The sequence below is a fragment of the Streptomyces spirodelae genome (assembly GCF_017676385.1).
GTDB lineage: Bacteria > Actinomycetota > Actinomycetes > Streptomycetales > Streptomycetaceae > Streptomyces > Streptomyces spirodelae.
Window position 1 is genome coordinate 1 of record NZ_JAFFZN010000031.1, and the last position, 98,250, is coordinate 98,250.

Annotated in this window: 89 protein-coding genes, 7 tRNA genes and 2 pseudogenes; 78 read left to right on the forward strand and 20 right to left on the reverse strand. The window is 71.5% G+C overall.

Annotated elements, in window-relative coordinates; genetic code table 11:
* Both JW592_RS27045 and JW592_RS27050 read right to left on the reverse strand, forming a co-directional pair.
* On the reverse strand, nucleotides 1-992 hold a 992-nt coding region (locus tag JW592_RS27045), incomplete at its 3' end, for a bile acid:sodium symporter family protein (RefSeq protein WP_209267867.1).
* A gap of 76 nt (nucleotides 993-1,068) precedes the next feature.
* A complete protein-coding gene (locus JW592_RS27050) occupies nucleotides 1,069-1,953 on the reverse strand; it encodes an SCO6745 family protein (RefSeq protein ID WP_209267868.1) in 885 nt (294 codons plus the stop codon).
* 72 nt (nucleotides 1,954-2,025) lie between these two features.
* Between JW592_RS27050 and JW592_RS27055 the strand changes: the two genes are divergently transcribed.
* From JW592_RS27055 to JW592_RS27075, 5 genes are all read left to right on the forward strand, one after another.
* On the forward strand, nucleotides 2,026-2,472 hold the full coding sequence (locus JW592_RS27055) for a DUF488 domain-containing protein (protein ID WP_209267869.1): 447 nt from the start codon (nucleotides 2,026-2,028) through the stop codon (nucleotides 2,470-2,472).
* Between the two features lie 128 nt (nucleotides 2,473-2,600).
* Nucleotides 2,601-4,034, forward strand: coding sequence for an argininosuccinate lyase (gene argH / locus JW592_RS27060; RefSeq protein WP_209267870.1), 1,434 nt, complete (start codon nucleotides 2,601-2,603; stop codon nucleotides 4,032-4,034).
* A gap of 212 nt (nucleotides 4,035-4,246) precedes the next feature.
* The gene (locus JW592_RS27065; protein ID WP_209267871.1) at nucleotides 4,247-5,218 is read left to right on the forward strand and encodes an aldo/keto reductase; all 972 of its coding nucleotides are present in this window, start codon (nucleotides 4,247-4,249) and stop codon (nucleotides 5,216-5,218) included.
* Between the two features lie 177 nt (nucleotides 5,219-5,395).
* Nucleotides 5,396-5,947 carry a TetR/AcrR family transcriptional regulator gene (locus JW592_RS27070; RefSeq protein ID WP_209267872.1) on the forward strand — a complete coding sequence of 184 codons (552 nt, stop codon included), beginning with the start codon at nucleotides 5,396-5,398 and terminating at the stop codon, nucleotides 5,945-5,947.
* Nucleotides 5,944-7,452 (forward strand): MFS transporter, encoded by a 1,509-nt coding sequence (locus tag JW592_RS27075; RefSeq protein WP_209267873.1) that lies wholly within the window; start codon nucleotides 5,944-5,946, stop codon nucleotides 7,450-7,452. The genes JW592_RS27070 and JW592_RS27075 overlap by 4 nt, the downstream gene beginning before the upstream one ends.
* A gap of 88 nt (nucleotides 7,453-7,540) precedes the next feature.
* Here JW592_RS27075 and JW592_RS27080 read toward each other — a convergent pair whose 3' ends face one another.
* Complete coding sequence (locus tag JW592_RS27080; protein ID WP_209267874.1) at nucleotides 7,541-8,221, reverse strand: lysophospholipid acyltransferase family protein; 681 nt, start codon at nucleotides 8,219-8,221, stop codon at nucleotides 7,541-7,543.
* A 288-nt stretch (nucleotides 8,222-8,509) separates the two neighbouring features.
* Here JW592_RS27080 and JW592_RS27085 point away from each other — a divergent pair, with 288 nt between their 5' ends.
* From JW592_RS27085 to JW592_RS27095, 3 genes are all read left to right on the forward strand, one after another.
* Entirely contained in the window at nucleotides 8,510-9,682 is a 1,173-nt protein-coding gene (locus JW592_RS27085; RefSeq protein ID WP_209267875.1) for a glycerophosphodiester phosphodiesterase, read from the forward strand.
* Between the two features lie 82 nt (nucleotides 9,683-9,764).
* Nucleotides 9,765-10,436, forward strand: a complete 672-nt coding sequence (locus tag JW592_RS27090) for an RNA polymerase sigma factor (RefSeq protein ID WP_307805567.1) — start codon at nucleotides 9,765-9,767, stop codon at nucleotides 10,434-10,436.
* Nucleotides 10,427-10,921, forward strand: coding sequence for a GNAT family N-acetyltransferase (locus JW592_RS27095; RefSeq protein WP_209267876.1), 495 nt, complete (start codon nucleotides 10,427-10,429; stop codon nucleotides 10,919-10,921). Before JW592_RS27090 ends, JW592_RS27095 begins: the two co-directional genes overlap by 10 nt.
* A 6-nt stretch (nucleotides 10,922-10,927) precedes the next feature.
* Here JW592_RS27095 and JW592_RS27100 read toward each other — a convergent pair whose 3' ends face one another.
* Together JW592_RS27100 and JW592_RS27105 are read right to left on the reverse strand one after the other, a co-directional pair.
* A complete protein-coding gene (locus JW592_RS27100; RefSeq protein ID WP_209267877.1) occupies nucleotides 10,928-11,356 on the reverse strand; it encodes a hypothetical protein in 429 nt (142 codons plus the stop codon).
* Nucleotides 11,349-11,720: a hypothetical protein gene (locus tag JW592_RS27105; RefSeq protein ID WP_209267878.1), complete on the reverse strand. Its 372-nt coding sequence runs from the start codon at nucleotides 11,718-11,720 to the stop codon at nucleotides 11,349-11,351. Before JW592_RS27105 ends, JW592_RS27100 begins: the two co-directional genes overlap by 8 nt.
* A 70-nt stretch (nucleotides 11,721-11,790) precedes the next feature.
* Here JW592_RS27105 and JW592_RS27110 point away from each other — a divergent pair, with 70 nt between their 5' ends.
* The 9 genes and pseudogenes from JW592_RS27110 (at nucleotide 11,791) to JW592_RS27145 (ending at nucleotide 24,795) form a co-directional block, all read left to right on the forward strand.
* On the forward strand, nucleotides 11,791-12,444 hold the full coding sequence (locus tag JW592_RS27110) for an HAD-IA family hydrolase (RefSeq protein ID WP_209267879.1): 654 nt from the start codon (nucleotides 11,791-11,793) through the stop codon (nucleotides 12,442-12,444).
* A 468-nt stretch (nucleotides 12,445-12,912) separates the two neighbouring features.
* Nucleotides 12,913-14,028 carry a methionine ABC transporter ATP-binding protein gene (locus tag JW592_RS27115; protein WP_307805568.1) on the forward strand — a complete coding sequence of 372 codons (1,116 nt, stop codon included), beginning with the start codon at nucleotides 12,913-12,915 and terminating at the stop codon, nucleotides 14,026-14,028.
* A pseudogene (locus JW592_RS32985) lies at nucleotides 14,025-14,678 on the forward strand (methionine ABC transporter permease); the annotation flags it as partial. The gene JW592_RS27115 and the pseudogene JW592_RS32985, both read left to right, overlap by 4 nt.
* A gap of 159 nt (nucleotides 14,679-14,837) precedes the next feature.
* Nucleotides 14,838-15,554 (forward strand): annotated as a pseudogene (locus JW592_RS32990) (MetQ/NlpA family ABC transporter substrate-binding protein); the annotation flags it as partial.
* A gap of 153 nt (nucleotides 15,555-15,707) precedes the next feature.
* Nucleotides 15,708-16,394: a GNAT family N-acetyltransferase gene (locus JW592_RS27125; protein ID WP_209267881.1), complete on the forward strand. Its 687-nt coding sequence runs from the start codon at nucleotides 15,708-15,710 to the stop codon at nucleotides 16,392-16,394.
* Nucleotides 16,395-16,494: 100 nt separating this feature from the next.
* A complete protein-coding gene (cbiE, locus tag JW592_RS27130) occupies nucleotides 16,495-17,736 on the forward strand; it encodes a precorrin-6y C5,15-methyltransferase (decarboxylating) subunit CbiE (RefSeq protein WP_209267940.1) in 1,242 nt (413 codons plus the stop codon).
* Between the two features lie 278 nt (nucleotides 17,737-18,014).
* Nucleotides 18,015-22,250 carry a nicotinate-nucleotide--dimethylbenzimidazole phosphoribosyltransferase gene (cobT, locus tag JW592_RS27135; RefSeq protein WP_209267882.1) on the forward strand — a complete coding sequence of 1,412 codons (4,236 nt, stop codon included), beginning with the start codon at nucleotides 18,015-18,017 and terminating at the stop codon, nucleotides 22,248-22,250.
* A gap of 300 nt (nucleotides 22,251-22,550) precedes the next feature.
* Entirely contained in the window at nucleotides 22,551-23,795 is a 1,245-nt protein-coding gene (cobA, locus tag JW592_RS27140) for a uroporphyrinogen-III C-methyltransferase (protein ID WP_209267883.1), read from the forward strand.
* Nucleotides 23,796-23,964: 169 nt separating this feature from the next.
* Entirely contained in the window at nucleotides 23,965-24,795 is an 831-nt protein-coding gene (locus JW592_RS27145) for a TrmH family RNA methyltransferase (RefSeq protein WP_209267884.1), read from the forward strand.
* A 46-nt stretch (nucleotides 24,796-24,841) separates the two neighbouring features.
* Here JW592_RS27145 and JW592_RS27150 read toward each other — a convergent pair whose 3' ends face one another.
* Nucleotides 24,842-26,284 (reverse strand): serine/threonine protein kinase, encoded by a 1,443-nt coding sequence (locus JW592_RS27150; protein WP_209267885.1) that lies wholly within the window; start codon nucleotides 26,282-26,284, stop codon nucleotides 24,842-24,844.
* 636 nt (nucleotides 26,285-26,920) lie between these two features.
* Between JW592_RS27150 and JW592_RS27155 the strand changes: the two genes are divergently transcribed.
* From JW592_RS27155 to JW592_RS27165, 3 genes are all read left to right on the forward strand, one after another.
* A complete protein-coding gene (locus JW592_RS27155; RefSeq protein ID WP_209267886.1) occupies nucleotides 26,921-27,130 on the forward strand; it encodes a hypothetical protein in 210 nt (69 codons plus the stop codon).
* Between the two features lie 209 nt (nucleotides 27,131-27,339).
* The gene (locus JW592_RS27160) at nucleotides 27,340-28,362 is read left to right on the forward strand and encodes a phosphotransferase family protein (protein ID WP_372446583.1); all 1,023 of its coding nucleotides are present in this window, start codon (nucleotides 27,340-27,342) and stop codon (nucleotides 28,360-28,362) included.
* 39 nt (nucleotides 28,363-28,401) lie between these two features.
* Nucleotides 28,402-28,698, forward strand: a complete 297-nt coding sequence (locus JW592_RS27165) for a TFIIB-type zinc ribbon-containing protein (RefSeq protein WP_209267942.1) — start codon at nucleotides 28,402-28,404, stop codon at nucleotides 28,696-28,698.
* A 42-nt stretch (nucleotides 28,699-28,740) separates the two neighbouring features.
* Here the strand turns inward: JW592_RS27165 and JW592_RS27170 are convergent.
* The 5 genes from JW592_RS27170 to JW592_RS27190 form a co-directional block, all read right to left on the reverse strand.
* A tRNA-Val gene (locus JW592_RS27170) sits at nucleotides 28,741-28,815 on the reverse strand.
* 1 nt (nucleotide 28,816) lies between these two features.
* Nucleotides 28,817-28,888 (reverse strand) — tRNA-Val (locus JW592_RS27175).
* A gap of 24 nt (nucleotides 28,889-28,912) precedes the next feature.
* Nucleotides 28,913-28,987: transfer RNA gene (locus JW592_RS27180), tRNA-Val, on the reverse strand.
* 1 nt (nucleotide 28,988) lies between these two features.
* Nucleotides 28,989-29,062 (reverse strand) — tRNA-Cys (locus tag JW592_RS27185).
* A 32-nt stretch (nucleotides 29,063-29,094) separates the two neighbouring features.
* Nucleotides 29,095-29,167 (reverse strand) — tRNA-Gly (locus JW592_RS27190).
* Between the two features lie 167 nt (nucleotides 29,168-29,334).
* Here JW592_RS27190 and JW592_RS27195 point away from each other — a divergent pair.
* The 3 genes from JW592_RS27195 to JW592_RS27205 all read left to right on the forward strand — a co-directional run bounded on the left by JW592_RS27195 (nucleotide 29,335) and on the right by JW592_RS27205 (nucleotide 32,240).
* Nucleotides 29,335-30,480 carry a chorismate-binding protein gene (locus JW592_RS27195; RefSeq protein ID WP_209267887.1) on the forward strand — a complete coding sequence of 382 codons (1,146 nt, stop codon included), beginning with the start codon at nucleotides 29,335-29,337 and terminating at the stop codon, nucleotides 30,478-30,480.
* Nucleotides 30,481-30,483: 3 nt separating this feature from the next.
* Complete coding sequence (locus tag JW592_RS27200; RefSeq protein WP_209267888.1) at nucleotides 30,484-31,305, forward strand: aminotransferase class IV; 822 nt, start codon at nucleotides 30,484-30,486, stop codon at nucleotides 31,303-31,305.
* Between the two features lie 62 nt (nucleotides 31,306-31,367).
* On the forward strand, nucleotides 31,368-32,240 hold the full coding sequence (locus JW592_RS27205; RefSeq protein ID WP_209267889.1) for a GNAT family N-acetyltransferase: 873 nt from the start codon (nucleotides 31,368-31,370) through the stop codon (nucleotides 32,238-32,240).
* A gap of 52 nt (nucleotides 32,241-32,292) precedes the next feature.
* Here the strand turns inward: JW592_RS27205 and JW592_RS27210 are convergent, their stop codons facing one another.
* Nucleotides 32,293-32,844 (reverse strand): DsbA family protein, encoded by a 552-nt coding sequence (locus tag JW592_RS27210; RefSeq protein ID WP_209267890.1) that lies wholly within the window; start codon nucleotides 32,842-32,844, stop codon nucleotides 32,293-32,295.
* Between the two features lie 103 nt (nucleotides 32,845-32,947).
* Between JW592_RS27210 and JW592_RS27215 the strand changes: the two genes are divergently transcribed.
* Nucleotides 32,948-33,472: a hypothetical protein gene (locus JW592_RS27215; RefSeq protein WP_209267891.1), complete on the forward strand. Its 525-nt coding sequence runs from the start codon at nucleotides 32,948-32,950 to the stop codon at nucleotides 33,470-33,472.
* A 141-nt stretch (nucleotides 33,473-33,613) separates the two neighbouring features.
* Nucleotides 33,614-33,775, forward strand: a complete 162-nt coding sequence (locus tag JW592_RS27220; protein ID WP_209267892.1) for a hypothetical protein — start codon at nucleotides 33,614-33,616, stop codon at nucleotides 33,773-33,775.
* Between the two features lie 10 nt (nucleotides 33,776-33,785).
* Here the strand turns inward: JW592_RS27220 and JW592_RS27225 are convergent, their stop codons facing one another.
* Together JW592_RS27225 and JW592_RS27230 are read right to left on the reverse strand one after the other, a co-directional pair.
* Complete coding sequence (locus tag JW592_RS27225; RefSeq protein WP_209267893.1) at nucleotides 33,786-34,358, reverse strand: CGNR zinc finger domain-containing protein; 573 nt, start codon at nucleotides 34,356-34,358, stop codon at nucleotides 33,786-33,788.
* 248 nt (nucleotides 34,359-34,606) lie between these two features.
* Complete coding sequence (locus JW592_RS27230) at nucleotides 34,607-35,020, reverse strand: SsgA family sporulation/cell division regulator (RefSeq protein WP_026005227.1); 414 nt, start codon at nucleotides 35,018-35,020, stop codon at nucleotides 34,607-34,609.
* Between the two features lie 200 nt (nucleotides 35,021-35,220).
* Between JW592_RS27230 and JW592_RS27235 the strand changes: the two genes are divergently transcribed.
* From JW592_RS27235 to JW592_RS27265, 7 genes are all read left to right on the forward strand, one after another.
* On the forward strand, nucleotides 35,221-35,577 hold the full coding sequence (locus JW592_RS27235) for a TIGR02611 family protein (protein WP_229376948.1): 357 nt from the start codon (nucleotides 35,221-35,223) through the stop codon (nucleotides 35,575-35,577).
* A 46-nt stretch (nucleotides 35,578-35,623) separates the two neighbouring features.
* A tRNA-Val gene (locus JW592_RS27240) sits at nucleotides 35,624-35,695 on the forward strand.
* 67 nt (nucleotides 35,696-35,762) lie between these two features.
* A complete protein-coding gene (locus JW592_RS27245; protein WP_209267894.1) occupies nucleotides 35,763-36,233 on the forward strand; it encodes an SRPBCC family protein in 471 nt (156 codons plus the stop codon).
* A 51-nt stretch (nucleotides 36,234-36,284) separates the two neighbouring features.
* A tRNA-Val gene (locus tag JW592_RS27250) sits at nucleotides 36,285-36,356 on the forward strand.
* A gap of 174 nt (nucleotides 36,357-36,530) precedes the next feature.
* Nucleotides 36,531-37,448 carry a hypothetical protein gene (locus tag JW592_RS27255; protein WP_209267895.1) on the forward strand — a complete coding sequence of 306 codons (918 nt, stop codon included), beginning with the start codon at nucleotides 36,531-36,533 and terminating at the stop codon, nucleotides 37,446-37,448.
* A 183-nt stretch (nucleotides 37,449-37,631) separates the two neighbouring features.
* Entirely contained in the window at nucleotides 37,632-39,614 is a 1,983-nt protein-coding gene (gene thrS, locus JW592_RS27260) for a threonine--tRNA ligase (protein WP_209267896.1), read from the forward strand.
* A gap of 89 nt (nucleotides 39,615-39,703) precedes the next feature.
* Nucleotides 39,704-40,243: an HIT family protein gene (locus JW592_RS27265; protein ID WP_209267897.1), complete on the forward strand. Its 540-nt coding sequence runs from the start codon at nucleotides 39,704-39,706 to the stop codon at nucleotides 40,241-40,243.
* Between the two features lie 18 nt (nucleotides 40,244-40,261).
* On the opposite strand, the gene JW592_RS27270 is transcribed toward JW592_RS27265, so the two are convergent.
* Both JW592_RS27270 and JW592_RS27275 read right to left on the reverse strand, forming a co-directional pair.
* Complete coding sequence (locus JW592_RS27270; RefSeq protein WP_209267898.1) at nucleotides 40,262-41,935, reverse strand: AbeC-like domain-containing protein; 1,674 nt, start codon at nucleotides 41,933-41,935, stop codon at nucleotides 40,262-40,264.
* Nucleotides 41,936-42,159: 224 nt separating this feature from the next.
* Entirely contained in the window at nucleotides 42,160-44,349 is a 2,190-nt protein-coding gene (locus tag JW592_RS27275) for an elongation factor G-like protein EF-G2 (protein WP_209267899.1), read from the reverse strand.
* Nucleotides 44,350-44,606: 257 nt separating this feature from the next.
* Here JW592_RS27275 and pgsA point away from each other — a divergent pair, with 257 nt between their 5' ends.
* From pgsA to JW592_RS27350, 15 genes are all read left to right on the forward strand, one after another.
* The gene (gene pgsA / locus JW592_RS27280) at nucleotides 44,607-45,332 is read left to right on the forward strand and encodes a phosphatidylinositol phosphate synthase (protein WP_209267900.1); all 726 of its coding nucleotides are present in this window, start codon (nucleotides 44,607-44,609) and stop codon (nucleotides 45,330-45,332) included.
* Nucleotides 45,329-46,288, forward strand: coding sequence for a phosphatidylinositol mannoside acyltransferase (locus JW592_RS27285; RefSeq protein WP_209267901.1), 960 nt, complete (start codon nucleotides 45,329-45,331; stop codon nucleotides 46,286-46,288). The genes pgsA and JW592_RS27285 overlap by 4 nt, the downstream gene beginning before the upstream one ends.
* Entirely contained in the window at nucleotides 46,285-47,457 is a 1,173-nt protein-coding gene (locus JW592_RS27290; RefSeq protein ID WP_209267902.1) for a glycosyltransferase family 4 protein, read from the forward strand. The genes JW592_RS27285 and JW592_RS27290 overlap by 4 nt, the downstream gene beginning before the upstream one ends.
* A gap of 22 nt (nucleotides 47,458-47,479) precedes the next feature.
* Nucleotides 47,480-48,040 carry a LemA family protein gene (locus JW592_RS27295; protein WP_209267903.1) on the forward strand — a complete coding sequence of 187 codons (561 nt, stop codon included), beginning with the start codon at nucleotides 47,480-47,482 and terminating at the stop codon, nucleotides 48,038-48,040.
* A gap of 208 nt (nucleotides 48,041-48,248) precedes the next feature.
* On the forward strand, nucleotides 48,249-49,187 hold the full coding sequence (pdxS, locus tag JW592_RS27300) for a pyridoxal 5'-phosphate synthase lyase subunit PdxS (protein ID WP_209267904.1): 939 nt from the start codon (nucleotides 48,249-48,251) through the stop codon (nucleotides 49,185-49,187).
* A gap of 96 nt (nucleotides 49,188-49,283) precedes the next feature.
* On the forward strand, nucleotides 49,284-49,874 hold the full coding sequence (pdxT, locus tag JW592_RS27305) for a pyridoxal 5'-phosphate synthase glutaminase subunit PdxT (protein ID WP_307805569.1): 591 nt from the start codon (nucleotides 49,284-49,286) through the stop codon (nucleotides 49,872-49,874).
* Between the two features lie 59 nt (nucleotides 49,875-49,933).
* Nucleotides 49,934-50,686 carry a YebC/PmpR family DNA-binding transcriptional regulator gene (locus JW592_RS27310; protein WP_209267905.1) on the forward strand — a complete coding sequence of 251 codons (753 nt, stop codon included), beginning with the start codon at nucleotides 49,934-49,936 and terminating at the stop codon, nucleotides 50,684-50,686.
* A 104-nt stretch (nucleotides 50,687-50,790) separates the two neighbouring features.
* Nucleotides 50,791-51,360: a crossover junction endodeoxyribonuclease RuvC gene (ruvC, locus tag JW592_RS27315; RefSeq protein WP_209267945.1), complete on the forward strand. Its 570-nt coding sequence runs from the start codon at nucleotides 50,791-50,793 to the stop codon at nucleotides 51,358-51,360.
* Entirely contained in the window at nucleotides 51,357-51,983 is a 627-nt protein-coding gene (ruvA, locus tag JW592_RS27320) for a Holliday junction branch migration protein RuvA (protein ID WP_209267906.1), read from the forward strand. Before ruvC ends, ruvA begins: the two co-directional genes overlap by 4 nt.
* Nucleotides 51,984-51,987: 4 nt before the next feature.
* Nucleotides 51,988-53,046, forward strand: a complete 1,059-nt coding sequence (gene ruvB / locus JW592_RS27325; RefSeq protein ID WP_209267907.1) for a Holliday junction branch migration DNA helicase RuvB — start codon at nucleotides 51,988-51,990, stop codon at nucleotides 53,044-53,046.
* A gap of 164 nt (nucleotides 53,047-53,210) precedes the next feature.
* Entirely contained in the window at nucleotides 53,211-53,741 is a 531-nt protein-coding gene (gene yajC / locus JW592_RS27330; RefSeq protein WP_209267908.1) for a preprotein translocase subunit YajC, read from the forward strand.
* A gap of 138 nt (nucleotides 53,742-53,879) precedes the next feature.
* Nucleotides 53,880-55,700 (forward strand): protein translocase subunit SecD, encoded by a 1,821-nt coding sequence (secD, locus tag JW592_RS27335; RefSeq protein ID WP_209267909.1) that lies wholly within the window; start codon nucleotides 53,880-53,882, stop codon nucleotides 55,698-55,700.
* Between the two features lies 1 nt (nucleotide 55,701).
* Entirely contained in the window at nucleotides 55,702-56,877 is a 1,176-nt protein-coding gene (secF, locus tag JW592_RS27340) for a protein translocase subunit SecF (protein WP_209267910.1), read from the forward strand.
* Nucleotides 56,878-56,890: 13 nt separating this feature from the next.
* Nucleotides 56,891-57,457 carry an adenine phosphoribosyltransferase gene (locus JW592_RS27345; protein ID WP_209267946.1) on the forward strand — a complete coding sequence of 189 codons (567 nt, stop codon included), beginning with the start codon at nucleotides 56,891-56,893 and terminating at the stop codon, nucleotides 57,455-57,457.
* Nucleotides 57,458-57,645: 188 nt separating this feature from the next.
* Complete coding sequence (locus tag JW592_RS27350) at nucleotides 57,646-60,273, forward strand: RelA/SpoT family protein (RefSeq protein WP_209267911.1); 2,628 nt, start codon at nucleotides 57,646-57,648, stop codon at nucleotides 60,271-60,273.
* 90 nt (nucleotides 60,274-60,363) lie between these two features.
* Here JW592_RS27350 and JW592_RS27355 read toward each other — a convergent pair whose 3' ends face one another.
* Together JW592_RS27355 and JW592_RS27360 are read right to left on the reverse strand one after the other, a co-directional pair.
* Nucleotides 60,364-61,593 carry a DUF349 domain-containing protein gene (locus JW592_RS27355; RefSeq protein ID WP_209267912.1) on the reverse strand — a complete coding sequence of 410 codons (1,230 nt, stop codon included), beginning with the start codon at nucleotides 61,591-61,593 and terminating at the stop codon, nucleotides 60,364-60,366.
* 175 nt (nucleotides 61,594-61,768) lie between these two features.
* Nucleotides 61,769-62,584, reverse strand: a complete 816-nt coding sequence (locus tag JW592_RS27360) for a peptidylprolyl isomerase (RefSeq protein ID WP_209267913.1) — start codon at nucleotides 62,582-62,584, stop codon at nucleotides 61,769-61,771.
* A 213-nt stretch (nucleotides 62,585-62,797) separates the two neighbouring features.
* On the opposite strand from JW592_RS27360, the gene JW592_RS27365 reads away from it, so the two are divergent.
* From JW592_RS27365 to JW592_RS27380, 4 genes are all read left to right on the forward strand, one after another.
* Nucleotides 62,798-63,523 carry an MBL fold metallo-hydrolase gene (locus JW592_RS27365; RefSeq protein ID WP_209267914.1) on the forward strand — a complete coding sequence of 242 codons (726 nt, stop codon included), beginning with the start codon at nucleotides 62,798-62,800 and terminating at the stop codon, nucleotides 63,521-63,523.
* A gap of 11 nt (nucleotides 63,524-63,534) precedes the next feature.
* The gene (gene hisS / locus JW592_RS27370) at nucleotides 63,535-64,797 is read left to right on the forward strand and encodes a histidine--tRNA ligase (RefSeq protein WP_209267915.1); all 1,263 of its coding nucleotides are present in this window, start codon (nucleotides 63,535-63,537) and stop codon (nucleotides 64,795-64,797) included.
* 79 nt (nucleotides 64,798-64,876) lie between these two features.
* Nucleotides 64,877-65,503 carry a vitamin K epoxide reductase family protein gene (locus JW592_RS27375; protein WP_372446585.1) on the forward strand — a complete coding sequence of 209 codons (627 nt, stop codon included), beginning with the start codon at nucleotides 64,877-64,879 and terminating at the stop codon, nucleotides 65,501-65,503.
* Between the two features lie 53 nt (nucleotides 65,504-65,556).
* A complete protein-coding gene (locus JW592_RS27380) occupies nucleotides 65,557-66,912 on the forward strand; it encodes a replication-associated recombination protein A (protein ID WP_209267917.1) in 1,356 nt (451 codons plus the stop codon).
* Nucleotides 66,913-67,015: 103 nt separating this feature from the next.
* On the opposite strand, the gene JW592_RS27385 is transcribed toward JW592_RS27380, so the two are convergent.
* Nucleotides 67,016-67,819, reverse strand: coding sequence for a DUF2470 domain-containing protein (locus tag JW592_RS27385; protein WP_209267918.1), 804 nt, complete (start codon nucleotides 67,817-67,819; stop codon nucleotides 67,016-67,018).
* Nucleotides 67,820-67,874: 55 nt separating this feature from the next.
* Between JW592_RS27385 and rpsD the strand changes: the two genes are divergently transcribed.
* The 14 genes from rpsD (at nucleotide 67,875) to nusB (ending at nucleotide 82,293) form a co-directional block, all read left to right on the forward strand.
* On the forward strand, nucleotides 67,875-68,486 hold the full coding sequence (gene rpsD / locus JW592_RS27390; RefSeq protein WP_209267919.1) for a 30S ribosomal protein S4: 612 nt from the start codon (nucleotides 67,875-67,877) through the stop codon (nucleotides 68,484-68,486).
* Between the two features lie 294 nt (nucleotides 68,487-68,780).
* Entirely contained in the window at nucleotides 68,781-69,206 is a 426-nt protein-coding gene (locus tag JW592_RS27395; RefSeq protein ID WP_209267947.1) for a DUF948 domain-containing protein, read from the forward strand.
* A gap of 6 nt (nucleotides 69,207-69,212) precedes the next feature.
* Complete coding sequence (locus JW592_RS27400; RefSeq protein WP_209267920.1) at nucleotides 69,213-69,668, forward strand: DUF6167 family protein; 456 nt, start codon at nucleotides 69,213-69,215, stop codon at nucleotides 69,666-69,668.
* Nucleotides 69,668-72,343 (forward strand): alanine--tRNA ligase, encoded by a 2,676-nt coding sequence (gene alaS, locus JW592_RS27405; protein WP_209267921.1) that lies wholly within the window; start codon nucleotides 69,668-69,670, stop codon nucleotides 72,341-72,343. The genes JW592_RS27400 and alaS overlap by 1 nt, the downstream gene beginning before the upstream one ends.
* Nucleotides 72,343-72,858 (forward strand): Holliday junction resolvase RuvX, encoded by a 516-nt coding sequence (gene ruvX / locus JW592_RS27410; protein ID WP_209267922.1) that lies wholly within the window; start codon nucleotides 72,343-72,345, stop codon nucleotides 72,856-72,858. The genes alaS and ruvX overlap by 1 nt, the downstream gene beginning before the upstream one ends.
* A 142-nt stretch (nucleotides 72,859-73,000) precedes the next feature.
* Complete coding sequence (gene mltG, locus JW592_RS27415) at nucleotides 73,001-74,887, forward strand: endolytic transglycosylase MltG (protein ID WP_209267923.1); 1,887 nt, start codon at nucleotides 73,001-73,003, stop codon at nucleotides 74,885-74,887.
* A 15-nt stretch (nucleotides 74,888-74,902) separates the two neighbouring features.
* Nucleotides 74,903-75,760, forward strand: a complete 858-nt coding sequence (locus JW592_RS27420; RefSeq protein WP_209267924.1) for a shikimate dehydrogenase — start codon at nucleotides 74,903-74,905, stop codon at nucleotides 75,758-75,760.
* 146 nt (nucleotides 75,761-75,906) lie between these two features.
* On the forward strand, nucleotides 75,907-77,091 hold the full coding sequence (gene aroC, locus JW592_RS27425; protein WP_209267925.1) for a chorismate synthase: 1,185 nt from the start codon (nucleotides 75,907-75,909) through the stop codon (nucleotides 77,089-77,091).
* On the forward strand, nucleotides 77,088-77,621 hold the full coding sequence (locus tag JW592_RS27430; RefSeq protein WP_209267926.1) for a shikimate kinase: 534 nt from the start codon (nucleotides 77,088-77,090) through the stop codon (nucleotides 77,619-77,621). The genes aroC and JW592_RS27430 overlap by 4 nt, the downstream gene beginning before the upstream one ends.
* Nucleotides 77,618-78,718 (forward strand): 3-dehydroquinate synthase, encoded by a 1,101-nt coding sequence (gene aroB, locus JW592_RS27435; protein ID WP_209267927.1) that lies wholly within the window; start codon nucleotides 77,618-77,620, stop codon nucleotides 78,716-78,718. The genes JW592_RS27430 and aroB overlap by 4 nt, the downstream gene beginning before the upstream one ends.
* 190 nt (nucleotides 78,719-78,908) lie before the next feature.
* Nucleotides 78,909-79,922 (forward strand): AAA family ATPase, encoded by a 1,014-nt coding sequence (locus JW592_RS27440; RefSeq protein ID WP_209267928.1) that lies wholly within the window; start codon nucleotides 78,909-78,911, stop codon nucleotides 79,920-79,922.
* Between the two features lie 135 nt (nucleotides 79,923-80,057).
* A complete protein-coding gene (locus JW592_RS27445) occupies nucleotides 80,058-81,215 on the forward strand; it encodes an aminopeptidase P family protein (RefSeq protein ID WP_209267929.1) in 1,158 nt (385 codons plus the stop codon).
* Between the two features lie 83 nt (nucleotides 81,216-81,298).
* Nucleotides 81,299-81,865, forward strand: a complete 567-nt coding sequence (efp, locus tag JW592_RS27450; protein ID WP_209267930.1) for an elongation factor P — start codon at nucleotides 81,299-81,301, stop codon at nucleotides 81,863-81,865.
* Between the two features lie 2 nt (nucleotides 81,866-81,867).
* On the forward strand, nucleotides 81,868-82,293 hold the full coding sequence (gene nusB, locus JW592_RS27455; protein WP_209267931.1) for a transcription antitermination factor NusB: 426 nt from the start codon (nucleotides 81,868-81,870) through the stop codon (nucleotides 82,291-82,293).
* A 115-nt stretch (nucleotides 82,294-82,408) separates the two neighbouring features.
* Here nusB and bldD read toward each other — a convergent pair whose 3' ends face one another.
* Nucleotides 82,409-82,909, reverse strand: coding sequence for a transcriptional regulator BldD (gene bldD, locus JW592_RS27460; protein ID WP_030407913.1), 501 nt, complete (start codon nucleotides 82,907-82,909; stop codon nucleotides 82,409-82,411).
* Between the two features lie 245 nt (nucleotides 82,910-83,154).
* Here bldD and pyrR point away from each other — a divergent pair, with 245 nt between their 5' ends.
* The 13 genes from pyrR to metK all read left to right on the forward strand — a co-directional run bounded on the left by pyrR (nucleotide 83,155) and on the right by metK (nucleotide 98,031).
* Nucleotides 83,155-83,775, forward strand: coding sequence for a bifunctional pyr operon transcriptional regulator/uracil phosphoribosyltransferase PyrR (gene pyrR, locus JW592_RS27465; protein ID WP_209267932.1), 621 nt, complete (start codon nucleotides 83,155-83,157; stop codon nucleotides 83,773-83,775).
* 210 nt (nucleotides 83,776-83,985) lie between these two features.
* Entirely contained in the window at nucleotides 83,986-85,014 is a 1,029-nt protein-coding gene (locus JW592_RS27470; RefSeq protein WP_229376951.1) for an aspartate carbamoyltransferase catalytic subunit, read from the forward strand.
* Nucleotide 85,015: 1 nt separating this feature from the next.
* Nucleotides 85,016-86,320, forward strand: coding sequence for a dihydroorotase (locus tag JW592_RS27475; protein WP_209267933.1), 1,305 nt, complete (start codon nucleotides 85,016-85,018; stop codon nucleotides 86,318-86,320).
* 14 nt (nucleotides 86,321-86,334) lie between these two features.
* Nucleotides 86,335-86,934, forward strand: a complete 600-nt coding sequence (locus JW592_RS27480) for a PH-like domain-containing protein (RefSeq protein ID WP_209267948.1) — start codon at nucleotides 86,335-86,337, stop codon at nucleotides 86,932-86,934.
* A complete protein-coding gene (carA, locus tag JW592_RS27485) occupies nucleotides 86,934-88,088 on the forward strand; it encodes a glutamine-hydrolyzing carbamoyl-phosphate synthase small subunit (RefSeq protein WP_209267949.1) in 1,155 nt (384 codons plus the stop codon). The genes JW592_RS27480 and carA overlap by 1 nt, the downstream gene beginning before the upstream one ends.
* Nucleotides 88,081-91,401, forward strand: coding sequence for a carbamoyl-phosphate synthase large subunit (gene carB, locus JW592_RS27490; protein WP_209267934.1), 3,321 nt, complete (start codon nucleotides 88,081-88,083; stop codon nucleotides 91,399-91,401). Before carA ends, carB begins: the two co-directional genes overlap by 8 nt.
* A 73-nt stretch (nucleotides 91,402-91,474) precedes the next feature.
* Nucleotides 91,475-92,605, forward strand: a complete 1,131-nt coding sequence (locus JW592_RS27495; protein ID WP_209267935.1) for a quinone-dependent dihydroorotate dehydrogenase — start codon at nucleotides 91,475-91,477, stop codon at nucleotides 92,603-92,605.
* Complete coding sequence (pyrF, locus tag JW592_RS27500; protein WP_209267936.1) at nucleotides 92,602-93,471, forward strand: orotidine-5'-phosphate decarboxylase; 870 nt, start codon at nucleotides 92,602-92,604, stop codon at nucleotides 93,469-93,471. The genes JW592_RS27495 and pyrF overlap by 4 nt, the downstream gene beginning before the upstream one ends.
* Before the next feature lie 293 nt (nucleotides 93,472-93,764).
* Nucleotides 93,765-94,088 carry an integration host factor gene (locus JW592_RS27505; RefSeq protein WP_019356158.1) on the forward strand — a complete coding sequence of 108 codons (324 nt, stop codon included), beginning with the start codon at nucleotides 93,765-93,767 and terminating at the stop codon, nucleotides 94,086-94,088.
* Nucleotides 94,089-94,125: 37 nt separating this feature from the next.
* Nucleotides 94,126-94,722, forward strand: a complete 597-nt coding sequence (gmk, locus tag JW592_RS27510) for a guanylate kinase (RefSeq protein ID WP_209267937.1) — start codon at nucleotides 94,126-94,128, stop codon at nucleotides 94,720-94,722.
* Between the two features lie 65 nt (nucleotides 94,723-94,787).
* The gene (rpoZ, locus tag JW592_RS27515) at nucleotides 94,788-95,066 is read left to right on the forward strand and encodes a DNA-directed RNA polymerase subunit omega (protein ID WP_209211601.1); all 279 of its coding nucleotides are present in this window, start codon (nucleotides 94,788-94,790) and stop codon (nucleotides 95,064-95,066) included.
* 101 nt (nucleotides 95,067-95,167) lie between these two features.
* Nucleotides 95,168-96,427, forward strand: a complete 1,260-nt coding sequence (coaBC, locus tag JW592_RS27520) for a bifunctional phosphopantothenoylcysteine decarboxylase/phosphopantothenate--cysteine ligase CoaBC (protein ID WP_209267938.1) — start codon at nucleotides 95,168-95,170, stop codon at nucleotides 96,425-96,427.
* A gap of 395 nt (nucleotides 96,428-96,822) precedes the next feature.
* Complete coding sequence (metK, locus tag JW592_RS27525) at nucleotides 96,823-98,031, forward strand: methionine adenosyltransferase (RefSeq protein ID WP_209267939.1); 1,209 nt, start codon at nucleotides 96,823-96,825, stop codon at nucleotides 98,029-98,031.
* Nucleotides 98,032-98,250 lie beyond the last annotated feature (219 nt).

Below are 98,250 nucleotides of genomic sequence, written 5' to 3' on the forward strand. Positions count from 1 at the left end.
TTCGCCTTGCCGTCGCGGCGGGCGAACCACGCTGCGGCCAGCGACCCCGAGACGTTGTGCCACACCGAGAAGACGGCGGCCGGCAGCGCCGCGAGCGGGCTGAAGTGCGCCGCGGCCAGGGAGGCGGCCAGCCCCGAGTTCTGCATACCGACCTCGAAGGCCATGGCGCGGCCCGCCGGTTCACCGAGCCGGGACAGCCGCCCCACGGCGTAACCGATCGTCAGGCCCAGGCCGTTGTGCAGGACGACGGCCAGGAAGACCAGCGCCGCTGCCGACTTGATCGTGTCCGCGCTGGCGGCCACCACGATGGTGACGATCGCCGCGATGGTGACCGCCGAGAGCCAGGGGAGGACGGGCAGCGCCCGCTGCACGTGGCGCCCGGCCAGCAGCCGTACCACCAACCCGCCCAGGACCGGCAGCAGTACGGTCTTGAGGATGTCGCCGAACATCGAGCCGGTGTCCACCGGCAGGAACTCGCCCGCGAGGAACAGGGTGAGCGGCGGGGTCAGCAGCGGCGCGACGAGCGTGGAGACCGAGGTGACGGAGACGGAGAGGGCCACATCGCCCCGGGCCAGGTAGGTGACGACGTTCGACGCCGTGCCGCCCGGTGAGCAGCCGACGAGGATCACCCCGGCCGCGAGCTGCGGGGAGAGACCCAGCGTCTGGGCGACCAGCCAGCCGAGCCCCGGCATCACGATGTACTGCGCTGCGAGTCCGAGCGCGACCGCCCAGGGCCTGCGCACGATGCCCCGGAAGTCCGGCAGCGTCATGGTCAGGCCCATGCAGAACATCACGACGCCGAGCAGATACGGCACCGCTTCGCCCCCGCCGGTGAAGCTCCCCGGGCTCACGAGGCCGAGGGCGCCCGCGAGGACGACCAGGAGCGGGAAGAGGGTGACCGCGCGGCGCGCCCCGCGCTGCTCGGCTGCGGCCTCCGGGGAGTCGGAGGGGTCCGGGGAGCCCGGCGAGGTGTTCTGGTGTTCGGTTCGCACCCGGAGAGAAAACGCCCCGGCGCGGCCGGTTGGCAAGGCTGTCTCGCGATGTGACCCGCCGGGGCGGCCCCGGCCCCTACCGTGGCCCGGGTGCCTGGACGGTGAGGATGCCCAGCGTGGACTGGGCGGGCAGCAGCCCGGAGTTGATGACGGCCGTGAACGCCGGGCGGTTCAGCTCCGCCAGCCGGGCGCAGCCGTCCTCGCCGAGAGCCCGGTACGGTGCGGCGGCCAGCTCGTCCGTCATCCGCTCCACCTCGTCGCGCACCTCGCGTCCGCGTTCGGTCGCCGTGCCGTCGGCGTCGAGCAGACCGCGCTCCCGCAGCCGGGTGCGGGCCGCCGCCCACTCCTGTTCGCTCCAGCCCCTTGAGGCGAAGTTCGCCACCGGCGCGGCACCGATGCCCGCGAAGGAGACCAGTGCCTCGCAGCCGTCGAGTCCGGCGGCCTGCAGCGCGGCCAGATGGCCGTCGCCGCGGTGCTCGCGCAGGACGTTGGCCGCGTGCCAGAGCACCATGTGCGGCTCACCCGGCCGGCCCAGCGCGGCGTTGGCGGCGGCCAGCGGGCGCCCTGCCAGATCCGCGCTCTCGGCGGCGGTACGGGCCAGCTCGGCGGCCTCGGCGAGGCCGGGGTCGTCGATCCGGTCACCGAGCATCGCGCGCAGGGTCGCGTCCACGCCCCGGGTGCGCGCCTCCAGTACCGCCTCGGGCGAGGCGGTCCGCCAGATGCCGGGCACATGGGCCGCGACGGTGCGTGGGCTGAAGCTGTAGAAGGTCGCGGTCACCAACTGGGCCGTCGCCGCTCCGAGCGGGGCCGCGCGCAGCGCGAAGTAGGCGGGCCAGCGCTCGGTTGTGTCGTAGCCGAGGTCGGCGGTCTGTGCGCGGACCTCGGGGGCGAAATAGACGGATGCGTAGACGGGTTCGAGCTGGTGCCACGTCTGTCGCGCGAGACTCGGGAAGTCGGCCATGGCGGTAAGCTATCCACCAATGTGAACGCCGTCAACATGCGAGTGGGCGGCAGTTGGCCGCACGCTGGCGTCATGGCTGCCAAGAAGGATGTCGAGAAGGACGGCAAGGGCCACAAGAGGGCCGGCGGGAAGGACGGCAGGGGGCGGGGGAAACTGCGGATCCAGGTGCGCCGTGTCTACGAGGAGCCCGATCCCGGCTCGGACGGGGCGCGCGTCCTCGTCGACCGGGTCTGGCCGCGCGGTCTGTCCAAGGAGGGGGCCGCGCTGGACGCCTGGCACAAGGAGGTCGCCCCCAGTACGGAGCTGCGCAAGTGGTACGGGCACGATCCGGACCGCTTCGAGGAGTTCGCCGAGCGCTACCGCGCCGAGCTGGCCACCGACGAGGGGGAGCGGGCGACGGATGAGCTGCTGGAGGCCGCCTCCGGGGCCGGGGTGCTCACCCTGCTGACCGCTGTCAAGGACCCGTCGATCGGCCACACCCGGGTGCTGGCCGACGAACTGGAGGATCGCACCCGGTAGGGCGACGAGGGTGCGAGGCGCGCGTTGACACAATCATGCAGAAGTCCGCATACTTATGCCAGTCGGTGTGCGCACCAGCAGAGCAAGCCGTGGCACCTCCACCACCTCACACGAACAGGCGCGAACAAGTGAGCAGCAGCGAAGACAAGGGTGATGTCCGCCTCTGGGGTGGACGTTTCGCGGACGGACCGGCGGAAGCCCTGGAGAAACTGTCCGCATCGGTCCACTTCGACTGGCGCCTGGCGCCGTACGACATCGCGGGCTCGCGGGCACACGCCCGGGTCCTGCACAAGGCGGGACTGCTCACCGAGGACGAGCTGCGGCAGATGATCGCCGGGCTCGACGCGCTGGAGCGGGACGTGGCCTCCGGGGACTTCCAGGGCACGATCGCCGACGAGGATGTGCACACCGCGCTGGAGCGGGGCCTGCTGGAGCGGCTCGGCAAGGACCTCGGCGGCAAGCTGCGCGCGGGCAGGTCCAGGAACGACCAGGTGGCCACGCTCTTCCGGATGTATCTGCGGGACCACGCCCGCGTCATCGGCGGTCTGCTCGCCGACCTCCAGGGGGCGCTCGTCGGGCTCGCCGAGGCCCACCCCCACGTGGCCATGCCGGGCCGCACCCACCTCCAGCACGCACAGCCGGTGCTGTTCGCGCACCATGTGCTGGCGCACGCCCAGGCGCTCGCCCGGGACGCGGAGCGGCTGCGCCAGTGGGACGCGCGCACCGCGGTCTCCCCGTACGGCTCGGGCGCGCTGGCCGGCTCCTCGCTCGGCCTCGACCCGGAGGCTGTCGCCGCCGACCTCGGCTTCGAGGGCGGCAGCGCAGCGAACTCCATCGACGGAACGGCATCGCGCGACTTCGTGGCGGAGTTCGCCTTCGTCACCGCGATGATCGGCGTGGATGTCTCCAAGATCGCCGAGGAGATCATCATCTGGAACACGAAGGAGTTCTCCTTCGTGACCCTGCACGACGCCTTCTCGACCGGCTCCTCGATCATGCCGCAGAAGAAGAACCCGGACATCGCGGAGCTGGCGCGCGGCAAGTCCGGCCGGCTGATCGGCAATCTGACCGGGCTGATGTCGACGCTCAAGGCGCTGCCGCTCGCTTACAACCGGGACCTCCAGGAGGACAAGGAGCCGGTCTTCGACTCCATCGACCAACTGGAGCTGCTGCTGCCCGCCTTCACGGGCATGATGGCGACGCTGACCGTGCACGGCGACCGGATGGCCGAGCTGGCACCCGCCGGGTTCTCGCTGGCCACCGATGTGGCCGAGTGGCTGGTCAAGCGCGGCGTCCCGTTCCGGGTGGCGCACGAGGTGGCCGGGGCGTGCGTGAAGGAGTGCGAGCGTACGGGCATCGAGCTGGACCAGCTCACCGACGAGCAGTTCGCCGCGATCTCCCCGCATCTCACCCCCGAGGTGCGCGAGGTGCTGAACGTCCCGGGCGCGTTGGCCGCCCGGGACGGCAAGGGCGGAACAGCGCCCTCCGCGGTGGCGGCCCAGCTCGCCGACTTCCGCACCGACCTGGACCTCCAGCGCGAGTGGGCCGACGCCAAACGTTGAGCCGCGCCCCGCCAGGGGCGCGGGGCTGTGCTGATATGCGGCTCCGCCGCGCGCGACCAGCCACAAACAACCCGCAGACTGCAGCGGTGAGCAAGGGCACCCCCTCGCCGGACATGGGGAGGGAGCCCGGGCCGGGGTGCGGGGCCAATAGCCATCCGCCCAGTACGGTGGGGCGGCAAGCAGCCGCCCCACCGCCGCGCCGGGAGATGCCGATGCCCTTCACCCGTCTCGCTTCCGCCACGACACCGACGGCCCACCTCGGCCTCGGCCTGGCCGCCGTCGGCCGCCCGGCGTACATCACGCTCGGCCGGGAGGCGGAGCTTCCCGGCAACCGCACACCGGAGGCGATGCGCGCCCGTACGCACGAACTGCTCGACGCCGCCTACGCGCAGGGCGTGCGCTACTTCGACGTGGCGCGGTCCTACGGGCGGGCCGAGGAGTTCCTGGCGGCCTGGCTGAGCGAGCACCCGGAGGCCGACGACGTGGTCGTCGGCAGCAAGTGGGGCTACACCTACGTGGGGGAGTGGCGTACGGAAGCCGAGGTGCACGAGGTCAAGGACCACTCCCTCGAGGCGTTCGAACGGCAGTCGGCCGAGAGCCGCGAACTGCTCGGCGACCGGCTGGACCTGTACCAGATCCACTCCCTCACCCCGGACAGCCCCGCGCTGACCGACACGGCGCTGCACGAGCGGCTGGCCCGGCTGGCGGCCGCGGGTGTCACCGTCGGCTTCAGCACCAGCGGCCCCGCACAGGCCGACGCCATCCGCGCCGCGCTGGCGGTCACCGTGGACGGCGAGCCGCTCTTCCGTACCGTGCAGAGCACCTACAACCTGTTGGAGACCTCGGCGGGGGAGGCGCTGGCCGAGGCGCACGAGGCGGGACTGACGGTGATCGTCAAGGAGGCGATGGCCAACGGTCGGCTGGCGGGCGGTCAGGAGCCCCGCGATCTGCATCTGGTGGCGGAGGCGGCGGGCACCACGCCGGATGCCGTCGCGCTGGCCGCTGTGCTGCGGCAGCCGTGGGCGGGCGTCGTCCTCTCGGGCGCGGCCACTGTCGCCGCGCTGCACGCCAATCTGCTGGCCACAGCGGTCGAACTGGACGAGGCCCAACTGGCCCTGTTGGCCGAGCTGGTGGAGGAGCCGGAGGTGTACTGGCGACGCCGCTCGGAGCTGCCGTGGCAGTGAAGGCCCTCAGCCGTCGAAGCTGCGGACGCCCACCTGGGTCTGCCCGAGCGCAGTAGCCCCGATCCTGTCCGTGCCCCGTAAGTCTGTGTGGTGGGGCGCTGCTGTGCAGTCCGCCGCCTCGGAGTCTCCCGTGTCTCCCATAAGACACCCATGTCTCACTTGAAGTATGATTGTTTTATGAGTCTGGATCGGGAGAAGCTGCTGAGCACCGCCGCCGACGTCCTGACGCGGCGGCCGACGTCCTCGATGGACGACATCGCCAAGGCGGCGGGCATCAGCCGGGCGACACTGCACAGGTACTTCGCCGGCCGGGACGCGCTCGTCCGGGCGCTCGAACAGCTCGGCCTGCGCCGCCTGGACGCGGCCCTGGACGCCGCGCGGATGGAGGAGGGCGAGGCAGCCGACGCCGTACGGCGCGTCATCGCCGCGACCGAACCGCTCGCCGGCTTCCTCGGCTTCCTGGTCACCGAGAACCAGCTGTTCGAACCCGGAGAGCAACATGAGGGCTGGACCCGGATCGACGGGCGCATCAGCGCCCTCTTCCAGCGGGGACAGCAGGAGGGCACCTTCCGGATCGACCTGTCCCCGGCCTGGCTCACCGAAGCGCTCTACGCGCTGATCACCGCGTCGGCCTGGGCCGTCCAGGACGGCAGGGTCGCGGCCCGCGACTCGGTGCGGATGACGGCCGAGCTGCTGCTCGGCGGCGCACGGCGAAGCGGGGAGAAATGAGCACCGAGACCGTCGCCCCCGCCCCCTCGCGGCTGCGCTGGGTCGCCCTCTCGGTGCTGGTGCTGGCCGTGCTGCTGGTCGGCATCGACGTCACCGTGCTCGGTCTGGCGGCGCCCTTCCTCAGCGAGGATCTGCGGCCCTCCAGCACTCAGCTGCTGTGGATCGGTGACGTCTACTCGTTCGTCATCGCCGGACTCCTGGTCTCCATGGGCAGCCTCGGCGACCGGATCGGCCGCAAGAAGCTGCTGCTGGCCGGTTCGGTGGCGTTCGGAGGGCTGTCGGTGCTGACCGCCTACGCGCACAGCCCCGAGGCGATGATCCTGTGGCGCGCCCTGATGGGCGTGGCGGGCGCCACCTTGATGCCCGCCACCCTCGCGCTGATCCGCAACATCTTCCCCGACCCGCGCGAGCGCAGCCTGGCCGTCGGCATCTGGGGCGCCATGACGGCAGCCGGCACGGCTGTCGGTCCCGTCGTCGGCGGGTTCCTGCTGGAGCACTACTGGTGGGGCTCCGTCTTCCTGATCAACCTGCCGGTGATGGCCGTACTGGTGCTGGTCGGCAGCAAGCTGCTGCCGGAGTCCAGGAACCCGGCGCCCGGACCGTGGGACCTGCCGAGCGTCGGACTGTCGATGGTGGGTCTGGTCGCACTCGTCTACGCGGTCAAGGAGAGCGCGGCCTACGGCTTGCGCTGGGACGCCGCCTCGGCTGCTGTCCTCGGGCTGGCGGCGCTGTACGCGTTCGTACGGCGCCAACTGCGGTTGCCCGCCCCGCTGCTGGACATGCGGCTGTTCGCCCACCGCGGCTTCAGCGGTGCCGTCCTCGCCGACCTGCTCACCATCTTCGGCCTGTCGGGACTGGTCTTCTTCCTCTCCCAGTTCCTCCAGATGGTGCAGGACCGCACCCCCCTGGAGGCCGGTCTGGCCGAACTGCCCGCCGCGGTCGGCTCGGTGGTCGCCGGACTGTTCGCGGGGTGGGCCGCGCGCCGCACCTCGGTCAGGGGCGCCGTCTCCGGCGGGCTGACGGCCGTGGGGCTGGCCCTGGGCGCCTGCCTGTGGCTCCAGGCGACCACGAGCTACCTGCTGCTGGGCAGCGTGCTGCTGGTCGTCGGCGTCGGCGCGGGGCTGGCGTTCACGGTGACCGCCGACGTGATCCTCTCCACGGTGCCCAAGGAGCAGGCCGGCGCCGCCTCCGCGGTCTCGGAGACCGCCTACGAACTGGGCGCGGCGCTGGGCATCGCCCTGCTGGGTTCAGTGGTGACGGGCGTCTACCGCTCCTTCGCGACCCCCTCGGGCGTCCCGGAGGGCGCCGCCGAACACGCCCGGCAGTCGCTGGGTGAGGCCGTACGGACGGCCGACGCGCTGCCGCCCGCGCAGAGTGAGGCGCTGCTGACGGCCGCCCGTGACAGCTTCACGGAGGGCCTGCGGTACGGCGCCACCGCGGGTGCCGTCGTCCTGCTGGCCGCCGCGGTACTGGCCTGGCGCCTGCTGCGCGACCAGCGGCTGTAGGGGCCTGGCTCCTTCCCGCCGCAACGGCGGGAAGGACAACGGCGAGTGTCCGGCGGAATGCGCGGCGGCGGCAACCGAAACTTGGGCGTCAGGCCGCCTTCGCCTTCGTCGCGTAGACGTCGACGTACTCCTGGCCGGACAGCCGCATCACGTCGCTCATGACCTCGTCGGTCACCGCGCGGAGCACATAGCGGTCGCGGTCCATGCCCTCGTACCGCGAGAAGTCCAGCGGCTCGCCGAAGCGGACCGTGATCCGGCGGCCCCGGCCGATCCTCGGCAGGCCCTTGCCGCCCGGCTGCACCTCGTCCGTGCCGATCATGGCGAACGGCACCACGGGTGCGCCCGTCATCAGCGCCAGGCGGGCGATGCCCGTACGGCCGCGGTAGAGCCGGCCGTCGGGGGAGCGGGTGCCCTCGGGGTAGATGGCGAAGACGTTGCCGTCTTCCAGCACGCGGCGGCCGGTCATCAGCGCGGCGACGCCCCCGCGTCCGCCGTCCCGGTCGACGGGGATCATGCCGACCCCGGTGAAGAACCACGCCATCAGCCGGCCCTTGAGGCTCTTGCCCGTGACGTACTCGTCCTTGCCGATGAAGAAGACCTGCCGGGTGGTGACCAGCGGCAGCACCATCGAGTCGATGAAGGTGAGGTGGTTGCCGGCCAGGATCACCGGACCCGAGCCAGGGATACGGTCGGCCCCTTCGACCTTCGGCCGGAACAGCACGCGAAGAAGCGGGCCGAGCACTGCCTTGATCAGCCGGAAACGGGACAACGGACCCTCCGCCCAAGTCGATATGGCCGTGCGCTTGGTCGATGCGCACGGACGCGCAGATGAGGACGATACTCGCCGCTTCGGGTACCCGGTACACCGGGTCGCTTGCACCGTTACGGGGAATTGACGCGGTTTACCTCCGTATTGCCGCGGTCCTCGGTTCCCGAATCGCTTGTGTTTCCACCGTGTTCGCACGCACGTCTCCCCGGCGCCGCCGGGGCGGTCCTACGATCACCCCGACGCGTGGCAGGGCCGGACATCGGTGCCACCGGGAGAAGGGGAGAGCGCATGGGACAGGAGCAGCAGCCGGGCCGCAGAACCGTGCTCGGGGCGGCGGCGGTGCTGGGCGCGGCGGGCACGGGCGCGGTCGCGCTCGGCGGCGGTACCGCGCAGGCCGCGGACCGCTCGCGGACCCGTACCGACGGGCGCGGGAGAGGCCACCGCGGTCTGCCCACCCCGGCCGTCATCGCGCACCGCGGCACCAGTGGCTACCGCCCCGAGCACACCTTCGGCTCCTATCAGCTCGCTCTCGACATGGGCGCCGACGTCATCGAGCAGGACCTGGTGCCCACCAAGGACGGTCACCTGGTGTGCCGGCACGAGAACGACATCACCGCCACCACCGATGTCGCCGACCACCCTCAGTTCGCCTCCCGCAAGACCACCAAGACGGTGGACGGCAGGAAGATCACCGGCTGGTTCACCGAGGACTTCACCCTCAAGGAGCTCAAGACGCTGCGCGCCAAGGAGCGCATCCCGCAGCAGCGTCAGCACAACACCCTCTACAACGGCCGCTGGGAGGTGCCCAGCTTCGAAGAGGTCCTCCGGTGGGCCGAGAAGGAGGGCAGGCGGCGCGGGCGCCCGGTGTGGCTCCACGTCGAGACGAAGCACCCCACCTACTTCCGCAAGCTGGGCCTCGGTCTGGAGAAGCCGCTGGCCAAGCTGTTGCGCCGGTACGGCCGGCACAAGGCGCACTCGCCCAACTTCCTGCAGTCCTTCGAGCCCAGCAGTATCCAGAAGCTGAGCGAGCTGGTGGACTGCCCCCGGGTCGTCCTGCTGTCGGGCCCCACCTCGCGCCCCTGGGACTTCGTGGAGGCGGGCGACCCGCGCACCGTCGCCGACCTGGTCCAGCCCGAGGGCCTGAAGTGGATAGCGGGCTTCGCGCAGGGCATCGGCCCCACCCTCGACCTGATCATCCCCCGTAAGGAGGACGGCTCCCTCGGCGAGGAGACCACCCTCGTGCGGGACGCGCACGCGCGGAAGCTGGTGCTGCACCCGTACACCATGCGCAACGAGAACACCTTCCTGCCCGCCGACTTCCGCGTGGGCGACGACCCGAACGCTTACGGCGATGCGTTCGGCGCCTTCAAGCGCTGGTTTGAGACGGGCATCGACGGCATCTTCTCGGACAACTGCGACACCGCGCTGCTGGCCGCTGCGGACTTCCGCGGCGACCACTGAGCTGACGGGGTCCGTTCCACCCGCACGAGTGAGACGCCGCCCGTCCCGCAACCGGGGGCGGGCGGCGCGCGTGCAGCGTCGTATGACCCCACCCTCCTCACTGATGGAGCCGGGCCTGGCGGCGCTGCTGGACGCCGAGTGCGCCGCGGAAGCCGCGGCGCGGCCCGGCGCTGACGCCGACGATCTGCGGCAGGGCGTCTGGCTGCGCTGGCTGGAGCGACTGCGGGAGGCCGGACCACCCGCGGAGCCGGCCGGCTGGCTGGCCGCCGCTGTACGGGCCGAGGCGCGGGCGGCGGCGGGTGCCTGGGTGCGCGAGGTGCCGCGGGGGGACGAGCCCGCGCCCCGCCCGCCCCGGCAGCGGCGGATCACCGCAACTGACGGCACCGGCGATCCGGCCAGCGACACCGAGGCGCCGCTGCTGGCCGCCGAGCGGCACCGCGAACTGGCGGCCGCCCTCGGCGGACTGCCCGGGCGCTGCCCCGCCGTGCTGCGGGCACTGCTCTCCCGAAAAGATCCCACATACCCCCAAATCGCCCATGAGTTGGGAATCTCACAGGGCGCGCTGGGCCCGCTGCGTTCCCGCTGTCTGGAATGCCTGCGCAGAATGCTCGCGGCAAAGGTTCCACCACCCGGAACTCAGGGAAGGGTGCGAGAGGCAACCGGCGTCACCAGGGCAGACTGCACGGACACGGCACCCTCACTCTCCCGTGCCCGTGCGCACACAACTTGGGGAGGCATGCGCACATGGGCATGAGCGTGACCATCTCTGCGGCGGACGAGCGCGACGCCGAACAGATACTGAAGCTGCAGTACCTCTGCTTCCAGAGCGAGGCGGAGCTGTACGGCGACTACCGCATCGAGCCGCTCGTCCAGACGCTGGACGAACTCCGGGACGAACTGGCCGGTGGCTGCGTGATGGTGGCCCGGCTGGGCGAGGAGGTCGTCGGCACCGTGCGCGGCAAGGTCGACGCCGAGGGAACGGCGCGGATCGGCCGGCTGTGTGTGCACCCCCGCCTCCAGGGCCACGGCCTCGGCGGGCGGCTGCTCGCCGCCGTCGAGTCGGGACTCGCCGAGGAGTTCGCGCCCAAGCGCTACCACCTGGTGACCGGCAGCCGCAGTGAGGGCAATCTGCGGCTGTACCGCCGCCTGGGCTACACCCCGGTGGGAACCGAGCGCGACCGCCGGGTGACGCTGGTGGCTCTCGCCAAGGACGCGACCGAGTACGCCACCAGCGCGTAGGCGGAGCTAATCGTGGCGGGCCCGTAGCCACCACAGGCCCGTCAGCGGCAGGGCGACCGGGATGAAGAGGTAGCCCATTCCGTAGTCGGACCAGACGGTGGCGTCCGGGAAGGCGGAGGGCTCCGCCAGGGTCCAGGTGCCCACCGCCAGCACGCCGAACAGCTCCAGCGCGCAGCAGGTGAGGGCGGCTTTCCGGGCGCCCTCACCGCCGCGCACGAGGGAGAGCGTGATGAACGCGTACACCACGGCGGCGATCGCCGAGAGGATGTAGGCCAGCGGCGCCTCGTGGAAGCGGGTCGACAGCTGGACGGCCGAGCGCGAGGCTGCGCCCACCGTGAAGATGCCGTACAGCGTGACCAGGAGCTTGCCCGGGCCGGTGTTGATGCCCGCGCGCCGGGGCGCGGGCCCGGTTTTCGGGGTCGTCGGTTCAGCCACCGGCGCCGCCTCCCCAGATATCGTAGAGCCGCACTTGGAGCACCGCCAGGACGACGGCGCCCGCGACCACCGTCAGCGAGCCCCACTTGGTGCGCTCCGTGAGGGAGACCAGTCCCACCACGGGTACGCAGGCGACGACGCCGACCAGGTACGAGAAGAAGACCACCGAACCGTCGGCCGCTGTCTGCCCGCGGGCTGTCTGCACGATGCCGACGACCAGCTGTGCCAGGGCGAGCAGGGTCACCACGGCCATGCCGATGAAGTGCCAGTCCTTGGTGGGCTGGTCGCGATAGGCCGCCCAGCCGCACCACGCGGCCAGCAAGAGCGCGGCCACGGCGAGCGTGACGGTGAGCGGGGTGAGCATGTGAAGGAGTCTAAAAGGGCGCTCCGACCCGCCGACGCGCGCCCCCGAGCGCCCGCGTACGCTGCCCGGCATGAAGTTCGAAGCCCCTCTGACCTTGCTGTTCGACAACGACGGCACGCTGCTCTCGTCCATGGACTCGGTGCTCAGGTGCTGGACGAAGTGGGCGCGGGAGTACGGGATCAGCGCGGAGGACTTCGCCGCCGTCGAGCTGCATGGCCGGCCGGCCGCGGAGATCGTCGGTGATCTGCTGCCCGCCGAGCTGATCCCCGAGGCGCTGGCCCGGATCGAGCGGCTGGAGGTCGAGGATGTGCCGCGGGGCGGCGTCGTACCGCTGCCCGGTACCGCCGAACTGCTGGCCTCGCTGCCGGAGGGGAGCTGGGCCGTGGTGACCTCGGCCACCCGCGAACTGGCCGAGGCCCGGCTGCGCGCCGTGGGCATCGAGGCGCCACTGGTCGTGGCCGCCGACGACATCACCCGGGGCAAGCCCGACCCGGAGCCCTATCTGCTGGCGGCCGAGAAGCTGGGCGCCGATCCGGCCAGGTGCGTGGTCTTCGAGGACGCGCCCGCAGGGCTGGAGGCGGGCAGCAGGGCGGGGATGCGCACCGTGGGCTTGGCCACAACGCACCCCCGCGACCAGCTGGCGGCCGAGGTGGTCGTCGACCATCTGGGCTCGGTAACAGCGCAGGTCACAGCCTCGGGTGTGGCGCTCGTCGCAGAGGACTGAGCGAGCCCCGGCGCACCGGGCGCCTGTCCATTTCAGCGTCCGGAATGCGGACAGCGGTCTCCGTGCCGTCCTCACCGTCTGGTTTACTTTGCCCCATGAACACGACGAGCTGCCGCACACTTGCGACCGAGGCGACCTTGACGCCCGGTGCTCGTTGTATGCCTCTGAGCGCCTGGCCGTCGCGCACCGCGCGGCGAATGTGTGCCTGCTGAGGGCCCCCGCCTGAGCTGACCGAGGCGACTCGCGCCCCGAAGCGAGTCACGAGCCCGCGCACCGAGCACCGCGGGCAGAGCCCCCGCCATCCCGCCGGGCCCTTCCGGGCTGCCGGCCGAAGCCGTGGCGGGCTCCCACGCGCACCGCGAACACCGCAGCCGTGGGCGCACTCTGCCCGCACCGCGGCGGACCGCGCCGCGCGCCTGCCTCGACGGCACCGTAAGCGCTCATCCCACCGACACCACGGATGTTTCTGTGATCACGACAACGGACCTCACCAAGGTCTACCGCACGCGGGACCGCGAGGTCACCGCACTGGACGGCGTCGACCTCCACGTCAGGGAAGGCGAGGTCTTCGGCGTCGTCGGCCAGAGCGGCGCCGGGAAATCCTCGCTGATCCGCTGCGTCAACCTCCTCGAACGCCCCACCTCGGGGACCGTCACCGTCGACGGCCAGGAGCTCACGGCCCTCGCCGGCAACGGCAAGCGCGCGGGCAGGGAACTGCGCGCGGCACGCGGCCGGATCGGCATGGTCTTCCAGCACTTCAACCTGCTGTCCTCGCGCACCGTGCTCGGCAACGTCGAGCTGCCGCTGGAGATCCTGGGCCACTCCGGGCAGGAGCGCACCCGCAAGGCGCACGAGCTGCTCGACCTGGTCGGCCTCGCCGACCAGGCCAAGGCCCACCCGGCGCAGCTGTCCGGCGGCCAGAAGCAGCGCGTCGGCATCACCCGGGCGCTGGCGGGCGACCCCAAGGTGCTGCTCTCCGACGAGGCGACCTCGGCGCTCGACCCGGAGACCACCCGCTCCGTCCTCCAACTCCTCCGCGACCTCAAGGAACAGCTCGGCCTCACCGTGCTGCTGATCACGCACGAGATGGATGTCGTCAAGGCCGTCTGCGACTCGGCGGCGCTGATGAAGAACGGACGGATCACCGAGTCCGGCACCGTTCCCGAGCTGCTGGCCACGCCCGGCTCCGAGCTGGCCCGCGAGCTCTTCCCGGTCGGCGGGGTGCCTTCGGCACCGGACCGTACGGTCGTGGACGTCACCTTCCACGGGGAGACGACGACCGAGCCGGTGATCTCCAAGCTGGCCCGGACCTACGAGGTGGACATCTCCATCCTGGGCGCCGCCATGGACACCGTCGCGGGCAGGCAGGTCGGCCGGATGCGGATCGAGCTGCCCGGCGGCTTCGAGGACAACGTGGTGCCCATCGGCTTCCTGCGCGAGCAGGGCCTCACCGTCGATGTCGCGGCTGTCACGGACGTCACGCAGAACGCCAAGGACGCAAGGGACGCCAAGGGCGGCCAGAACGGCGGGAACACAGACGCCGTCGGCAGCACCGCCGGCCTCGTCGGGGAGGGTGCCAAGTGACCTGGTCGGAGATACAGCCGCTGCTCTTTCAGGGCTTCTGGGACACCCTCTACATGGTCGGCTGGTCGGCACTGATCGCGCTCATCGGGGGCCTGCCGCTCGGCGTGCTGCTCGTGCTGACCGACAAGGGCGGAATGCTGCAGAACGCACCCGTCAACAAGGTCGTCGGCGCCGTGGTGAACGTCGGCAGGTCGCTGCCGTTCATCATCCTGCTGATCGCGCTGATTCCCTTCACCCGCCTGGTCGTCGGCCAGTCCGTCGGCTCAACGGCCGCCATCGTGCCGCTGGCCATCGGTGCGATCCCGTTCTTCGCGCGGCTGGTGGAGACCGCCGTTCGCGAGGTCGACCGGGGGCTGGTCGAGGCCGTGCAGGCGATGGGCGGCGGCACCCCCACCGTCGTCTTCAAGGCGCTGCTCCCGCAGGCGCTTCCGTCCCTGGTTGCAGGGCTGACCACGACCGTGATCGTGCTGATCGGCTACTCGGCGATGGCCGGCACGGTCGGCGGTGGCGGCCTCGGCTCGGTGGCCGTGCAGTACGGCTATCAGCGCTTCGAGACCAGCGTCATGATCGCCACGGTCGTCGCGCTCATCGTCATCGTCACCGCCGTGCAACTCGTCGGTGACGCCGTCGTACGGCTGCTGGCCGCGCGCCGGGGCGGTGCGGGCGGCGACGGGGGAGCGGGCAGGCGGCTCGCCCGGCTGGGCCGCGGCCGCACCGTCGCGGTGGCCGCAGCTGTCGTCGTCCCGCTGGCGCTGATCGGCTACGGGATCAACCAGGGCGGCGAGGACAAGCAGACCCTCAAGGTCGCCGCCTCGCCGACCCCGCACGCCGAGATCCTGGAGTACGTCGAGAAGCACCTGGCCGCCAAGGAGGGGCTCGACCTCGACATCCGCAAGTTCAACGACTACGTGGTGCCCAACACGGCCACCGAGAGCGGCGAGGTCGACGCCAACTTCTTCCAGCACAAGCCCTACCTCGACGACTTCAACAAGAAGCAGCACACCCACATCAGGCCGGTGGTCAACGTCGAGCTGGAGCCGCTGGGCCTCTACTCCAGGAAGGAGAAGAGCGTCAAAGGCATCGGGCCCGGAGACACCCTCGCCGTCCCCAACGACAGCACCAACGAGGGCCGCTCCCTCCACCTGCTCGCCGAGCACGGCCTCATCGAGCTGAAGCCCGGCGCAGGCCAGGAGGCCACCCTGGGCGACATCGCCGACGACAAGGGTCTGAAGTTCAAGGAGCTGGAGGCCGCCGCGGTGCCCCGCGCGCTGGACGACGTGGACGCCGCCGTGATCAATGGCAACTACGCCGTCGACGCCGGCCTCAACCCGGCCAAGGACGCGCTGGTCGCCGAGCAGGCCGAGGGCAACCCGTACGCCAATTTCCTCGCGGTCAAGGACGGCAACCAGGACGACCCGCGGATCAAGAAGCTGGCCAAGCTGCTCAACTCCAAGCAGGTCAAGAAGTTCATCGAGGACAAATACCAGGGGGCCATCGAACCGGTCTTCGGGAATGTGGGATCGTGAACACCACGGCGAACCCCATGGACTGAGCCGGGGAAAGTCCCCGTGTCGACAAGTCTCTGATCAGCGCCGGGCCCCATCCGCCGAAGGGGCCCGGCGCTGCACATCCCGGTGCCGATGCTGCATGCTGTGCACCCCGACGTGTAGGAGCGGCGCATGACCTCGACCTTCCCGGACATCTCGATCAGCACGGACCGGCTCGTGCTGCGCCCGTTCGAGGAAGCGGACGTCCCAGCGCTCACCGCGATGATGGCCGACGACCAGATCACCGCCTGGATGGCGGCGCCGGTGCCCTACACCGAGGCGGAGGCCCGCACCTTCATCACCCGCGGCGCCCCCGCCCGGCGCACCTCGGGCGACGGCATCGTCTTCGCCGTCACCGAACTGCTCACCGAGCGCCTCGTGGGCCTGGTCGAACTGCGCGACACCGACTGGCGGGTGCTCTCCGCGCACGCCTCCTACGCCACCGCCTCCTGGGCCCGTGGCGAGGGCTACGCCTCCGAGTCGCTGGCGGCCGTCGCGCAATGGCTCTTCCAGGACCAGAAGTTCGAACGCCTGGAGATCCGCACGGCCGCCGACAACACCGCCGCCCAGCAGGTCGCACAGAAGCTCGGCTGCATCAGTGAGGGAGTGCTGCGCAACGCCTGGATAGCGCGCAGCCGCACCGAGAACTGGGACTCGTCCAGGCCGGATTCCGGCGGCGGCTGGGCGGACATCCGCACCGACCTCATCGTCTGGAGTCTGCTCCCCGAGGATCTCGACGGAGCCTTCGAGGGCACCTTCGACCAGTCCGCTGAGGCGGGCGGCTACGTGCCCTACCCCGGCTGGCCCCAGCGGCACTGACCGCCCCGCGCGCCGGGCGCCGGAGCTGTCCGCCGCCGCAGGGGGTACCCTCAGTGGGCCCCGACCTGCGATGAGCACAGACAGCCAGGAGACACCCGCCATGGCCGACCGCGTCACCGTGATCGGGTGGGACGGTTCGCCGCTGACCGACGCCGCCCGCTCGGCACTCGCAGCGGCCACCCTCGTCGCCGGAGCCGCGCACCACCTCGCCCTGCCCGAGGTCCCGCCGCGCGCCGAGCGCATCCGGCTCGGCAGCACCTCCCTCGCGGCGCGCCGGATCGCGCGCCACCGCGGCACGGCCGTCGTCCTCGCCGACGGAGACCCCGGCTTCTTCGGCGTCGTACGCACCCTCCGCGCCCCCGAGCACGGCCTGGAGGTCGAGGTCGTGCCCGCGGTCTCCTCGGTCGCCGCGGCCTTCGCACGCGCCGGAATGCCCTGGGACGACGCCCAGCTCGTGGTCGCCAGCAGCCGCACCCTGCGCCGTGCTGTCAACGTCTGCCGCGCGCACAACAAGGTCGCCGTGCTCACCTCGCCCGGCGCCGGGCCCGCCGAACTCGCCCTGCTGCTGACCGGAGTGCACCGTACCTTCGTCATCTGCGAGGCACTGGGCACCGAGCGCGAGCAGGTCACCGTCCTCACCTCCGACAAGGTCGCCGACCACACCTGGCGGGACCCCAACGTGGTCATCGTCGTCGGCGGCGCCGGAGCCGGTGCCGACACCGGCGCCACCCAGGGCAGCGGCTGGCTCGCCGGCCACGAGGTCGGCTACCCGCCCGCCGTGCGCGGCTGGGCGCTGCCGACGGTCGAGTACACGGGAGCACAGGAAGGGGGCGGCGGCGCGCCGCGCGACAGCGAGTCGGCGCAGCTGCGCGCGGCTCAACTCGCCTGGCTGGGACCGCGCGTCGGCGACCTGGTCTGGGACATCGGTGCGGGCAGCGGGGCCCTCGCGGTGGAAGCCGCGCGCTTCGGCGCCGCCGTCATCGCCGTCGACAGCGACGCGGACGCCTGCGCCCGTATCTACGCGGCAGCGCGGCGGTTCGGCGTCCAGCTGGAGACCGTGCACGGCCTGGCGCCGCACATCCTGGAGGATCTGCCCGAGCCCGACGTGGTGCGGGTGGGAGGCGGGGGAGCGGTCACCGTCACCGCGGTCGCCGACCGCCGCCCCGCGCGCATCGTCACCCACGCCACCACCAGAGATGAGGCGGAGGCGGTCGGAAGGGCGCTAGGGGAGCGGGGATACACCGTCGAGTGCGCCCTGCTCCAGTCGGTGGAGCTGGAGACCGCGGAGTGGACGGAGACCGAACGCTCCGTCGTCTTCCTGCTGTCCGCCGTCCGGGCCTGAGCCTCTTCGGCGCCGGTGTGACGCCGGTGTGACGTCGTGCGTGACGAACCCCGGCGAAGTGCGCATTCTCTCCCACCCGTGGCCGGTGGGCCCTGGTTGGACCGGTAGGCTGGTGGACTGTTGTGCCACTGTTCGGGGTTGACGCTTCGTCCGTCATTGTCCGAATGGTGTAGGCGGAGGCACGTGCCGCACAGAGCGCGTGCTCGTTCTTCATCTGCGGGGCGCGGCGGTCCGTCCGCCGGGTTGGAAGGAGCACTAGCGATGGGCGAGGGGATCGCATGACTGACACCGGCCAGATCCCGGGAGAGGGGCTGCCGGAGAACGCAGGCGGGCAGGTTCACCACGAACCGCACGAGGAAGAGGACCTGCTGATGCCCTCGGCACAGGGAGCCTGGAACGAGCAGCCGGCGCCGGCGCCCGGCCGGCCGATGCCTCAGCCTCAGGCCCAGCCTCAGCCGGAGACCCCGTACGCGTACGACGCGCAGGGCCGGCCGCAGCCGGTCGCCGGCCAGCAGCTCCCGCAGGAGGGCCAGTTGACCCCCGAGGCGCCGTACGCGCAAGAGGGCGGCCCCGTGCAGGGCGGGGAGCACGCCGTCAACGGGTACGCGCAGCACGGATATCAACCGCAGGACGCGGCGTACGTGCACGACGCCGCGTACGTCCAGGAGGCGCAGGCCGTCCAGACCGCGCAGGGCACATCAGGCGCTGCGCAGGCCACCGCGCAGGCCGCCCAGCCGGAACAGCCGCAGCCCGACGCGGCGCCCGCGTCCGCCCCGCAGCCGGAGGGCGCCCCCGCACCCGCCTCCGCGCCTCAGCCGGAGGCGGGCCCCGCGCCCGCTGACGCGCCGGGACCGCGCGAGGCCGACAGTGGCGAGGCCGGCTCCCACGACATGAGTGCGGCTCCCACGCCCCAACAGCCGTCCGGGGTACCCGCCTCGGCGCCCGGCGCGCCCGGTCAGGGGCCACGGCGTCCACTGCACCTGGGCCCGCCGGTGCCCGAACAGTCGGGCACCGTACGTCCCCTTTCCGAACGGGCCGCCGCACCCGCGGCGCCCGTCGCGCCGCAGGCCGCACCCGTACAGGCCGCACCCGTACAGGGCGCTCCCGTACAGGCCGCGCCGAACGGGCCCGTGGGTGCCGCCGCGCCGCAGCCCGCCGCGCCCGCCGACGGACGGATTCCCGAGGAACAGTCCCAGCAGGCGACGGCGGCGCAGGAGGCCGCTGAAGCGCCCGGCCAGCAGCCGACAGCTCCCGCTGTCATGGACCCGCAGAACGTGCCGGCGCCGGAAGCCGTACAGCCCGCCGGTCCCCAGCCTGCACCGGCCGAACCGCTGCCGCCGCAGCCGGAGGCGCAGCCCCAGCCCCAGCCGGAAGCCACGCAGTCGGCTCCCCAACCGGTCGTCGAGGAGCCGCTGCCGGGCCCCCAGCTCGGCCAGCTTCCGCCCCAACAGGACGGCTGGGCCACCCAGCAGGCCCAGGCGTCCGAGCACACCGCACCCGAGCACACCGCACCCGAGCACACCGCACCCGAGGAGACCGCACCCGAGGAGACCGCTCCCGTGGAGACCGCTGGAACGCCCGGCGCGGCCCCCGAGGCAGCTCCGGCCGAGGGCGGTCAAGCCGAAGCTGCGGCCGCCGCTCAGGAGGGCTCCGCCGCCAACGAGACGGTGCCCGGCCCCCGTCAGGAGGCGCAGCCCGGCGGAGTGCCGACGGTTCCCGCCCAGGGCGGCGAGTCCCAGCCCCAGCAGGACGCCACCGCGTCCACGGCCTCGGTGGCATCGCCGATGGACCAGGGCGACGAGGAGCAGGACGGCGCACGCCCGGACAGCGCCGCGATCCCCGAACAGGCAACAGCCCCAGCCTCCCCGGGCACCGCGTCCGAGCCCCAGTCCCAGCCCCAGCCCCAGTCGGCCGAGGCCACGGCCCCGGCACCCGACGGCGCAGAACCCGTCGCCGTCACGGAGGCGGAAGCGGACCGGAGCGGGGAGACCGGCGGTGAAACCCCCGCCGAGGCCGCCCCCGAGGCGGGGAACGCCGAGGCCGAGAGGACGGACGCCGGGGACGCCGAAGCCGTGAACGCCGAGTCCGGTGATGCGGAGGGCGACAGCGGCGAGGCGCCGGCAGGTGACGTCCCCGAGGCGGAGGTGTCCACCGGCGAGCCCGCTCCGGGCGAGCCCGCTCCCGCTGAGCCCGCCCACGCCGAAGCGCCCAGCGCCGAAGCGCCCAGCGCCGAGGCGGCACCCGCCGCGGAGCCCGTCGGGACCGAAGCAGCCGGTGCCGAAGCCCCTGCGGCGGAGCCGGGTGACGTGCAGGTGGCACCCGGCGGGGACGCAGCCGGTGCCGAAGCCGTTGGCGGCGAGGCGCCCGTTGGCGAGGTACCCGCTGCCGAGCCCGCAGAGCCCGCCGAGGCCGAGGCGCCCGAGGCGGCGGCTGCCGCCGACGCCCCCGACGAGCAAGCCTCCACGGCCGAAGCACCCGTCGCCGACGCCTCCACCGGGGAAGCGCCCGGCGCCGAGCAGAGTGGGACCGAGGCCGTCGACGCCGGAGCCGCACCGAACGCCGAAGCGGCAGCGGCCTCCGTTGCCGCCGCCTCCGAGGAGCAGGCTCCCACCGCAGAAGCCTCCACGACTGCGGCCCCCGCAACCGAGCCCCCGGTCACCGAAGCCCCCGTCACCGAAGCGCCCGCCACCGAAGCCCCCGCCACCGAACCCCCCGTCACCGGGCCCGGCGAGGCCGTGGCCGAGGGCGGGGCCGTCGCTGCCGAGGCTGCTCCCGAAGGGGAGCCCGCGCCGGGGTACGCGGAGGCGGAGCGGGAGGCCGTGCACCGGTTGATGCGGGAGCGGCGGGACATCCGTAACGGCTTCCGGCCGGACCCGATCCCGCACGAGGTGCTGCTCCGCGTGCTGGAGGCGGCGCACACGGCGCCCAGCGTCGGCCACTCGCAACCGTGGGATTTCGTGGTCATCCGCTCCGAGGAGACCCGGCGGACCATGCACGAGCTGGCCGAGCGGCAGCGGCAGGCGTACGCCAAGTCGCTGCCCAAGGGCCGGGCCAAGCAGTTCAAGGAAATGAAGATCGAGGCCATCCTCGACACCCCGGTCAACATCGTCGTCACGGCCGACCCGACGCGCGGCGGCCGGCACACCCTCGGCCGCCAGACACAGCCGCAGATGGCGCCGTACTCCTCGGCGCTGGCGGTGGAGAACCTGTGGCTCGCGGCGCGGGCCGAGGGCCTCGGCGTGGGCTGGGTCAGCTTCTTCGACGAGCGGGAGCTGGTGCGCACCCTGGAACTGCCCGAGCACCTGGAGGTCGTGGCCTATCTGTGCGTCGGCTACGTCGACGAGTTCCCGGACGAGCCCGAGCTGATGCAGGCGGGCTGGTCGAAGCGGCGACCGCTGTCGTGGGTCGTCCACGAGGAGTCGTACGGGCGCCGTGCCCTGCCCGGCGCAGAGCCGACCGGTATGCTCGCCGAGACGCTGGGCACCATCCGCCCGCTGGACGCGAAGGCGCTCGGCGAGGCGTGGGAGCGGCAGAAGCGGATGACCAAGCCGGCCGGGGCGCTGGGCATGCTGGAGATCATCTCGGCGCAGCTGTGCGGCCTCTCGCGCAAGTGCCCGCCTCCGGTGCCCGAGCCGGCCGCCGTCGCCATCTTCGCTGGGGACCACGGGGTGCACGCGCAGGGCGTCACGCCCTGGCCCCAGGAGGTCACCTCCCAGATGGTGGCCAACTTCCTGGACGGCGGGGCCGTCTGCAACGCGTTCGCCAACCAGGTGGGCGCCGAGGTGTGTGTCGTGGACGTGGGAGTGGCAGCGGAACTGCCCGCCACGCCCGGCCTGCTGCCCCGTAAGGTCCGTCCGGGGACTGCGGACATGACCGCGGGTCCCGCGCTGACCCAGCAGGAGGTCGAGCGGGCCCTGGAGGTGGGCATCGAGACCGCCCGCGATCTCGTCGCGGCGGGCAACAAGGCTCTCCTCACCGGCGAGATGGGTATCGCGAACACCACGGCGTCCGCCGCACTGATCGCCGCCTGCACGGGCGCCGATCCGGCCGAGGTCACCGGCCGCGGGACCGGAATCAACGACGAGACGCACGCCCGCAAGGTCGAGGTCGTCCGCCGGGCGCTGGAGCTGCACCAGCCCGATCCGGCCGACCCACTGGGCATGCTCTCCGCCTTCGGCGGTCTCGAGCACGCCGCGATGGTCGGACTGATCCTCGGCGGCGCCTCGCTGCGTACGCCCGTCATCCTGGACGGCGTCAGCGCCGGAGCCGCCGCGCTGGTGGCGCGTGCCGTGGCGCCCGAGGCGCTGGCCGCGTGCATCGCGGGGCACCGCAGCGCGGAGCCGGGTCATGTCGCGGCACTCACCAAGCTGGGGCTGCGGCCGCTGGTCGACCTCGACCTGCGGCTGGGCGAGGGCACGGGCGCGCTGCTGGCCCTTCCCATGGTGCAGAGCGCGGCCCGCGCGATGCACGAGGTCGCCACGTTCGACGCGGCAGGCGTCACCGAGAAGGGCTGACGCGAAGCGCCGACCCGGCGGAGTCCCCGGCACCGCACCCGTACCGGGTGCCGGGGGCGCCCCCGGCTGCCCACGCCGGCCCATGCCCGTCGCCTGTGCCCGTGCCCGTGCCCGTGCCCGTCGCCTGTGCCCGTCGCCTGTGCCCGTGCCCGTTCCGCCCGTGACCTGCGAGACAGCACCGTCCGGCCGGTCCGGCATAGGCTGTCCCCACCGTCCCCCGGCCGCTCCATCGCCGCAGCGGCATCGTCGTCGGCTCGGTATGCGAACCGGCCCGCCCTCCCGAGAAGGATGCCGTCCCAGATGTCGGAAACCTCCGCCACTCCCGCCTACCCCGTAGGACTCCGCCTGGCCGGGCGTCGCGTCGTGATGGTCGGCGGCGGCACCGTGGCACAGCGCCGCCTCCCGGCGCTGCTGGCGGCGGGCGCGGACGTCACGGTCATCGCGCCCCAGGTCACGCCCTCGGTCGAGGCGATGGTGACCGGCGGCGAGGTCACCTGGGAGCGCCGCACCTGGCGGGACGGCGACCTGGCCGAGGCGTGGTACGCGCTGGCGGCCACCGACGACCCGGACGTCAACGCCGCCATCGTCGCCGAGGCGGAGGCCCGCCGCGTGTGGTGCGTACGCACCGACGACGCGGACGAGGGCACCGCCTGGACCCCGGCGACCGGGCGCAGCGACGGAGTCACCGTGGCCGTCCTCACCAGCGGTGTACATGGCGCGGGCGGCCGCGATCCACGCCGTGCGGCCGCGATCAGGGACGCCATCGTCTCCGGCCTCGGGGACGGCACGCTCGTCGGGGAGCAGCGCGGCCCCCGCACTGCGGGCGTGGCCCTCGTCGGTGGCGGGCCCGGTGACCCGGACCTGATCACGGTGCGGGGCCGTCGGCTGCTGGCACAGGCCGACGTGGTGGTCGCCGACCGGCTCGGGCCCCGCGACCTGCTGGACGAGCTTCCGCCGCACGTCGAGATCATCGACGCGGCCAAGATCCCCTACGGGCGCGCGATGGCACAGGAGGCCATCAACGCCGTTCTCGTCGAGCACGCCAAGGCCGGGCGGTCCGTCGTACGCCTCAAGGGCGGCGACCCCTTCGTCTTCGGCCGGGGCATGGAGGAGGCCGAACAACTCGCGGCCGAGGGCGTCCAGGTGACCGTCGTCCCGGGCATCTCCAGTTCGATCAGCGTGCCCGGCGCGGTCGGTATCCCGGTCACCCACCGGGGCGTCGCGCACGAGTTCACTGTCGTCAGCGGCCATGTCGCCCCCGACGACCCGCGGTCGCTGGTGGACTGGCCGGCGCTCGCGCGGCTGCGCGGCACCCTGGTGCTGCTGATGGCCGTGGAGAACCTCGCAGCGATCGCGGCCGCGCTGTGTGAGCACGGCCGCGCGGGCGACACGCCTGTGGCCATCATTCAGGAGGGCACGATGGCGACGGAGCGCCGTGTCGACGCCACGCTGGCGACGGCTGCGGAGCGTGCCGCCGCCGAGGGGGTGCGGCCTCCGGCTGTCATCGTGATCGGCGACGTGGTGTCGCTGCGCCAGTCCCGGTAGGGGGCTGCCCCCTTGGGCCGTCGCGGTCTGCGGGTTGGTTGTGGCTGGTGGGGGTAGCCCCTGCTCGAAGAGCTCGGGGGAGCAGTCCCCGCGCCCCTGGTGAGGCGCCCCTCTACGCGACAGTAACGAACGCATTGGAACTTTGAGCGGGAGAGGGCAGTATCGGCCTGTGGTTACACCATTCTCTGGCGGCGCATCCGCAGGGCTCGTCACCGTCGATGATCCCGACGACCCCCGGCTGAGCGACTACACCGGCCTGACCGACGTCGAGCTGCGCCGTAAGCGCGAGCCGGCCGAGGGGCTGTTCATCGCCGAGGGCGAGAAGGTGATCCGCCGTGCCCGGCACGCCGGGTACCGGATGCGGTCGATGCTGCTGTCCGCCAAGTGGATCGACGTCATGCGCGACGTCATCGACGAGGTGCCCGCGCCCGTCTACGCCGTCAGCCCGGAGCTCGCCGAGCGCGTGACCGGCTACCACGTGCACCGCGGAGCCCTCGCGTCCATGCAGCGCAAGCCCCTCCCCGCGCCGGAGGAGCTGCTGGCCGCGGCCCGCCGAGTGGTGATCATGGAGTCGGTGAACGACCACACCAACATCGGTGCCATCTTCCGCAGCGCCGCCGCGCTGGGCATGGACGCGGTACTGCTCTCGCCCGACTGCGCCGACCCGCTCTACCGCCGCTCGGTCAAGGTCTCGATGGGCGCCGTCTTCGCCGTTCCGTACGCCCGGCTGGAGAACTGGCCGCAGGGGCTGGAGACGGTACGCGACGCCGGGTTCCCGCTGCTCGCCCTCACCCCGGACGAGAAGGCCGTTCCCCTCGACACCGTCGCCACCGGCGGTCAGGGCCGCACGGCGCTGATGCTCGGCGCCGAGGGCGACGGTCTGAGCACCCGCGCACTGCGCGCCGCCGACGAGTGGGTCCGTATCCCGATGGCCCACGGCGTCGACTCCCTCAACGTGGGCGCCGCTGCGGCCGTCGCCTTCTACGCGGTGACCCGCTGACCGCACCCGGACCGGACACAGCTGCCACGGCACCTGTCCGCGCCCGCTACCGCACCTGCCTGTGCGGTCCCTGCTCCGAGGAGACGCTGCCCAGGCCCCGGGTGGGGCCCTCGCAGCCCTGGGCCGCCGCGATACCGAGGGCGACCAGCAGCGTCACCGTCACAAAGACGATGAGGCGCTGCCGCAGGAGCCGTCGCTTGCGCGCCGCGGGGCTGAGCCCGCCCGGACGGCCGCTGCGGGTGGCGGGGCGCCGGGCGCCGGTGGCCGGCCTGCCGCTGCCCGTCCGCTCGCCACCGCGTGGGTGCGGCGGGTTCGTGGGACGGCGGGCGGGGCGCTCCCCGGTCCTGCGGCTGCCGTTGCCGGTCGTATGCCCGGCGTCCCGTGCGGGGCGCCCGGCGCGCGAGGTGCCGGGAGCGGTCGGCCGCGGGGCGCGCGGAGTGGAGGCGCGGGGCGCGCTGGCTGCCCGTTCGCGTTCCCGGCCGAGGCCGTCCCGCTGGGTGTGCTGCTGCGCGTGGTCGTGCGGGTGCCGCTCCCCGGGGGCCGACTCGTGCCGTCTGCCGGGCACCGGCCTGCCGGGCGCCGACCTGCCGGACACCGGCCCCCCGGCTGTCGGCCGAGCACCGGCGCGGGGCCAGTCCCCCAGCGTGGCCTCCCCTTCGGTCAGTCCCCGGGCCTCGCGCGCGGCGATCTCCTTGAGCCGCAGCGAGAGCTGCAGGGTGCTGGGTCGGTCCTCCGGCGACTTGACGAGGCAGGCGTGGATCAGCGGGGCCAGCGCGGCGTGCACGGCGTCCAGGTGCGGCTCCTCGTGCACCACCCGGTAGAGCATCACCTCGGAACTGCCCTGCCCGAACGGCGAGTCGGCCGTGGCCGCGTACGCCAGCGTGGCGCCCAGCGCGAAGACGTCGGTGGCCGGGGTGACGGCCGCGCCCCGTACCTGCTCGGGCGCCAGGAAGCCGGGGGAGCCGACGGCGGTACCCACGTGCGTCAGGGTGCTGGCGCCCGTCGCCCAGGCGATGCCGAAGTCGATGATGCGCGGTCCCTTGGGGGACAGCAGGATGTTCGACGGCTTCAGATCGCGGTGCACGACGCCCGCCTCGTGCACCGCCACCAGGCCCTCGGCGAGCGCGGCGCCGATCGAGGCGACCTGCGCGGCCGGCAGCGGGCCCGACTCGTTCACCTTGTCGTGCAGCGAGGGCCCCGGCACGTACTGGGTGGCGAACCAGGGGCGCTCGGCCTCCAGGTCGGCTGCCACCAGGCGGGCCGTGCAGCCGCCCCGGATGCGCCGTGCGGCCGACACCTCGCGGGCGAAGCGGGAGCGGAACTCCTGGTCCTCGGCGAGGTCGGGCCGGATCACCTTGAGCGCGACCCGCTGTCCGCGCCGGTCGGAACCGAGGTAGACCACGCCCATGCCGCCGGCTCCCAGGCGCCGGTGGAGCCTGAACGAGCCGACGACTCGCGGGTCCTCGCGCCGGAGCCGCATCATCGCCATGTCCGTTCCTACCTCCGGTGTCCGGTGGGCGAGTGCCCCACCTCCGGCGCCCGGTGGGGGAGCAGCCCACCGCTGACCGGTCCGTCTGACCACCACAGCTTACGGACTGCCGTGGCAAGGCGACGATAGGCCGCGCACGCGGCGCCAGACGGAATGTCAGAGCCCGGCGCAGGACGGGAATTCCCCGGGGCGCGCCGACCCCGTGCGCCCGTGCGCCCCCGGCCGGACCGCGTCAAACGGACGGCGTCGTGCGGCGTTTGACGGTGTGACGGATACGGAGTCGAAGCCGCGTCGGCTACGGCGGAGTACCCCCGTGCCCGCACGTCCGGGAGCGCACGCGGACGCCGGACCCGGGCTGGGACCCGGCGGGGGGAGTGAGCGAACTCACCCCCTCTGGCGGCCGGGCGGCCCGGCTGTCCCGTCCCCTGGGGGAAGACCCCGGCAAAGCTGACGATGCCTCCACCCTGGGGAGTAGGAGCCCCCGCGCCACGTCATCCTTCCGGAGGCCCCTGACTCGGTACGCGCGCATGACGCCACTGAGTACGCGCTTGCCTAATGTTGTGGTCAAGCGGCGGACGCAGCACTCGTCCCCCGAGGTCAGACGTCCGCCGCCCCAGACAACGATCAGGAGCGGACATGGCACACACGGCTGGGCGTCCCACGCCCACGGGGAAGGGAAGGCTCGCGGCACTCGCCGACTTCGGCACCCGTCCCGGCGGCCGTCGCCATCCGCTGGTGGCAGCCGCCATGGTGCTGCCGCTCGCCCTCCTCCTCGGCCTTGTCACGGGCTGGGGCCGGATGGTGCTGACACAGGCGTCGTCCGTGGCCGGAATGCTGGGGTCCTGAGCGATCCCAGGCCCGGTGGAGCGGACCGGGTCGGGGACTTCCGGCTTCAACAGCCCCGTGGGGACGGGGGTGCGGCGGACGGCACGAGGCCCGGGTAGCTGGGGAGCTGCCCGGGCCCTCGCGTATTCACGGCCTGCCACCCGCCCAGGGAGCTGTACGGCCGGACAGACGCTCGCCGTACGTTGTGGTCGTCGACACTTGGAGATCTCGTGGCCCTCCCCGGTACCCCCGCCCGCCATACGGCGCTGCACCGGGCACTCGGCGGGCTCGCCGGGGCCCCCGGGGGCCACGGGGGCCCGGGTGAGGTGATCGCCGAGCGCGCCGACGCCACCGTCGTGCGGGCCGGCGACCGGGTGGCCAAGGCGCACGCACCCGACGCGGAAGCGGGCCCGCTGCGCGTCCGGGTCCGGGTCGCGGCAGCAGCCGGATACCGGGGGATTCTGCTGCCACCTGTCTCGGGCGGCCGGACGGTTCCGCTGCCGGGCGGCCGCGTCGGCAGCGTCTGGCCCTACGGAGCCCCCGTGGACCCCGCCGACGCGGCAGCCGCCCCCTGGGAGGCGGCGGGCGAGCTGCTGGCCCGGCTGCACATCGCGCCGCTGCCCGCCGCCGGCCAACTCCCCGGCCCGCTGCCGCCGATGCGCGGCCCCGCCAAGGCGGCCCGCGCACTGGCGCGGATGCGGAGCGCTCCGCGGGGCGCGCACGCCGGTGCGGCCGAGGTCGTCGAGCGCGCCTGGGCCGTGCTGCCACCGTGGTGCCGGAACGAGGAGCCGGCCCCGGAGGCCCGCACCCTGTGCCACGGCGACTTCCACCTCGGCCAGCTCGTCCGGTATCCGCCGCCCGACGGCCCCTGGCACCTCATCGACGTCGACGACCTGGGCCTCGGCGACCCGGCGTGGGACCTGGCGCGCCCGGCCGCCTGGTACGCGGCCGGACTCCTGGCGCCCGCCGACTGGGAACGCTTCCTCGGCGCCTACGCCCATACGGTCCGGGCGGCCGCAGCCGGCCCGACCCGCCCACGCGGCAACCCGGCAGGGCTCGCCGGTCCGCACCCGTGGCCGTATCTCGACGCGCCCGCCCGTGCGTTGACGGTGCAGGGGGCGGCGCTCGGCGTCGCCAAGGCCCGCACCGAGGAACGGCAGCTGGACGAGGCGGAGGAGGCGTGCGTGGCCGCGTGCGCCCGGATCGCGGCTCTCTTCGCACGGGCCGAACTCCCCGCGCGGCAGGGGCCGTAGGCTGGGTCCAACCCGGTAGCGAGAGGAAGCCGACGAATGATGCAGTGTCCCAAGTGCGGTGCGCCGATGCGCACGTACAACCGCAACGGCGTGCAGATCGAGCAGTGCGACAGCTGCCGGGGAATCTTCCTCGACTACGGCGAGCTGGAGGCCCTCACCAGGCTGGAGGCCCAGTGGGCGCAGGCCGCACCGCCGCCCCCGCCGGGTCCGCAGACCTACCCGTCCGGTCCCGCCTGGGGCGCCGCGCACCACGGCTCACACGGCCACGGCAAACACGGCCACGGTCACGGTCACCATGGTCACCGCGGCTTCGGGCGGATGCTCTTCTCCTCCTGAGCGAAGAGGGCCCCGGCGAATCCGCCGGGGCCCTCTTCACGCTGGTGGACGATACTGGGATTGAACCAGTGACCTCTTCCGTGTCAGGGAAGCGCTCTCCCGCTGAGCTAATCGTCCGTGCGCGGTACTGGGATTGAACCAGTGACCTCTTCCGTGTCAGGGAAGCGCTCTCCCGCTGAGCTAACCGCGCGGGAGGTCCGGTGGTGACCGGACCTGGTGGACGATACTGGGATTGAACCAGTGACCTCTTCCGTGTCAGGGAAGCGCTCTCCCGCTGAGCTAATCGTCCTTGGAGGTGGAGACGGGATTTGAACCCGTGTAGACGGCTTTGCAGGCCGTTGCCTCGCCTCTCGGCCACTCCACCAGGTGCGGGGGTCCGGGAGGTCCCCCACGTCGAGCGGACGACGAGATTCGAACTCGCGACCCTCACCTTGGCAAGGTGATGCTCTACCAGCTGAGCCACGTCCGCAGCGCCTGTCCGGGCCGCGCCCGGGAGGCCGTCCCCGGAGCGCTTCCGCGCCTCGGCGACGTGTTGAACTTTAGCGGATTCCCGGGCCAGCTCAAATTCCGTTTCCGCAGCGTGGCCGCCCAGCGGTCCGAGGGGCGCCCGTTCACCGGCCCCATAGACTCGAAACCGTGTCCGATCTGACCCCGCTCGCCCGGCTGGGCGGCCGCCTTGCCACCGACCTCCGCGACGTGACCAGCGACCCCGAGGCCCTCGACTCCTCGGGCTGGTGGGCCGTCGTCGCCGACTACGAGGGCGGGCTGTGCTGCGCCCGCTTCGGCGACGTGCGCCCCGCCCCCCTGCCCACCCCGGTGCCCGGCCGCTGGCGCGGCCCCGCCGCCGACGACTGGGTCAGCTCCCTGGACCGGGCCGCCTACACCGAGGGCGTACGGCGCATCCGTGCGGCCATCGGCACGGGCGACGTCTACCAGGTCAACCTCTGCCGGGTCCTGTCGGCTCCGCTGCCCGACCCCTCTCCCGAGGCCGCCGACATCGACCAGCTCACGGCCCGGCTCGCCCTCGGCACCCCGGCGGCCTACGCGGGCACCGTACGCCTGCCCGCGCACGGGGTGGAGATAGCCACCGCCTCCCCCGAGCTGTATCTGCGCCGCGCGGGAAGCGCCGTCGAGTCCGGCCCCATCAAGGGCACCGGCCGCCGCGAGGCGGACCTGGGCGAGAAGGAACGCGCCGAGAACGTGATGATCACCGACCTGGTCCGCAACGACCTGGGCCGGGTCTGTGTGCCCGGCTCCATCACCGTCCCCCAGCTGTGCGCGGCGGAGCCCTACCGGGGGCTGGTCCACCTGGTCTCCACGGTCCGCGGTGAGTTGCCGGACACCGCCGGGCCCGCCGTCGCAGGGGCCGAGGACCCCGGGAGTGCGGGTCCCGGTTCTGTGGACCCCGGCTCCGGGGTGTGGGCCAGGCTGCTGGAGGGCACCTTCCCGCCGGGCTCGATCACCGGGGCACCCAAATCCAGCGCCCTGCGGCTGATCGACGAGCTGGAGACGGTGCCGCGCGGCCCGTACACCGGGGGCATCGGCTGGGTCGACGCCGACCGGGGCGTGGGCGAGCTCGCCGTCGGCATCCGCACCTTCTGGATCGAGCGCGACCACCCGCGCCCGCTGCTGCGCTTCGGCGCCGGCGCGGGCATCATCTGGGACTCCGACCCGGAGCAGGAGTGGCGGGAGACCGAGCTGAAGGCTTCCCGGCTGCTCGCGGTAGCGTCGGGGGAGTACGACGACCGTGACACAGCGGCTCCTCGAGGCTCCCTGAGGTGAACAGTGAAGATCTGGCTTGACGGCGGACTGCGGGACGCGCACAGCGCGAACGTCTCCGTGCTCGACCACGGGCTGACGGTCGGCGACGGCGTCTTCGAGACCGTCAAGACCACGAACGGCACCCCGTTCGCGCTCACCCGCCACCTGCACCGGCTCACCTCCTCGGCGCGCGGCCTCGGCCTTCCCGAGCCCGACCTGGACGAGGTACGGCGGGCCTGCGAGGCCGTCGTCGCCGCGAACCCCATGCCGTACGGCAGGCTGCGGATCACCTATACCGGCGGTCTCTCGCCGCTCGGCTCCGACCGCGGTGAGGCGACGCCCACCCTGGTCGTCGCCGTGGGCGAGGCGACCCGCAGGCCGGACACCACCTCCGTCGTCACCGTCCCCTGGACCCGCAACGAGCGCGGCGCCATCGCCGGGCTGAAGACCACCTCGTACGCGGAGAACGTCGTCGCCCTCGCCCGCGCCCGCCAACAGGCCGCCACCGAGGCCCTCTTCCCCAACACCCACGGTCTGCTGTGCGAGGGCACCGGCACCAATGTCTTCGTCGTCCTCGACGGCGAGCTGCACACACCGCCGCTGTCCTCCGGCTGCCTGGCTGGCATCACCCGGGCCCTGGTCCTCGAATGGACGGGGGCCCGTGAGACCGAGCTGCCGATGGAGGCGCTGGAGCGCGCCGAGGAGATCTTCGTGACCTCCAGCCTGCGCGACGTCCAGGCCGTGGCGCGGCTGGATGGACGCACCCTGCCCGGCGCACCGGGACCGGTGACCGCCAAGGCGATGCGTGTCTTCGACGAGCGTTCGGCGGCCGACGTCGACCCGTGAAGCGGCGGATGTCGATCCGTGAACCGGTGGTGGCGGCCACACCCGCCGGGTAGAACCGGACTGTGACGACCACTCTTCGCCCCGCCGGTCCCGAGAGCCGCACCGCCGAGGGCAGACGCTCGCGCGCGTACGAGGTATGCGTCAATTCCCGCCCGGTGGGTTCCGTCACCCTCCTGGGCCCGCCCGGCGACGGTCCGGCGCTGGGACGGCTCGAGCGGCTGTTCATCGAGGAGGGCGAACGGCGCCGGGGGCGCGGAACCGTCGCCGCGCTGGCCGCCGAGGAGGCGCTGCGGGGCTGGGGCTGCACCCAGGTGGAGGCGAACGTCCGGCTCGACGGCCTCGGGGAAGACACCGACGGTGCCGCAGAGGCGATATCCGCGGGCGTGCGCCTGCTGGGCGTGCTGGGCTACACCGAGCACAGCCGCCACATGGTCAAGCAGCTCGACGAGCGGCCCCGACTGCCGCCCGGCAGCACCGTCCGGCCGTTGCCGGAGGGCGAGTTCGACGCCTGGTGGGAGGCGGGAGCCGCCACCTTCAGCGAGGGCCTGGTCGCCCGCGGCTTCACCCCCCGACAGGCTGCGGCCAGGTCGACGGCAGTCCGGCGTACCCAACTGCCGGACGGCGCCGCCTCACCGGGCGCCGCGCTCCGGGTCCTCACCTGCGACGGCACCGACGTCGGGTCCGTCTGGCTGGGCTTCACCGGGCTGCCCCGCACCGACGTGGACGCCTGGGTGTACGACATCAACGTGGCGCCCGAGCGGCGCGGGGAGGGCCATGGGCGCTCGCTGATGCTGGCTGCCGAGCAGGTCTGTCTGGACGTGGAGGCCCGGCGGCTCGGGCTCAACGTCTTCGCCGGGAACACGGCAGCGCGGCGGCTCTACACCTCGCTGGGCTTCCGCCCGGTGGAGGGCTGCTACGTCAAGACGCTGCTGTAGCCGCGCTGTAGCCGCCAACTCAACGGGCCGCTGTGGTCGTCCGGCCGCCGGGTCAGCGGCCGAGCAGCCGGTCGGCGATCTCCTCGATGCGCTCCCGCAGCCCTTCCTGGCTCTTGCCGCCGTCCAGCCGCTGCCCGTCGATGACGTACGTCGGCGTGCCCGTCACCCCGAGCGCCTTGCCCTCGGCCTGATCGGCGTCCACCACCAGCAGATGCCGGCCGTCGATCAGCGCCGAGGAGACCTCCTCGGCATCCAGGCCCAGCTCGCCCGCCACCTGGGCCAGCAGTTCCTCGCCCTGCTCGGACAGCTCCTTGGTGCGCTCCAGCACCGCCCCGGCGTACTCCTCGCCCTTGCCCTGCTCGTACGCCTCCTCGAATGCCTGTGCCGCGGCGTAGGCGTGCTTGTTCTTCTCCAGCGGGAAGTGCCGCAGCCGGATCTCCAGCGCGTCGCCGTACCGCTCGCGCAGGGCCCGCAGATCGGCCTGGGCCCGGTGGCAGTCCGGGCACTGGAGGTCGCACCACACGTCGAGGGAGGCGCGGGCGTGGGGGTACCCCCCGGTCGAAGGCTGGGGGAGGGTGGTGCCGGAGTCGGTGGAGTTGTCCATGGTCACAGTCTCTCAGCCCCCCGGAGGGTACCTACCCCGAGATGTCCCTGATCCCCGTGCCCGACCGTGGCGGTCACCGCCCGGCCGGTGCGACGATGGAGACATGCTCACCACCACCGTCTGCGCCGCGCTCTCCGCCGCGGGCCTGGCCGTCGCCTTTCTGACGGCGTGGCGCCGCCGCTTCGCCGCCGCGACGCGTATCGCCGCCGTCGCGCTGGTGCCGGTCGGGCTGGCGATGTCGGGGCTGGTCGGCCTCGGCGGCAAGATCGGCAGGGCGTTCGGGAGCTGGGCGGCCGACCTGGTGCTCAAGCCCACCGTGTGGGGCGGTTTCGCCGTGCTGGCCTGCGCCGTCGTGCTGTGGATCATCGGCCGCGCCGCAGCCGCGCGTACCGCGGCGCGGCCCGCCCGTGGGAGCCGAGCCGCGGAACCCGCCGCTGCTGCCCCCGCGCTCGGAGCCGCCTCACCGCCAGCGACCCAGCCGAAGCCCAGGACCGAGAAGGCCAGGACCGAGAAGTCCAAGACGCAGAAGGCCACGACGGAGAAGGCCAAGCCCGGCAAGGGCAAGTCCGCCGACCCCGGTGAGGACTTCTCCGACATCGAAGCGATCCTCAAGAAGCACGGGATCTGACGCTCTCCCCGTGCCCTGAGGGGCACGTCGGCCCCCCTAGCAGACGGGTCGGGACAATAGGGGACTTTTACCGGGAAACCACCGGTAATGGGGGTGCGCGGTCGGGCGGGGTTGCGGGGGCTGCGACATGATCGCGGCGAGATGGACACGACGCCGAACTCCACGATCGAGCTCGACGAGCTGCCGCCCTCCGAGCCCAAGGGATGCCTCTACGCACTCTCCCAGCCGCCGCTGATGCTGTTCCTCGCCGTGATCGCGGTACTGCTCGGCGCGGCCGGGGCACACGACCTGCTGCTGCTGTGAACGCTCCGCCTCAGCTGCTGGAGCCGGCCTCGGCCGACTCCCGGCGGCGTGCGCGGTAGGCGGCCACATGGAGGCGGTTGCCGCAGGTGCGGCTGTCGCAGTAGCGCCGGGAGCGGTTGCGGGACAGGTCGATGAAAGCGCGCCGGCAGTCCGGTGCCGAACAGCGACGCAGCCGGTCTCGCTCCCCGGAGACGAGGACGAACGCCAGCGCCATGCCGCAGTCGGCCGCCAGATGCTGGGCGAGGGAGGCGTCCGGGGCGAAGTAGTGGACGTGCCAGTCGTAGCCGTCGTGGTCGGTGAGCTGCGGTGTCGTTCCGGCCTCCGCGACCAGCGCGTTGATCAGCCCGGCGGCCGTGCGCGAGTCCTCCGCCGCGAACACCTGAGCGAAGCGGTCCCGTACCTCGCGTACGGCCCGCAGGTCGTCCTCGGTGAGGTCGCCGACGCCGCTGACGTCGTTCTGCTGGACGTAGGCACGCAGATCCGCCACGGACACCAGCGTGTCGGGGGTGTCGCCGTCCGCCATGGTGTTGAGCAGCTCGACCGCCTGGTCGAGCGCACACCGGGTGTCGTGGTTGATCTGCACGGGCCGCTCCTGCCGTGTCCGGGAACATCTCCGGCCTGATGCGGAAGCCTAGTCGCTGCCCGCCGATCGGGGGCCGGTCGTTTCCGGACGGTGACGGATCGGTGGCCGAACGCAGCGACGCCGCCGCCACGTGGAGTCACGCGGCGGCGGCGTCGCAGTGTGCCGTTACACGAAGTGGTGCCGTGGCACACGGCTGCCGGGACCGTCGGCCGTCGCCCCGAGTCGGACGGCCGCGGTGACCGGCGGTCTCAGCTCTCGGCGAGGATGTGCGAGAGCTCGGTGTCGAGGTCGAAGTGGCGGTGCTCGGTACCGGGCGGCACGGCCGCGTCGGTCCGCTTGAGGAAGGATTCCAGTGCCCGCGCCGGGGCCTCGAGCAGGGCCTCGCCCTCCGGGGAGCTGAGGGCGATGCATGCCACGGACTGGCCGTGGCTGCGGGACGGCCAGACTCGGACGTCCCCGGTGCCTGTGGGCCTGTGCAGGCCCTCGGCCAGGAGATCGCGGGCGAAGACCCACTCCACGGTCTCCTCGGCACCGGTGTGGAAAGTGGCGTGCACGGCGTAGGGGTCCGCCGTGTCGTACCGCAGGCCCGCTGGTACAGGCAGTGAGGACTCGCTCGAAACAACGAGGCGCAGGTGCAGCTCACAGCTCACCGTTGTGTTCATAAGCGCCAGGGCCTTTCGCTCAGTGTGCGCTCGGGGATTCGCACGTCGGCGAAATCGACATGCCACCTACGCGCCGGTTGTAAACCCCTCTGACCGATTTGTACGGAATCGAATCCTTCGTACGGCTCTTGTAGGTTTGAGGAGTGCGGCCATTCCAGTGAAACCGGTCCGACCGGAAGGCGTCGGGTACCTTGTCCCTCATGACTGCGGAGAGTGACGCGATGCCGTGTGATATCCGGGAGGAGAAGCCTCTCGGCTCCCGTGCGCCGAAGTTCGTGCGGGCCTCCCGGCCACTGCACATGAGCTGGCGGGTCGGGATCTTCATCGTCGGCCTGGCGATCGTGACCGGTGGCGTGATCATGCTGCCCCTGCCGGGCCCGGGCTGGCTGGTGATCTTCGGTGGGATGGCCGTGTGGGCGACCGAGTTCGTCTGGGCACAGCACGTCCTGCGGTGGACCAAGCGCAAGTACCGGGAAGGCACCCAGTGGATGAAGGAGCGCCGGGCGGCACGCAAGGAGCGCAAGATCGCCCAGCGCGCCGGACAGCGGTCCCGCTGATGGTCATGAGCACCCGCTGACATGCGGTAATGTTGTGCGCGCCAGCGGGCGATTAGCTCAGTGGGAGAGCGCTTCGTTCACACCGAAGAGGTCACTGGTTCGAACCCAGTATCGCCCACACTGCGCACCGGGGCCCGGAAGCGACCAGCTTCCGGGCCCCGGTGCGTTGCCGGGAGGGGGAGCTCATGGGCGCAGGCGGCGGCCGGAACCACTACACCTTCCGTACGGCATGGCAGGTCCTGGCTCCACCGACGCGCGTCTTCGCCGTACTGGAGCGTGCCGAGAGCTATCCCGAGTGGTGGCCCCAGGTGCGCCGCCTCGGCAGGACCGGCACCGAAACCGGAACCCTGCGCATCCGGTCCGTGCTGCCGTACGAACTCTCCGTGGCGCTACGCCTGTCACGCCGCGACCCGGCGGCCGGGGTTCTCCAGATCGGTATGAGCGGCGACATGGACGGCTGGGCCCGCTGGACCATACGCCCCACAGGCGCCGGAGCGGTCGCCCTCTTCGAGCAGGACGTGGAGGTCAACAAGCCACTGCTGCGGCTGCTCGCCATACCGGGCCGCCCCCTGTTCATCGCCAACCACAAGCTGATGATGCGCAGCGGACATCGCGGTCTGCGGGCCCTGCTGGAAAGGGGTTTGGATGAAGAGTGAGACGCACTGTATTGTTCTGCCCGTGCCGCCGCACCGACGGCGGAACACCCGGGGCGATTAGCTCAGTGGGAGAGCGCTTCGTTCACACCGAAGAGGTCACTGGTTCGAACCCAGTATCGCCCACCCCGTGTTCAGCTGAGAGCAACAGAGGCCGGACCGCCAGCAGGCGGGACGGCCTCTTTTCCGTTTCCCTGATTTCCGTGTGATCTCCGGTATTTCCGTGTCCCCGGGCGGCCGTTTGCGGCACCGATCCGTGGTCAGGAGTAGGAGGGGAGTGGCCGGGACACGGAGAGCGTGATGCGAGTCGCCGCCGACGACGATGAGATCCACTGGAGACGCGAACTGCCCGCGAGCAACACGGCAGCCACCTGGCGTGCCCGGCAGAAGCTGAGCACGGCCGCCCGCGCGATGCTGCGCGCCGCTGCCCTGGCGGCCCAGCGCAGCACCGGATTCCACGGGGCACGTGGCGAACACCGGGCCGACGCCTTCGCCGAACGCGTGCGCTACGCCGAAAGCGCGGAGGAGGGCGGCGCCGGCCGTCTGCTGAGCGCCCGCGTCCCACCGGAGGCTCAGCGCGGCAACCGGGAACTCGCCGTGCTGAGCCGCGCCCTGCGGGCGGCCGCCGACGCCGTCTGCCGCTACCGCGCCACCGGCGCCACCGAGCACTTCGACGCCGCTGTCGCCGACGGCTGCTGCGCAGAACTCACCGAATCCCTCTGCCAGTTGGTGCGCGGAACCGAAGGCGTGCGGATCACCCTCGGCTGGTCGCGGACGGCCGGAACGCCGCAGGGCTGCCCCCAGCGGCCGCTGCCCGTGGTCTTCACCCCCGGTGACCTGGCGGCGCTGGAGCTGGCCGGGCGGCACTACGAAAGCGCCGAGCCGTCCGTCCCGGTCCGGGTGACGGGCACCGTCGTACGGCTGCGCCGCGCGCGGACCGACGGCCCGGGATCGGTACGGCTGGACGTGCTCGCGGGCGCCGAGGTGACCCAGGTGCGGGCCCGGCTGGACGAGGAGGGCTACCGCCGCGCCGTCCACGCCCACCTGGCTGGACTGCCGCTGCGGATCGCGGGGCTGCTGGAGAGCAGAGGCGGCTTCCGGCGGCTCAGCGGCTGTCACGACATCGCGCCCGTCCCGGTGCCGGACCAGGCCAGGGAGCGGCTGCTGAAGCGGCTGCACAACGGCCTCGACGACTTCGAGCGGGGCATGCACGGATGAACGGGGTCGGCCGGAGCCACGCGCCCACCCGCGCCCTCGCCCCGGGCGGCCGGTCGCGTCCTGGGCGCCGTTACCGTTTCGCGGTCGGGCTGCTCGGCTCGGTACGATTCGACGGCGCGGCGTATGCCCGCGCTCACGGCGTGGCGACGGCCACGCGTCCCAGGTGAGAGTCAGGAGAGACCGGTGTCAGATGTCCGTGTGACCATCCAACGCGATTCCGAGCGGGAAGAGCGCGTGGTGACGACGGGCACTACGGCCGCTGCGCTCTTCGAGGGCGAGCGCTCCGTCGTGGCCGCACGCGTCGGCGGCGAGCTGAAGGACCTCACCCACCCGCTGGCCGACGGCGACGAGGTCGAGCCCGTCGAGGTCACCAGCGACGACGGTCTGAACATCCTGCGCCACTCCACCGCGCACGTCCTGGCCCAGGCGGTCCAGGAGCTCTTCCCCGAGGCCAAGCTCGGCATCGGCCCGCCCGTCAAGGACGGCTTCTACTACGACTTCGACGTCGCGGAGCCCTTCACACCGGACGATCTCAAGCGCATCGAGAAGAAGATGCAGCAGATCCAGAAGCAGGGGCAGCGCTTCTCCCGCCGCGTCACCACCGACGAGGCGGCCCGCGAGGAGCTGGCGGACGAGCCGTACAAGCTGGAGCTGATCGGCCTCAAGGGCAACGCGGCAGGCGCCGCCGAGGGCGCCTCCGCCGAGGTCGGCTCCGGTGAGCTGACGATCTACGACAACCTCGACGCCAAGAGCGGCGAGCTGTGCTGGAAGGACCTGTGCCGGGGCCCGCACCTGCCCTCCACCCGGCTGATCCCCGCCTTCAAGCTGATGCGGTCGGCCGCCGCGTACTGGCGCGGCAGCGAGAAGAACCCGCAGCTCCAGCGGATCTACGGCACCGCGTGGCCCAGCAAGGACGAGCTCAAGCAGTACCTGGAGTTCCTGGCCGAGGCCGAGAAGCGCGACCACCGCAAGCTGGGCACCGAGCTGGACCTCTTCTCCATCCCCGAGGAGCTGGGCAGCGGACTTGCCGTCTTCCACCCCAAGGGCGGGGTCGTCCGCAAGGTGATGGAGGACTACTCGCGCCGGCGGCACGAGGAGTCCGGGTACGAGTTCGTCAATACGCCGCACATCACCAAGGAGCGGCTCTTCGAGATCTCCGGACACCTGCCGCACTACGCGGACGGCATGTTCCCGCCGCTGGAGTTCGACGAGCAGAACTACCGCCTCAAGGCGATGAACTGCCCGATGCACAACCTGATCTTCCGGGCGCGAGGACGCTCCTACCGGGAACTGCCGATGCGGCTGTTCGAGTTCGGCACCGTCTACCGGTACGAGAAGTCCGGCGTCGTCCATGGGCTCACCCGCGCCCGCGGCTTCACCCAGGACGACTCGCACATCTACTGCACCAAGGAGCAGATGCCGGACGAGCTGGACAACCTGCTCACCTTCGTCCTCAACCTGCTCCGCGACTACGGCCTGTCCGACTTCTATCTGGAGCTGTCGACCCGCGACCCCGAGTCGGACAAGTTCCTGGGCACCGACGAGGAGTGGGAAGAGGCCACCGAGGCGCTGCGGCAGGCAGCGGGCAAGCAGGGCCTGGAGCTGGTCATGGACCCCGGCGGTGCCGCCTTCTACGGGCCGAAGATCTCCGTGCAGGCCCGCGACGCCATCGGCCGTACCTGGCAGATGTCCACCATCCAGGTCGACTTCCAGCAGCCCGCCCGCTTCGAGCTGGAGTACACCGCGGCCGACGGCTCCCGCCAGCAGCCGGTGATGATCCACCGCGCGCTGTTCGGCTCCATCGAGCGGTTCTTCGCCGTCCTGCTGGAGCACTACGCGGGCGCCTTCCCCGCGTGGCTGGCGCCGGTGCAGGCGGTCGGCATCCCGATCGGCGACGACCATGTGCCGTATCTGACGGAGTTCGCCGCCGCGGCGAAGGCCAAGGGGCTGCGGATGGAGGTGGACTCGTCGTCGGACCGGATGCAGAAGAAGATCAGGAACGCCCAGAAAGCCAAGGTGCCGTTCATGGTCATCGCGGGTGACGAGGACATCGCCAGCGGCGCCGTCTCCTTCCGGTACCGGGACGGCTCGCAGAAGAACGGCATTCCGCGCGACCAGGCCCTGGCCGAGATCGCCGACGCGGTGGAGCGCCGTATCCAGGTGTGAGCACACGGTCACAGGCGAGCGAGGGGCGGTCCCGGTGCGGGGCCGCCCCTCCTCGTCCCCGAAGCCGTCCGGCGCATAAGCTGGCGGACATGACGAGTGAGCCGGAGCAGCAGATCGGAGTGGGGACGCCGGACGCGTTCCAGCGTCTGTGGACGCCCCACCGGATGGCGTACATCCAGGGCGAGAACAAGCCGACCGGTCCCGGTGCCGACGAGGGCTGCCCGTTCTGCGCCATCCCGGAGAAGTCCGACGAGGACGGGCTGATCGTCTCCCGGGGTGAGCACGTCTACGCCGTGCTCAACCTGTACCCCTACGCCGGGGGGCACCTGCTGATCGTCCCCTTCCGGCACATCGCGGACTACACCGAGACCGACGAGGGCGAGACCGCCGAGATGGCGGCGTACACCAAGCGGGCGATGACGGTGCTGCGCCGCGTCTCAGGAGCGCACGGCTTCAATCTCGGCATGAACCAAGGCGCGGTCGCGGGCGCCGGTATCGCCGCGCATCTGCACCAGCACGTGGTGCCGCGCTGGGGCGGGGACAGCAACTTCATGCCCGTCGTCGGCCACACCCGGGTGCTGCCCCAGCTGCTGGCGGACACCCGGGCGATGCTGGCCGAGGCGTGGTGACCCCTCCAGCGTGACCCCTCACGCGTCGTAGACGTCCGCCTTGAACGGCTTGGCGTCCTGGACCGCGGCGCTGAGGTTGAGCGAGCGGCTGCCGAACTTCTCGACGTTGCAGCCGTTCTCCTCCAGCACCTTGATGGCCGCCGCGTGCACCACCCGCAGCACCGGGGTCGCCGCGCGCATCGCGTCGTCGGCCATGAACCGGTGGCGCCAGGGCTTCTTGGCCCAGGCGTGCCGCAGGCCGAAGGGCTCGGGCAGGCTGAGCTTGCCGCCGAGAAAGTCCAGCACCGGAGGGAACCAGGTCAGCGGGGCGCGCGCGGCGAGGCGTACGACCTCCTTGGTCTCCACCAGCGGCAGCTTGACCGTGCGCGTCTCCCAGAACTTGACACTCTTGGCGACCTCCTTGGTCTTGGCCTTCGGACCGCTGGTGAACAGGCCGTCGACCGGGCCGAGGGCGTGGCCGGTGACCTCGATGCGCAGCGTGTGGTGCAGCACGGTGACGCTGATCAGCAGGCTGATCACCAACTGGCCGTCCCAGAGCACGAACTGGACGCCCAGATAGTGCCGGTTGCCGGCGCCGAACTGCTGCTCGTTGCAGATGCGCTGTATCTCGAAGTCCTTGATGCGGTAGCCCTCGACCTCCTGGCCGTCCGGGCGCTTGACCTCCTTGGCGCCCTCCGCGATGGGAGAGACGATCCAGTGCCGTATCGAGGGGGTGGGGAAGCCGCCGGTGTGCAGGGGGCCGCGCTCCAGCATGCGGAGCTGGTCGTGGATGGCACGGATGACGTCCCAGCTGCGGAACGGGTGGATGTCCTCGCCCTCGCGTGCGGGGGACAGCTCCTCGGCGAGCTGCCAGCTTCCCCAGCGGGTGCCCATGCCGAGTATCCCCTTGGGCCCTGCGTAGTAGATGAGGTTGCTGGCCTGTTCGGCGGCGACCTTGGCCAGGCCGAGCCGGATGCGTTCGGCGCCCGCGTCGCCCGGGTCCTGGGGCACCGCCTCGGGGATCTTGGCGCCGACCCCCGCGCCGCCCAGCAGGCTCTCCCAACGTCCGCGCAGGTCCTTGGCGTACCGCTCGCAGATCTGTTTGGCCCACACTCCGCCGATGATCGGCGCGACCAGCATGGCCCTCAGGTACATCCCCCAGAAGCCGCTGACCGGGAGTTTGATCGCGAAGAGGACGACCAGCGCGCCGACGGCGACCAGCACCACCATGCCGATGGCCCCGGCGCGTTTGTCCTTCGACCCGGCGATCATACGGCGCAGTTGGAAGGCGAGCAGCCACAGCAGCACGCCGGGCAGGAACAGCAGGCCGAACAGCGTCATCACCAAGGTCAGCCGCGCGTCGCGCTGTTTGCGTACCCGGGTGGCGGCCAGGCAGTGCTCGACCACGGTCTGCGGCTCGATACCGAAGGACTGGATGAGCGGCTTGCGTGCACCACCGAGCAGCCGGGTCTGTACGGCCCGGGAGAACGCCTCACCGAGGTTGGGTTCGAACAGCGAGAGCCGCGGCTTCTTGAAGCTCGCCTCGGGGTTGGCCGCGATGAGCTTCTCGACCTCGTCGTCACGGTAGGCGGCGGAGGCCAGCGCCTGCGTCGCCGCCGTCTGGCCGCCCGACCCGGAGATGGGTACCTGGGCACCTGGTGTGAACTCCGCCGCCACGTCCGGATGGCTGCTGAGATCGTCGAATCCGGCCACTGGGCCCCCACTCCGCCGTGTTGCTCTGGCCGACCACGACAGACGGCTTCCCAACTGCCGTGGTCCGCACACATCTTGCCTCAGGGGAGGGGATGCGTCTGCCCCTGTCCGTCGCCCCCCCGTCTGCGGAGGCGTTGTGGTTGTGGGGGCACCTCCCGGACGGAGTCCGGGGGGAGCAGTTCCCCGCGCCCCTTACGGGGGCGCAGCTCCCATGCGGGGCACGCTCAGTCCGCGGACTCCAGGATGCGGGCCGCCTGCTGTTGCGGCATCGGCTCGTGTTGGGCGTACGCACGCGCGAAGCGCCCGGTGCCGTGCGACATCGACCGCAGATCGATCGCGTACCGGCTGATCTCGATCTCCGGCACCGAGGCGCGGACCAAGGTGCTGCCGCCTCCGGCCTGTTCGGTGCCCAGCACCCGGCCGCGCCGGGAGGACAGGTCGCTCATCACGGCGCCCACGTAGTCGTCCGGGACCATGACCTCGACCTCGGCGACCGGTTCCAGCAGGTGGATCTTCGCCTGTGCCGCGCACTCGCGCAGCGCAAGCGCACCGGCCGTCTGGAAGGCCGCGTCGGAGGAGTCGACGGAGTGCGCCTTGCCGTCGACGAGGGTGACCCGTACGTCCACGAGCGGGTAGCCGGCGGCCACGCCCTTGGCGGCCTGGGCCCGGACGCCCTTCTCCACCGAAGGGATGAACTGGCGGGGTACCGCGCCGCCCACCACCTTGTCGACGAATTCGATGCCGGAGCCGCCCGGCAGGGGCTCGACGGTGATGTCGCAGATGGCGTACTGCCCGTGCCCACCGGACTGTTTGACGTGCCGTCCGCGCCCGTTGGCGGGTGAGGCGAAGGTCTCGCGCAGCGAGACCTTGTGCTCGACGGTGTCGACCTGCACCCCGTAGCGGGACCGCAGCCGCTCCAGGGCGACGTCCCGGTGTGCTTCGCCCATGCACCACAGGACGAGCTGGTGGGTGTCGGGGTTCTGCTCCAGCCGCATCGTCGGGTCCTCGGCCACCAGCCGGGCGAGCCCCTGCGAGAGCTTGTCCTCGTCGGCCTTGCTGTGCGCCTCGATGGCGACGGGCAGCAGCGGGTCGGGCATCACCCAGGGGGCCATCAGCAGCGGGTCGTCCTTGGCCGAGAGGGTGTCGCCGGTCTCGGCGCGGCCGAGCTTGGCCACGCAGGCCAGGTCGCCCGCGATGGCGGCGTCCAGGGAGCGCTGCTGTTTGCCGAAGGGCGCGGACAGTGCGCCGATCCGCTCGTCCACGTCGTGATCCTCGTGGCCCCGGTCCGCCAGGCCGTGTCCGGAGACGTGCACGGTCTCGTCGGGGCGCAGGGTGCCGGAGAAGACGCGTACCAGGGAGATCCGGCCGACGTAGGGGTCGGAGGAGGTCTTGACGACCTCGGCGGCGAGCGGGCCCGCCGGGTCGCAGCTGAGCGCCGGGCGGGGTTTGCCGTCCGGGGTGGTGACAGCGGGGATGCCGTGTTCCTCGGGGGTGGGGAAGCCGCCGGTGATCAGCTCCAGCAGCTCGACGGTGCCCAGGCCGGCTTTGGCGCCCTCGGCGGCGGGCGCCGCGGCCAGAACGGGGTGGAAGGTGCCGCGGGCCACGGCCTTCTCCAGATCCTCGATGAGCGTCTTGACGTCGCAGTCCTCGCCGCCGAGGTAGCGGTCCATCAGCGACTCGTCCTCGCTCTGCGCGATGATGCCCTCGATCAGCCGGTTCCTGGCCTCAGCGACCAGCGGCAGGTGTCCCTCGTCCGGGTCGCGTTCGGTGCGCTGTCCGCTGCCGTAGTCGAACAGCTTCCGGGTGAGCAGCCCGATCAGCCCGGTGACCGGGGCCGTGCCGTCCGAGCGGCGTTCGCCCAGGGCCGGCAGGTAGAGCGGGATGACGGCGTCGGGGTCGTCGCCGCCCAGCACCTCCTGGCAGACGGCCGTCATCTCGTCGAAGTCGGCGCGGGCGGCGTCGAGGTGGGTGAGGACGATCGCGCGGGGCATGCCGACGGCTGCGCACTCCTGCCAGACCAGGCGGGTCGCTCCGTCCACGCCGTCGGCGCCGGAGACGACGAACAGGGCGGCGTCCGCCGCGCGCAGTCCGGCCCGCAGCTCGCCGACGAAGTCCGCGTAACCGGGGGTGTCCAGAAGGTTGATCCGGATGCCGTTCCAGGTGACGGGTACCAGGGAGAGCTGGACCGAGCGCTGCTGCCGGTGCTCGATCTCGTCGTAGTCGGACAGCGATGTGCCGTCCTCCACCTTGCCGGGCCGGTTGATCGCGCCCGAGGCGAGTGCGAGGGATTCGATCAGAGACGTCTTGCCTGACTGGCTGTGGCCGACCAGCACCACGTTCCGTATGGCGGCGGGGTGGTCGGCCGCCGCTGCCCTGCCGGCGGCTCCGGGGTGTGCGTTCGCTTTGTCGGCCATGTGTCCCGCCTTCCGGTCGTCACCTGCTGGAGCACGCTGAAGGGGCCGAGCGGTCGCGAAGACCACCGTTCCTTCGAGCTTTGCACCGCTGCCGACAGCCGTCCATACGTGGGACCGCGACCGACGGCGCACTGCCCGGCCGTGCGCGCCGCCGCATACCCGACCGTGTGCACCGTGTGCTTCCACGGCGTGACTACGATGGGCCACCCGGTGGCCACACCGTCATCCGGCTCGCCCTCGACGTACCAGGGACGGTCATGCTGAACAAGTACGCGCGTGCTTTCTTCACGCGTGTCCTCACCCCGTTTGCCGCGCTGCTGCTGCGCCGGGGCGTGAGCCCCGATGCCGTCACCCTGGTCGGCACCGTCGGAGTGGCGGCGGGAGCGTTGATCTTCTACCCCGTCGGGGAGTTCTTCTGGGGCACCGTCGTCATCACGCTGTTCGTCTTCTCGGACATGGTGGACGGCAATATGGCGCGGCAGCTGGGCCGCTCCAGCCGGTGGGGTGCCTTCCTGGACTCCACGCTCGACCGGGTGGCCGACGCGGCCGTCTTCGGCGGGATCGCCATGTGGTACGCGGGCCGGGGCGATGATTTGGTGCTGTGCGCGGTGACGCTGTTCTGCCTCTCCAGCGGGCAGGTCGTCTCGTACACCAAGGCGCGCGGCGAGAGCATCGGGCTGCCGGTGAATGTGAACGGGCTGGTGGAGCGGTCCGAGCGGCTGGTGATCACCCTGGTGCTCGCGGGCTTCTCAGGCTTCGAGGCCACCTTCGGCGTCCCCCACATCGGGGTACTGCTGCCGATCGCCCTGTGGGTGGTCGCTGTCGGCAGCGCCGTCACCCTCGGTCAGCGGGTGGTGACGGTACGCCGTGAGGCCGCCGAGGTGGCCGAGGCGGAGGAGCGGCAGGCCGCCGGCGAAGGGCAGCGGGCCGCGGGGGAGACGGAGGCCGCCGGCGAGGCGGAGGAGAAGGGGAGGACCGCTTGAGCGCGCTGCGGGACCGGCTCACCGACTCGCTCTACGGGCTGGGCTGGGCCGGGGTCAAGCGGCTGCCCGAGCCGGCTGCCGCGGTGCTGGGCCGTCGGCTCGCCGATACGGTGTGGCGGCGCCGCGGCAAGGGCGTCACGCGCCTGGAGACCAACCTCGCCCGGGTGGTGCCGGACGCCTCCCCGGCCCGTCTGCGGCAGCTCTCGCGCGCGGGGATGCGCTCCTACCTGCGCTACTGGATGGAGTCCTTCCGGCTGCCCGCCTACAGCGAGCGGCACATCCTCGACAGCGTCGACGTCGAGAACGCCGACCGTCTCACCGAGGGCCTCGCCTCCGGGCGCGGCGTGATACTCGCCCTGCCGCACATGGGCAACTGGGACCTGGCCGGTGCCTGGGTGGTGACCGCGACCAGCAGGCCCTTCACCACCGTCGCCGAGCGCCTCGAGCCGGAGAGCCTCTACGACCGGTTCGTCGCCTACCGCGAGAGCCTCGGGATGGAGGTGCTGCCGCACGGCGGCGCCTCCGCCTTCGGCACCCTGGCGCGCAGGCTGCGCGCGGGCGGACTGGTCTGCCTGGTCGCCGACCGTGACCTGTCGGCCAGCGGGATCGAGGTCAAGTTCTTCGGCGAGGCCACCCGGATGCCCGCCGGGCCCGCACTGCTGGCCCAGCAGACCGGCGCGCTGCTGATGCCGGTGACGCTGTGGTACGAGGCTCCGCCGCGGATGAAGGCCAGGGTCCACGAGCCGATTCCGGTGCCGGACATCGAGGGGCGCAGGGAGCGGGTCGCGGCCATGACGCAGACCCTCGCCGACACCTTCGCCGCGGGTATCGCCGAGCATCCGCAGGACTGGCACATGCTGCAGCGCTTCTGGCTCGCCGACCTGGAAGCCGCACCGGGGAAGGCGCCGGAGGGCCGGGGGAAGGCGCCTCAGGTGCGCGAGCGGGGGAGCGGATGAGGATCGGTGTCGTCTGTCCCTACTCGTGGGACGTGCCCGGCGGTGTCCAGTTCCACGTCCGCGACCTGGCCGAGCATCTGATCGGGCTGGGTCACCAGGTGTCCGTGCTCGCGCCGTCGGACGACGAGACCCCGCTGCCCTCCTACGTCGTCTCGGCGGGGCGGGCCGTGCCCGTGCCGTACAACGGCTCGGTGGCACGGCTGAACTTCGGCTTTCTGTCCGCAGCGCGGGTGCGCCGCTGGGTGCACGAGGGCGACTTCGACGTGCTGCACATCCACGAGCCGGCCACGCCGTCGCTGGCGCTGCTGGCGTGCTGGGCGGCGCAGGGCCCCATCGTCGCCACGTTCCACACCTCCAACCCGCGCTCCAGGGCGATGATCGCGGCGTACCCGATCCTCCAGCCGGCGCTGGAGAAGATCAGCGCCCGGATCGCGGTGAGCGAGTACGCGCGCCGCACCCTGGTCGAACACCTGGGCGGCGACGCCGTCACCATCCCCAACGGCGTCGATGTCGGCTTCTTCGCCGACGCCGACCCCGAACCCGAGTGGCAGGGCGGTCCCGACGGGCACACGATCGGCTTCATCGGCCGGATCGACGAGCCCCGCAAGGGCCTGCCGGTGCTGATGAAGGCGCTGCCCGCGATCCTGGAGGCGGCCCCCGGCACCCGGCTGCTGGTCGCCGGACGAGGGGACGAACAGGAGGCGGTGGCCCAGCTGCCGCCCGCCATGCGGGACAGCGTCGAGTTCCTCGGCATGGTCAGCGACGAGGACAAGGCCAGGCTGCTGCGCAGCGTCGACCTGTACGTGGCGCCCAACACGGGCGGCGAGTCCTTCGGGATCATCCTGGTGGAGGCCATGTCCGCCGGCGCTCCGGTGCTCGCCAGCGACCTGGACGCCTTCGAGCAGGTGCTCGACGGGGGAGCGGCGGGCGAGCTGTTCCCCGTGGGGGAGGCCGACGCGCTGGCCGCCGCTGCCGTACGCCTGCTGGCCGACCCCGCACACCGTGCCGACCTGCGCCAACGCGGCACCCGGCACGTACGGCGGTTCGACTGGTCCACCGTCGGCGCCGACATCCTCGCCGTCTACGAGACGGTCACGGACGGTGCCGCCTCCGTAGCGCCCGACGAGCGCACCGGGCTTTGGGCCCGGTTCGGCCTCGCCAGGGACTGAGCCCTAGGACCCGGGACCCGAGATGCCGACCCTCACCACCCTCATCTGGATCGTCGTCGCGCTGCTGCTCGTCGGCGTCTATCTGAGCTGGACAGCCGGGCGCCTGGACCGGCTGCACGCGCGGATCGACGCGGCGAAGGCGGCGCTGGACGCCACCTTGCTGCGCCGCGCCTCCATCGCGCAGGAGCTCGCCACGGCGGGCGTCCTCGACCCCGCGGCCTCGATGGTGCTCTACCAGGCGGCGCACGGCGCACGGCAGGCCGAGGAGGAGCAGCGCGAGGTCGCCGAGAGCGAGCTGAGCCAGGCGCTGCGGGCCGTCTTCGCCGAGACCGCCCAGCTGGAGGCGGTACGTCAGGCCCCCGGCGGGCACGAGACAGCCGCCGAGCTGAGCGCCGCGGTGCGCAGGGTGCCGATGGCGCGGCGGTTCCACAACGACGCCGTACGGGCGGCGAGGGCGCTGCGCCGGCACCGTACGGTCCGCTGGTTCCGGCTGGCCGGGCACGCCGCCTCGCCGCTGGCCTTCGAGATGGACGACGAGCCACCGCCGGTGCTGACCGAGCGCGGGCACTCAGCAGGAGGCTGACCGGAGGCGGGCCCGACAGCCACCAGCAGCCACCGACAGCCACCGACAGCCAGTGGACGGCCACGGTCCGGCGCCCTCCGGGAAAGTGGCAGGCGCCATGCAGGCCACATCCCCGCGATTGGCCCTTTTCGCGGGCAAGCCTGTTCGAGGAAGGTGGCCGAGGACCTGAGAAGTCCTGTCGAACACCACCCCTGCAGCGAGGTCGAACGTGTCAACTCCGTCCACCGCCACTGAGTCCACCGCGGCGTCCGCCGCGCAGCAGCGCCCCGAGACCGGCACGGCCCGGGTCAAGCGGGGCATGGCCGAGCAGCTCAAGGGCGGCGTGATCATGGACGTCGTCACGCCGGAGCAGGCGAAGATCGCCGAGGACTCCGGCGCCGTCGCCGTCATGGCGCTGGAGCGTGTGCCCGCCGACATCCGCAAGGACGGCGGCGTGGCCAGGATGTCGGACCCCGACATGATCGAGGGCATCATCGAGGCCGTCTCGATCCCGGTGATGGCCAAGTCCCGCATCGGCCACCTCGTGGAGGCCCAGGTCCTCCAGGCGCTCGGTGTCGACTACATCGACGAGTCCGAGGTCCTCACCCCGGCCGACGAGGTCAACCACAGCGACAAGTTCGCCTTCACCACCCCCTTCGTCTGCGGCGCCACCAACCTGGGCGAGGCCCTGCGCCGGATCGCCGAGGGCGCGGCCATGATCCGCTCCAAGGGCGAGGCCGGCACCGGCAACGTCGTCGAGGCCGTCCGGCACATGCGCCAGATCAAGAACGAGATCGGCAAGCTGACCGTCCTGGACGACAACGAGCTCTACGCGGCGGCCAAGGAGCTGCGTGCGCCGTACGAGCTGGTCAAGGAGGTCTCGGTGGCGGGCAAGCTGCCGGTCGTCCTCTTCTCGGCGGGCGGCGTGGCCACCCCGGCGGACGCGGCGCTGATGCGCCAGCTCGGCGCTGAGGGTGTCTTCGTCGGCTCCGGCATCTTCAAGTCGGGCGACCCGGCCAAGCGCGCCGCGGCCATCGTGAAGGCCACCACCTTCTACGACGACCCCAAGATCATCGCCGACGCCTCCCGTGGCCTCGGTGAGGCCATGGTCGGCATCAACTGCGACACCCTCCCGGAGACGGAGCGCTACGCCAGCCGCGGTTGGTAAGCACTGACTGCCGGTGGGCGGGCACGAGCACGGCGTGCCCGCCCACCACCGCACCACCACCCCGCGTAGCGCACCGCGACAACGAAGGACCGCACAGTGTCTGTGCCCACCATCGGCGTGCTCGCCCTCCAGGGCGACGTCCGCGAACACCTCGCAGCTCTCAGCGCCTCGGGAGCTGAGCCCGTACAGGTGAGGCGCCTCGAGGAACTCGACGCGGTCGACGGCCTCGTCATCCCCGGCGGCGAATCGACCACGATCAGCAAGCTCGCCGTCACGTTCGGTCTGATGGACCGGCTCCGCGAGAGGGTTTCCGAGGGGATGCCGGCCTACGGATCGTGCGCCGGCATGATCATGCTCGCCGACAAGATTCTCGACCCCCGCTCCGGGCAGGAGACCATCGGCGGCATCGACATGATCGTCCGCCGTAACGCGTTCGGACGTCAGAACGAGTCGTTCGAGGCGGCCCTCGACATGCCCGCCGTCCCCGGAGGCCCGGTGGAGGGCGTCTTCATCCGCGCCCCCTGGGTCGAGTCGACCGGCGCAGCAGCCGAGACGCTCGCCTCCTACGACGGCCACCCGGTGGCGGTCCGCCAGGGGCAGCTGCTGGCCACCGCCTTCCACCCGGAGCTGACCGGCGACCAGCGGGTGCACGCGCTGTTCACACAGATGGTGCGGTCAGCACAGTGAGTTGCTGACGGTAGGATCTCCGCGTCGAGAAGAAGTTGGGACTGTGAAGGAGCGAGGCTGTGTCCGGCCACTCTAAGTGGGCTACCACCAAGCACAAGAAGGCCGTGATCGATGCCAAGCGCGGCAAGCTCTTCGCGAAGCTGATCAAGAACATCGAGGTCGCGGCCCGGATGGGCGGCGCCGACCCGGAGGGCAACCCGACCCTCTACGACGCCATTCAGAAGGCGAAGAAGCAGTCGGTTCCCAACAAGAACATCGACAGCGCGGTCAAGCGCGGCGCCGGCCTGGAGGCCGGCGGCGCCGACTACGAGACGATCCTGTACGAGGGCTACGGCCCCAACGGCGTCGCCGTGCTGATCGAGTGCCTCACCGACAACCGCAACCGCGCCGCCTCAGACGTACGGGTCGCCATGACCCGCAACGGCGGCTCGATGGCCGATCCCGGCTCGGTCTCCTACCTGTTCAACCGCAAGGGCGTCGTCATCGTCCCGAAGAACGGCCGGACCGAGGACGACATCCTCGCCGCCGTGCTGGAGGCCGGTGTGGAAGAGGTCAACGATCTCGGCGAGAACTTCGAGGTGATCAGCGAGGCCACCGATCTGGTCGACGTGCGTACCGCACTCGTCGACGCCGGGATCGACTACGACTCGGCCGAGGCCAGCTTCGTCCCCAGCATGCAGGTGGAGCTGGACGAGGAGGGCGCGCGCAAGATCTTCAAGCTGATCGACGCGCTCGACGACAGCGACGACGTGCAGAACGTTTTCGCCAACTTCGATGTACCCGATGATGTGATGGCCAAGGTCGACGCGTAACCCCTCCTGCGCGCGCAGGGCCCTTTGCGCGGTGCCCGGCTCTGTCAGAGGTTGCCGGTAGCCTTCGGCGGGAACACAGGAAACGGCCGCAGAGAGGGATGGCATTGCGCGTGCTGGGGGTCGACCCGGGGCTGACCCGCTGCGGCATCGGCGTGGTCGAAGGGGTCGCGGGGCGCCGGCTCACCATGGCCGGTGTCGGAGTGATCCGTACGCCCGCCGAGGCGGACGTCCCCGAGCGGCTGGTGCTGATCGAGCGCGGGCTGGAGGAGTGGCTGGACGAGCACCAGCCCGAAGCCGTCGCGGTGGAGCGGGTGTTCAGCCAGCACAACGTCCGCACCGTCATGGGCACCGCGCAGGCCAGCGCCGTTGCCATGCTGTGCGCGGCCCGGCGTGGACTCCCCGTCGCACTGCACACCCCCAGCGAGGTCAAGGCCGCGGTGACCGGTTCGGGGCGGGCCGAGAAGGCGCAGGTGGGCGCGATGGTGACGCGCCTGCTGGGGCTGTCCGCCACGCCGAAGCCCGCCGACGCAGCGGACGCGCTGGCGCTCGCCGTCTGTCACATCTGGCGCGGCCCGGCGCAGAACCGGCTCCAACAGGCCGTCGCGGCACGGCAGGCCGACGCCGCGTCCCGCGCGCACCATTCGCAGCACCGCAGGAAGGGCACCGTTCGATGATCGCCTCCGTCTCGGGCTCCGTCGCCGCGCTCGGTCCCGACTCCGCCGTGATCGAGGTCGGCGGGGTGGGTATGGCCGTGCAGTGCACGCCCGGCACGCTCGGTCAGCTGCGCATGGGCGAACCGGCAAGGCTCGCCACCTCGTTGGTCGTCCGCGAGGATTCGCTGACCCTCTACGGCTTCGCCGACGACGACGAACGGCAGACCTTCGAACTGCTGCAGACCGCCAGCGGGGTGGGGCCGCGGCTGGCCCAGGCGATGCTGGCGGTGCACAGTCCCGACGCGCTGCGGCGCGCCGTCGCCGGCGGCGATGAGAAGGCGCTGACCGCCGTGCCCGGCATCGGCAAGAAGGGCGCGCAGAAGTTGCTGCTGGAACTCAAGGACCGGCTGGGCAAGCCGCTCGGCACGGTCCCGGCGTCGCGGGGGGCCGCGGCAGCCGCCGCGCCGGGCTGGCAGGAGCAGCTCAACGCCGCCCTGGTCGGTCTGGGATACGCCGCCAAGGAGGCGGAGGATGCCGTCGTGGCGGTGGCCCCGCAGGCGGAGGCCGTGGTCGCGGACGGCGGTGAACCCCAGGTCGGCGCGCTGCTCAAGGCCGCCCTCCAGTCGCTGAACCGGGCGCGGTGAGGCCATGAGCTCCGAGGAACGGCTGGTCGACGCCGAGGTCGACAGCGAAGAGCAGGCCGTCGAAGCCGCGCTGCGCCCCAAACAGCTGGGGGAGTTCATCGGCCAGCCCAAGGTCCGCGAGCAGCTCGACCTGGTGCTGCGCGCCGCGCGGGCCCGCGGCGGCACCGCCGACCACGTGCTGCTGTCCGGCGCTCCGGGGCTGGGCAAGACGACGCTGTCGATGATCATCGCGGCGGAGATGAACGCGCCCATCCGCATCACCTCGGGCCCCGCCATCCAGCACGCGGGCGACCTCGCCGCGATCCTTTCCTCGCTCCAGGAGGGCGAGGTGCTCTTCCTGGACGAGATCCACCGGATGTCCCGCCCGGCCGAGGAGATGCTCTACATGGCCATGGAGGACTTCCGCGTCGATGTGATCGTCGGCAAGGGGCCGGGCGCCACGGCCATTCCGCTGGAGCTGCCGCCCTTCACACTGGTGGGGGCCACCACCCGGGCCGGACTGCTGCCGCCGCCCCTGCGGGACCGCTTCGGCTTCACGGCCCATATGGAGTTCTACGAGCCCGAGGAGCTGGAGCAGGTCGTACGCCGGTCAGCTGAGCTGCTGGAGGTGCACACGGATGCGGAGGGCGCGGTGGAGATCGCCGGGCGCTCCCGGGGCACGCCGCGTATCGCCAACCGGCTGTTGCGCAGGGTGAGGGACTACGCACAGGTCAAGGCGGACGGCGTCATCACCCGCGAGGTGGCGGCGGCCGCGCTGGAGGTCTACGAGGTGGACGGGCGCGGTCTCGACCGGCTCGACCGCGCGGTGCTCGGCTCGCTGCTCAAGCTGTTCGGCGGCGGTCCTGTGGGCCTCTCCACGCTTGCCGTCGCGGTTGGCGAGGAGCGTGAGACAGTGGAGGAAGTGGCCGAGCCGTTCCTCGTGCGCGAGGGACTGCTCGCCCGCACTCCCCGTGGTCGCGTGGCCACACCCGCCGCCTGGACTCATATGGGTCTCACCCCACCTCAGCAGTCCTCGCGGCCGGCCGCCGGAGGGCCGGGACAACCTGGCCTGTTCGGAGCGTGACGGCGCGGGGACTCGTCGGGCCGGGAACCTCGGTGCCATGCTTGACGTTGTTCCATCGGCGAAGGCTCGCTTAGACTCCGCCGACGCCCTCCCTTTGCGGAGGCTTGCCCACCCCGAATACCCAGGCCGCTGAGACGCGGCCATGCGAAGGAATATCTTCCGCCGTGGATCCTATTGCTCTGCTCCCGTTCATTGTGATCATCGGGGCCATGTTCCTGATGACTCGCTCCGCCAAGAAGAAGCAGCGTCAGGCCATGCAGATGCGTGACCAGATGCAGCCTGGCACGGGCATCCGCACCATCGGGGGCATGTACGCCGTCGTCAAGGAGATCCGCGAGGACAGCGTCCTTGTGGAGATCGAGCCGGGCACGCACGCGCTCTTCGCCAAGAACGCCATCGGCGCCGTGCTCTCCGATGAGGAGTTCGACCGCATCACGAACGGCCCCGAGGGCGAAGAGTTCGATGTCGACACGGTGGTGCCCGACGACGCCTCCTCGCTGACCCAGGAGGAGGACACTTCCTCCGAGGCGAAGCTCGACCTGGCCAAGAAGGACGCCGACGCCTCCGACGCTGCCGAGGACAAGGACGGCGAGGAGCCCGCCGCGGGGTCCGACGAGGCGAAGGCCGCAGCGGAGGAGTCCGACACCGTCCAGGCAAAGGACGGCAAGCGGGACGAGGACGCCGACTCCAAGTAAGGTCAGCGCCGCCGGGCTGGGGGAGCAGAACCGGGTCCGGCGGTGTAGCACGTCCACAGACCACTTCGCGCGCCGCTGTGCCGCGCCCGGCCGAACTCGCGGGGCGGCACGGGCGGTTGGACAGGGAGAGACGAGAAGGTGGCAGCACCGAAGAGGGGTCGCAGGGCCTCCGGCGCCAAGGGGAGTCCATGGCGCGCCCTAGGGCTGATTCTGGTGATCATCGCCGGGCTGGTCGTGGGGATGTTCGCCTCGGCCGGTACGACCGATATGACGCCCCGGCTGGGCATCGACCTGGCGGGCGGCACCAGCATCACACTGGAGGCCAAGAACCAGCCGGGCAAGCCCAACGCGATCAACAAGACCAATATGAACACCGCCGTCGGCATCATCGAGCGGCGTGTCAACGGTCTTGGTGTGCAGGAGGCCGAGGTCCAGACCCAGGGTGACCGGCACATCATCGTCAACATCCCCAAGGGCACCAACTCCAAGCAGGCGCGCGAACAGGTGGGCACCACGGCGCAGCTCGCCTTCCGCCCGGTGCTGACTCTGGCACAGGCCCAGAAGCCCCAGCAGCCCAAGCCCTCCAAGTCCGGCTCGGCCGAGCAGTCCGGCTCCGACAAGCAGGACAAGAGCGGGGAGCAGGACAAGGGCAAGCAGAACGAGAAGGCGAACCCCTCCTCGTCGCCTTCGGCCTCGTCCTCGGCCTCCCCCTCGGCCGGCGGCCAGGGCCGCGCCGTCACCGAGGGGCTGAAGGCCAGGACGGACAAGAGCCCCAGCCCCGATCCCAGCGAGCCCGGTGGCAAGAAGGAGAGCCCGAAGCCGACGACTCCGCCCCAGCAGCCGCAGGCCCCCGGGGTCTCGGCGGCGCTCGCCAAGAAGCTGGGCGCGCTGGACTGCAGCACCAAGGAAGCCCGGGCCAAGGCCAGCGAGCAGGCCGCGAGCACCAAGGGCTCCGAGCCGGTCGTCGCCTGTGACGCGAACGACCCGGTCAAGTACGCGCTCGGCCCGGTCTCCGTGCGGGGCAAGAACGTCAGCAAGGCCAAGGCGGTCTTCGACCAGCAGCGCGGTCAGTGGATCGTCCAGATGTCGTTCAACGACAAGGGCTCCGACCAGTTCGGTGACATCACCGGCAAGCTGATGAAGAATCCCCAGCCGCAGAACCAGTTCGCCATCGTGCTGGACGGCCAGGTGCAGTCGGCGCCGACCGTCAACCAGAAGCTGACCAACAACGCGGAGATCTCCGGCAGCTTCACCCAGGAGTCCGCCGAGGAGCTGGGCAACATCCTCTCCTACGGTGCGCTGCCGCTCTCCTTCGAGGAGTCGGACGTCACCACCGTCACCGCCGCGCTGGGCAGCGACCAGCTGCGCGCGGGGCTCATCGCGGGCGCCATCGGTCTCGCCCTGGTCGTCGTCTACCTCGTGGCCTACTACCGCGGCCTCGCGCTGATCGCCATCGTGAGCCTGATCGTGTCCGCGGCCATGACATACATGATCATGACCTTGCTGGGTCCGGCGATCGGCTTCGCGCTCAACCTGCCGGCGGTCTGTGGCGCCATCGTCGCCATCGGCATCACCGCCGACTCGTTCATCGTCTACTTCGAACGCATCAGAGACGAGGTCCGCGAGGGCCGTACGCTGCGGCCGGCGGTCGAGCGGGCCTGGCCGCGCGCCCGGCGCACCATCCTCGTCTCCGACTTCGTCTCGTTCCTGGCCGCGGCGGTGCTGTTCATCGTCTCGGTCGGCAAGGTGCAGGGCTTCGCCTTCACCCTGGGCCTCACCACCGCGCTCGACGTCGTCGTGGTCTTCTTCTTCACCAAGCCGATCATGACGTTGCTCGCCCGCAGGAAGTTCTTCGCCGATGGGCACCCCTGGTCCGGTCTCGACCCCAAGCGGCTCGGAGCCAGGCCACCTCTGCGGCGCCGTCGCCGCACCGTCAGCACCGACCCGAAGGAGGTCTGAGGTGTCCCGTCTCGGCAGTCTCGGCGCCCGGCTGTACCGCGGTGAGGTCGGCTACGACTTCGTCGGGCACCGCAAGCTCTGGTACGGCCTCTCGATCCTGATCACCATCACGGCCATCGTCGGTGTCGTCGTCCGCGGCCTCAACATGGGCATCGAGTTCGAGGGCGGTGCCGTCTTCACCACGCCCAAGACCAGCTCCTCCGTGGAGCAGACCACGCACTCGGCGGAGAAGATCTCCGGGCACACGGCCATCGTCCAGCAGCTGGGCGACGGCGGTATGCGGGTGCAGATCGCCAGCGTCGACACCGAGACCTCCACCAAGGTCAAGGAGCAGCTGGCCGAAGAGCTGCATGTGAACCCGGAGAAGATCGACGCGCAGCTGGTCGGACCCAGCTGGGGTGAGCAGATCGCCAACAAGGCGTGGCAGGGGCTCGGGATCTTCATGATCCTGGTGGTGATCTATCTCGCCATCGCCTTCGAGTGGCGCATGGCGCTGGCAGCGCTCGTCGCGCTGATCCACGACATCACCATCACCGTCGGTGTCTACTCCCTCGTGGGCTTCGAGGTCACACCAGGCACCGTGATCGGACTGCTGACGATCCTCGGCTACTCGCTCTACGACACGGTCGTCGTCTTCGACGGCCTGAGAGAGGGCAGCAAGAACGTCACCAAGCAGACCAAGTACACCTACAGCGAGATCGCCAACCGCAGCATCAACGCCACGCTGGTGCGCTCGATCAACACCACCGTCGTCGCGCTGCTCCCGGTAGCGGGCCTGCTGTTCATCGGTGGCGGGATGCTCGGCGGCGGCATGCTCAACGACATCGCGCTGTCCCTGTTCGTCGGCCTCGCTGCCGGCGCGTACTCCTCGATCTTCATCGCCACCCCGCTGGTCGCCGACCTCAAGGAGCGCCAGCCCGAGATGAAGGCGCTCGCCAAGCGGGTGCGCACCAAGCGTCTGAAGGCCGCCCAGCGCGAGGCGCACGAGGCGGACGACGAGAGCGCGGAACCGAACGACGAGCCGCCTGCCGACGACGGCGGCGTACGCCCCGCCGTGGCGGTGGACAACGGCCGTGACGGCGGCCCGGCGGCCGCGGGCGCCGGAGTCGGAGGACAGCGTCGCCAGCCGCCCTCCCGGGGCCGGGGCCGCGGCAGGCCGTCCGGAAAGCGCAGGTGAGCCGGTGAGCGCGATGGAGTCCTCAGCGGCGCCGCTGGTCCCCGCCGATGTGCGGTCCCTGCTGACCGGCCTGATCCACGACGTGCCCGACTACCCCAAGCCCGGGGTGATGTTCAAGGACATCACTCCGCTGCTCGCCGACGCCAAGGCGTTCTCCGTCCTCACGGACGTGCTCGCCGGGCTCGCGCAGCGGCACGGGGCCACGAAGATCGTCGGTCTGGAGGCGCGCGGGTTCATCCTCGGCGCCCCCGCCGCCGTGCGGGCGGGTGTCGGCTTCGTGCCCGTACGCAAGTCGGGCAAGCTCCCCGGCGCCACCCTCTCCCAGGGCTACGACCTGGAGTACGGCAGCGCCCGGATCGAGGTGCACTCCGCAGGTCTGGCCGAGGGCGACCGGGTGCTGGTGATCGACGACGTCCTGGCCACCGGCGGCACCGCCGAGGCGTCCGTCCAGCTGATCCGGCGCACCGGTGCGGAGGTCGCGGGCGTGGCGATACTGCTGGAACTCGGCTTCCTCGAGGGGCGGGAGCGGGTGGAGCGTGCCCTGGCGGGCGCCCCGCTCGACGCCCTGGTCACCGTCTGAGGCAGCCGCCGCCGGGCTGCGGTCCGCGGCTCGCACGGCACCGGCCCCGGCGGCATAAGGCGGCCACCCGATACGTTCACACAACGAGGGGTGGCCGCCTCCGGCGTCCCCGCTCCAGTGCGAGCGGGCCCGGGGCCGCGCGGGTGGCTACCATGGCAGTCCGACCTGGGGTCCACCGAGGAGTGCTCTTGCCAGAAGAGGCCCAGCAGCTCACCGCCGCTCAGCGCCAGGAAGCGGAGGCCGCCGGCGAGGCGGCCCGGCGCCGGTCCGGCGCCGCGGCCGACGGCGGGCTGCCCTCCAAGGGCGAGGGCACCGTCGGTTCCCGTACCGCCGACGGCTCAGCGCAGACGGGCGGGCAGACGGGCGGCAAGCAACCTGGCACCACGCACAGCTCTCCGGGCCGTGGCGGCAAGAGCTCCGACAGGAGCGGAAAGGGCACCGAGAACGGCGCACGCGACCGTGTGGCGCCCGCCCGGGCCGTCTCCGGGGTATCGGGCCGCTCCGGCTCCTCCAACCGCGTACGCGCCCGCCTGGCACGCCTCGGGGTGCAGCGCTCCAGCCCGTTCAACCCCGTTCTGGAGCCGTTGCTGCGGATAGTCCGCAGCAACGACCCCAAGATCGAGTCCTCCACGCTCCGCCAGATCGAGCGCGCCTACCAGGTCGCCGAGCGCTGGCACCGCGGCCAGAAGCGCAAGAGCGGCGACCCGTACATCACCCATCCACTCGCCGTCACCACCATCCTCGCCGAGCTCGGCATGGACCCGGCGACGCTGATGGCGGGGCTGCTGCACGACACCGTCGAGGACACGGAGTACGGCCTCGACACCCTGCGCCGCGACTTCGGCGACCAGGTCGCCCTCCTCGTCGACGGCGTCACCAAGCTGGACAAGGTCAAGTTCGGCGAGGCCGCGCAGGCCGAGACGGTGCGCAAGATGGTCGTCGCCATGGCCAAGGACCCCCGTGTCCTGGTCATCAAGCTCGCCGACCGGCTGCACAACATGCGCACGATGCGCTACCTGAAGCGGTCCAAGCAGGAGCAGAAGGCCCGCGAGACGCTGGAGATCTTCGCACCGCTGGCCCACCGGCTGGGCATGAACACCATCAAATGGGAGCTGGAGGACCTCGCCTTCGCGATCCTCTACCCCAAGATGTACGACGAGATCGTGCGGCTGGTCGCCGAGCGGGCACCCAAGCGGGACGAGTACCTGGCCCTGGTCACCGACGAGGTCCAGGCCGATCTGCGCGCTGCCCGCATCAAGGCCACCGTCACCGGGCGGCCCAAGCACTACTACAGCGTCTACCAGAAGATGATCGTCCGCGGCCGGGACTTCGCGGAGATCTACGACCTGGTGGGTATCCGCGTCCTGGTGGACACCGTCCGCGACTGCTACGCGGCGCTGGGCACCGTCCACGCCCGTTGGAACCCGGTTCCCGGGCGGTTCAAGGACTACATCGCGATGCCCAAGTTCAACATGTACCAGTCGCTGCACACGACGGTCATCGGACCCGGCGGCAAGCCGGTCGAGCTGCAGATCCGCACCTTCGACATGCACCGCCGCGCCGAGTACGGCATCGCGGCGCACTGGAAGTACAAGCAGCAGGCCGTCGCCGGCGCCTCCAAGGTGCGCACCGACGTGCCCAAGAGCGCGGGCAAGGGCGGGGCCGGCGACGAAACGATCAACGACATGTCGTGGCTGCGGCAGCTGCTCGACTGGCAGAAGGAGACCGAGGACCCCGGAGAGTTCCTGGAGTCCCTGCGCTTCGACCTCTCCCGCAACGAGGTCTTCGTCTTCACCCCCAAGGGCGACGTCATAGCGCTCCCGGCGGGCGCCACCCCCGTCGACTTCGCCTACGCCGTCCACACCGAGGTCGGGCACCGCACCATCGGGGCGCGGGTCAACGGCCGCCTGGTGCCGCTGGAGTCAACCCTCGACAACGGCGACACCGTCGAGGTCTTCACCTCCAAGGCGTCCGGCGCCGGACCTTCCAGGGACTGGCTGGGCTTCGTCAAGTCACCCCGCGCCCGCAACAAGATCCGCGCCTGGTTCACCAAGGAGCGCCGCGACGAGGCCATCGAGCAGGGCAAGGACGCCATAGCGCGGGCCATGCGCAAGCAGAACCTGCCCATTCAGCGCATCCTCACCGGGGACTCGCTGGTCACCCTCGCCCACGAGATGCGCTACCCCGACATCTCCGCGCTCTACGCGGCGATCGGCGAGGGCCATGTCTCCGCGCAGAACGTCTGCCAGAAGCTGGTGCAGGCGCTCGGCGGTGAGGACGAGGCCAAGGAGGACATCGCCGAGACCGCGCCGCCCATGCCGGCCCGCAGCACGCGGCGCCGCTCCAGCGCGGACCCCGGGGTCGTCGTCAAGGGCGCGGGCTCGGACGTGTGGGTCAAGCTCGCCCGCTGCTGTACGCCGGTGCCTGGCGACCCGATCATCGGGTTCGTCACCCGCGGCAACGGCGTCTCGGTGCACCGCGCCGACTGCGTCAACGTGGACTCCCTCACCCGGGAGCCCGAGCGGATTCTGGAGGTCGAGTGGGCGCCCACCCAGTCCTCCGTCTTCCTGGTCGCCATCCAGGTCGAGGCCCTGGACCGCTCCCGCCTGCTGTCGGACGTCACCCGGGTCCTGTCCGACCAGCATGTCAACATCCTCTCGGCCGCCGTGCAGACCTCCCGCGACCGGGTCGCCATCTCCCGCTTCACCTTCGAGATGGGCGACCCCAAGCACCTCGGCCACGTACTGAAGGCAGTACGTGGCGTGGAGGGTGTGTACGACGTCTACCGCGTCACCTCGGCGCGGCGCCCCTCCTGAGGGAAGGGGCGTCCCGACCGCGCCCCGAAGGGGCGCGGGGAACTGTGCCCCCAGGGGAGCCGTTCCCCGCGCCCACAACGGGGTGCACCGTCAGCCCTGGAACTCCTGGAGGCCCTTGAGGGCCTGGTCCAAGAGGGCTTGGCGCCCGGCCAGCTCCTGCTCGAGCTTGGCGGCCTTGGCCTCATTTCCGGCCGAGCGGGCCTGCTCGATCTGGGCCTTCAGCTTGTCGACCGCGTCCTGGAGCTGACCGGCCAGCCCGGTGGCGCGGGCCCGCGCCTCGGGGTTGGTCCGGCGCCACTCGGCCTCCTCGGCCTCCTGGATGGCCCGCTCGACGGCGTGCATCCGGCCCTCGATCTTCGGCCGGGCGTCACGCGGCACATGGCCGATGGCGTCCCAGCGCTCGTTGATCGCGCGGAAAGCGCTCCGTGCGGTCTTCAGATCGGTGATCGGCAGCAGCTTCTCCGCCTCGGCGGCCAGCTCCTCCTTGCGGGCGAGGTTCTCCCGCTGTTCGCTGTCACGCTCGGCGAAGACCTCGCTGCGGGCCTGGAAGAAGACGTCCTGGGCGCCCCGGAACCGGGCCCACAGGTCGTCCTCGTGCTCGCGCTGCGCCCGGCCCGCGGCCTTCCACTCCTGCATCAGCTCGCGGTACTTGGCAGCTGTGGGGCCCCAGTCCCGCGAGTCGGAGAGCGCCTCGGCCTCCGCGACCAGCTTCTCCTTGCGCTGCCGTGCCTCTTCGCGCTGTGCGTCCAACTGCGCGAAGTGGGCCTTGCGGCGCTTGGAGAACGCGGAGCGGGCGTGCGAGAAGCGGTGCCACAGCTCGTCGTCGCTCTTGCGGTCCAGCCTCGGCAGGCCCTTCCAGGTGTCGACCAGGGCCCGCAGCCGCTCGCCCGCGGCCCGCCACTGTTCGCTCTGGGCCAGCTCCTCGGCCTCGGCGACCAGCTCCTCCTTGGCGCGGCGGGCCTCCTCGGCCTGCTGGGCCTTGCGGACCCTGCGCTCCTCACGGCGCTTCTCGACGACCTCGGTGAGGCCGTCGAGCCGGCCGCGCAGCGCGTCCAGGTCGCCCACCGCGGTGTGCGCGTCGATCTGCTCGCGCAGGTGGTCGATCGCCGCTGTGGCGTCCTTGGCCGACAGGTCGGTGGTCTTCACCCGGCGCTCAAGCAGGTCGATCTCCACGACCAGACCGTCGTACTTGCGCTTGAAGTAGGCGAGGGCTTCGTCAGGCGAGCCGGCCTGCCACGAGCCGGCGACCTTCTCGCCGTCCGCCGTACGCACGTACACAGTCCCCGCGTCGTCGACGCGGCCCCACGGGTCGCTGCTCACAGCGCCTCCTCCACAAGATGCCTGGGAGGGCTGCGGCCCCCCGGCATCGTCCACGTATCTCGTCACAGCCAACATAGGCGACCGGCGCCCGCGCTGTCCGCATCCGGCGAGCGGCGAATTGCCGGTCGGGAGCGGTTCGGCGAACGGTACCGCGCGCGGCGACGGCCGGGCACGGTCAGGACTTACGGACCGTAGCCTTGTCGATCACCACGGTGGCGTTGGGCCGCCCGTCGCCCTGGGCCTGCATCGGGGTCAGCCCGGCCTTGGCGATCTTCTTCAGCACCTTCATACCCGACGCCGAGACCTTGCCGAACGGCGTGTACTTGGGAGGGAGCTCACTGTCCTTGTAGACGAGGAAGAACTGGCTGCCGCCGGTGTCGGGGCCGCTGTTGGCCATCGCCACGGTCCCGGCCGGGTACTCGGCGCCCTTGAGGTTCTCGTCGGGCAGTTCGTAGCCGGGACCGCCGCTTCCGGTGCCGGTCGGGTCGCCGCACTGCAGCACGTAGAGCTGCTGGGGCGGGCCGGTCATCCGGTGGCAGGGCGTGTGGTCGAGGAACTTCTCGCCCGCCAGGAAGTCGAAGGAGTTGACCGTGTGCGGCGCCTTGGCGGGGTCCATGGCGATGTCGATCTCGCCGCACGTGGTGCTCAGCTCCATGGTGTAGGAGGCCGACTTGTCCACCTTCATGGCCGGCTCCTTCTTCCACTTCTTGGCCGTCGGCCTGCCCTTGGCGGGCTTGTCGCAGGGGTCCGGGGCCTTGCTGGTGGGAGGGGCCGAGGGCTGCTCGGCCGGGCCTTCGGCGTCGTCCTTCTTGTCGCCGTTGAGCCCGCCGGAGGCGGCGTAGGCCCCTCCGGCGGCCAGGACGATCACCAGGCCGAGGGCGATGGAGATATTGCGTATGCGGGCCTTGCGGCGGGCCGCTTCCCGCCGCTTGAGCTGCCGCTCGTACTTCTGCCGGGCGAGCTGCTTTCTGCGCTGCTCACTGCTGACCACGGTCTCGTCTCCTTCGAGGCGTCTGGCGAGGCGTCTTCAAGGCGTCGCACCTGCGGGCCTCACGTACCGTATACGCGACCCTCACGGGCTCGCCCCGCCCGTTACGGGTTCGCCGCGCGCGGACCTGCGCCGGTAGGCTGGCAGCTGCCTGACCGGCGACGGGCCTGCTCGGCCGTGTCGCCGCCCCCGCTGTCGGACGAATGAAGGACGATCGTGCTCGTTGCCGGGTTCCCCGCCGGGGCCTGGGGGACCAACTGTTATCTGGTCGCCCCCGCCGCCGGCGAGGAGTGCGTGATCATCGATCCGGGCCACCAGGCCGCGCAGGGTGTCGAGGAGGTCGTCGCCAAGCACCGGCTGAAGCCGGTCGCGGTGGTCCTCACCCACGGGCACCTCGATCACGTCGCCTCCGTCGTCCCGGTCTGCGGCTCGCACGACGTGCCCGCCTGGATCCACCCGGACGACCGCTACATGATGAGCGACCCGGAGAAGGCGCTGGGAATGACCATCGGGCAGCAGCTGATGGGCGAGCTGACGGTGGGCGAGCCGGACGACGTCCAAGAGCTCTCCGACGGCGCCGTGCTGAACCTGGCGGGGCTGGAGCTGACCGTCGCGCACGCGCCGGGCCATACCAAGGGGTCGGTGACCTTCAGGATGCCCGAACAGGCGGACGTGCCACCCGTGCTGTTCTCCGGCGACCTGCTGTTCCCCGGCTCCATCGGACGCACTGATCTGCCCGGCGGCGACCCGGACGAGATCCTCCGGTCCCTGGCGCGTGTGTGCCTTCCGCTGGAGGACGAGACCGTGGTCCTGCCCGGGCACATGCACCAGACGACCATCGGCCGCGAGCGTGCCACCAATCCCTTTCTGCGACAGGTGGCGGAGCACGGCCCGGGAGGCGGGGGCACGGACGCTGCCGCCACCCCGCGACGAGGAATGTGACGAGAAGCCACGTGAGCACCTTCAAGGCCCCCAAGGGCACCTACGATCTGCTGCCGCCCGACTCCGCGACGTATCTCGCCGTGCGCGAGGCGATCGCAGCGCCGCTGCGCAGGTCCGGCTACGGCTATGTTGAGACCCCCGGGTTCGAGAGCGTCGAGCTGTTCGCGCGCGGTGTCGGTGAGTCCACCGACATCGTGACCAAGGAGATGTACACCCTCACCACCAAGGGCGGCGACGAGCTGGCCCTGCGCCCCGAGGGCACCGCCTCGGTGCTGCGCGCCGCACTGGAGGCCAACCTCCACAAGGCGGGCAACCTCCCGGTGAAGCTGTGGTATTCGGGTTCGTACTACCGCTACGAGCGCCCCCAGAAGGGCCGCTACCGGCACTTCTCGCAGGTGGGCGCCGAGGCGCTGGGCACCGAGGACCCGACGCTGGACGCCGAGCTGATCATCCTGGCGTACGACGCCTACCGCACGCTGGGGCTGACCGGCTTCCGGCTGCTGCTCAACTCGCTGGGCGACCGCACCTGCCGCCCCGTCTACCGGGCCGCGCTCCAGGACTTCCTGCGCGGGCTCGACCTGGACGAGGACACCCGGGCCAGGATCGAGATCAACCCGCTGCGCGTCCTGGACGACAAACGCGAGAGCGTCCAGCGGCAGTTGGCCGGCGCTCCGATGATGCGCGACCACCTGTGCGAGGAGTGCAAAGCCTTCCACGAGGAGGTGCGCGCGCTGCTCACCGAGGCGGACGTGCCCTTCGAGGACGACCCGCGGCTGGTGCGCGGCCTGGACTACTACACGCGTACCACTTTCGAGTTCGTCCACGACGGCCTCGGCTCGCAGTCGGCCATCGGCGGCGGCGGCCGGTACGACGGCCTCTCCGAGATGATCGGCGGTCCCGCACTGCCGTCCGTCGGCTGGGCGCTGGGCGTGGACCGCACGGTGCTGGCGCTGGAGGCCGAGGGGGTCGGGCTCGAACTGGCGCCGCCCACCGAGCTGTTCGCCGTACCGATCGGTGACGAGGCGCGTCGGCGGCTGTTCCGCCTGGTCACCGAGTTGCGCCGGGAAGGCGTGGCGGCGGACATGGCGTACGGCGGCAAGGGCATGAAGAACGCCATGAAGTCGGCCAACCGTTCAGGCGCCCGGTTCGCGCTGCTGCTCGGGGAGCGGGATCTGGCCGAGGGTGTGGCCCAGCTCAAGGACCTCGCCAGCGGCGAGCAGACGGCCCTCGCACTCGATCGTGTGGTGGCCGAAGTGCGGGCCAAGCTGCGGTGACCGCGCGGCCGGTTGGGGCAGAATGTGCCCCGGTACCGGCCATGGACCAGATGACGGGACGTAAAGGGCTATGACGACGATGGCACCCCTCGACGAGGCGCACACGGGCGTGGACGGACCGAAGGGGGGTGCCGTCGGCGCGAGCAGGGGCTTCGCCTGGATGCTCATCGTCACCGGCGCCGCCGGACTGCTCGCGGCCTGGGTCATCACGCTGGACAAGTTCAAGCTCCTGGAGGACAAGAACTTCAAGCCTGCGTGCAGCATCAACCCCGTCGTCTCCTGCGGCAACATCATGCAGAGCGACCAGGCTGCGGCCTTCGGCGTGCCCAACCCGATGATCGGGCTGGTGGCTTACGGCATCGTGATCTGTGTCGGGGTGACCCTGCTCACCCGCGCGACCTTCCCGCGCTGGTACTGGCTCACCTTCAACGCGGGCTGTCTGTTCGGCGTCGGCTTCGTGACCTGGCTCCAGTACGAGTCGCTGTACACCATCGGGAACCTGTGCCTGTGGTGCTCGCTGGCCTGGGTCGCGACGATCATCATGTTCTGGTACATCACAGCGCACAACGTCCGCAACCGCTTCCTGCCCGCCCCTGCCGCCGTACGCGGCTTCGCCGACGAGTTCCCGTGGGTGATCCCGGTACTGCACATCGGGGTGATCGGCATTCTGATCCTGACCCGCTGGTGGGACTTCTGGACCAGCTGAGTCGCGGGCCGCGGGCGGCGCGGTTGTCGGAGCCCTGACTTAGGGTTTCCGGTGTGGAGCCCGATCTTTTCACCGCAGCAGCAGAGGACCGCCAGGCCAAGGACCCGTCCGCCAGCCCGCTGGCCGTCCGGATGCGGCCGCGCACTCTGGACGAGGTGGTGGGGCAGCAGCATCTGCTGCGCCCCGGCTCGCCGCTGCGCCGTCTGGTGGGGGAGGGCGGCGGCGGTCCGGCCGGAACGTCCTCGGTGATGCTGTGGGGACCGCCAGGCACCGGCAAGACGACCCTCGCGTACGTCGTCAGCCAGGCCACCGACAAGCGGTTCGTCGAACTGTCGGCCATCACCGCCGGGGTCAAGGAGGTGCGCAGCGTCATCGACGGCGCCCGCCGCGCCTCCGGCGCCTACGGCAAGGACACCGTCCTCTTCCTCGACGAGATCCACCGCTTCAGCAAGGCCCAGCAGGACTCCCTGCTGCCCGCCGTGGAGAACCGCTGGGTCACGCTGATCGCGGCCACCACCGAGAACCCGTACTTCTCGGTGATCTCGCCGCTGCTCTCCCGCTCCCTGCTGCTGACGCTGGAGCCGTTGACCGACGACGACCTCCGCGGTCTGCTGCGCCGCGCGGTGGCCGACGAGCGCGGCCTCGCCGCAGAGGTGACGCTGCCCGAGGACTCCGAGGACCATCTGCTGCGGATCGCGGGCGGCGACGCGCGGCGCGCGCTGACGGCGCTGGAGGCGGGCGCCGGGGCAGCGCTCGCCAAGGGCGAGAGTGCCATCTCGCTGGCCACCGTCGAGGAGGCCGTCGACCGCGCGGCCGTGAAATACGACCGCGCCGGAGACCAGCACTACGACGTGGCCAGCGCGCTGATCAAGTCCATCCGGGGCTCGGATGTGGACGCCGCGCTTCACTACCTGGCGCGGATGATCGAGGCCGGCGAGGACCCGAGATTCATCGCGCGGCGCCTGATGATCTCCGCCAGCGAGGACATCGGGCTCGCCGATCCGACCGCGCTGCAGACCGCCGTGGCCGCAGCGCAGGCCGTCGCGATGATCGGCTTTCCCGAAGCGCGGATCACCCTCGGCCAGGCCACGGTGGCGCTCGCGCTGGCGCCCAAGTCGAACGCGGCGTATCTCGCCATCGACGCGGCGCTGGCGGACGTACGGGCCGGGCTCGCCGGGCCCGTACCGCCGCACCTGCGGGACAGCCACTACAAGGGGTCGCAGAAGCTGGGGCACGGGCAGGGGTATCAGTACCCGCACGACCTTCCCGGGGGGATCGCCGCCCAGCAGTACGCGCCGGATGCGGTGCACGGGCGCCGCTATTACGAGCCCACCCGTTATGGGGCCGAGGCGCGGTATGCGGACATCGCCGACCGTGTGCGGTCCCGCCTGCGCGGCGAGGCGGACTGATCTTGATCCGGTGAGGGGGCGCCCCTTGCTGCCCGTTGCGGACTGCGGGTGCGGTGTGGTTGCTCGCGCAGTTCCCCGCGCCCCTTGCGGGGCGCATTCCTCCCTAACCGCCCGCGGCGAACAAGGTGTGCATCGCACGCCGCAGTTCCGGGACCGTGCTGACGGGCTCCGCGAAGTCGAAGCGGACGTCCATGCACGGTCCCGTACCGCTCCATCCCCGCACGCGGAGCCCGAAGCGGTCGAGCGCCAGTGGGACGGCTCGCTCCCAGCCCTGGCAGGCACACAGCCCGCGCACCTGCTCCTGATGCGCGGCGGCCAGGTGCTGCAGCAGCTCCGCCTCATGGGCGGCGAGCGGGTCAGGAAGGGCGGCGGCGAAGGCGTCGGGTTCCACGGGCTCCTCGCCCCACAGGTCGTCGACGTGGGCCTCGCCGACCTCCAGCCGCAGCATCCGCCGGGAGGTTCCGGCGACGGGCGCCGAGGGGGCGGCTTCGGCGAGCAGCCGGGCGCAGGCGGCGCGGTCGTCACCGCGTACGGGGGTGAGCCAGCCGGCGACCCAGGCGCGGCCCCGCACCCGGTGCGGTACGGAGACCGGCGCCACATCCGTGATCTCCATCACCGCGGCGAGGTCGTCGTCGTGCGCGTAGGAACTCACGCGTGCTTCCAGCGAGTCCGCGGGGACCAGCAACAGGACGTCTCCGTCGGGGGTCACGGTGCGGGCCTCGGGTACGCCTGAGCCCGGTTCCCGCAGGTCGGGCTCGGCCCCGGGAATGGTCAGCAGGGCGGATACGCTGGATTGCGCGAGGGTTCGTACACGTTCGGCGGCGGTTGGCCGCCGGTCGTCTTCCACGGGACGCGGCTGTTCCTCCTCGGCGTCGGTGCCAGGCAGGGAAATCCCAGGTCGAAACATACGTGCTCCTCGGCTAAGGTAAGGCTCACCTAACTTACACGGAGGTCCGTTCAACGTGAACCAGTCGCGTCCCAAGGTCAAGAAGTCGCGTGCCCTGGGCGTCGCGCTGACCCCGAAGGCCGTCAAGTACTTCGAACAGCGCCCGTACCCGCCCGGGGAGCACGGCCGGGGCCGCAAGCAGAACAGTGACTACAAGGTCCGTCTGCTGGAGAAGCAGCGCCTGCGCGCGCAGTACGACATCAGCGAGAGCCAGATGCGCCGCGCCTACGAGCGCGCCCGCAAGACCGGCCAGAAGACGGGCGAGGCCCTGGTCGTCGAGCTGGAGCGGCGGCTGGACGCGCTCGTGCTGCGCTCCGGTCTGGCCCGCACGATCTACCAGGCCCGCCAGATGGTGGTGCACGGCCACATCGCGGTCAACGACCGGAAGGTCGACAAGCCGTCCTTCCGCGTCCGTCCCGACGACGTGGTGATGGTCCGCGAGCGCAGCCGCGACAAGTACCCCTTCCAGGTCGCCCGTGAGGGTGGCTACGCGGGCGAGGGGGAGACCCCCCGCTACCTCCAGGTCAACCTGCAGGCGCTCGCCTTCCGCCTGGACCGGGACCCCAACCGCAAGGAGATCCCGGTGATCTGCGACGAGCAACTGGTCGTCGAGTACTACGCCCGCTGACGCAGCACTTCGGATCAGCCCCGCAGGCCCGCCTGCCCACGCCGCATCCCGGCAAGGGCACGGCGGGCTGCGGCGTTCCCGGCGAGCGCCTCTGCGCCCAGGCGGCGCCGCGCCACTGCCGGACGGCGCCGCGCCACTGCCGGACTGCGGTGCGCCGCCCCCTAATGCGGTACGGAGCGAGCGGCCCGGCGCGATAAGGTCGATACCTCGTACGCCGCCGCGGTCGGCCCCCGGCGAGCGGCGGCCGACCCCCATGACCATCAAGGGAAGCGGTGCAGCGTGTCCGGTGGAGAAGTGGCCGGCCTCCTCGTGGCCGTCTTCTGGGCGATTCTGGTGTCGTTCCTCGCCGTTGTGCTGGTGAGGCTCGCGCAGACGCTCAAGGCGGCGACCAAGCTGGTGACAGGCGTGACGGAACAGGCGGTCCCCCTCCTGGGAGAGGCATCGGCGACCGTCCGTTCCGCGCAGACCCAGCTCGACCGCGTCGACGCCATCGCGACGGATGTCCAGGAGGTCACCTCCAACGCCTCCGCGCTCTCCTCCACCGTCTCGACCGCCTTCGGTGGCCCGCTCGTCAAGGTCGCGGCCTTCGGCTACGGCGTACGGCGGGCGCTGGGGCGGAAGGAGGCGCCTGAGGGCCGGAGCCGTGGTGGCCGCAAGGTCGTCGTCAGCCGCACCGTGCCCGCGGCGCGCCGCGGCGGCCGCAAGCGTGGAAGGGGCTGAGCGCAGATGTTCCGCCGTGCCTTCTGGTTCACCACCGGCGCCGCCGCCGGTGTCTGGGCCACCACCAAGGTCCAGCGCAAGATCCGCAGCCTCACGCCCGACGCGCTGGCGCTGCGCGCCGCCGACAAGGCCGTCGAAGGCGGCAACCGGCTGCGCGAGTTCGCGCTCGACGTGCGCGCCGGCATGGTCCAGCGGGAGAGCGAACTCAAGGACGCGCTGGGCCTGTCGGCCGGGGAGGCCGAGAGGTTCCGGGAGCTGCCTGCCGCGCAGCCGGCCTCCGTCGCGCCGCAGCGCGGCAAGTCCCTCCCGCGCCAGCAGCGTCGCAAGCGGCAGCTCGGCGGCGCCCTGCGGCCTCAGGCGGGGAGGAACCCACAGGCTCCGCCGCGCGACCCGGACGGGCTGGACCACCAGGACCAGCCCCCCACCCCCAACCACCCGAACGACCGGAATGAGGACCACTGATGGAGTCGGCTGAAATCCGCCGCCGCTGGCTGCGCTTCTTCGAGGAGCGAGGGCACCACGTCGTGCCGTCGGCGTCGCTGATCGCGGACGACCCGACGCTGCTGCTGGTCAACGCGGGCATGGTGCCCTTCAAGCCGTACTTCCTGGGCGAGACCACCCCGCCCTGGCCGCGGGCCACCAGCGTGCAGAAGTGTGTACGGACGCCGGACATCGAAGAGGTCGGCAAGACCACCCGGCACGGCACCTTCTTCCAGATGTGCGGCAACTTCTCCTTCGGCGACTACTTCAAGGAGGGGGCCGCCAAGCTCGCCTGGGAGCTGCTGACCTCCTCGCAGGAGCAGGGCGGCTACGGACTGGACCCGGAGCGCCTGTGGATCACCGTCTACGAGCAGGACGACGAGGCGGAGCGGATCTGGAAGGACGTCGTCGGCGTGCCAGCCGAACGCATCCAGCGCCTGGGCATGGAGGAGAACTACTGGTCGATGGGCGTGCCGGGCCCGTGCGGCCCCTGCTCGGAGATCAACTACGACCGTGGGCCCGAGTTCGGCCCCGAGGGCGGCCCCGCCGTCAACGACGAGCGGTATGTGGAGCTGTGGAACCTGGTGTTCATGCAGTACGAGCGCGGCGAGGGCTCCACCAAGACCGACTTCGAGATCCTCGGCGAGCTGCCCAGCAAGAACATCGACACCGGTCTCGGTCTCGAACGCCTGGCGATGGTCCTGCAGGGCGTGCACAACATGTACGAGATCGACACCTCGCGCGCCGTCATCGACAAGGCCACCGAGCTGACCGGCGTCGCCTACGGTGCCGCCGAGCACTCCGATGTCTCGCTCCGCGTCGTCTGCGACCACATCCGCACCTCCGTGATGCTCATCGGCGACGGCGTCACCCCCGGCAACGAGGGCCGCGGCTATGTGCTGCGCCGCATCATGCGCCGCGCCATCCGCAACATGCGCATCCTGGGCGCCACCGGGCCGGTGGCCGAGGAGCTGATCGACGTCGTCATCAAGACGATGGGACAGCAGTACCCCGAGCTGATCACCGACCGGAAGCGCATCGAGACCGTCGCGCTCGCCGAGGAGGCCGCCTTCCTCAAGACGCTGAAGGCCGGCACCAACATCCTCGACACCGCCGTCGCCGAGACCAAGAAGACCGGCAGCACCGTCCTGCCGGGCGACAGGGCCTTCCAGCTCCACGACACCTGGGGCTTCCCCATCGACCTCACCCTGGAGATGGCGGCCGAGCAGGGGCTGTCGGTGGACGAGCAGGGCTTCCGCCGGCTGATGAAGGAGCAGCGGGAGCGCGCCAAGGCCGACGCCAAGGCCAAGAAGACCGGCCACGCCGACCTGTCGGCCTACCGCGAGATCGCCGACACGGCCGGGGCCACCGACTTCACCGGCTACGGCGAGACCTCCGGCGAGGCCACCATCGTCGGGCTGCTGGTCGACGGCGTCTCCTCGCCTGCCGCCAGTGAGGGCGACGAGGTCGAGGTCGTCCTGGACCGCACCCCGTTCTACGCCGAGGGCGGTGGCCAGCTCGCCGACACCGGGCGCATCCGGCTGGAGGGCGGCGCCATCATCCAGGTCCGCGACGTGCAACAGCCGGTGCCCGGCGTCAGCGTGCACAAGGGCTCCGTCCAGGTCGGTGAGGTCACCGTCGGCGCGTCCGCCCATGCGCAGATCGACGGCGATCGCCGCCGCTCCATCGCCCGCGCTCACAGCGCCACCCACCTCACCCACCAGGCGCTGCGCGACGCGCTCGGCCCGACGGCAGCGCAGGCCGGCTCGGAGAACGCCCCCGGCCGCTTCCGCTTCGACTTCGGCTCGCCCACCGCCGTCCCCGGCACGGTGCTCACCGACGTCGAGCAGAAGATCAACGAGGTGCTCGCCAGGGAACTCGACGTGCACGCCGAGTACATGGGCATCGACGACGCCAGGAAGCAGGGCGCGCTGGCCGAGTTCGGCGAGAAGTACGGCCAGACCGTGCGTGTGGTGACCATCGGTGACTTCTCCAAGGAGCTGTGCGGCGGCACGCACGTGCACAACACGGCGCAGCTCGGCCTGGTCAAGCTGCTGGGCGAGTCCTCCATCGGCTCGGGCGTGCGCCGCGTCGAGGCCCTGGTGGGCGTGGATGCCTACAAGTTCCTCGCCCGCGAGCACACCGTTGTCTCGCAGCTGACCGAGCTGGTCAAGGGCCGCGCCGAGGAGCTGCCCGAGCGGATCTCCGGGGTGCTGACCCGGCTCAAGGACGCCGAGAAGGAGATCGAGCGGTTCCGGGCCGAGAAGGTCCTCCAGGCCGCCGCCGGGATCGCCCAGAACGCCAAGGACGTGCGCGGTATCGCGCTGGCCGCGGCCCGGGTGCCGGACGGCACGACGGCCGACGACCTGCGCACCCTGGTGCTGGACGTACGCCAGCGGCTCGGCAGCCGTCCGGCGGTCGTGGCGCTGTTCGCCGTCACGGGCGGGCGTCCGCTCACGGTGATCGCCACCAACGAGGGCGCCAGGGAAGCCGGGCTGCGCGCCGGTGACCTGGTGCGCACGGCGGCCAAGACGCTCGGTGGCGGTGGCGGCGGCAAGCCGGACGTCGCCCAGGGCGGCGGCCAGAACCCGGAGGCCGTGGACGACGCCGTGGCCGCGGTGGAGCGCCTGGTCGCCGACGCCGGGGGCAACGCCTGATGGTCCCCGACGACGCCGCGGCCGGGGAGGACGCCGAAGGCCCGGAGTCCTTCCGGCGCGGCAGGCGCCTCGCAGTCGACGTCGGAGACGCCCGGATCGGGGTCGCGAGCAGCGACCCCGACGGGCTGCTGGCCACCCCGGTGGAGACGGTGCCGGGGCGTGACGTCCCGGCGGCCCAGCGTCGGCTGAGGGCGCTGGTGGAGGAGTACGAGCCGTTGGAGGTCGTCGTCGGACTGCCTCGCTCGCTCAGCGGCGGGGAGGGGCCGGCGGCGGCCAAGGTCCGCGAGTTCGCTCAGCAGTTGGCGAAAAACATCACACCTGTTCTGGTCAGACTCGTCGACGAACGGATGTCGACGGTCACCGCGGCGCAGGGGATGCGGGCCTCGGGAGTCAGTTCCAAAAAGGGACGTTCACGTATCGACCAGGCGGCCGCAGTGGTGATCCTGCAGAGTGCGCTGGACACGGAGCACACCTCGGGCCGTCCCCCCGGCCATTGCGTCGAGGTGGTTGTCTGATCGCTGTACGGTAACGTTCCGCGCGACACGGCAGCCGTCGACGCACCTGCGTGACGCACGCGTACGGGACCCGCCCGGTGCGGGGCTCCGGCGGGGCGTCCGGCGCGTCACCGGCTGCCGCTCTCGCGTCGCAAGGGGATCGATGACTGACTATGGCCAGGGACATGGCTCCCAACCGTGGCACCCTGACGACCCCCTCTACGGGGACCAGGAGTGGGACGGTGGCCGGCAGCCCGAATATCAGGGTGGCTGGAACCAGGCTCCCCAGCAGGGGGAGTATTCCGGCCACCCCGGCCCCCAGCAGTACGCGGAACAGCAGTACCGGCAGCAGCACTACCCGGACCCGCAGCAGCAGTACGCGCAGGGTGGCTGGGACGGCACCCAGCAGGCAGCGCCGGGCGCCTACTACGACCCGTCGTACGCCGCGCAGCCGCACGCCGGAGGGCAAGCCGACCCGTACGGCACCGGCCAGTACCCCACAGCCGACCACCACACGGGCGAGTACCCCACCGGGGAGTACGGCACGGGCGAGTACCCGACAGGGGAGTACCACACCGGCGAGTACCCGAGCGGGAACTACAGCACCGGCGAGTACGCCACGGGTCAGCAGTACATGCAGCACCCCAGCGGTGAGTACAGCACCGGGGAGTACCCCAGCGGCGAGTACCCCGGCGGCGGGTACGGGACGGGCGAGTACCCCGCCGTGGGGTACGGCACCGGCGAGTACCCCACCGGGGAACATCCGGGCCCGTACGCCCAGCAGGGCGGCTATCCGGCGCAGCCCTCCCAGCCGCACCCGTCGCAGCAGCAGGCGGTGCCCCGGCCCCGGCAGGAGCCCGAGCCGACGGCCGACCCGGAGACCGGCTGGGACCCCGGGCCCGACCAGGGCGAACACGCCTTCTTCCAGGACCGCGACGGCGACGACGAGCTGTACGAGGACGACTACGACGACTACGGCGAGGACGAGGACCGCCGACGCCGAGGGCGCGGGGGCAGAACCAAGCGCGGGCGCGGCTGCGGGCTGGTCATCACGGCGGCCCTGGTGGCCGGGGTGAGCGTCGTCGGATACGTGGGCTACGACTTCTACCAGACCCACTTCGGCCCGGCGCCCGACTACGCGGGCGACGGCACCGGCGAGGTGATGGTCGACATCCCCGAGGGCGCCTCGCTCGCCGAGATGGGAGCGGTGCTGGAGAAGGAGGGCGTGGTCAAGAGCCCAGGCGCCTTCGTCGAGGCGGCCGGCAGCAATCAGAAGGCGCGGAGCATCCAGGCCGGCACCTACACGCTGCGCAAGAAGATGTCCGGCGCCAGCGCCGTCGAGATGATGCTCGACCCGGCCAGCCAGAACGGCCTCATCGTGGCCGAGGGCTGGCGCGCCACCAAGGTCTACGCGGAGATCGACAAGAAGCTCGACGTCGCCAAGGGCACGACGAAGAAGGTCGCCGAATCCGGTGATCTGGGCCTTCCCAAGTGGGCACACGGCAAGCCGGAAGGTTTCCTCTTCCCCTCCAAGTACAGCGTCAGCAAGAAGAGCAAGCCGCTCGACGTGCTGCGGCAGATGGTCAAGCGGGCCGAGTCCGAGTACGCCAAGGCGGGTCTGGAGCAGAAGGCCAAGAGCATCGGCAAGACGCCGGAGCAGATCATCACCATCGCCTCCCTCGTACAGGCGGAGGCGCAGCAGGACGACGAGTTCGGCAAGGTCTCCCGCGTCATCTACAACCGGCTCGAGAAGGACATGCGGCTCGGCTTCGACTCCACCATCAACTACGCGATGGGCCGCTCCACGCTGAACACCTCGGTCGCCGACACCAAGTACCCCTCGCCGTACAACACCTATCTGCACAAGGGGCTCCCGCCCGGCCCCATCGGCAACCCGGGCCACCAGGCGATAGAAGCGGCACTCAAGCCGACCAAGGGCGACTGGCTGTTCTTCGTCACGGTGAAACCGGGCGACACCCGGTTCACCGACGATGCGCACGAACACCAGAAGAATGTCGAAGACTTCAACAAGGAACAGCGCAAGAAGTAAGGAGCACGGCGGCTGATGCCCACCACTTCCTCGCACGAGGCCAGGCGTGCCGCCGTCCTCGGCTCGCCGGTCGCGCACTCCCTCTCCCCGGTGCTGCACCGGGCCGCCTACGCCGAACTCGGCCTCGACGGCTGGACCTACGACCGCTACGACGTGGACGAACAGGGCATCGCGGGCTTTCTGTCCGGACTGGACGAGCCGGAGCCCGGTGCCCGGCGGTGGGCGGGGCTCTCCCTCACCATGCCGCTGAAGCGTGCCGTCATCCCCCTGCTGGACGAGATCACCGTCACGGCCGCCTCCGTGGAGGCCGTCAACACGGTGCTCTTCAGCGACGACGGGCGCCGCACCGGGGACAACACCGACATCCCCGGCATGGTCGCCGCACTGGAGGAGCGCGGCATCCGCTCGGTCGAGAGCGCCACCGTGCTGGGAGCCGGGGCCACGGCGTCCTCCGCGCTGGCAGCCCTCGCCCGGATCTGCGAGGGAGAGGTCACCGCCTACGTACGGAGCGAGGAGCGGGCCCGGGAGATGCGGGGATGGGGGGAGCGGCTCGGGGTCGCCGTGCGGACGGCCGACTGGGCCCGGGCAGCCGAAGGGCTGCGGGCGCCGCTCGTCATCTCCACCACGCCCGCAGGCGCCACCGACGGGCTCGCCCAGGCCGTGCCCGCCTCGGGCGGCACCCTCTTCGACGTCCTGTACGACCCGTGGCCGACCGCGCTGGCCGGAGCCTGGAGAGGCGCTGTCATCGGCGGCCTCGATCTGCTGGTGCACCAGGCGGTGCTCCAGGTGGAGCTGATGACAGGGCGCGGCCCAGCACCGCTGGCCGCCATGCGGGCCGCGGGAGAGGCCGAACTGCGGGCCCGCGCCGCGTGAGCCGGCGCGCCGTCCGACCGGCGCGCCGCCCACATTCCGAGACGGAGACGGCTCGGGGAAAGGCTCCTCCCGGCGGCATGGGAGGATCGGTCCCAGGAAAACCCCAGGAAGTGGGACGGGCCGCGAAGCGGCCGAGAGGAGCACCGTTGAGCAGGTTGCGCTGGCTGACCGCGGGGGAGTCGCACGGCCCCGCACTCGTGGCGACCCTGGAGGGCCTCGCCTCCGGAGTGCCGGTGACCACCGACATGGTCGCCGACGAGCTGGCCCGCCGCCGCCTCGGCTACGGCCGCGGCGCCCGGATGAAGTTCGAGCGCGACGAGGTCACCTTCCTCGGCGGCGTACGCCACGGACGCACCCTCGGCTCCCCGGTCGCCATCATGGTCGGCAACACCGAGTGGCCCAAATGGGAGCAGGTCATGGCGGCCGACCCGGTCGACCCCGCCGAGCTGGAGCAGCTGGCCCGCAACGCCCCCCTCACCCGGCCCCGCCCAGGCCACGCCGACCTCGCCGGTATGCAGAAGTACGGCTTCGACGAGGCCCGCCCGGTGCTGGAGCGCGCCTCGGCGCGGGAGACCGCCGCACGTGTCGCGCTCGGCACCGTCGCACGCTCCTTCCTCAAGGAGACCGCCGGTATCGAGATCGTCTCCCACGTGGTCGAGCTGGGCGCGGCGAAGGCGCCGTACGGTTCGGTCCCGGAGCCCGGCGATGTGGCGCGGCTGGACGCCGACCCGGTGCGCTGCCTGGACGCCGAGGCGAGCGAGGCGATGGTCGCCGAGATCGACCAGGCCCACAAGGACGGCGACACCCTCGGCGGCGTCGTCGAGGTCGTCGCACACGGGGTGCCGGTCGGGCTCGGCTCCCATGTGCACTGGGACCGGCGGCTGGACTCCCGGCTGGCCGGGGCGCTCATGGGCATCCAGGCCATCAAGGGCGTGGAGCTGGGCGACGGCTTCGGCCTCGCCCGGGTGCCGGGCTCACAGGCCCACGACGAGATCCTGCCGACCCCGGACGGCCTCCGCCGCGCCTCCGGGCGCAGCGGCGGCACCGAGGGCGGGCTGTCCACCGGCGAGCTGCTGCGGGTGCGCGCCGCGATGAAGCCGATCGCCACCGTGCCGCGCGCCCTGGCCACCGTCGACGTCCGCACCGGCGAGGCCGACAAGGCCCACCACCAGCGCTCCGACGTGTGCGCCGTGCCCGCTGCCGGGATCGTCGCCGAGGCGATGGTCGCACTGGTGCTGGCGGACGCGGTGGCCGAGAAGTTCGGCGGGGACAGCGTCGCCGAGACCCGGCGCAACGTCCGCGGCTTCCTGGACAACCTGGAGATCAAGTGACCGGGCCCGTCGTCGTGCTCGTCGGCCCGATGGGGGTCGGTAAGTCGACCGTCGGTGCGATCCTGGCCGAGCGGCTCGGGGTGACCTGCCGCGACACCGACCAGGACATCGTGGAGCAGGCGGGCAAGCCCATCTCGGAGATCTTCCTGGACGAGGGGGAACCGCACTTCCGCGAGCTGGAACGGGCAGCCGTCCGCAGGGCGCTGGCCGAGCACACGGGCGTGCTCGCGCTGGGCGGCGGCGCCGTTCTGGCCGAGGAGACCAGGGAACTGCTGGCCGGACACCCGGTCGTCTTCCTGGAGATGGGGGTGACGGAGGCCGTCAAGCGCGTCGGACTGGACGCCCCGCGCCCGCTGCTCGTCATCAACCCGCGCCAGCAGTGGCGCAAGCTGATGGAGGAGCGCAGGCCGCTCTACACCGAGGTGGCCCGCGCCGTCGTCAGCACCGAGGACCGCACCCCCGACGAGGTCGCCGACGAGATCCTCGCCGCCCTTCAGCCACCGTCCACCCAGCCGGAGAAACAGCAATGACCACTCAGGACCCCGCCGTGACCCGTATCGCCGTCGGTGGCACGGCGGGCACGGACCCCTACGAGGTGCTCGTCGGACGGCAGCTCCTCGGCGAACTCCCCGCTCTCATCGGCGACGGGGCGCAGCGGGTCGCCGTCCTGCACCCCGAGGCGCTGGCCTCCACCGGGGAGGCGCTGCGCGAGGACCTGGCGGCGCAGGGGTACGAGGCCATCGCGGTCCAGCTGCCCAACGCCGAGGAGGCCAAGACCGCCGAGGTGGCGGCGTACTGCTGGAAGGCGCTGGGCCAGACCGGGTTCACCCGTACCGATGTGATCGTCGGCGTCGGGGGAGGGGCCACCACCGATGTGGCCGGATTCGTCGCGGCGACCTGGCTGCGCGGCGTGCGCTGGGTCGCGGTGCCCACCACGGTGCTGGCCATGGTCGACGCGTCGGTCGGCGGCAAGACCGGCATCAACACCGCCGAGGGCAAGAACCTGGTGGGCGCCTTCCACCCGCCGGCCGGGGTGCTGTGCGATCTGGCGGCGCTGGAGTCGCTGGGTGTGCACGACTACGTCAGCGGCCTCGCGGAGATCATCAAGGCGGGCTTCATCGCCGACCCGGCCATCCTGGAGCTGATCGAGTCCGACCCGGCCGCCGCGCGTACCCCGCAGGGGCCGCACACCGCCGAACTGATCGAGCGCTCGATCCGGGTGAAGGCCGAGGTGGTCTCCGAGGACCTGAAGGAGTCGGGCCGCCGGGAGATCCTCAACTACGGGCACACCCTCGGGCACGCCATCGAGAAGAACGAGCGCTACAACTGGCGGCACGGCGCGGCCGTTTCGGTCGGTATGGTCTTCGCCGCCGAGCTGGGCCGGATCGCCGGACGGCTGGACGACGCCACGGCCGAGCGGCACCGCACGGTGCTGGAGTCGGTGGGGCTGCCCGTCACCTACCGCGGCGACCAGTGGCCCAAGCTGCTGGAGACCATGAAGGTCGACAAGAAGTCGCGCGGGAACCGGCTGCGCTTCATCGTGCTCGAAGGGCTCGCCAAACCGGCGGTACTGGAGAGCCCCGACCCCGCGATGCTGCTGGCGGCACACGCCGAGATCGCCGCCTGAAGTCCCGCGCCCCCGGAGCCCTTTGACGTTCGTCACGTGGGGAACCGGGTGGGTCTTCGGGCGCGTCGGGCACTCGGGAGCCGACCCGGCCGTTCACACGGAGACGGTTGGGGAAGGTACCGTCAGTATGCGCACAACACCTGGCGTTGCGTCGCAGCGCCTTCACACGTGGGACGGAGTTGGGGTCCGGATGCAGCACAGCGGTGCCCAAGGCGCCTACGGAGGCTTCGGGGCTCAGCGGCCCGCACCCCCGCCGGCCCCCGGTGCCCGCTCGGCCCAGGGCCCGGCGCAGCGGCAGCCGCACCCCCAACCGCAGGCGCCCCCGCCGCGCCCGCAGACCCAGGTGCCCCCGCGGACCCAGGTGCCGCAGCCACAACCCACGCACCCCCACTCCCAGCCGCCGCACCCGCCCGCTCCGGCACCCCAGCCACCGCAGCCCCCGCACCAGCCCCACCAGCCTCCCCGGCAGCACACCCGCCCGCTCCCGGCCCAGCCCCCGGCCGCACCGGCACCGCCCTCGGGCACGCCCCCGCAGCCGGCCGGAGGCGCCCCCACCGGTGAGTCGACGGGCCATGTGAAGCTGCCGCCGGGCGCCCCGGTCCAGGTTCCGGCCCCCGGTGCGTCCCCTGCCCAGCTGGACGCCACCCGTGCCGCCGTCGCCGTGCTGCTGATCGGTCCGGCGGGCGCGGGCAAGACGACCGTGGCGCGCTACTGGGCGGACCACCGTGCCGTGCCCACCGCGCACATCAGCCTCGACGACGTACGCGAGTGGGTGCGCTCCGGCTTCGCCGACCCGCAGACGGGCTGGAACGACAACTCCGAGGCGCAGTACCGTCTCGCCCGCCGCACCTGCGGCTTCGCTGCCCGTAACTTCCTGGCCAACGGCATCTCCTGCATCCTGGACGACGCCGTCTTCCCCGACTGGCCCGTCATCGGCCTCGGCGGCTGGAAGCGGCATGTGGGCCCCGGGCTCATCCCGGTGGTGCTGCTGCCAGGGCTGGACATCGTCCTGGAGCGGAACGCGCAGCGTACGGGCAACAGGCGGCTGGCCGACGAGGAGGTGGCGCACATCCACGGCCGGATGGCGGGCTGGTACAGCTCAGGGCTCCCGATCATCGACAACTCCCGGCAGGATGTGGCCAGCACGGCACAGATGCTGGACAACGTGGTGGCCCGCAGCCTGGCCAGCCCGGTGAGCTGGTGATGTGACCGCCGGTGCACCCCCAGCGGGCCCGGATCGGTCCGAAGCCCCCGGTGCTGAGCTGACAATCCTCATTGCCTCGCCCACACGGCCGTGTCCCGGCGGGCCGACCGGCCCGGCGCTGCGTACCCTCGGCATATGTCCGAGGTGCATGTGTCCCGCCGCGCCCGGCTGCGCGACCGTTGTGCGGCGAACACCGCCCACGACGGTCCCGCGGACGCGGTGCTGATCTCCCGTCCCGCCAACGTCCGGTATCTGACCGGCCGCGCGGCGCCCGGCAGCGTGCTGCTGCTCGGCCCGGACGGCCAGGACACCCTCGTCTCGGCGCCCGGCGAAGGGCCCGCCAACGGCGCCCACCCGGCCGACGACCTCCGTGAGGTCGTCCTGGACGTACCGAGCGGTGCTTACGCGGCTGAGCCGCACGGCGGCGCCCGGAACGATGCCGCCGTGGCCGCCGCCGGCCTCGCCGAGAAGAGCGGAGCCAGCGCGCTGGCTGTCGAGGAGCACCATCTGACCGTGGCCCGGCACCGGGCGCTGGCCGATGTCGCGCCCTCCGTGCGGCTCGCGGACCTCGGCCTGGCGGTGGAGCAGCAGCGGGTCGTCAAGGACGAGGAGGAGATCTCGGCGCTGCGGATCGCCGCCGAGATCACCGACCAGGCGCTCGGCGAGCTGCTGGAGTCGATCCTGGTGGGCCGCACCGAGCGGCATCTGGCCCTGGAGCTGGAGCGCCGGCTGATCGACCACGGGGCCGAGGGCGCCGCGCTGCCCACCTCGGTCGCCACCGGTCCCAACTCGGGCCTCGCCGGTCACCGTCCCACCGACCGGCGGGTGGAGGAGGGGGATTTCCTCTCCGTCCGGCTGGGCGCCCGCTACCGCGGCTACGGCTGCCAGATCGGCCGCACCTTCGTCATCGGCACCGCGCCCGAGGCGTGGCAGATCGAGCTGTACGACACTGTCTTCGCCGCTCAGCGGGCCGCGCGGGAGTCGCTGGGCCCGGGCACCGAGTGCCGGGAGGTGGACCGGGCAGCGCGCCAGGTTCTCGGCGCGGCGGGGCACGGCGAGGCGCTGGGCGAGTCGACGGGGCACGGGGTCGGGCTGGAAATCGGTGAGGACCCTCGGCTCTCACCTGAGGCCGTGGGTAAACTGGACGCTTGTGTGCCGGTCACCGTCGAACCGGGGGTCCATCTCCCGGGCCGGGGCGGCGTCCGGATCGACGACACGCTCGTCGTCCGCCCGCAGGCGGACGGCGGACCCGAGCTACTCACCATCACGACCAAGGAGCTGCTCGCCCTCTAGCCCCCGCGGGGGATCGGCCCACGGGTCGTCGGAGGCGGGCAGGCGCCCTGGTCTCCGCAGCAGTCTCAGGAGATTCCGCGACCGTGGCATCCACGAACGACCTCAAGAACGGCATGGTGCTCAAGCTCGACGGCGACCAGCTCTGGTCCGTTGTCGAGTTCCAGCACGTCAAGCCCGGCAAGGGGCCGGCTTTTGTCCGTACGAAGCTGAAGAACGTCCTCTCCGGCAAGATCGTCGACAAGACGTTCAACGCGGGCACCAAGGTCGAAACGGCCACCGTGGACCGACGGGACATGCAGTTCTCGTACATGGACGGCGACTACTTCGTCTTCATGGACATGCAGACCTTCGATCAGCTCCACGTCGACCGCAAGACCGTGGGCGACGCGGCCAACTTCCTGGTCGAGGGCTTCGACGCCACGGTGGCGCAGCACGAGGGCGAGGTGCTCTACGTCGAGCTGCCGGCGGCTGTGGAGCTGACGATCAAGCACACCGAGCCGGGCGTCCAGGGCGACCGCTCCACCGGTGGCTCCAAGCCGGCCGAGCTGGAGACGGGCCACAGCATCCAGGTCCCGCTCTTCATCACGACCGACGAGAAGATCAAGGTCGACACGCGCTCCGGTGAGTACCTCGGTCGGGTGAACAGCTAACCGTGGCCGCACGCAACAAGGCCCGCAAGCGCGCCTTCCAGATCCTCTTCGAGGCCGACCAGCGCGGTGCCGATGTGCGCACCGTGCTCGCGGACTGGTTGCGGCTCGCCCGGACGGACTCCCGGCAGCCGCCGGTCTCCGAGTACACGATGACGCTCGTGGAGGGGTACGCGGACAGCGCCCCCCGGATCGACGAACTGCTGTCCACCTACGCGGTGGACTGGACCCTGGACCGGATGCCCGATGTGGACCGGAGCATCCTCCGGCTGGGCGTCTATGAGCTGCTGTGGGTCGACGACGTCCCCGACGCGGTCGTCATCGACGAGGCGGTTCAGCTGGCGAAGGAGTTCTCCACCGATGAATCCCCGGGCTTCATCAACGGCCTGCTGGGGCGGCTGAAAGAACTGAAGCCGACGCTGTTGCGGTAACCCTGGTGGCCAGGGGCCGGAAAGACAGGACGGGGTGCCCTCTCACACCAGGTGTGGGAGGGCACCCCGTTGTCGGTTGTCGGACCCTTGTCGCTTGTCGGACCGGTGCCCGGGCTCAGACCTCTTCGTGGGAGACAGCCCTGCGCGCGTCCGCGTCCAGCACGCCCCAGCTGATCAGCTGCTCCGTGAGCACGGACGGCGACTGGTCGTAGATGACGGCCAGCGTGCGCAGGTCGTCCTGGCGGATGGAGAGGACCTTGCCGTTGTAGTCCCCGCGCTGCGACTGGATCGTCGCGGCGTACCGCTGGAGCGGGCCCGCCTTCTCGGCCGGCACGTGGGCCAGGCGCTCAAGGTCGAGCACCAGTTTCGGCGGCGGCTCGGCGGCTCCACCGGGAGTGGTGCCGGGCAGCAGTTCCTGCACCGGTACTCCGTAGAAGTCTGCGAGCTCGGCGAGGCGCTGCACGGTCACGGCCCGGTCGCCGCGCTCGTACGAGCCCACCACGACCGCCTTCCAACGGCCCTGGGACTTCTCCTCGACACCGTGGAGGGAGAGGCCCTGCTGGGTGCGGATGGCGCGGAGCTTGGCTCCGAGCTGTTTGGCGTATTCGCTGGACATATGGCTCCCCGGACGCTGTATCGCTAAAGCGGCTGCGCCAGGCGGTTCGCTGCGCCGCGCGCCTCGCGCTTCGTAACTCACTGTGAGGTTACGCAGCGTAATGTGCCGCGTCAAGCCGAGGGGGTCCGAACGGCTGGCACCGCCCCCGCGCGGGTTCGTCGGCGGGTCCTGGTAGCGTTGAGCGACGACAGCACAGACGTCCTTTAAGGCCCGTCCCGTGAGGCGGGGAAGGAGGTCCGATTTCCATGGACGACAACAGCTCCAGCCTGCATCCGGCACGCCCCGTACTGGAGGCGCCGGACATCAAGCGGGTGCTCACCCGCATCGCCCACGAGATCGTCGAACGCGCCAAGGGCGCCGACGACGTGGTACTTCTCGGCATTCCCACCCGCGGCGTCTTCCTCGCCCGACGGCTGGCCGCCAAGCTCGAAGAGATCACCGGCAGCGCGATCCCGGTCGGCTCGCTCGACATCACCATGTACCGGGACGATCTCCGTCTCGGCCCCGCGCGGACGCTCGCGCACACCGAGATCCCGGCCGAAGGCGTCGACGGACGGCTCATCGTCCTCGTCGACGACGTGCTCTACTCCGGCCGCACCATCCGCGCCGCACTCGATGCCCTGGGTGACATCGGGCGTCCTCGCGCGGTACAGCTCGCCGTCCTCGTGGACCGTGGTCACCGCGAGCTTCCGATCCGTGCCGACTACGTCGGCAAGAACCTGCCCACCTCGCAGCGCGAGACCGTCAAGGTCCAGTTGACCGAGGAGGACGGCCACGACGGCGTACTGCTCGGCACCCGCGCGTCCGAATCCGAGCACGCCGAAGGCAGCACTCGCCTGCGCCGGGGCACGGCCCCCGCCGGCTAGCGCACCACACCGGACCGCGCCCGGAGTCCGTGCCGGCACCATTCCCGGCGCCCGGAACGCCGCCGCACGCCCGCGTGCTGCTCGCCACGGCCCGTCCCACCCCGCCCCCGGCGCACGCTGCCCGCAAGCGCGCCCTGCCCGGATGCGCCCCTCGGCGCGCCCGCCCTCGCGACGACTCACATCCCACCCACGGAAGGCACAAGGCAACAGATGAAGCGCCACCTCATCTCGGCCGCCGACCTCACCCGCGACGACGCCGTCCTCATCCTCGACACCGCCGAGGAGATGGCCAGGTTCGCCGACCGGCCGATCAAGAAGCTGCCCACCCTGCGCGGCCGCACCATCGTCAACCTCTTCTTCGAGGACTCCACCCGCACCCGGATCTCCTTCGAAGCAGCGGCCAAGCGGCTCTCGGCCGACGTCATCAACTTCTCCGCGAAGGGCTCCTCCGTCTCCAAGGGGGAGTCCCTCAAGGACACCGCGCTCACCCTGGAGGCGATGGGCGCCGACGCCGTCGTCATCCGGCACGGCGACTCGGGCGCTCCGCACCGCCTGGCCACCTCCGGGTGGATCGGCGGCTCGGTCGTCAACGCCGGTGACGGCACCCACGAGCACCCCACCCAGGCGCTGCTGGACGCCTTCACCATGCGCCGCCGGCTGGTGGGCGAGGAGGGCGCGGCGCTCGACGGCAGGCGGATCACCATCGTCGGCGACATCCTGCACAGCCGCGTCGCCCGCTCCAACGTCCACCTTCTGTCCACCCTGGGCGCCCACGTCACGCTCGTCGCGCCGCCCACCCTCGTGCCCATCGGTGTGGAGAGCTGGCCGTGCGAGGTCTCCTACGACCTGGACGCCGTACTGACCAAGTCCGACGCCGTGATGATGCTGCGCGTCCAGCGGGAGCGGATGAACGCCGCCTTCTTCCCCACCGAGCGCGAGTACGCCCGCCGCTACGGCCTGGACGGCGAGCGGATGGCGCGGATGCCCGAGCAGGCCATCGTGATGCACCCCGGGCCGATGAACCGCGGGATGGAGATCACCGCCGAGGTGGCCGACTCGCCCCGCTGTACCGCCGTCGAGCAGGTCGCCAACGGGGTCAGCATCCGGATGGCCGTGATGTACCTGCTGCTGGGCGGCTCCGAGCCGGCCCTGTCCCGCGAAGACACTGCCCACCCGTCACCCGCCGCCACCCCGGATGGAGGCGCTGCGCGCCGCCGGGTCGCAGAGGAGAACAACTGAGATGACTGAGCAGAAGACGACACTGCTGCGCGGTGCCAAGATCCTCGGTGGCGAACCGCAGGACGTCCTGATCGAGGGCGGCACCATCGCCGAGATCGGCCGGGAGCTGGAGGCGGCGGACGCCGAGGTGGTCGAGACCGGCGGCGCCGTACTGCTGCCGGGCCTGGTCGACCTGCACACCCACCTGCGCGAGCCCGGCCGCGAGGACTCCGAGACCGTACTGACCGGCACCCGGGCCGCGGCCAAGGGTGGCTACACCGCGGTACACGCCATGGCCAACACCTTCCCCGTCGCCGACACAGCGGGCGTGGTCGAGCAGGTGTGGCGGCTGGGCAAGGAGTACGGCTACTGCGACGTGCGCCCGGTCGGCGCCGTCACCGTCGGCCTGGAGGGCAAGCAGCTCGCCGAGCTGGGCGCCATGCACGACTCCGCCGCCGAGGTGCGGGTCTTCTCCGACGACGGCAAGTGCGTGGACGACGCGGTGATCATGCGGCGCGCCCTGGAGTATGTGAAGGCATTCGACGGTGTGGTGGCCCAGCACGCCCAGGAGCCCCGGCTGACCGCGGGCGCCCAGATGAACGAGGGCATCGTCTCCGCCGAGCTCGGCCTGGCCGGCTGGCCCGCCGTAGCGGAGGAGTCGATCATCGCCCGTGATGTGCTGCTCGCCGCGCACGTCGGCTCCCGCGTCCACATCTGCCACCTGTCGACGGCCGGCTCCGTGGAGATCGTCCGCTGGGCCAAGTCCAAGGGGTGGAACGTCACAGCCGAGGTCACCCCGCACCACCTGCTGCTCACCGACGAGCTGGTCCGCTCCTACAACCCCGTCTACAAGGTCAACCCGCCGCTGCGCACCGAGGCCGATGTGATGGCGCTCCGGGAGGCGCTGGCCGACGGCACCATCGACTGCGTCGCCACGGACCACGCCCCGCATCCGCACGAGGACAAGGACTGCGAGTGGGGCGCGGCCGCCATGGGCATGGTGGGCCTGGAGACGGCCCTGTCGGTGGTGCAGCACACCATGGTCGACACCGGGCTGCTGGACTGGGCGCAGGTCGCCGACCGGATGTCCTTCCGGCCCGCGGCCATCGGCCGGCTGGAGGGCCACGGCCGCCCCGTCTCACCCGGCGAGCCAGCCAACCTCGTTCTTCTGGACGCGGACTACCGTGGACAGGTGGACCCCGCGGGCTTCGCCTCCCGCAGCGCCAACACCCCCTATGAGGGCCGCGAGCTGCCCGGACGCGTCACCCACACCTGGCTGCGGGGCCGCCCGACGGTCGTGGACGGGAAACTCGTGGGAGCAGCGTGAGCGGTGTGAGCAGTGTGAGTACGACAAACCTCCCCCTGATCGGCCTCGCCGCCGATCGGGAGTCACAGCAAGTCACCGACTGGGCGGCCCGGATCGGCTGGGTCGTCGGGCTCGTCCTGTTCGTCGCGCTGCTGTACTGGCTGATGCGCCAGGGCTGGAAATGGCGCGGCACCCTCCAGGGCGACCTGCCCGAGCTCCCGCAGCCGCCCGAGCACGGCAGCGGCGAGCCGCTGCTGAGCGCCACCGGCCGCTACCACGGCTCCACCACCGCGGGCCAGTGGCTCGACCGGATCGTCGCGCACGGCCTGGGCACCCGCAGCCGCGTCGAGCTGACCTTGACCGAGCACGGGCTGGAGGTCGTACGCCCCGGGGCGCAGGACTTCTTCGTCCCTGCCGACCGGCTGCGCGGTGCCCGGCTCGACACCGGCATCGCGGGCAAGGTCCTCACCGAGGGCGGTCTGCTGATCGTCACCTGGGAGCACGGCGGCCGGCGGCTCGACTCCGGATTCCGCTTCGACCACTCGGCCGAGCAGGCCGGATGGGTCGAGAAGATCAACGCACAGTGCGGCGACAACGGCGTCGCGGCAATGCAGCAGCACAAGGAAGGCGCATGATGACGACCTCCGCCAGGGGAGCGACCGGAACCACGGCGAATCCCGCCCTTCTTGTCCTGGAGGACGGCCGCACCTTCCGCGGGCGTGCCTACGGGGCCGTGGGGGAGACGTTCGGCGAGGCCGTGTTCTCCACCGGCATGACCGGATACCAGGAGACCCTGACCGACCCCTCCTACCACCGCCAGGTCGTCGTCATGACGGCCCCGCACGTCGGCAACACCGGCGTCAACGACGAGGACCCCGAGTCGGCCCGTATCTGGGTGGCCGGCTACGTCGTACGCGACCCGGCCCGTACCCCGTCCAACTGGCGCGCCACCCGCTCCCTCGACCAGGAGCTGCGCGACCAGGGCGTGGTGGGCATCAGCGGCGTCGACACCAGGGCCCTGACCCGGCACCTGCGCGAGCGCGGCGCCATGCGCGTCGGCATCTTCTCCGGCGACGCCTGCGCGGCCGGCGAGGAGCAGCTGCTGGCCCGGGTGCGCGAGGCCCCCGCCATGAAGGGCGCGGACCTCGCCGGTGAGGTCGCCACCCAGCAGGCGTACGTCGTCCCCGCGATCGGCGAGAAGCGGTTCACCGTCGCCGCCGTCGACCTCGGTATCAAGGGCATGACCCCGCACCGGATGGCCGAGCGCGGCATAGAGGTGCACGTCCTGCCCGCCACCGCGACCGTCGAGGACATCTACGCCGTCAAGCCGGACGGGGTCTTCTTCTCCAACGGCCCCGGTGACCCGGCCACCGCCGAGCACCCCGTGGCCCTGATGCGCTCAGTGCTGGAGCGGGGCACCCCGCTGTTCGGTATCTGCTTCGGCAACCAGATCCTCGGCCGCGCCCTCGGGTTCGGCACCTTCAAGCTCAAGTACGGCCACCGCGGCATCAACCAGCCGGTCCAGGACCGTACGACGGGCAAGGTCGAGGTCACCGCGCACAACCACGGCTTCGCCGTGGACGCGCCGCTCGACCGGGTCAGCGAGACCCCCTACGGCCGCGCCGAGGTCTCCCACGTGTGCCTCAACGACAACGTGGTGGAGGGCCTGCAGCTCCTCGACCGGCCGGCCTTCAGCGTCCAGTACCACCCCGAAGCAGCCGCGGGTCCGCATGACGCCGCCTACCTGTTCGACCGCTTCGTATCCCTCATGGAGGACCAGCGTGCCTAAGCGCACCGATATCCAGTCCGTCCTGGTCATCGGCTCAGGACCGATCGTCATCGGGCAGGCCGCCGAGTTCGACTACTCCGGCACCCAGGCATGCCGCGTACTCAAGGCCGAGGGCCTGCGCGTGATCCTGGTCAACTCCAACCCGGCGACGATCATGACCGACCCGGAGATCGCCGACGCCACCTACGTCGAGCCGATCACCCCCGACTTCGTCGAGAAGATCATCGCCAAGGAGCGCCCCGACGCGCTGCTGCCCACCCTCGGCGGCCAGACAGCGCTCAACGCCGCGATCTCCCTGCACGAGTCCGGGACGCTGGCCAAGTACGGCGTCGAGCTGATCGGCGCCCGGCCCGAGGCCATCCACAAGGGTGAGGACCGCGACCAGTTCAAGGAGGTCGTCGAGGCCGTCCGCCGCAAGATCGGCCACGGTGAGTCCGCGCGCTCCTACATCTGCCATTCCATGGACGACGTCCTGCGCGGCGTCGAGGAACTCGGCGGCTACCCCGTGGTGGTCCGCCCCTCCTTCACCATGGGCGGCGCCGGCTCCGGCTTCGCACACGACGAAGAGGAGCTGCGCCGGATCGCCGGGCAGGGCCTCACGCTCTCGCCGACCACCGAGGTGCTCCTGGAGGAGTCCATCCTCGGCTGGAAGGAGTACGAGCTGGAGCTGATGCGGGACAAGAACGACAACGTCGTGGTCGTCTGCTCCATCGAGAACTTCGACCCGATGGGCGTGCACACCGGCGACTCGATCACCGTGGCGCCCGCCATGACGCTCACCGACCGCGAGTACCAGATCCTGCGGGACATCGGTATCGCCGTCATCCGCGAGGTCGGCGTCGACACCGGCGGCTGCAACATCCAGTTCGCCGTCAACCCCGCCGACGGCCGGGTCGTCGTCATCGAGATGAACCCCCGCGTCTCGCGGTCCTCGGCGCTGGCTTCCAAGGCCACCGGGTTCCCGATCGCGAAGATCGCCGCGAAGCTCGCGGTGGGCTACACGCTGGACGAGATCCCCAACGACATCACCGAGGAGACCCCGGCGTCCTTCGAGCCCACGCTCGACTACGTGGTCGTCAAGGCGCCCCGCTTCGCCTTCGAGAAGTTCCCGGCCGCCGACTCCCGGCTGACCACCACGATGAAGTCCGTCGGCGAGGCCATGGCCATCGGCCGCAACTTCACCGAGGCGTTCAACAAGGCGCTCCGCTCGCTGGAGAAGAAGGGCAGCCAGTTCGACTTCGCCACCCCCGTCTCCGGACTCGGCGACAAGGACGAGCTGCTCACCGAGGCCGAGCGCCCCACCGACGGCCGGATCAACACCGTCATGGCCGCCATCCGGGCCGGCGCCACCCGGCAGGAGATCTTCGACGCGACGAAGATCGACCCCTGGTTCGTCGACCAGCTCTTCCTCATCAAGGAGATCGCCGACGAGATCGCAGCGGCACCCGAGCTGAGCTCCGCGATGTTCGCAGAGGCGAAGCGCCATGGCTTCTCCGACGCGCAGATCGCCGGCATCCGCTCGCTGCGCGAGGACGTGGTGCGCGAGGTGCGGCACGCGCTGGGCGTGCGCCCCGTCTACAAGACCGTGGACACCTGCGCCGCCGAGTTCGCCGCCAGGACGCCGTACTTCTACTCCTCCTACGACGAGGAGACCGAGGTCGCGCGGCGCGAGAAGCCCGCAGTGATCATCCTGGGCTCGGGCCCCAACCGCATCGGCCAGGGCATCGAGTTCGATTACTCCTGTGTCCACGCCTCCTTCGCGCTGCGGGACGCCGGGTTCGAGACCGTCATGGTCAACTGCAACCCCGAGACCGTCTCCACCGACTACGACACCTCCGACCGGCTCTACTTCGAGCCGCTCACCCTGGAGGACGTGCTGGAGATCGTGCACGCGGAACAGCAGGCGGGGCCCGTCGCCGGTGTCCTGGTGCAGCTCGGCGGCCAGACCCCGCTCGGCCTCGCCCAGGCACTCAAGGACAACGGTGTGCCGATCGTCGGCACCTCGCCCGAGGCCATCGAACTGGCCGAGGAGCGCGGCGCGTTCGGCCGGGTGCTCACCGAGGCCGGACTGCCGGCCCCCAAGTACGGCACCGCCTTCTCCTTCGAACAGGCCAAGGGCATCGCGGCTCAGATCGGCTATCCCGTCATGGTCCGCCCCTCCTATGTGCTGGGCGGCCGCGGCATGGAGATCGTCTACGACGAGCCCTCGCTGGAGTCCTACCTCCAGCGGCACGCCGGGCTGATCGAGAAGCACCCGGTCCTCATCGACCGGTTCCTCGACGACGCCATCGAGATCGACGTGGACGCGCTCTACGACGGCCACGAGCTCTACCTCGGCGGAGTCATGGAGCACATCGAGGAGGCCGGCATCCACTCCGGCGACTCGGCCTGCGCCCTGCCCCCGATCACCCTCGGCGGCTACGACATCAAGCGGTTGCGCGCCTCCACCGAGGCCATCGCCCGCGGCGTCGGCGTCCAGGGCCTGATCAACATCCAGTTCGCGATGGCGGGCGACATCCTCTACGTGCTGGAGGCCAACCCGCGCGCCTCCCGTACGGTGCCGTTCACCTCCAAGGCGACGGCCGTCCCGCTCGCAAAGGCGGCAGCCCGGATCTCGCTGGGTGCCACCATCGCCGAGCTGCGCGCCGAGGGGCTGCTCCCGGCCGAGGGCGACGGCGGCGATCTGCCGCTGGACGCGCCGATCTCCGTCAAGGAGGCGGTCATGCCCTGGAGCAGGTTCCGCGATGTGCAGGGCCGCGGCGTGGACACCGTGCTGGGTCCTGAGATGCGCTCCACCGGCGAGGTCATGGGCATCGACTCGGTCTTCGGCACCGCCTACGCCAAGTCGCAGGCCGGGGCGTACGGGGCGCTGCCGGCCAAGGGCCGCGCCTTCGTCTCCGTCGCCAACCGCGACAAGCGTTCGCTGATCTTCCCCGCCAGGGAACTGGTCGCCATGGGCTTCGAGCTGCTGGCAACCTCCGGCACCGCGGAAGTTCTCAAGCGCAACGGCATCAACGCCAGGGTCGTCCGCAAGCACAGCCAGGGCCCCGGCCCGAACGGCGAGCCGACCGTCGTGCAGCTCATCCACGACGGTGAGGTCGACCTGATCGTCAACACCCCGTACGGCACGGGCGGCCGACTCGACGGCTACGACATCCGCACGGCGGCCGTCGCCCGGTCGGTGCCCTGCCTGACCACGGTGCAGGCGCTGGCCGCAGCCGTCCAGGGCATCGACGCCATGGCCCGCGGCGAGGTCAGCGTCCGGTCCTTGCAGGAGCACGCCGAGCACCTGGTCGCCGCCCGCCGGAGCTGACCCTCCGCCCTCCTCCGGCTTCCGGCCGGGGGAGGGCGGGGCCGCTCCCCTCCACAGGAACCCACCACACTCCATGTACGGACTCCTCTTTCGCACCGTCTTCTGCCGTATGGACCCGGAAAGCGCCCACCACCTGGCCTTCTCCTGGATCCGCCGGGCGGCTCGCACCCCCGTTCTCCGTACCTTCGCGGCTGCGGCCCTCGCCCCGCGGTACAAGCAGCTACGCGTCGAGGCCCTGGGCCGCCGGATGCACGGCCCGTTCGGCCTGGCCGCCGGGTTCGACAAGAACGCCGAAGGCGTCGACGGACTCGCCATGCTCGGCTTCGACCACGTCGAGGTCGGCACCGTCACCGGCAGCGCCCAGCCGGGCAACCCGAAGAAGCGGCTGTTCCGCCTGGTCGAGGACCGGGCGCTGATCAACCGGATGGGCTTCAACAACGAGGGCTCGGCCGCCGTCGCCGCCCGGCTGGCCACCCGCGAACCGGTCTTCCCCACCACTGTCGGCGTCAACATCGGCAAGACCAAGGCCGTGTCGGAGGCCGAGGCCGTCGCCGACTACGTCACCTCCGCCGAGGCGCTTGCCCCGCACGCCGACTACCTGGTGGTCAACGTCTCCTCGCCCAACACACCCGGCCTGCGCGACCTCCAGGCCACCGAACACCTGCGCCCGCTGCTGACCGCCGTACGCGAGGCGGCCGACCGCACGGTCACCGGGCGCCGGGTCCCCCTGCTGGTCAAGATCGCGCCCGACCTCGCCGACGAGGACATCGACGCGGTGGCCGATCTCGCCGTCGAGCTGGGACTGGACGGGATCATCGCCACCAACACCACCATCGCGCGCGACGGGCTCGGCCTCACCTCGGACCCGGCCCTGACGGCCGAGACCGGCGGGCTGTCCGGGGCCCCCGTGCGCGACCGCTCCCTGGAGGTGCTGCGTCGGCTCTACGCGCGGGTCGGGGACCGGCTCACGCTCGTCGGCGTCGGCGGCATCACCACCGTCGAGGACGCCTGGCGCCGCATCCTGGCCGGCGCCACGCTCGTCCAGGGCTACACCGCGTTCCTGTACGAGGGCCCGTTCTGGATGCGCAGGATGCACCGGGGACTGGCCGGGCTGCTGGCCGACAGTCCCTACGCCACCCTCGCCGAGGCCGTGGGCGCCGAGCACCGCCCGCAGGACACCGAGCAGCAGGAGGCCGCCGCATGACAGCCGCCGGGACGACCGAGCCCGACACCCCGGCCCCCGAGCCCTTCGGCGTCCGCCTGCGCCGCTCCCTGGACACCCGGGGCCCGCTGTGCGTCGGCATCGACCCGCACGCCTCCCTGCTGCACTCCTGGGGCCTGAACGACGATGTGACAGGGCTGGAGCGGTTCAGCCGCACGGTGGTCGAGGCGCTGGCCGACCGGGTGGCCGTGCTCAAGCCCCAGGCGGCGTTCTTCGAGCGCTTCGGCTCGCGCGGCGTCGCCGTGCTGGAGCGGACGGTGGCCGAGGCCAGGCAGGCCGGGGCGCTCGTCGTCATGGACGCCAAGCGCGGCGACATCGGCTCCACGATGGACGCCTACGCCGCGGCCTTCCTCGACAGCGGCAGCCCGCTGTTCTCGGACGCGCTCACCGTCAGCCCCTACCTGGGCTTCGGCGCCCTGGAACCAGCCGTCACGGCGGCCACGGCGAGCGGGTCCGGGCTGTTCGTTCTGGCGCTCACCTCCAACCCGGAGGGCCAGGAGGTGCAGCGCGCGGTCCGTGCCGACGGCACGACGGTGGCACAGACGGTGCTGCGGCACCTCGCCGACCGGAACGTCGGCGCCGAACCCCTCGGCTCCTTCGGCGCGGTGGTCGGCGCGACGCTGGGCGATCTGTCCGCGTTCGATTTGGCGGTGAACGGGCCCCTGCTGGCGCCGGGCATCGGGGCGCAGGGCGCGACCCCCGCCGACCTGCCGGCCGTCTTCGGCGACGCGGTCCGCAATGTGGTGCCGAGCGTCAGCCGGGGGGTCCTGCGGCACGGTCCGGACGTGGCCGGACTGCGGGATTCGGCGATCAGGTTCGCGGACGAGGTACGCGGCGCGGTGGGCTGAGATCGGTGGCGGGAGCGGGCCGCGTCCTCGCTGAGAGCGGGCTGCCGCCTCGCTGAGAGCAGGCTGCCGCCTCGCTGAGAGCAGAAAATGTGCCGGTTATGTCCCGAAAAGCCCAGGTCGACAGAGGCTGACCAGGACTTTTCGTCTGTTCTCGCTGACTGTGGCGCTCACGCCCGCTAGTCTCCGTCCAGAGCACCGCGAACAGGCGCGTTGCTCATTGCTCCGCAGGTGCGGGCCTACTAGGTTCCTCACCGATCCGTATCCGACAGTTCGACATCCGAGGTGACGTAGGCGTGGCTCTTCCGCCCCTTACCCCTGAACAGCGCGCAGCCGCGCTCGAAAAGGCCGCCGCGGCTCGCCGGGAGCGCGCCGAGGTCAAGAACCGGCTCAAGCACTCCGGCGCGTCTCTGCACGAGGTCATCAAGCAGGGCCAGGAAAACGACGTGATCGGCAAGATGAAGGTCTCGGCTCTCCTGGAATCCCTGCCCGGCGTCGGCAAGGTCCGCGCCAAGCAGATCATGGAGCGGCTGGGGATCTCCGAGAGCCGGCGCGTCCGCGGCCTCGGCTCCAACCAGATCGCTGCCCTGGAGCGCGAGTTCGGCGGTGCCAACGCCTGAGGTCTCAGGCACTCGCGTTAACCGGGATAATCGCTGCATGAGTTCTGCAGTTCCCCGGGGGGAGACCCCGGCACCCCCGGTCGGCACATCGCGGCTGACCGTGCTCTCCGGCCCTTCCGGGGTCGGTAAGAGCACGGTCGTCGCACATATGCGCAAGGCCCATCCCGAGGTCTGGCTCTCCGTCTCCGCCACCACCCGAAGGCCCCGCCCCGGCGAGCGCCATGGGGTGCAGTACTTCTTCGTGGGCGACGAGGAGTTCGACAAGCTGATCGCCAACGGTGAGCTGCTCGAATGGGCCGAGTTCGCGGGCAATCGCTACGGCACCCCCCGGAATGCGGTGCTCGAGCACCTCGAGCGCGGGGAGCCGGTCCTGCTGGAGATCGATCTGCAGGGCGCGCGGCTCGTCAAGCAGTCCATGCCCGAGGCGCAGCTCGTCTTTCTGGCTCCCCCCAGCTGGGAGGAGCTGGTCAGGCGGCTGACCGGGCGCGGCACCGAGGCGCCCGAGGTCATCGAGCGCCGACTGGAGGTCGCCCGTACCGAGCTGGCGGCCGAGGCCGAGTTCGACCGGACCCTGGTCAACACCTCCGTCGAGGAGGTCAGCGCTGAGCTGCTAGCCTTGATGCGTATCGATTGACCTGACCTCCAGCGCTCGGCAGACGCCCAAGGGCACCGAGCGAGCATCGAAACGGAAGGCAGAGAGTGGCCTCTTCCATCACCACGCCCGAGGGGATCATCAACCCGCCGATTGATGAGCTGCTCGAGGCCACCGACTCCAAGTACAGCCTTGTGATCTACGCCGCCAAGCGCGCGCGTCAGATCAACGCGTACTACTCCCAGCTCGGTGAGGGTCTCCTCGAGTACGTCGGCCCGCTGGTGGACACCCACGTGCACGAGAAGCCGCTGTCCATCGCGCTCCGCGAGATCAACGCCGGCCTTCTCACCTCCGAGCCTGTGGAGGCTCCGCCGGTGGCCCAGTAGCCGGTCGGCACCACTTTCCACCAGGGGCCCGGCAGCGCGGCTGCCGGGCCCCTGGTGTGTCATAGGGCACAACGACGCGTGTGGCATCCGGGGAGAGACGAGTGACGCAGCAGCGGGACGAAGGACAGGCGGCAGCCGCCGGCAAGCCGAAGGTCGTGCTCGGCGTGAGCGGCGGAATCGCCGCCTACAAGGCGTGCGAGCTGGCGCGGCGACTGACCGAGAGCGGCCACGACGTGCGCGCCGTGCCCACCGAGTCGGCGCTGCACTTCGTCGGCGCCGCCACCTGGTCGGCGCTGACCGGTCACCCGGTCGCCACCGAGGTGTGGGAGTCCGTGCACGAGGTGCCGCACGTACGCATCGGTCAGTCGGCCGACCTGGTCGTCGTCGCACCGGCAACGGCCGATCTGCTGGCCAAGGCCGCCCATGGCCTCGCCGACGACCTGCTCACCAATACGCTGCTCACCGCACGCTGTCCCGTCGTCTTCGCTCCCGCCATGCATACCGAGATGTGGGAGCACCCCGCGACCCAGGAGAACGTGGCCACCCTGCGGCGGCGCGGCGCCCTGGTCATCGAGCCCGCCGTCGGCCGGCTGACCGGGAAGGACACCGGTAAGGGGCGGCTGCCCGACCCCGACGCGATCTTCGACGTCTGCCGCCGGGCGCTGCTGCGCGGTGCGGCCGGGAGCGGCGCCGATCTCGCGGGGCGGCACGTCGTCGTCAGCGCGGGCGGCACCCGGGAACCACTCGATCCGGTGCGATTCCTCGGCAACCGGTCCTCCGGGAAGCAGGGCTACGCACTCGCCCGTACGGCCGCAGCGCGCGGCGCCCGCGTGACGCTCGTCTCCGCCAACAGCGCGCTGCCGGACCCGGCCGGGGTGGACGTCGTACGGGTCGGGAGCACGCTGGAGCTGCGGGAGGCGGTCACCAAGGCGGCCGCCGAAGCGGACGCTGTGGTGATGGCCGCCGCCGTCGCCGACTTCCGCCCCGCCGTGTACGCCACCGGGAAGATCAAGAAGAAGGACGACCGGGAACCGGAGCCGCTGGCGCTCGTCCGCAATCCGGACATCCTCGCCGAACTCTCCGCGAGTCGTCCCCGGTCTGGTCAGGTGGTGGTCGGCTTCGCCGCCGAGACCGACGACGTTCTCCCCCACGGCCGCGCCAAGCTCGCGGCCAAGGGATGCGACCTGCTGGTCGTCAACGAGGTGGGGGAGAGCAAGACCTTCGGCTCGGAGGAGAACGAGGCCGTGGTGCTGGGCGCCGACGGCAGCGAGACACCGGTGCCGTACGGGCCGAAGGAGACGCTCGCCGAGACGGTGTGGGACTTGATCGCGGAGCGTCTCCCGGCGGCCCCGCGGGAGTGAGCGCCGGCCGGGCGGAGGGGCGTGCGCGGGCCGGGCGGGAGGAGTGAGCGGGCGACGTGCCGCGGGACGACCGGGGCGGAATGGCTCCTTCCGGTGCTCGTAGGAAGAAAATCGGCGCTGTGCCGGAGTGGGCCGGAAGTCGTCGTACGAGGCCGGAACGGCGCTCTTGACCAGCACCTTCGCCGACCGACACGCCCCGACATATCCGGATCTCAGGTGGCCTTCCGGCGCCATTGGAGTTCGGATTGAGCAGGTCATGGTCGTCTCGTAGTTCGAGAGTCCGTGATTGGATGCCGGTGGAGATGGATAAACTGGCCGCGGACCGTGCTTGGGCGCAGCCCCCGACCGGTCCGCCCCATGCTCAGCCAGCAGCCGCTGCAACCCCAGGGAGCGATGTGTCGCGCCGCTTGTTCACCTCGGAATCTGTGACCGAGGGTCACCCTGACAAGATCGCTGACCAGATCAGCGACACCATCCTCGACGCCCTCCTCAAGGAAGACCCGCACTCCAGGGTCGCCGTCGAGACGCTGATCACCACCGGCCTCGTGCACGTGGCCGGAGAGGTGACGACCAAGGCTTACGCCCCGATTTCGACGCTCGTGCGCAACAAGGTCCTCGAGATCGGCTACGACTCCTCCAAGAAGGGCTTCGACGGCGCCTCCTGTGGCGTCTCCGAGTCCATCGGTGCCCAGTCGCCCGACATCGCGCAGGGTGTCGACACCGCTTACGAGAAGCGGGTGGAAGGCGACGAGGACGAACTCGACGAGCAGGGCGCCGGCGACCAGGGCCTGATGTTCGGCTACGCCTGCGACGAGACCGCCGAGTACATGCCGCTGCCGATCACCCTGGCACACCGGCTCTCGGAGCGGCTCTCGGCCGTCCGCAAGAACGGGACCATCCCCTACCTGCGCCCCGACGGAAAGACCCAGGTCACCATCGAGTACGACGGTGACAAGGCCGTGCGCCTCGACACCGTCGTGGTCTCCTCCCAGCACGCAGCCGACATCGACCTGGACTCGCTGCTGGCACCCGACATCCGCGAGTTCGTCGTCGAGCCCGAGCTGAAGGCCCTGGTGGACGAGGGCATCAAGCTGGAGACCGAGGGCTACCGGCTGCTGGTCAACCCGACCGGGCGCTTCGAGATCGGCGGCCCGATGGGTGACGCCGGCCTCACCGGCCGGAAGATCATCATCGACACCTACGGCGGTATGGCCCGCCACGGTGGCGGTGCCTTCTCCGGCAAGGACCCGTCCAAGGTCGACCGCTCCGCCGCCTACGCCATGCGCTGGGTCGCCAAGAACGTGGTGGCCGCCGGCCTCGCCTCCCGCTGCGAGGTGCAGGTCGCGTACGCCATCGGCAAGGCCGAGCCGGTCGGCCTCTTCGTGGAGACCTTCGGCACCGCAACGGTGGACGTCGAGAAGATCGAGCAGGCCATCTCCGAGGTCTTCGACCTCCGCCCGGCCGCGATCATCCGCGACCTCGACCTGCTGCGTCCCATCTACGCGCAGACGGCCGCCTACGGCCACTTCGGCCGTGCGCTGCCCGACTTCACCTGGGAGCGTACGGACCGGGTGGACGCGCTGCGCAAGGCGGCCGGGCTCTAGCCCACCGCCCGCGCCGACGTCCTTCCGTCTCGGCACGTCTCACCACTTCAGGCCCGGTACCCCATGCTGGCGGGGTGCCGGGCCTGAGGCATCTCCGTCCCCCTCTTTGCTCGGAGTGCCGGGACGGGGCGCCGGCTCCGGGCTTCCCGTTCGGCGCCCTGCCCGGGCGCACCCGGCCCGGCGGTAATCACCTCGCGGTGTCGCCGGTCATGACTCTAG

What these genes read in the sequence shown, in the direction of transcription:
- JW592_RS27050 (WP_209267868.1), bottom strand. Translation starts at nt 1,953, where the DNA reads ATGGCCGACTTCCCGAGTCTCGCGCGACAGACGTGGCACCAGCTCGAA.
- JW592_RS27055 (WP_209267869.1), top strand. Translation starts at nt 2,026, where the DNA reads ATGGCTGCCAAGAAGGATGTCGAGAAGGACGGCAAGGGCCACAAGAGG.
- JW592_RS27065 (WP_209267871.1), top strand. Translation starts at nt 4,247, where the DNA reads ATGCCCTTCACCCGTCTCGCTTCCGCCACGACACCGACGGCCCACCTC.
- JW592_RS27070 (WP_209267872.1), top strand. Translation starts at nt 5,396, where the DNA reads ATGAGTCTGGATCGGGAGAAGCTGCTGAGCACCGCCGCCGACGTCCTG.
- JW592_RS27075 (WP_209267873.1), top strand. Translation starts at nt 5,944, where the DNA reads ATGAGCACCGAGACCGTCGCCCCCGCCCCCTCGCGGCTGCGCTGGGTC.
- JW592_RS27085 (WP_209267875.1), top strand. Translation starts at nt 8,510, where the DNA reads ATGGGACAGGAGCAGCAGCCGGGCCGCAGAACCGTGCTCGGGGCGGCG.
- JW592_RS27090 (WP_307805567.1), top strand. Translation starts at nt 9,765, where the DNA reads ATGACCCCACCCTCCTCACTGATGGAGCCGGGCCTGGCGGCGCTGCTG.
- JW592_RS27095 (WP_209267876.1), top strand. Translation starts at nt 10,427, where the DNA reads ATGGGCATGAGCGTGACCATCTCTGCGGCGGACGAGCGCGACGCCGAA.
- JW592_RS27105 (WP_209267878.1), bottom strand. Translation starts at nt 11,720, where the DNA reads ATGCTCACCCCGCTCACCGTCACGCTCGCCGTGGCCGCGCTCTTGCTG.
- JW592_RS27110 (WP_209267879.1), top strand. Translation starts at nt 11,791, where the DNA reads ATGAAGTTCGAAGCCCCTCTGACCTTGCTGTTCGACAACGACGGCACG.
- JW592_RS27125 (WP_209267881.1), top strand. Translation starts at nt 15,708, where the DNA reads ATGACCTCGACCTTCCCGGACATCTCGATCAGCACGGACCGGCTCGTG.
- cbiE (WP_209267940.1), top strand. Translation starts at nt 16,495, where the DNA reads ATGGCCGACCGCGTCACCGTGATCGGGTGGGACGGTTCGCCGCTGACC.
- cobT (WP_209267882.1), top strand. Translation starts at nt 18,015, where the DNA reads ATGACTGACACCGGCCAGATCCCGGGAGAGGGGCTGCCGGAGAACGCA.
- cobA (WP_209267883.1), top strand. Translation starts at nt 22,551, where the DNA reads ATGTCGGAAACCTCCGCCACTCCCGCCTACCCCGTAGGACTCCGCCTG.
- JW592_RS27150 (WP_209267885.1), bottom strand. Translation starts at nt 26,284, where the DNA reads ATGGCGATGATGCGGCTCCGGCGCGAGGACCCGCGAGTCGTCGGCTCG.
- JW592_RS27155 (WP_209267886.1), top strand. Translation starts at nt 26,921, where the DNA reads ATGGCACACACGGCTGGGCGTCCCACGCCCACGGGGAAGGGAAGGCTC.
- JW592_RS27165 (WP_209267942.1), top strand. Translation starts at nt 28,402, where the DNA reads ATGCAGTGTCCCAAGTGCGGTGCGCCGATGCGCACGTACAACCGCAAC.
- JW592_RS27210 (WP_209267890.1), bottom strand. Translation starts at nt 32,844, where the DNA reads ATGGACAACTCCACCGACTCCGGCACCACCCTCCCCCAGCCTTCGACC.
- JW592_RS27215 (WP_209267891.1), top strand. Translation starts at nt 32,948, where the DNA reads ATGCTCACCACCACCGTCTGCGCCGCGCTCTCCGCCGCGGGCCTGGCC.
- JW592_RS27220 (WP_209267892.1), top strand. Translation starts at nt 33,614, where the DNA reads ATGGACACGACGCCGAACTCCACGATCGAGCTCGACGAGCTGCCGCCC.
- JW592_RS27230 (WP_026005227.1), bottom strand. Translation starts at nt 35,020, where the DNA reads ATGAACACAACGGTGAGCTGTGAGCTGCACCTGCGCCTCGTTGTTTCG.
- JW592_RS27235 (WP_229376948.1), top strand. Translation starts at nt 35,221, where the DNA reads ATGACTGCGGAGAGTGACGCGATGCCGTGTGATATCCGGGAGGAGAAG.
- JW592_RS27245 (WP_209267894.1), top strand. Translation starts at nt 35,763, where the DNA reads ATGGGCGCAGGCGGCGGCCGGAACCACTACACCTTCCGTACGGCATGG.
- JW592_RS27255 (WP_209267895.1), top strand. Translation starts at nt 36,531, where the DNA reads ATGCGAGTCGCCGCCGACGACGATGAGATCCACTGGAGACGCGAACTG.
- JW592_RS27265 (WP_209267897.1), top strand. Translation starts at nt 39,704, where the DNA reads ATGACGAGTGAGCCGGAGCAGCAGATCGGAGTGGGGACGCCGGACGCG.
- JW592_RS27275 (WP_209267899.1), bottom strand. Translation starts at nt 44,349, where the DNA reads ATGGCCGACAAAGCGAACGCACACCCCGGAGCCGCCGGCAGGGCAGCG.
- pgsA (WP_209267900.1), top strand. Translation starts at nt 44,607, where the DNA reads ATGCTGAACAAGTACGCGCGTGCTTTCTTCACGCGTGTCCTCACCCCG.
- JW592_RS27290 (WP_209267902.1), top strand. Translation starts at nt 46,285, where the DNA reads ATGAGGATCGGTGTCGTCTGTCCCTACTCGTGGGACGTGCCCGGCGGT.
- JW592_RS27295 (WP_209267903.1), top strand. Translation starts at nt 47,480, where the DNA reads ATGCCGACCCTCACCACCCTCATCTGGATCGTCGTCGCGCTGCTGCTC.
- ruvA (WP_209267906.1), top strand. Translation starts at nt 51,357, where the DNA reads ATGATCGCCTCCGTCTCGGGCTCCGTCGCCGCGCTCGGTCCCGACTCC.
- ruvB (WP_209267907.1), top strand. Translation starts at nt 51,988, where the DNA reads ATGAGCTCCGAGGAACGGCTGGTCGACGCCGAGGTCGACAGCGAAGAG.
- JW592_RS27345 (WP_209267946.1), top strand. Translation starts at nt 56,891, where the DNA reads ATGGAGTCCTCAGCGGCGCCGCTGGTCCCCGCCGATGTGCGGTCCCTG.
- JW592_RS27375 (WP_372446585.1), top strand. Translation starts at nt 64,877, where the DNA reads ATGGCACCCCTCGACGAGGCGCACACGGGCGTGGACGGACCGAAGGGG.
- JW592_RS27385 (WP_209267918.1), bottom strand. Translation starts at nt 67,819, where the DNA reads ATGTTTCGACCTGGGATTTCCCTGCCTGGCACCGACGCCGAGGAGGAA.
- JW592_RS27400 (WP_209267920.1), top strand. Translation starts at nt 69,213, where the DNA reads ATGTTCCGCCGTGCCTTCTGGTTCACCACCGGCGCCGCCGCCGGTGTC.
- alaS (WP_209267921.1), top strand. Translation starts at nt 69,668, where the DNA reads ATGGAGTCGGCTGAAATCCGCCGCCGCTGGCTGCGCTTCTTCGAGGAG.
- ruvX (WP_209267922.1), top strand. Translation starts at nt 72,343, where the DNA reads ATGGTCCCCGACGACGCCGCGGCCGGGGAGGACGCCGAAGGCCCGGAG.
- mltG (WP_209267923.1), top strand. Translation starts at nt 73,001, where the DNA reads ATGACTGACTATGGCCAGGGACATGGCTCCCAACCGTGGCACCCTGAC.
- JW592_RS27420 (WP_209267924.1), top strand. Translation starts at nt 74,903, where the DNA reads ATGCCCACCACTTCCTCGCACGAGGCCAGGCGTGCCGCCGTCCTCGGC.
- aroB (WP_209267927.1), top strand. Translation starts at nt 77,618, where the DNA reads ATGACCACTCAGGACCCCGCCGTGACCCGTATCGCCGTCGGTGGCACG.
- JW592_RS27440 (WP_209267928.1), top strand. Translation starts at nt 78,909, where the DNA reads ATGCAGCACAGCGGTGCCCAAGGCGCCTACGGAGGCTTCGGGGCTCAG.
- JW592_RS27445 (WP_209267929.1), top strand. Translation starts at nt 80,058, where the DNA reads ATGTCCGAGGTGCATGTGTCCCGCCGCGCCCGGCTGCGCGACCGTTGT.
- bldD (WP_030407913.1), bottom strand. Translation starts at nt 82,909, where the DNA reads ATGTCCAGCGAATACGCCAAACAGCTCGGAGCCAAGCTCCGCGCCATC.
- pyrR (WP_209267932.1), top strand. Translation starts at nt 83,155, where the DNA reads ATGGACGACAACAGCTCCAGCCTGCATCCGGCACGCCCCGTACTGGAG.
- JW592_RS27470 (WP_229376951.1), top strand. Translation starts at nt 83,986, where the DNA reads ATGAAGCGCCACCTCATCTCGGCCGCCGACCTCACCCGCGACGACGCC.
- JW592_RS27475 (WP_209267933.1), top strand. Translation starts at nt 85,016, where the DNA reads ATGACTGAGCAGAAGACGACACTGCTGCGCGGTGCCAAGATCCTCGGT.
- carA (WP_209267949.1), top strand. Translation starts at nt 86,934, where the DNA reads ATGACGACCTCCGCCAGGGGAGCGACCGGAACCACGGCGAATCCCGCC.
- JW592_RS27495 (WP_209267935.1), top strand. Translation starts at nt 91,475, where the DNA reads ATGTACGGACTCCTCTTTCGCACCGTCTTCTGCCGTATGGACCCGGAA.
- pyrF (WP_209267936.1), top strand. Translation starts at nt 92,602, where the DNA reads ATGACAGCCGCCGGGACGACCGAGCCCGACACCCCGGCCCCCGAGCCC.
- gmk (WP_209267937.1), top strand. Translation starts at nt 94,126, where the DNA reads ATGAGTTCTGCAGTTCCCCGGGGGGAGACCCCGGCACCCCCGGTCGGC.